This is a genomic window from Acetobacter conturbans, from assembly GCF_011516755.1.
GTDB lineage: Bacteria > Pseudomonadota > Alphaproteobacteria > Acetobacterales > Acetobacteraceae > Acetobacter > Acetobacter conturbans.
In genome coordinates this window covers 1-115,343 of the sequence record NZ_WOSY01000004.1, presented here as the reverse complement: position 1 = coordinate 115,343, position 115,343 = coordinate 1, and the positions used below count along the sequence as shown (strand labels likewise).

Sequence of the window (115,343 nt, the reverse complement as noted above, 5' to 3'; positions counted from 1 at the left end):
TTTCATAGGCTGCCAGACTTCCGTGACGCTGGCGTGTCACGCGACGCAGGATGCGGCCCCATTCATCGGACGGAAACAGGGCTTCATCGGGCACACCCGGTCCCATCGTTCCGGTTGCCACGGCATAACTCCCGGCCCTGACATCCTCGGACAAAAGGCAGCCTCGTTCGGAAATCCTGCGTTCAGGTAAAAGTTCTTTCCCGGCTTCAACGATCTTTGGGACGATAATCTCGGCGGCGGTACCCGGTCGCATCCGCAACACACCTTCTGCCCGCAGAAGGTCGTAAGCCGTATTGACGGTGCTGCGCGACACCCCGAGCGTTTCGGCGGCCTTGCGGCTGGAGGGCAGCTTCATGCCGGCGGAAATGCTGCCCGCACGGATAGCCGCCAGCAGATTTCGATAAATGCGTACGGGGAGAGCATCCAGCGATGCCGGATCAGGGCGAATGAAGGCCGGAAGGAAAACTGGTCTGGTCATATTATCCTGAACTGGATCTCGCTCCGGTCCAGTTGAACCTCTACCAACGAGGAAAATCAACCTCGAAGGAAGCATCATGCGTCCCGATTATGCCCGCGCCCGACAGCAGAAACGTGTGCACTATGATGAAGAAACCATCCACGACATTCTTGATACAGGGCTGATGGGCCATGTCGGCTTTAGTGCCGATGACCGGCCGATGGTCATCCCCATGGCCTATGCGCGCGTCGGAAGTACGATCTACCTGCATGGTGCGTCCAAAACCCGCATCGCCCGGCTTGATGGCGTTCCCATGTGCCTGACGGTCACGCATCTGACCGGAATCGTGGCGGCGCGTTCGGCCTTCCATCACTCGGTGAATTACCGGTCCGCCGTCGTACATGGCACTGCGCGTCATGTTGATGGAGAGGAGTTCGATACGGCGCTGAACGCCATCACCGAGCACCTTCTTCCGGGACGGATTGCGGAAGTGCGGGCGATGTCCGCTCTGGAACGCAAGGCGACAGGTGTGGTCGCACTCGACATTGAGCACGCGAGTGCAAAGATCCGCACCGGTCCTCCCGTAGACGATGAAGACGATCTGGACCTTGGCCTGTGGGCTGGCGTCATCCCCATCACGACGGCGCTCGGGACAGGCGTGCAGGATGCCCATACACCAGCCGAGGTGGGAGCGCCGCCATCCGTCACGGCGGCGAGAAGAAAATTTGCAGGGGGATGAATCACCGCCGGCTCCTGTCATTTCCCGCCGTCACCGGGTTTCGATATCATCAAAGACACGTTAAAGCTGTCCGCCAAGGCAATAACCGGACAGGTTCCCGTGCAGCGCAACAGTATCCCTCTCCGCTTCGCGCTGCTCTCCATGACCGCCTTCATCCTGACGCCCGAAGTCCGGGCGCAGGAGATTCCCCTCGATATTATCGGTGACCGGCTCGGCATCAATGTTGGTGTCAACGGAGGAAAACCCGAGGAATATCTGTTTGATACGGGGTCTGATTCCTTCAACATAGACGTCGGAACGTCCAGCGCCAGCCAGAGCTGGTTCCCGGGAAACACTGCCGCGCAGCTCCCGGTTTCCAACCTCACACCCTATCTGTATGGCAACGGCAGCTATGGATACCTGATCGATCAGACCACTGTCTCCAGCGTGCAATTTTACAATAGCACCACAGCCACCCAGATAGCGGGCTATACCTCATCCGAGGGCTATGCGGTGTCCGTCGCGCCTTACTGGATCGCCACCGAGACAAGCCTGTATGGCGACACGGCAGGTATTGTCATCGACAATCCAGCCCTGACCGCTAGCGGTTACAGCACATCCCCGTATTATCAGGATCTCAGCTGGCAGCAGAATATCGATAACGGCACAGCCCCTCAGGAAAATTACTTTTACGGTATTTTCGGCGCGGGTGATTTTGTGACAACCAACGGCAGCGGGGGCATCCCCGGGCAGCTTACGTCCACGGGCTATGTCGTGGAAGCGAACGGCTCTTCCACCACACCTGACAGTTGCGGGGAGGCATGCCTGATCCTTGGCCTTACTCCCGAGATCCGCGCCCAGTTCTTCAGTCTCGTTCCCTGGAGCACCAGTTCAGCCAGCAGCTTTCCCGTGTCGGGGGCCAATGCATCCACTGAATACGATACGCTGTTCAAATATACCCTCAGCAACGGCACGGAACAGGCGAGCGCCACCCTCCTGACGCTTCTCGATACAGGCACACCCACTTCAGCTCTTCTGAGCAGCAGCACGCTGATTCAGCAGGCTACCAGCGCAGGGCTTGTCCGCAGCGTCTTCGGTCAGGATTACGTCACCGATGGCACGACGCTGACCATCGCCGGAGCCTCGGCCGACACCACTTCCTATACGACGGATGGCAGCTTCCTCCAGATTGAACCTACTGGTTCCTCCACAGGCCGCGCCATCACGGGGGTCGATTTCTTTTTCGACAATGCCGTGATGTACGACCTGCAAAACAAGGAGACCGGCTACACACCTTTTTATATCACCACTGACAATTTCACGAACGGCCTCTCCATTACATCCGACATGGGACCGCTCGGTGTGGCAGGAGTCATCAGCGGAACGAACGGTGTCACTGTCGAAGAAAATGCGAATGCCTTTCTGACCGCCGCCAACACTTACTCCGGGACGACGACCATAGCGACCGATGGCTGGCTGGGGATCGGGGGACCGGGGAGCATCGCAAACTCCTCCGGCGTCGCCGACAATGGCACGCTCGACATCCTCCATTCGGACGGCGTGCAGAGCATAAGCTCCCTCACCGGAAACGGTCAGGTCATCCTCGGCGCGAACACGCTCGTACTTTCTGCTGCCCACGGCATTTTTTCGGGCAGCATACGGAATTTCTATCCAGCCGATACCGATGCGACAGACGCCTATTATCCCGTCATCATTGGGGGCATCGCAGGCCAGACATATGGCGGCCTCATCATCGACGCCGGGCAGGAAACACTGACCGGCACAAGCACATATACGGGTGAGACCGGTATCAGCGAGAATGCCAGCCTGATCCTGACAGGCATGCTGACAGCCAGCCAGATCGACAATGCCGGGTTTCTGGAAAACGACGGCACTACCGGCAACATGGTCATTTCCACAGGCAGCGTTGCAGGAATTGGTAATTTTGCCGGTGGCCTGAATGTTGCTTCCGGCACTGTTTCTCCGGGAACGCCAACGCAAACAGTTCCCGGAACCATGAGTGTGGGAACCAGCCTCACACTCGGGCAGGATGCCACCTACCGGGTCACCACAACGGAAAAATCCTCAAGTCTGATCGATGTGACCGGAACCGCCAGCATTAACGGCGCAACACTGGCTGTCGTACCTGCGGCTCAAAATGCGGCTCTCACTCTTGGCCAGCATTCCACCATCCTGACAGCTACCGATGGCGTGACGGGCACATTCGGGACGGCGGAAATTGGAGCGACCACTTCGGAAAATGCGTTTCCCTTTCTTGCACCTTCCGTCAGCTATGCAGCGGACAGCGTGTCGCTGGATATCACCCGGAGTGCCATCCAATTCACCGAAGCCGCCCGGACCCGCAATGAATACGCCCTTGCCAGTGCACTCGACGGCATGAGCCCTTATGCCGCACTCATAAGCCCGGTCACGCAACTGAATTTCGCAAACGCCCGGACAGCTTTCAATGCCCTCTCCGGCGAGTTGCATGCCTCGCTCCGCACGGCCCTGATTCAGGATAGTTACGATCTGCGGAATGCGGTGACCGACCGCCTGCGCGCAGCGGACTGTGCGCCCGGCGCAGGTGCAAACGGCATGAAAACCGCATCGTACCAGCATGGAGAACGAATGAAGGACGATGGGCAGTGTCATGCCGGGCAGGCCGCCCTCTGGATGCAGGCTTATGGAGAATGGAGCCATAACGGCGGCACGGCCGGAACACGGGGCATGAGCAACTCCACGGGCGGCTTCATCCTTGGCGGCGACACGCCGATTGCAGACCACTGGCATCTCGGAGGGTTGTTTGCTTATGGTCACTCCGGTTTTTCAGCCGGAAGTGCGGGAAACGGTCATAGCAACAACGCCTCGCTCGGGGCGTATGCAGGACGGAACTGGGGTGCTCTCGGACTTCGTCTGGGCGCGACCTATACATGGAACATACTGTCCACCACGCGACATATTGCGTTCTCAGGTTTCACCGATCGGACAAGCAGCAATTATCTTGGCGGGACGGCGCAGACATTCGCCGATCTCGGTTACCGGTTCAATGTTCTGAAGACCCTGTCTGTCGAGCCCTTCGGCAACGTCGCATACGTCAATCAGCAGACGAATTCTTTCGCCGAGACGGGAGGAGCCGCAAGCCTTGCAGGGCGCGGCATGAATACGGGTGTGACCTTCGCCACGTTCGGCACACGTCTTGCAACCCGGATGCGGATCGGGGAAACCCGCATCGAACCCAACATCACGCTCGCCTACCGTCACGCCTTCGGCATGATGACACCCACCGTCTGGCAAAACATCCTGTCAGGCAGTAGCGCCTTCGAAACAGCTGGCATTCCGCTCCTGCAGGATGCAGCTGTTGTCAATGCCGGGGTTCGTGTCAGCATCAGTGACACAACAGGCTTCAATGTCGGTTATTCCGGACAATATGGAGCCCGCTTCAGCGACAGTGGCCTGCGCGGCAGTTTCAGCCTCCAGTTCTGATCTGCCCCTCAGCGCTCATTTCACCGGAATCAGCTCTTCCACACCAGACAGCAAGGCTTCACGCGTGAACGGCTTGGCCAGCACATGCGCGTCTGGCGGCAGGATGGCGCGATCGGCAAAGCCCGTCACGAAGATGACCCCCAGATCCGGGCGAAGAACGGAGATGCGCCGGGCACATTCGTCGCCGTTCATTTCCGGCATCAGCAGATCCATGACCACCAGACCGATATCGGGGCGATCCCGCACCAGATCGAGGGCCTGAGAGCCGTTATGGCATTCCAGAACCTTGAAGCCGGCCCTTGAGAGAAAACCAACGGTGACGGCTGCGACATTCGGGTCATCGTCCACAACCAGAATGCTGCGCTGCTGACTTCCCGGCGCATGATGCTGTGCCGTCTGCCCCGCCGAAACAGGTCCCACCCGACCTTGCGCGTCCACTGCCGGAAGCCACAGCTCGATGGACGTCCCCGCACCGGGGGCACTGGAAACCCGGACATCGCCTCCATTGCGTTGCACGAACCCGTACACCATCGGCAATCCGAGTCCGATCCCTGATCCGACGGCCTTTGTCGTGAAGAACGGTTCGAAAATGCGGGCCTGTGTCTCGACCGTCATCCCGACACCCCGATCCGTCACGCTGATGACGACGTAGCGACCCGGCGCAAGAGGGCGCCCCGAACGACCGATAATGGGCGTGCCCCCGTGTGAGACGGGTTCCAAAGTCTCGGCACGGGCCGAAATGATGATCTCGCCGCCTTTGGGCTGCGCATCCCGGGCATTGAGGCAGAGATTGACCAGCGCAACTTCCAGCAAGGACGGATCGGTTGAAGCTTGCAGGAGAATGCCCGCTGGCAATTCCAGCCGCACAGGAATGGCGCGCGGGCCACCTCCGCCGATGCTCTGCGCCAGCAAACCCTGCATCTGCCCCAGAAGCTGTGGAATATCGACTGCACGACGCGCAAGATCGCGCGGACGGCTGAAATCGAGCAGCTTCTGCGTCAGCACCGCGCCTCTGCGGGCTGCATCCATCGCATTGGTGAAGAGACGGCTGATATTGGGGTCCACCGGCGGTTGCAGGTCCTGCACCAGTTCCAGCGAGCCAAGCACAGCCGTCAGAAGATTGTTGAAATCATGGGCGATGCCCCCGGCCAGCGTGCCGATAGCCTGCATCTTGTCAGCCTGTCGTGCGCGCTTTTCCATCTCGATCAGGTCAGTGACATCCTGATCGATCAGCACCGATACCGCCCGTTGCGCACCCCGTTCCGCCGGGGCTGTCAGGGGAACGCGGGAGATCCGGTGCCAGTGTTCATGACCATTTCCATCCACACGCCGAATGACGGGCGGCCGATCCTCTTCCGGCTGTTCGGAAGGGGTGTCAGATCCAAGGTCCTGAAGAATCTCGCCTTCGGTGAGCGTCAGGCAGTCGGAAACGGAACGGCCGAATGCCAGCGCGGCCCGCTCATTAAGGCGCATGATCCGCCCTGTCTCATCGACAAGCGCAAGCCCCAGAGGGAGACCATCGAACAGGCTTCGGAGCAGCGCCCGCTCCGTGGCCAGTTCCTGACGCGTGCGGCAGGCCGATGCCGCTTCCCGCACCATGGCCAGCAGGCTGCCAGGATCCCATGGCTTGGCGGCATAGAACGTGATCGCCCCGCGATTCAGTGCTGCCGCGACCGTGTCGAGATCGGCAAAGCCGGTCAGAAGAATGGTTCCGGCATCCGATATCTTGCGGGCCTGCGCCAGCAGCGCGTCTCCGGTCATGTCGCGCATCCGCTGATCAGAGACGATCACCGAGACACCCGGATCGTCCGCCAGCGTGGCAAGTGCCTCCCGGCCGCTCGTCGCCGTGAGGACTTCAAACTCCCGGTCCAGCAGATCCGTGAGGGCAACCAGAATTTCCGGCTCATCATCAATGAGGAGAACACGGTCGCGGGAAACGACAGCCCCGGTCATAACAGATCTCCCTCAAGCAATGCGGCCGTCGGAACTGAGGCGCGCATCATACCGCTCTCCTTACCGACCACAGGCGGTTCGGCAGGCACACTGATGGTGAAACACGCTCCTCCTGTCCCGGACGAGGACACCTCGATGGTGCCACCATGTGCCTGCACGATTCCGTAAGCGGTGGCGAGCCCCAGACCCGTCCCCTCTCCTACCGGCTTAGTGGTGAAAAAAGGCTCAAACACCCGCTCACGCATGAGAGGTTCGACACCGGGCCCATTGTCGCAGATGGTGATCACATAATCGTGCGCAAAGAATGCCTCCGTTTCACGGGAAGTTTCTTCCAGATGGGTGCCGATCAGGATCATGGGCGACCGTCCCTCGTCCGCTGGTTGCGCATGAAGCGCATCAGCCGCGTTACTGACCACATTCATGACAACCTGATGCACCAGCGCCATCTGGCATCGCAAAAGCGGTGGCGCCTGAAAATCCAGTTCAACTTTCACACGGTCAGCGAGTTTCGGGGCCAGCAAGGCGAGCACCGTATTGATCGCGTCCGGCATATCGACATCTTCGAACGCACCCTGATCCAACCGGGAAAACCGTCGAAGACTGGAGACGAGATCCCGCATGCGTCCCAGTCCGATAGCGGTTGAAGCCAGCCGATCGCGACTTTTCTCCAGCGCCATCCGGACTTCCACGGTGTCGCCAGTCTCCAGCGCGACCAGCGCGCGATCAAGAAGACGGGAAACTGTGGCTCCATGCGCCAGGACAAAAGCCAGCGGATTGTTGAATTCATGGGCGATGCCCGCGACCAGTTCGCCGAGGGACGCCATCTTGGCTGACTGCACCAGCTTGGTCTGGGCGTCGATCAGCTTGCGATTGGCCGATGCAAGTTCGTCGTTCGCCTGCTCAAGTGCATCGGCCAGCACGGTCTTGGCCCGTGCGCCCTCCATCGCGGCGTCACGCGCTGCCCGCTCCGCTTCGCTCCGCACACTTTCGTCGAGCAGGGATTTCCGGCGCAACTGCACGCGCACATGCAGCAGGAACAGGTCGGCGTCGTGGATGTCCGTCAGGAAGTCATCCATGCCGCCCGTATAGGCTTCCATGGCCGAGACAGTCTGATTCGTGTCAAACCCGAGCAGGCGCGCCGGTGTCTGGGACGCCGAGAACGCCCTCCGCCGCAGTCGGTCCAGCGTGCGGCAGAATGCCAGCCCGTCGAAATCCGTGCAGGAAAGATCGACGATCAGGCAGTCGATGCCGGGAAACCAGAAATCCGGCGTGGTCAGGGCGGCGTGATCCAGCATCAGCACATCGAGCCCTTCCCCCCGCAGGACGTCGAGAACAGGCAACGTGCTGCCCGAAGAAATCGCCACGGCAACCGTTGGCCGACGAAACCGCTCCCGCAGCACCGCATGAGTCGGGCTGTGTGGCCCGCGCAGCAACGCACTGATGCGAATGGCGAGGAAAGAGGGCTGGCACCATTTTTCAACGACCGCATCGACACCCGCCACCATCGCGTCGCGCATGACGGAGATATCCTGAACAAGCGCGATAACGGGCAAAGCCCGCGTCGCCCGGTTCAGCCGGAGATGACGCGCAAGCTGGCACGCTGTCATCCCGGGCAGGGTGAAGTCCGTGACGAGCATGGCGGGCAATGCATGATCAAGACTGTCGAGTGCAGCTTCCGCGCTTGCGACGCTCTCCACCCTTAAACCGCACGCTTCCAGCCCGGCACGATAATACGTGATCGTTGCGTCCGCGCCGACCAGCAGAATCAGAGGTGCACGCTCGTTCATCGCGCCTCGCAGGAAAAGGAAGCCGCAGAGACCATGCTCGCCGGAACTGCCGCCGGTCCGCGTGCGGTGATCGTCGCCATTAGCAAGGTCGCACCTGAAGAGTCGGTAAACGGGAGTAAAGGTGACTGCTCAGGCAGAATCGTCACACCGGATGGGCCACGGCTGCGGGAACCCGTAACGCCATCGTGCGCCGGATGATCCAACAACACGGCCGCGGTTTGCGGTGTGAAGGCCAAGAGGCCCGAAAAAATCTGGTCGCGTGTGCTCACCAACGGACTCCCGTGGACAAAGGCGCTTCCTGACGGTCGCCCCATGCTGCCGGGATGCCAGAAATGGCTCACTTTCGGCACCTGTTCCGGATCGACTGGCCAGACCTGACATCATACGGTGGCAGGGTATGAAACGATCTTCGCAAATGCGTGTACGGTCTTCACCAAATACACAGATCGTCACACAAAACTGTCTGGATCAGGGCAGCCCTCAGGTGCGCGCTGTTTTAATTCAGCACGCACACTACCGTCCTGCTCGGAGGCGCCCATTCAGGGGATCGGGAAAGCAGCCGAATGGACTGGTGCTTCATCCAGTCGCGTCTCAAGATCCATCGCCTGCCCAAGCCGCGCCAGCCGCCGCTTGACCGAGTCGCCCCGCACCGCAACACGCGCGGACGTAAGGTGCAGGCACAGCTCTGTGTCGCCGCGCTCAAGGCGCGTCCCGTCGAGCAACGTTTCGGTGCCACCGCATAAGGCCGATGCAAGACGCAGGGCGAGACCGAGCGTGACCGCCCATGTGAAAGTGTCGGCATCCAGCAAAGCGCGGGCCGGCGCCAGCCATGCGGCGTCCGTTTCAGCCTCGTAGCGCACGGCCAGCGCCAGAGCGAGTGCCGCCCGTGCCTCGTGATCCACACCCGCGCCCTGCATCCACAGGATCCGCAGGAATGTCTGCTCCGCCCGATATTCAGGGTGATCGTGGCTGCCGACATCCGACAGCCAGCAGGCCACCTTCCGGAGCCGTTCCTGCCGGGCGGTTTCGTACGGAAACACCTCTGCCGTCCACGCGAACAGAGCGGAAGGAAGAGTCAGGCTGCGCCCGAGACGCTCGCACATCTCGCGGGCCACGGCTTCCAGAGGATCTTCATGCTGCAATTCGTGCGCGACGTTGAGCGCGTACCATCCTTCGCGGAGGCCATCGACACAGAACACGATCCTGTCGGGTTCGACACGCTTGAGCAGTCGGCGCAGAACAGTCGCCGCGAAGGGCACATCGTCGAGGCGTTTGCGGGGCGCACCGGGAAGACGTTCGAGCATCCGACGATTGCTCTGGATCAGCCAGCCGGTCATTTCGCGGGCTGTCTGGGGCGTCATCGTATAATAATGAAGGATATTCAGCGGATAATTGGTGCGGGCGATCTGGAGGCGGGCCAGCGCACGGAAAGCGCCCCCGACCAGATAAAGGGTGCGCCCCTTCATGCTGTCGAGCCACTCAACGCCCTTCAGATCGCTGTCCGCCAGACTCTTGGCAACAGCGAGTTCTCCCTCGGCGCGATCGCTCAGGCGAATCACCCCAAGAGGCAGGGTATCCGCGTCGTGCCGCCCTTCCGCGTCGATGCGGATCAGTTCCAGCGAGCCGCCACCGATATCAGCCACAAGGCCATTGGCTTCCGGAATGCCACACAGCACGCCAAGCGCGGAATGATCGGCCTCCTCGATTCCGGACAGGATGCGGATGGGCACATCCGGCATGATCTGCCGTAGCGAAGCGACAAATTCCGGACCGTTGGAGGCATCCCGAACTGCGGCCGTCGCCAGAATTTCGAAAGGATTCGCATTCATGCCGCAGGCGATGGCGTGAAACCGGCGCAGCACGTCCACGGCCATGGCCACGCCCTCGTCGTTCAGCCGACCCGTACGGGTCAGGCCGCGACCGAGGCGCAGAACCGCCTTTTCATTGAAAATGGGAACCGGATTGCGGGAGATCCCGTCGAACACCACCATGCGAACGGAGTTGGAACCAAGGTCGACAACGGCGGAACGCGCCGGAGTGTCAGCCTGCATGCAAGGTCCTCCCTGGGACAGCAAACGGATCGCTGCCACGGCGCCTCCGGAGTGCGCCGTGCCGTATTGGGTGCACCGAATGTGCGCCCCCTGCCCCTATAGCCGATCCTTCGCCCGAAACCCAAGAAGCAAGCGACGGACAGGCCTGAACTCCCTGTTACATCTTGGCTTTCCACCGGGAACCGAGATTTCCGCCATCAGTTACGAAGGCGGCAACCGGGACTCACCTTACTTCTTTTGGCTGGCGTCAAGATTGCCCGCCACCAGATTGAAGATCTCGAACAGAACCTGCGCTGCCGCATGCGCGGTGTTGGTCGTGGCGTCATATTGCGGGGCAACCTCAACCACATCGCCGCCGATGACATTCAGGCCGTCCAGCCCGCGCAGAAGCTCCAGCGCCTCGCGGGTCGTCAGGCCACCGATCTCGGGCGTTCCGGTACCGGGGGCGAAAGCCGGATCAAGGCAGTCCACATCAAAACTGACATAGACCGGCCCCGTGCCGATCACCTTGCGGACAGTTTCCAGAATCGCCTCGGTCCCGAGCTTCGGCACGTCTTCGCCGTGAATGACTGTCATGCCGGAATCCTTCGAGAACTCCCACAGATACTCGGATGAGCCACGGATACCGATCTGCACGCACCGTTCCGGGTCCAGCACACCGTCCAGAACAGCAAGGCGGAACGGACCGCCATGATGGAATTTCGCGCCCTCGTACTCGCCGCTCGTGTCGCAGTGCGCATCGAAATGCACCATCCCCACAGGCTGCTTCTCGCCGAGCGCCTTGAGGATGGAGTAGCTGATGGAGTGATCGCCGCCGACCGATAGAGGCACCACGCCCGCCTGCGCAAGACGACCGTAGAACGCCTGAATATCCTCGTGGGATTTCTCAAGGCTGAAACGGCTCCGGAACGGAACGTCTCCGATATCGGCAGCCTTACACAGGCTTGCCGGAACCCGCTTCAGCACATGCTCATACGGACCGATGCGCTCCATCTCGCGCACGGCTCGGGGACCGAAACGGGAGCCGGAACGGTTGGTGACTCCGAGATCCATCGGCACGCCGACCACCGCGACATCCAGCCCCCCGAAATCATCGGACGAGGACGCATCGGGATGATAAGGCAGGCCGAGGAAAGTCGGCACACCCGAATAGGGCTTGCTGCGCCTGCCATCGGTCGAAAACTGGGTCGCGGCAACAGCCTGAAACTCAGGATCGAACATCTCGCTGCCGGACGCCGCACCGTATTTTTTGCGCAGCATCTCCAGTTTGGTTTCGTCCATGACCTCTTTACTCCTGCTGCACGAATTTTATTCACTGGATCATAACGGATGCGAAAGAACCATTCGACGTGACCAAAGTTCAGTTCCATCCATGGTGAAGCAAACGGGACCGACCCGGCTGTCCGGGAATCAGATACGTAATTTCCCCCATTGAGCAACTGGAAATGGGCGTCTTTGTGTGCTGGATGGAGTCAATGAAAAGACGAAAAACGAACGGACCGATCGCGTCACGACTCCTGCATAAGCCTGAAAACGAATGACTCCATCTGGCTCGCTGGAACGGGCTGTCGGAGCCTACGGACTGGAGGTGCGCCTGTCGGATCAGGTGACGCGGGTCGCCGGACTGCGACAGCAGGGCTGTTGCCGCATCCTGATGCCGCGTCGCCCGCAGGGAACGCCGGAAGCCGTGCTGGTCAACGTGTCCGGAGGCATTGCGGCGGGAGACCGGATCACCGGCGAGATTATCTGCCGCGCGGGCAGTCATCTGACCGTCACGACACAGGCGGCGGAACGGATTTACAAGGCCCGCGAGCAGGACACACCCGCTCTGATCGAAGCGCGCTGCCGGGTCGATGCAGGCGCACGGCTGGACTGGCTGCCTCTGGAGACGATCTTTTTCGATCGGAGCGCGACTTCCCGCCTGCTGGAGATCGAGATGGCCGGAGACGCCACGTTTCTCGGCTGTGAAACACGGGTTTTCGGACGATCAGGTTCGGATGAGACGGTCGAGCATATTCATCTGCGGGACCGGTTGCGGGTGAAACGGGACGGTGACGTACTGTGGGTTGAGTCGCTGATCGCGGAAGGACCGCTTGCAAGCCTGCTGGCAAAAAAAGCCGTCGCCGCCGGACGTACCGTGATGATGACCCTCTGGCTGGTCGCGCCCGATGCGGAGACGTGGCTGGCCCCTGTTCGGGCAGTTCTCACTGAACGGGATGACGTGGAAGCCGCCGCTTCCGCCTGGAACGGCATGCTCGTGGTGCGCGGGCTCGGAGCAAGCAGTCTCACCATGTCGCGCCTCACGCGGCGCCTGCTCTCCATTCTGCGGAATGGGCACGGAGATCCGGTGACGTGGCGCACATGATAAGGCAGGATCGAATGAAAGAGCGGCGGGCTGGCCGTCTCACACTGGACAGGGGAGCATTCAGGGCATGAAACTGACGCCGCGGGAAAAGGACAAACTGCTGGTCGCCATGGCGGCCATCGTCGCCCGAAAGCGGCTAAAACGGGGCGTCAAACTGAACTACCCGGAAGCCATCGCCCTGATCACCGATTTCGTGGTCGAGGGCGCGCGCGATGGCGTCAGCGTCGCCGACCTGATGGAGCGTGGCGGCCATGTCATCACCCGCGAACAGGTCATGCAGGGCGTGCCGGAGATGATCCACGACGTTCAGGTTGAAGCGACCTTCCCCGATGGCACAAAGCTGGTGACGGTCCATGACCCGATACGCTGACCCCCTCCCCCCCGGCGCTGTCCCCGGCGAGTTCTTCCCGAAAGACGGCGACATCGAACTGAACGCGGGTGCCGAGCGTGTCACGCTGCGCGTCGTCAATACGGGCGATCGTCCGATTCAGGTCGGCAGCCACTATCATTTTGCGGAAACCAACCCGGCCCTGAAGTTCGACCGGGATAAAGCGCTCGGGCGGCGGCTGGACGTACCCTCCGGCGGGGCGCTGCGCTTCGAGCCGGGACAGGAACATGAAGTGGTGCTCGTGCCGTTCCGGGGCGCACGACGCGCTATCGGTTTTCGAGGCGACGTGATGGGAGACATCGACTGATGGCGAGACTGAGCCGCTTTGACTACGCCATGACGTATGGGCCGACCACGGGTGACCGGATCAGGCTGGCCGACACGGCGCTGCTGATCGAAATCGAAAAAGACTTCACCATCTATGGCGAGGAAGTGAAGTTCGGCGGCGGCAAGACCATCCGCGACGGCATGGGGCAATCCCAGCGCACCAACGCCGAAGGGGCCGTGGACACCGTCATCACCAATGCGGTGATCCTCGATCACTGGGGCATCGTGAAAGCGGATGTCGGCATTGTGGCGGGACGCATCCACACCATCGGCAAGGCGGGCAATCCCGACATACAGCCGGGCGTGAACATCATCGTCGGACCCGGAACGGAGGTCATTGCCGGTGAAGGCAAGATCCTCACGGCGGGCGGGATCGACAGCCACATCCATTACATCTGCCCGCAACAGGTCGAGGAAGCCCTGTCCTCCGGCATCACCACGATGCTCGGCGGCGGCACTGGCCCGGCGACCGGCACATCGGCCACCACCTGCACGCCCGGTCCCTGGCATATGGCGCGAATGCTTCAGGCCGCCGAAGCCCTGCCCGTCAATCTGGCCTTCGCCGGCAAGGGCAATGCATCCCGCCCCGAGGCGCTCGAAGAGATGGTGCGTGCTGGCGCGTGCTGCCTGAAGCTGCACGAAGACTGGGGTTCCACACCTGCCGCCATCGACTGCTGCCTGTCCGTTGCGGATCGCATGGATGTGCAGGTGATGATCCACACCGACACGCTCAACGAAAGCGGGTTCGTCGAGGACACCATCGCCGCGTTCAAGGGACGCACCATCCACGCCTTCCACACCGAAGGTGCAGGCGGCGGTCATGCGCCGGACATCATCCGCGTGGCCGGGCTGCCGAACGTCCTGCCCTCTTCCACCAACCCGACGCGTCCCTACACGATCAACACGCTTGACGAGCATCTCGACATGCTCATGGTGTGCCATCATCTCAACCCGAGCCTGCCGGAAGATATCGCGTTTGCGGAAAGTCGCATCCGTCGGGAAACCATCGCTGCCGAGGACATCTTTCACGACATGGGTGTGCTGTCGATGATGTCATCGGACAGTCAGGCCATGGGTCGTGTGGGGGAAGTCTCCATCCGCACGTGGCAGACTGCCCACAAGATGAAGATTCAGCGTGGAGCGTTGCCGGGCGATGGCGATGCGGACAACAACCGCGCCAAACGCTACATCGCAAAATACACGATCAATCCGGCAATCTCGCACGGCCTTTCTCATGAAGTCGGCTCGGTCGAAGTGGGGAAACTGGCTGATCTGGTCCTGTGGGATCCGGCTTTCTTTGGCGTCAAACCCGATCTGATCATCAAAGGCGGCGCCATCGTCTATGCGATGATGGGCGATCCGAATGCCTCCATCCCGACACCGCAGCCAGTGCATGGGCGGATGATGTTCGGCGGTCTTGGCGGCTCCCTCGCCGCGACCTGTGTGACCTTCGTCTCGCAGGCCGCTCTGGAAGATGATATCGGCCGCAAGCTCGGTCTGAACCGTCGTCTGTCGGCTGTGTCCGATACGCGCGGCGGGATTGGCAAACGAAGCATGATCCACAACGATGCGACCCCGTTGATCGAGGTCGATCCTGAAACCTATGAAGTTCGTGCGGATGGCGTGCTGCTGACGTGCGAACCGGCGGAGATTCTTCCTATGGCCCAGCGTTATTTCCTGTTCTGACATGAAATGTTCTGAAATCCTGCCAGCGGGAAGCTGGGACCGTGCGCGTGAGTGCGATGTCTTCTCCGCCGATTATGAGGGGCGCCACAGGCGCCGGATGATGCTCGATCTGCGCTCAGGAGTCCGTGTGTTGCTCGATCTGGAACATGCGCGCCTTTTACGCACCGGCGACGGTCTACTGCTGGACGATGGGCGTGTCGTGTTGGTCGAAGCTCAGGAGGAAGACCTGCTGGAGGTGACGGGCCATGACACGCTCCATCTCCTGCGGATGGCATGGCACCTTGGCAATCGTCATCTGCCCGCGATGATCGAGGAAAAACGCATCCTGATCCGCAACGACCATGTGATTGCAGACATGGTGCGGGGTCTGGGCGGCCATATCCACACCATTCGCGCTCCGTTCGATCCCGAAACAGGCGCGTATTCCTCCGGGCATGGAGAGAGCCACGCGCACTCCCATGATCACGTCCACGATCATGGAGATGGCCATCACCACCATCATCATTGATCGCTTTTACCCATGACAATGGATTCCATCCGCCTCACCCGGCTTCTTTCGTGGCTTTCACCGGCTTTTCCAACAGGCGGGTTCGCTTACAGCCACGGTCTGGAATGGGCCATCGAGTGTGGCGATGTCACCAGTGTTGCAACACTCGTTGACTGGATCGGAGATCTTCTCTCTCACGGCAGTCTTCACACCGATCTGATCCTGCTGCGAGCCGCATGGCGTGCCGAAACTCCGGACGCCATGCGCTCCGTGGCGCAGGAAGCCTGTGCCCTTGCCTCATCCCGCGAACGATTTGAAGAAACCGTCAAACAGGGAGAGGCTTTTTTACGGGCAGTAAAAGTCTGGGACTGCCTGCCCGCTTCCGTCACTACGCTGGATATTCGCTGGCCGTTGCCGGTCATGTATGGCGTCAGCCTGAAGGCGGCAGGATTTGACGAAGATATGGCGGCCCTCGGCTGCGCTCATGTGGCGGTGTCAGCCCTTGTCTCCGCAGCAGTCCGCCTGATCCCTCTGGGCCAGACAGACGGTTTGCGCACACTCGCCGCCCTTGAAGCGCAGATGGCGGATGTTGTGACGATAACGAAATCCCTCTCGCTGGAAGATGCCGGCGGTCTCTGCTTCCGGTCCGATCTTGCGGCTATGCATCATGAAACTCAGGAAACAAGGCTGTTCAGGACATGACAACCAGACATCACGGCCCACTGCGTGTAGGCATCGGCGGCCCGGTCGGCACGGGCAAGACCGCTCTCATGGATGCGCTTTGCCGTCGTTTCCGCGATGAATTCGATCTCGCGGCTCTGACCAATGATATTTATACCCGTGAAGATGCTGAATTTCTCACTCGCGCCGGGTCTCTGCCACCTGAGCGCATCATGGGGATCGAGACGGGCGGTTGCCCGCATACGGCTATTCGCGAGGATGCCAGCATCAATCTCGCCGGTATCGATGAACTGAATGCGAAGTTTCCGAATCTGGATATTATTCTTGTCGAAAGCGGCGGTGACAATCTGGCTGCCACCTTCAGCCCGGAACTCGCTGACCTGACGATCTACGTGATTGACGTGTCGGCGGGTGACAAAATTCCCCGCAAGGGTGGTCCGGGCATTACGAGAAGCGATCTGCTGGTCATCAACAAGATCGATCTTGCGCCGCATGTCGGGGCGGACCTGTCCGTCATGGACCGCGACAGCAAGCGCATGCGTGGCGAAAGACCGTTCGTGTTCACCAACATTCGCTCGGGTGAAGGGGTTGAAGCGATTGCCCGCTTTATTTGCGACAAAGGGGGGCTGGAGCCCAAAAAATCAAAGTAAAATCGTCTTTTCTGCCACGGGCTGAGGGTCTTTTTAGAAATAGATCCCAGTCCTTGACGGTCTTCCACTCCCGGATGGCCAACTTCAACCGTTCATTGACAGACATTCCTGCGGTGATTTCTCATCGCTGCCTGAAGCCATGAATTTCCAAAACGGCACTGACAGAACCCGGTCGCCAGCGGTGGCCGTGAGCCTTTTATTTGCTATCGGGTATGGAAGCTGACGCCTCACAATCTGCATCTCATTGCAAAGACATAATATTTGTCTGCATGACTATTGCATCATCCGCCCCTCCCTTACCTCGCTAGGTATTTTTACGCATTTCGCAGAGGGAATACGTTACCGTATCGTAATCACATCGCCTGGCAGTGACTGGGGTCATAAGGGGATGGTCATGATTGCGCTCACGTCACGGTTCTCGGCGAACCGGAAGAATAGATTACTTCGTTACGGCAGCATTCTGTCTGCATGCGTCGCATTAAGCGTAACCGCACCTGAGGCGTCCCGCGCAGCGATGACGGTCAATTTCGGAAACAACCAGTTCTTCACACTCGGCGTCGGCGTGAGAGCCCAGTATCTGAGTCAGGACCCCGCCACACCGAATAATTCCAGCGCCGCCAGCGCCGCCGATCTGCGTGTCTATATGGGAGCGCAGTTCCACAAATACGTTAAAACAACGCTCAATATGGAAAGACTACGCGACGGAAACTGGAATGTTCTCGATGGCATTCTCCAGATCGAACCCTGGAAAGAGTTCAACGTCTGGATGGGCCGGATGCTGACACCGAGCGATCGTTCCAACCTTGATGGTCCATACTTTCTCAGCACTTACGCTTTCCCCATTGTCTCGCAATATCCCGGCGCATGGTCCGGACGCGATGACGGCGTGACGATATGGGGCAAGACCCTCAAAGATCATTTCCGCTACATGGCCGGCATCTATCGGGGTCACAACTGGGTCAAGGGCGGCTCCAATTACGGAGAACACCCGCTTTTCGCAGGCCGCATGGAATATAACTTCCTCGATCCCGAGCCGTCCCCTGCCTATTACACCGCCAGTACATATTACGGCAAAGCCGACATTCTCGCGATTGGTCTGGCTGCGCAGTATGAAACGGATGGCGTCGGCAGCGCGACAGAGAAAGGCGATTACAAGGCGTGGAACCTTGATGGTCTGTTTGAAAAGAAGATCGGCAAGGACGCCCGCTATGGTGTCTATACGCTCGAAGGCGCTTATTACCAGTACCATACTGACGGTGTGAAAGATATTCCTTCAGGTTTCGGGCAGCGTTCGGCTGATTACGGAAACGTCGGCGGCATCAATAATGGCACGGCCTTTCTGGCCAGCACCGCCTACCTCATCCCCTACAAGCTCGGATGGGGCCGTTTGCAGCCACTGGTACGCTACCAGGAGTTCCGCTTCAAGAAAGACATGTATGGTCCCGGCCATCCGAAAACCACGCAGTTCGATGCTGGTGCGAACTATGTCATGGACGGACACAACCTGCGTTTCACGTTCGATTACGTCCGGTACAAGGCAGCAGCCACACAGGCTTCCAACGCCTTCCTGCTGGGTATGCAGTTCCAGTACTGACATGAGCAGTCAACGACCATCCATCATTCGCCAGAGCTGGTCCCGCCAGCGGCCACGAGATATCGGAGTGCTGACCTTGAAACGACAGATGTTGTACGGAACTGTGCTGCTGCTCTGTGGTCTTTCCGGAAAATCCGCTTTTGCCGCGACGGACATCACGTCTCTCGACTGCCGTCATCTTTTCGTGGAGGACGTTCGCCTGTCCGACAAAATCGAAGGCTTGAGACAGAAAACCGCAACAGCAGAAACAAACGGGACCGATAATGCGAATAGCGGGTTCTTTGTAAAGTTCGATCCCATCCCCGGCATTGGCGTGATGGAAGGCACAACTCTTTCTCCGGCAGGGAAACCGCTCAGGGAAGATGCTTCTGAAACCCGGATCGATTCTCTGCAGAAACAGCTCGATAGCGTCAAGACACTTGAGCAGAGAAAAGTCTGCGCAACAGCTCCCTCGACGACAAATGAAGAGGACCGGTTGCTGGACGATTCCGTCAAACCTCTTCCCTGATCAGGGAAGAGCTCTGCTTCAATCATCATCTCCGAGCACACGGGAAGCTGCCGCAGCGGCGGCGGCGCGACCACTGAAACCACCCTTGTTATACAACTGCTCCGTGTGCTTATCGATGGTACGGGGACTCACACCCAGAATTTCCGCAATATCACGGCTGCTCTTTCCACGACTGATCCACAGGAGCACTTCTGCCTCTCGCGCACTGAGACCGAATTTTTCCTGAAGAACCTGCTCCCGACGCGCCGGTTGCAAAGAGGCAGACAAAAGCCACTCCCCCGGCGTATCCCTCCCCACGAAAGTCACTCTCAGGATTTCGTGCTTCAGCGGCACAGATATCAGAACCGAACCCGGTTCAGGTTTCGGGATGAGAAAGGCAAGCAGGTCGATATCAGCGGGAAGATGTGCCAGCAATTGTGCGGCGTGCGGTGTTGCCCACAGTAATTCTCCGCCCTCGTTCAGACCAAAGAAGCACTTGCCGGCAGTATCCAGCGCCGCATAAGCCATCCGCATACGGCGACCGACCACCAGATGAACCTCGATACGGGCCAGAACCTCGTCGAAATGGAACGGCTTGGTCACATAATCGGTCGCACCTGCCTCGAAAGCGCGCAGGATATGTTCGATTTCGGTAAGACCCGTCATGAAGATGACCGGCACGGCGTTTAACGGCCCATCCGCTTTCATCCGCTGGCAGATATCCCATCCGCTCAGTCCCGGCATAATGGCATCAACCAGCACCAGATCCGGCACTTTCCGACCCATCACCTCAAGCGCGGCTTCTCCGGATTGGGCCAGGAGAACGGAGTAACCCGCAGCATTCAGCGCATCATCCATCATTCCCAGTGCCGCCGGATCGTCATCTATGACGAGAAGAGTGGAACGGACAGCCGGTGTGGAATTCATGGCGACAGATCCTCCAGCAGACGTTTGGCAGCTTCGATCTGATAGGTTTTCGCCGCCACCCTTACAGGTTCGAGCGCAGCCGACAAATCCGGGCGCGTTTCAACCAGCAGGTCAAGCCTTTCGCGGAACAGGCGAAGATTTCCCGTGCTGAGTATCTGTCTGAGTTCTGACAACGCCTCGGACGGCACGACCACTGCATACGGTTCTTGCGTGGTTACTTCTCCACGCGGAGAATGCACGAGACCTTCACCGGAGCCCACAGGCACCAGCCCTTCAGGTGGAACCTGAGGCGGTGCCGTCTCGAACGTCCAGCGCAGATCGAGAAGTCGCCCGATTTCATCAAGAAGGATCTGGAAATCAATCGGTTTCGGCAAGACGATGCAGTCATCAAGGGATGGAACGCGACGGGAAGCCTGCTCCGTGATGTTTCCCGTGACGAACAGGATCGGCACATGACCGATATGGGTCTCCCGCAGACGCAGGGCCAGTTCCCGACCATCCATCCCCGGCATGGAGAGATCAAGGATGATAAGATCCGGCACGCATGTTTCGAGAACGCTGAAACATTCCTGTCCACCTGAAGCATCACGCACTTCAAAGCCACGACTGCCGAGAAACTCATGCATCATGCGCCGATGCGCGGCGTTATCGTCTACGACGAGAACGAGACGACGAGGTGCCTCATACCCCTTGGGGAGACCATGAAGGGAGGTAGGCACATTTTCCTCCCGATCCGACAACAGCAGCCGGACACGGAAGCGGGCGCCTTTGCCGGAAGAGCTGGTCAGCGTCATTTCGCCACCGAGGATCTGGGTGAGCAACCGTGTGATCGTCAGACCCAGCCCGGTGCCTGGCACGGCATCGCCCGCGGCTCTTTCAAACGGCTCGAAAATGCGTTCCTGATCAGCCGCAGCGATGCCCGGCCCCGTGTCTTCGATGATAAATTCCGCAATCTGCCCACGCCAGTTGGCATGGAATGTCACGTTCCCCGTCTGGGTGAATTTTACGGCATTCGACAGAAGATTGAGCAGGATCTGCCGCAGGCGATGTTCATCTCCGATCACGACGGGAGGCAGATAACCCGTGCGATAGTGAAAACGCAGACCTTTTGCGTGGGCCTGCGGACGGATCATCTGAACGACCGTCTCCAGAAACTGCCCGAGCGCGATCCGGTCCCGATAAAGCTCGATACGTCCGGCTTCAATTTTTGAAATATCCAGCAGACCGGTCAGCAGACCCGTCATGTGGTCGCCGCTTTCACGAATGGTCCGCAATGCTTCCAGACGTTCAGCCGGGATACGCAGATCGTTTTGCAGGATCTGGGTGTATCCCATGATCGTGTTCAGGGGTGCCCTTATTTCATGACTGATCCCGCTCAGATAACGTGTTTTCGCAAGACTGGCAGCTTCCGCCTTTTCCCGTGCGCGTTTGAGAGCCGCATCCGTACGCTGATGGGCCCGTATTTCGTTGGTCAGCAGAAGCGTCTGGCGTCGTGTTTCCTCGCTGGCGACCCGGCGACCTTCCTGCCCCAGCACGACCAGCCATGAGGCCAGCACGACGAGAAGAAACAGCACGAGAAAAGTGTGCTCATGGGCAAGCGAGGTCTGCCCGACGAGGATGATCGCCACGGTGCCGACCACTACGCACAGGACAAACCGGCCTGTCGCCGACTGCAACAGACGGGCGAGATAACCCGGCAGGAGAACCATCGGAGCCTTGAGCTGCTCGCTCAGACGCATGGCCTGCGGTTTGCAGCGATCATGACACCGGGCATCGAGAGAGCAGCACAGCGAACAGATCGTCCCGCCATAGGCCGGGCAGCGGGCCATATCGGGGGCCTCGAACACATGCTCGCAGATCACGCAGGTCATGGAGGGGCGTTGATTCCAGCCCGATGGCGCACGTCTGGCGAGATAAGTGCGTCCTCCCGTAGCGGCTGCCAGAATGGGGGTGACCACAAATGCGGTCCCCAGCGCGACGAAGGGAGAAAATGCCGCGGCGTAGGCTCCAAGCAAACCATCGGTCGCCATGATGCCCGCCACGGCTCCCGCAGCAGCAGCCCCGACCCCGACGGGATTGATATCCGGCAGGAGAGCCCGTTTGAATTCCACGAAGGGCGGGCTGAGCCCGATCGGCTTGCAGATCACGATATCGGCTACGATCGGGCCGATCCATGCGGCGGCGAGATCGGCATAAAGGATGATCCCCGTCTCGATCGTGCTGACCAGTCCTGCAACCATCAGCAGCAGAGCCAGCGCCACCGTGAACAGGACATAGAACACACGCCCCGGATGCGAATGGGTCAGACGGGAAAAGAAGTTCGACCAGGCCAATGAGCCGGCATAGGCATTGGTGATGTTGATCTTGAACTGGGCGATGACCACCAGAGCGGCCGTCGCCAGAGCAGCCAGTGAAGGTGAGAGAAACGTGCCGTAAGCGAGCCGATACATCTGCTGGGGCTGGACGGCACGCTGCACTGAAAATCCTGAATGCAGGACTGCCCATGCCAGGAAAGAACCCGCAAACAGCTTGACCGCATCAAAGACGATCCATCCCGGCCCCCCCGCAATCAGCGCGGTCCACCAGCCCAGACGGTTTTCACGCGTCAGCGGTGGCATGAAACGCAGGAAATCGACCTGCTCCGCGCTCTGGCAGATCAGAACGAACATGACGGATGCGGCGCTGCCGATGGCAAAGAGATTCAGGTGACCGTCCGGTGACAGCCCCGGAAATTTCATCCACTCGCCGATCCACTCGGGTCTGGCATGAATGATCGCCACCAGCGGAACAAGATTCAGGGCGAACCAGATGGGCAGGGAAAAGATCTGGAAACGGGCGATGAACCGGAAACCGCCGGTCACCAATGGGATCACCAGCAGGGCCGCCAGACAACATGCCAGAACGTGTGAGACGCCGGGGATCTGCTCCAGTAATGCGGCGAGGATGGCCGCCTCGATGCCGAAAAAGATGAATGTGAAACTGGCGTAGATGAGCGAAGTCAGCGTCGAGCCGATATAGCCGAATCCCGTACCGCGGGTGAGCAGGTCGATATCAAGGCCGCTCCGGGCCGCCGTTGCGCAGATGGGCAGGCTGATGAGAAAAATGACCACGCTGACAAAAGCGATGGCGAGCGCCGTATTGCCGAAACCGAACGCCATCGTCAGCGTGCCGCCGATGGCTTCAAGCGCGAGAAAGGAGATCGAACCAAGCGCGGTCAGGGCCGCCCGCAGAGGGGTGGCGGCCCGGGCTGAGCGGGCCGTGAACCGCAGCGCATAATCTTCCAGCGACTGGTCAGCCGCCCAACGATTGTAATCACGCCGCATGCGCACGATGCGCAGCGACCGTATGGCAGAATGCCTCGGCACGCCGGCGGATGCCTCCGTCTCAGGATATTTGCGTATCAATGACAGATGCACTTTCGTAATAAACTACGCAAGTTTGCGTATGGGAATTTTTGCCCCAACCATGATGCTCGTGAAGAGTATTCAGTTAAGGACAGGGGTCATGACGATGTCGCCGCGTTTCTCTCGCCGTGATTTTGCGAAATTCAGTCTTGCCGCATCCACCGCGATGCTGACAGGACTGAAAGGTGCCAGCGCCGCCACGCCGAAAGGCGAGCCGATCCGCATCGGGGTGCTTCACTCCCTGTCCGGCACCATGGCCATCAGCGAGACGACGCTGAAAGACGCCATCCTGATGATGGTCGAACTCCAGAACCGCAAGGGTGGCGTTCTGGGCCGTCCACTCGAGGCCGTAGTGGTCGATCCGGCCTCCAACTGGCCGCTGTTCGCCGAAAAGGCGCGCCAGCTTCTGGCCGTGGACAAAGTGGCGTCCGTGTTCGGCTGCTGGACCAGCGTATCCCGTAAATCGGTGCTGCCGGTCTTCGAGGAACTGAACGGCATCCTGTTCTATCCCGTCCAGTATGAAGGTCAGGAATGCAGCCGGAACGTCTTCTACACCGGTGCCGCTCCGAATCAGCAGGCCATTCCTGCCGTCGATTACCTGCTCAGCGCCGATGGTGGCGGGGCAAAACGCTTCGCGCTTGTCGGCACCGATTATGTCTATCCGCGCACGACGAACCAGATTCTTCAGAACTACCTGAAGGGCAAAGGCATTGCGGATGCCGACATCATGGTGAACTACACGCCGTTCGGTCAGTCCGACTGGCAGACCATCGTGTCGCAGCTCAAGTCATTCGGCTCGGGCGGCAAGAAAACGGCTGTTGTCTCCACCATCAACGGCGATGCCAACGTGCCGTTCTACAAGGAGCTTGCCGCGCAGGGCATCTCCGCCACCGATATTCCCGTCATGGCCTTCAGCGTCGGAGAGGAAGAACTGGCGGGTATGGATACCAAGCCGCTCGTCGGGCAGTTGGCGGCATGGAACTACTTCGAGAGCATCGATACGCCAGCCAACAAGGCGTTCATCAAGGAGTGGCACGACTACACGAAGAACCCGAAGCGCACCACGAACGACCCGATGGAAGCCTCCTATATCGGCTTCAACCTGTGGGTGCAGGCGGTCGAGAAAGTCGGCTCCACTGACCATGACAAGGTCATCGACGCGATGGTCGGCCTGAAGCAGGCGAACCTGACGGGTGGCACGGCGCAGGTCCTGCCGAACCATCACATCACGAAGCCTGTCTATATCGGTGAAATTCAGGATGACGGCCAGTTCAATGTCGTCTGGCAGACACCGAAGGAAGTGCCCGGCATGGCCTGGTCGCCCTATGTCGCAGAGACGAAGAACCTGATCGGTGACTGGACCAAACCGATCAGCTGCGGAAACTACGACACGGTGAAAAAAGCCTGTCTCGGGGCAAAGCATGGCTAAAGTAGCGATTTCGGGACCGGCGCTCCCGTCAGGCCGTAAGGAGCATTGCTGCATGAAGACTTTCCTTGCCGCAGCCCTCCTGTGTCTTTCCTTTGCTCTGCCGGTCACAGCCCGCGCAGACGAGGACGCTTTTTCGGGACTGACGACGACGCAGTTCAACGTCATCGCCACATCTGTCAGCCAGATCGCGCAGGAGGGTGGCCCACGAGCCCTCCCCGTGCTGCGTGCGCTGTCCGACCACAAACTCTTTGCCGCGAAAGAAGGCGACGGCCTGTTCATACAAACGGACAGTGGCTGGCAGGATGCACGCACAGGTGCGGCTGCCACGCCAGATCCGGAAATGGTGCGCCCCGTCCGTCTCAACAATCACGTCCGTCAGGCTGTGGCCGCTGCCGAGGCGCAGTTGCAACTGATCGCTGGCACTCCTGCCGAACGTCAGGCTGCGGCGACCCTGCTCTATCAGCGTCACGATCCGGCCATGCTGCCCGCCATCGACGCCGCGCTGGGCAAGACCGACGATGCCTCTCTCAAAACGATGCTTCAGGACGCCCGCGCGGCGACCCTGCTGACCCCCGGCGCACCACCCTCCGACGAGCAGACGCAGCGGCAGGCCGTGGCCACACTCTATGCGGCAGGCGGTCTGGATGCACGCGGCGTACTCACGCAGGCCACGACCTCCGAGGCTCTCGCTCCGGCAACCCGCAAGGATGCACAGGACGCCGTTGCCTCCATCGACCGCAGCCTGCGGCTATGGGGCTTCGGGCAGGATGCCTTTTATGGCCTGAGCCTCGGCTCCGTACTGCTGCTGGCCGCGATGGGCCTTGCCATTACCTTTGGCGTGATGGGCGTGATCAACATGGCCCACGGCGAACTGATGATGATCGGCGCCTACACGACATGGCTGACCCAGCGCGCCGTGATGTCCGTGGCGCCGTCGCTCGGGTCGTTCAGCCTGATCCTTGCCGTTCCCGCCGCCTTTCTCGTGTGTGGAGCACTGGGTATTCTGATCGAGCGCGGGCTGATCCGCTTTCTCTATGGGCGACCGCTTGAAACGCTGCTGGCCACATGGGGACTTTCCCTCATTCTCCAGCAGGTGATCCGCTCCCTGTTCGGCCCGACCAACGTGGCTGTCATAACGCCTTCATGGCTGTCCGGCTCGTTCCATCTGGGTGGGCTAGAGATCACGCTGAATCGTCTGGCCATCATGATCTTCGCCATCGCCGTCATGGGCGGACTGATGCTGGTGCTACGCCGGACCTCGCTCGGGCTTGAGATGCGGGCCGTGACGCAAAACCGTCGCATGGCGGCGCTGATGGGCATCCATACGGCCCGCGTGGACGCCCTCACCTTCGGCCTCGGTTCCGGCATCGCTGGTCTGGCAGGCGTTGCCGTCAGCCAGATCGACAATGTCAGCCCCAACCTTGGGCAGAATTACATCATCGACAGCTTCCTTGTCGTCGTGTTCGGCGGTGTCGGCAATCTGTGGGGAACACTGGCCGCCGCCATGACGCTCGGCGTTGGCGGTAAGGCGCTGGAGCCTATTGTCGGCGCGGTCTCGGGGAAAATCCTGATCCTCGTGCTCGTCATCCTCTATATCCAGCGCCATCCACGCGGCATGTTCCCGCTACGCGGCCGGGGGGTTGAATCGTGAACGCATCCTCTCTCTCCTTTCGGGGCGCGTCCGTAACGGCTGTCATTGTCGTCGCCCTGACCGCCGTTCTGGCAATCGGCAGCCTGCTGCCCGCATCCAGCCCGATTCAGATTTCGCCGTTTGTCATCACGCTGGCCGGGAAATATCTTGCTTACGCCATGCTGGCGCTGGCGGTGGACCTTGTGTGGGGGTTTGCCGGTATCCTCACCCTCGGGCACGCAGCCTTCTTCGCGCTCGGCGGCTATGCGATGGGCATGTATCTTGTCCGCGAGATCGGCGCGCGCGGTGTATACGGAAATGCCGACCTGCCGGACTTCATGGTCTTCCTCTCATGGAAAAGCCTGCCCTGGTACTGGTGGGGTTCGGACCACCTGCCTGTCGCGCTGATCCTGATGCTGGTCGTGCCAGCCGCACTGGCCGCACTGTTCGGGTGGCTGGCGTTCCGCTCCCGCGTCTCCGGCGTCTATCTCTCGATCATCACCCAGGCGCTGACCTATGCGCTGATGCTGGCTTTTTTCCAGAACGGCTTTGGATTTGGCGGCAATAATGGCCTGACCGACTTCAAGGACATCCTCGGCTTCGACCTGCACAGCCCCTACACCCGTGCCGGCATGCTGTTTCTGAGCGCCCTGATCCTTGCCGGAGCTTTGCTGGCGTCGCGTTACCTCGTCGGAGGCCGTTTCGGGCGACTGCTGATCGCTGTGCGGGATGCAGAAAGCCGCACACGCTTTCTGGGCTACCGGCCCGAGCAGGTGAAGCTGCTGGTCTGGGTGTTCTCCGCCATGATCGCGGCGATCGGCGGGGCGCTCTATGTCATTCAGGTCGGGATCATCAATCCGGGTGAATTCGCTCCCGCAAACTCCATCGAAGCCGTCATCTGGGTCGCTGTGGGCGGGCGTGGCACCCTCTCGGGCGCCGTCCTTGGCGCGGTACTGGTCAATCTCGGCAAGACCCTGTTCACGGCGTGGCTGCCGGAAATGTGGCTCTATGGGCTAGGTGCCCTGTTCATGGCGACCACCCTGTTCCTGCCGCAGGGCCTGATGGGGCTGCGGCAGCGTTTCACGCCCGTGCGCCCCTCGGAAGTAACGCCTGAAGTGACCGATCCCGAAGGAGGCACGGCATGAGCACGGACACACTGCTCGACCTGAGCCATGTCTCGGTCACGTTCGACGGGTTCAGGGCCATCAATGACCTGTCGCTTTCTCTGATGCCCGGCGAGATGCGCGCGATTGTCGGGCCGAACGGCGCGGGCAAGACGACGATGATGGATATCATCACCGGCAAGACACGTCCCGATACCGGTGTGGTCCGCTTCCACGACCATGACCTGACAAAACTGGATGAACCGGCCATCGCCCGTCTCGGCATCGGGCGGAAATTCCAGAAACCGACGGTGTTTGAAGCACTGACAGTGCGCGACAACCTGCTCCTGTCGCTCAAGGGACTTCGCTCACCGTTCGCTCTTCTTTTCGCCCGGAAAACGAACGAGGAGGCTGACCGGATTGAAAACCTGCTGCGGACCATCCGGCTTGGCTCTTCCGCCGATGACCTCGCTGGCGGCCTCAGTCATGGCCAGAAACAGTGGCTGGAAATCGGGATGCTGCTTGGACAGGAGCCGGATCTGCTGCTTGTCGATGAACCGGTGGCGGGCATGACCGATGCGGAGACGATGGAAACGGCCGATCTGCTGCGTGAAATCAACCAGACCCGGAGCGTTGTCGTCGTGGAGCATGACATGGAGTTTGTCCGTGCCCTGAACGTGAAGGTCACGGTACTGCACGAAGGGTCTGTCCTGGCGGAAGGCACGCTGGATCAGGTCAGCAACGATCCGCGTGTGATCGAAGTGTATCTCGGGCGCTGAGGAGACGGACTGATGCTCAACGTTCAGGACATCCAGCTTTATTATGGTGCCGCCCTCGCTCTGCGCGGCGTTTCCCTCTCGGCGCAGGCAGGTGCTGTGACATGCCTGCTTGGGCGCAACGGTGTGGGCAAGACGAGCGTGCTGCGAGCCGTGACCGGTATGCATGCCGTGTCATCGGGGAAGATCGAGTGGGAAGGTGAAGATATCACCCGCCTCCCCGCCTATGAGCGGGCGCGGCGCGGCATTGCGACCGTCCCGCAGGGGCGTGACATTTTCCCGCTTCTGACGGTGCGCGAGAACCTCGAAACCGGGTTCGGTCTCCTGCCACGCGGACAGAAGAAAGTCCCTGACGAAATTTACGACCTCTTTCCCATTCTGGCGCAAATGCGGGACCGGCGCGGCGGCGATCTCTCCGGCGGTCAGCAGCAGCAGCTTGCCATTGGACGCGCTCTAGTGATCCGCCCTCGCCTGCTGGTTCTGGATGAACCGACGGAAGGCATCCAGCCGAGCATCATCAAGGATATCGGTTCGGTGATCGGGATGCTGCGTGACCGGGGCGACATGGCGATCCTGCTGGTCGAGCAGTATTTCGATTTCGCCTATGAACTGGCGCAGAATGTGGTCGTGCTGGATCGCGGCAAGGTCGTGGCCAGCGGAGCCGTTGAAACGCTGGAAGTTGAAGCCGTCCGGGGACTGGTGGCGATCTGAAGGTTCTGTCAGGCAGAGGCTGACACTCTCGGGTGTGGGACGCCGGTCACTGGAAATCCGCTGCCGGGTAAGGGATTTTCGATTCAGGATCATGCGCCAGCGCTAGGAGTGACCCGAACTCACTTCCAGCCCGAAGATAGAAAATGGCATGTCGCCTCTATCGCGCTGCCATTCCTCAAACCGGCAAAACCAGTCGTCAGTTCCCCTCACCCCTCCTTGAGTGAGAGGATAATGACGTAACGCTCAGGATGCCTGCGTCACGCCCTGATCGATGGCGACACTGGCCTCACTCGTCAGCACGCGGAACACAAAGCTCTCCTGCAGATAAAGCTCGACCGTTTCAGCCGTGTGCCCCAGATAGCCGATCGAAAAATCCTGCCCGATATCGAGAACAAGATCACCGCCCCGCATCGAGATGACAAAAGCGCCTTCAATAGCGGGTGCCCAGATGATTTTGCCGTCGATCATGCTTTCGATGTGCTTGCTGACGGGATAACCGTCATCGCCACCGCTGGTGACAGCCGTGAAAGCCTGCGCTCCCAGCACGACCGAATAGGGACCGTTCACCCCGGCCAGACGCAACTCATTCAGTGCATCTGCAATGACGGACGGATAATCCTTGGCCGATGCAGGCAGTTTCAGATGGGTATTCGATGTGGCGTTGCGGATGCCCGGAATATCCGCCGGAGCATACCCGTCGAAAATGGCGCGATCTTCGGCAAAGGCGATTTTCTTTGCCGCATCCTTGACCGGTTGCCAGTCGGAATCGAGCGAGCCGCGCTCCACCGCGTCAATTTCATCACGAGACAGGATGAACGGAACCCGGAGTTCGACCAGCGGGAGAACTTCCCGGCGCACGGCGCGAATACCCTCAATGGGTGCATCGATCTGCGCACCACGTCCGGTTCCCACTCCGGCGAAGGCGGTTCCTTTCGGCTCGGACGTATCGACGACACGACGACCCGCGAGGTGACGACGGATCGTGCGCGCCGCTTCTTCCTCGATCTGCGTCCATGCCTCGGTCGAAACCGGCGCGAGATGACGGTGAAGATTGTTCATGCCAGATTTCCTTGTTTCAAAGAACCAATCCCGAGCGAACCACTCTCCTTCGGGGAGAGTTGCGGGGCGGCTGCAGTTTCTGACGAGCCGGGCTCGCTGCCTGTTTCCCCGGCTGCCGATGCTTTGATGTCCATATCCGGTGCGCCATCCAGAAAATCGGCGGAGGGCACATAAAAGAGCACGCCGGTCACGGCAGTGCTGACATCCAGTATCCTGTCGTAATTACCGGGAGGTTTTCCAACGAACATGTTCTCCAGCATCCGTTCGGTCCGGGACGGAGACCGCGCATAACCGATGAAATAGGTCCCGAACTCGCCCTTGCCGATCTCGCCAAAAGGCATGTTGTCGCGCAGGATCTGCAACTGCTCGCCATTTTCATCAATGTTCGTGAGCACGTTATGGGCGTAGCTGGGCTTGGCCGCCTCCGCGAGTTCTATGTCCGATACCTTTTTGCGTCCAATGATGTGCTCCTGCACTTCAGTTGGAATGGCATCCCATTTTTTCAGGTCATGCAGATATTTCTGGACGATGACGTAACTTCCACCGGCAAAGGCTGCATCCTCATCTCCCACGATGGTCGAATCAATCGCCGCCTGACCGGCGGGATTCTCCGTGCCGTCCACGAAGCCCAGCAGATCGCGCTCATCAAAATATTTGAAGCCGTGAACCTCATCCACAACCGTCGCCATATCCTGCAATCTGGAGACGATGGCGGCTGCAAGCTCGAAGCAGAGATCCATCCGTGCGGCGCGAATGTGAAAGAGAAGATCGCCCGCCGTCGAAGGCGCATGATGTACGCCGTTGATTTCCTGAAACGGATGGAGGTCTTTCGGACGAGGAGCGCCAAACAGCCGGTCCCATGCCTCCGAACCTATGCCTGTCACGCAACTCAGTCTTCCATCGGGGATTCGAAACCCAACCCCGCGCACGAGAGAAGATAAATCTCCCATCAGATTCCTGATCTGAACGCCATCACCCGCGCTGTCATTCAGAGTCACGACGAGAAAAATCGCCGACCGGGTCAGTTTCGTATCAACGGGTTGAGGCGTGACCAAAGGACAGGAACTCCCTTCACATGACATTCATATAACGACAGCTATTCAGCATAAAACGCCAGATGCAGACGACAAATGTGGTCACTAGCAAAATAACCGGAGCACAAAAAGAGACGCTCATCATTATAAGCAGGATGAATAATATCATGAGCAAAAAGTCTTGGACGGACAATAACGCACTGTCTTAGGCGAACAATTGAAAATTCGTGACCTCCCTGCAAGGGAACCCGTCATCGTCGCGAACGCTTCTCTGCTAAGTAGGGACGATCAGCCTGTTTTTTGGTGGGAATACCCATGTCACGCTTTCCGGACAGTCATCATGCAGAATGCCCATGACCTCGCGCTTCTTCTCGCGCGCTTCCAATTCGCCTTTACCGTGGGCGTTCATATCATCTTCCCTGCCTTTTCCATCGGGCTTGCCGCCTATCTGGCTGTTCTCGAAGGACTGTGGCTGAAAACAGGGCGCGACGTCTTTCTCGATCTCTACCGTTACTGGATCAAGGCTTTTTCCATCGTCTTCGGCATGGGGGTCGTCTCCGGACTGGTCATGTCCTATGAGTTCGGCACCAACTGGTCGCTCTTTTCGAAAAAAGCCGGCCCGATTACCGGTGTTCTGCTCTCATACGAAGTCATGACTGCCTTCTTCCTGGAAGCCGGTTTTCTTGGCGTGATGCTGTTCGGCATGAATAAGGTTGGGCGCGGGCTGCATTTTGCCGCCACCTGCTGCGTCTCGGTCGGCACATTGATTTCGATGACATGGATCCTCGCCTCCAATTCATGGATGCAGACCCCGCGAGGCTACACCATCGACCCGGCCACCGGCCGTTTCCTGCCTGATGACTGGCTCGCCATCATATTCAATCCCTCTTTCCCTTTCCGTCTGCTGCATATGGGGCTGGCTGCGTTTCTCTCCGTCGCGTTCGCTGTGGGGGCAACGGGAGCCTGGCATCTGCTGAAGGCACGCCGGAAGGGAGTGACCGCCAGCGAACCAGTGCGGATGATGTTCTCAATGGCCATGTGGATGGCCGCCGTCGTGGCGCCCCTGCAGGTTTTGGCTGGTGACGCGCATGGTCTGAACACGCTGGAATACCAGCCTGCAAAAATCGCCGCGATGGAGGGCGACTGGGATACGGAAGGTCGGGCTCCGGAACTGCTGTTCGGCATTCCAAACATGCAGACCGAACATACTGATTATGCCATAAAGGTGCCTCTGCTCGGTTCCCTGATCCTGACTCACAGTCTGGAAGGCAAGGTTCCGGGCATGAAGGATTTCCCGCGGGATCAGCGGCCACCGTCGCCCATCATCTTCTTTTCGTTCCGCATCATGGTCGGACTTGCTGTTCTCATGGTGCTGGTGGGCGTGTGGTCACTGTGGCTTCGACGCCGTAAAACATTGTTTACCAGCACGCTGTTTCACCGTGTGACGCTGTGCATGGCTCCCGCAGGATTTATTGCACTGCTGTGCGGCTGGGTGACCACGGAGGTCGGACGTCAGCCGTGGACCGTCTACGGGCTGCTGCGCACAACGGACAGCGTCTCACCCATCGTCCTCTCCAGCATGGAGATCTCGATGACAGCGTTCGTGATCGTCTACGTCATCGTGTTCGGCTCCGGGATGGGCATCCTTCTGCGCCTGCTGGGGAGAGCACCGGAAGAAGGCGAGCACGACACCAACGCCTCGCACCCCGCTGATATTCTGGCGACGGGAATGCACCCGAAAACCATAGAAGCGTCTTCTGAAAAGGGAGCCTGAAGCATGATGGACTTTGCACACTGGCTCCCCATTATCTGGGCCGTCATTCTGATCGCCGCCATTACGATCTATGTCATTCTCGACGGGTTCGATCTCGGTATCGGCATGCTCTTCGCAATGGAGCATGACCGTGGTCGTCGGGACGTGATGATGCACACGATCGCCCCTGTATGGGACGGAAACGAGACGTGGATGGTTCTGGGAGGGGCCGTACTTTACGGAGTGTTCCCCGGGGCCTATGGCACGCTTCTTCCGGCCTTTTATCTGCCGATCGTCCTCATGCTTCTGGCCCTGATCTTTCGAGGTGTGGCGTTCGAATTTCGCGTCATGACCAAAGACACGCCGCGTCAGAAGCTGTGGAATGTCGGCTTCATGGCAGGATCGGGAGTCGCTGCGTTCTGTCAGGGCACGATCCTCGGGGGCGTCATTCAGGGCGTGAAAGTCACGGATGGCGACTTTTCCGGTGGCCCGCTCGACTGGCTGACGCCGTTCAGTATCCTGTGCGGCCTGTCCGTGATGTGCGGCTATGCCCTGCTTGGCGCAACATGGCTGGTGTGGCGCACGACGGGTCCGCTGGAAGAGTCATGCCGCCGGTGGGCCGCCAAACTTGCAGTTGGTCTGTTTGCCTGCATCGTAGCGGTCAGTTTCTGGACGCCGCTGCTGCATGCCCCCTATCTGCGCCGCTGGACGGACTGGCCGAACATCGCCTTCGTCGCACCCGTCCCGATCCTTGTTATCGTTCTGGGAATGCTGCTTGTCAGAGGGCTGCGTCAGGGACACTCCCGCGTGCCGTTTCTCTGCGCTCTTGGCTGGTTTTTCCTCTGCCTTTCCGGCCTTGGCATCACGATCTGGCCCTACGCCGTGCCACCGACACTAACGCTGTGGGATGTGTCCTCCCCACCCTCCAGCCAATTCTTCCAGCTTGTGGGCACGGTCATCCTTCTGCCCATCATCCTGACCTACACGATTTATTCCTATCGCGTGTTCCGCGGAAAGGTGACGGAAACAGATGGCTACCATTGATCTCGTGAAAGGCAACGGAGAGGGCGCGCCTCGCGCTCTCGCCGTGCGTATCGGCTGGTTCGTTGCCATCTGGGCGCTCAGCACAGCCGCCTTTTTCGCTGCGGCATCGCTGCTTCATCTGCTCGTGCCCAGATAACGGATGTCTTGTGAGGGGCCTGCTGCATCACCCGGACGACGGCGCCTCACTTCACATGATTTTCGCTTTTGAACGTGCAACCGTTCATGCGGCAGCCTGTTCTTTTGGAGGCTGTTTCAAAAGCTCTCTGCTGGCGTGCCGTTGCTCATGGCCCGCATGGCTATTTCGCTTCGGTGGTCAAAAACCCACATTGGTCGCGGGCATTATCAGGTGCGCCCCTCAGCAGAGAGCTTTTGAAACAGTCTCTTATTCCTTGCACGGGAGTGGCGATTTCAACTCTTTCCTCGGCGTCTGTGCACGCTCGGAATATCGTCCGGATGGTCGACGCAACAGGACTCAGCCCACTCCGGGGTGCAAGCACGAAGCTTCGCTTTGCCTGAGATAAAGAAAGCTGTTTTTCAGTCACAACGTTTCAGAAAAACACGTTTCTACTCAGCAGAGACAGCCATTTCCCTGTTTCCCGCCATGCGAGAAGCGTGCAGGGGGAACGCAGCATCATATCCCATATTAAAGAAAAAGGCATAAAACAGATAGAACACGGCAATCGCTGTATTGAGCGAAAGTGCCTCCATGATGGAAACACCAAGATAAGCCGCGATGGCAGGCAGCAGAACGACCTGAAGTCCCGCCTCGAAAAGCAGCGTGTGAACAACCCGCAGCGTCAGCGTTTTGCGGGTCGAGCCTTTCAGACGAATCATCGTCCGATCAAAAAGCCCGTTGAACAGATAATTCCAGATCGTTGCTGTAACTGCGCTGAACACGCCAATGACGCCCATGTCCGAGGCTTTAATGCCGAACAGCAAACTTCCAGTCGGAATCACAAGGGCAAGGGCCATACATTCGAACAGGAGAGCATGTCGGATACGGTCCGGGCCAGAGCGCATGGCGGGAGGGGAAATAGTGGTTTCAGTTGACATACCGGGCTGAGTATCATCATTTTCGGGAAATAAAAGTTAGAAACCATCTGTTTTGGTGATGGATCAGTGAGCATTTCGTTCGAACAGTTGCAGGCGTTCACAGAAGTCGCCAGCAGTGGCTCTTTCTCCGCTGCGGCACGCAAACTGGGACGCGCCCAGTCCGCCATCAGCACCCATGTCAGCAATCTGGAAACAGATCTCGGCATTGCCCTGTTCAGTCGCGAAGGGCGCCTGCCTGTGCTGACAGAAGCGGGGCAACGCTTGCTGGAAGAAGCGCGGGTGGTGCTTGATCGCCGGGACCATCTGGTCGGCGTGGCGCGTTCTTTTGAAGAAGGCGTGGAAAACAGGCTGGTCGTCGCTATTGATGAACTTTACCCGGAAATGGCTCTTGGCCCCGTCTTTCAGGATTTTGCCTCACAGTTTCCGCATGTGGAACTCGAGCTGCTGCTCCCCCTGATGGAAGATGTGGGAGACATGGTGCGGCTCGGAAGCGCCGATCTCGGAGTGATGTGGCAGCAGGAGAAACCACCTGCCGATCTTGATTTCCGCACCATCGGGCGCGTTCCACTCAGGCTGGTCTGTGGCCGAAATCATCCACTGGCGAACGCCCCGGTGGAGTGGGAGGATCTGAAGCAACACCGACAGATTCTCGTTGCCTCCCGTGGACGAAAACCCGATCGGCAGCAGTTGCGGATCGCGGCAGAAGTCTGGTGGGTGGAAAGCAACTGGGTCATTCTGGAAATGGTGAAACACGGGGTGGGCTGGGCCTTCGTGTCCGAGCATGTGCTGGCAACCTCCCCCACTGCGCCGTTTATCGTCACACCTGAACTGCTGTTCGACGCCGGCCACCCACAGGTACCACTCTCTGTTGTGTGGGACAGGGAGAAACCGCATGGCCCCGCAGCGCGATGGTTGCGCCAGCGGCTGTGCGAGGAGAAAAGCCCTTATATTTTGAGTGGGGAGTGAGGGTGCGTAAGGTCTGGCAGGAAGCCCCTCACTAGCTCACCGTAGAATCCTTAACGAACAACTTAAGGTTGAATAACCCTCCATTAAAAAAAAATACAACCAGAAGGCGTTAACCTTCTTCACATTACATCAAAATATCGGTATTGAGGGTTCAGACATAAAGAAAGGGGCCGGAGGTTGCAGTCCGACCCCTTTCGACCCACAACGTCGAGCCGTAGTGGGAATGCGCCTTTATGCTTGGTGCACATAGCTTTTATGTGTGAACAAAGGGCGTATGGTCAAGCGGCTCTCTTTTACAAGGGAGGCCAATATGGCACTCTACAAATATCCATCGCTTATTACTTCCACGAATGATTCTGTTTTTGACAGCATTCATACCCCTGGAAGCCCCGCATCTCATGCAGGGATCTATCGCTGTGAAGGCTGCGGCAGGGAAATGGCTATCGCTCAAGGCCATAGCCTCCCTCCGCAAAATCACCATGAACATACCCAAAATCAGGGTCTCATTCGCTGGCGCCTGATTGTCTTGGCAGATCATCGCCCACACTGATCCTGCTATTATCAGGAGGCTCCGTTTCCCCGACGGAGCCTCTCCTCACATGAACGAAATCGGGTCCACGTCCACATCCACCCGCACAGCACTTGTCAGTGTCACCTGCCCCAGCCAGCGTCGCAGGATCGGCTGCACGGCGATGTTCCGATGCGTCCGCAACAACAGACGTCGCCGATGCCGCCCGCGCAGCACGGCAATCGGCGCGGGCACCGGCCCCAGAACCTCGACCCCGTTTCCATGGGGAGCGGAAATCCCAAGCTGACGTGCTGCATTATCCGCAGCATCGGCATTTTCGGAACTGATAATCAGGGCCGCCAGACGACCAAAAGGCGGCCAGAAACCCGGCCTGCGCTGGTCCGCCTCTTCCGCCATGAAGGCCGCGAAATCGCCGGATACCAGCGCCTGCATCACGGGATGCTCCGGTGTGAAACTCTGAAGCAGCACTTCACCCGCAGCTTCAGCACGACCAGCGCGCCCCGCCACCTGATGCAGAAGCTGCATCGTTCGCTCCCCTGCCCGCAAATCCGCACCACCAAGCCCGAGATCCGCATCCACCACGCCAACAAGCGTCAGATGCGGAAAATGCCAGCCCTTGGCAACGATCTGCGTGCCAATGATGAGGTCAACTTCCCGGCGTGATATCTTTCCGACTGCTTCTGCCATCGCCGCAGGCGCACCAAGCGTATCACTGGCCATCACCATGATCCGCGCATCCGGAAACTCGCTGCGGGCTTCATCGGTGATCCGTTCAATACCCGGACCGATGGCTGTCAGACTATCCTCGGCCCCGCAGGTCGGGCAGGCATGGGGAACAGGTTCGGTATGTTCGCAATAATGACAGGCCAGAACACGTTTTTTTCTGTGCTCAACCAACCATGAGGTGCAGTTCGGACACTCCATCCGGTGTCCACAGGTGCGACAGAGCGTGAGAGGCGCATAACCACGGCGATTCAGGAACAGCATCGCCTGTTCGCCACGTTCCAGACGCGACTTTACCGCCTCCACCAGAACGGGCGAGAGAAACAGGCCACGCGGCGGCGGATTTTCACGCATGTCGATCAGCCGGGTTTCCGGCATGGTCGCGCCGCCATGCCGTGCCGTCAGCACCAGATGCCTGTAACGACCGGTTTCGACATTGTTCAGTGTCTCAAGGCTTGGCGTCGCCGAGGCCAGCACGATGGGAACCTTCGCCAGCCGCGCCCGCACGACCGCCATGTCCCGTGCGTTATAGGTGACGCCTTCCTCCTGCTTGAAAACAGCCTCGTGTTCTTCATCGACGATCACAAGCCCGAGGTTGCTGAAAGGCATGAACAGCGCCGAGCGTGCCCCCACGATCACTTTCGCCGACCCATCCTCGCAAGCCGCCCATGTCAGCCGCCGAGCCTTCTGACCGATCTCGGAATGCCAGACCGCTGGCCGCACACCGAAGCGTCGGGCAAAACGGTCCATCCACTGGGCCGACAAGGCGATTTCCGGCAACAGCACCAGCGCCTGCCGCCCGTGCGCCAGACATTCCGCCACGGCTTCGAGATAAATTTCGGTCTTGCCGGACCCGGTCACACCTTCCAGCAAGGTTGCCGAGAAAGCGCGCTCATCCACCCGTGCCCGCAACTCGCTCGCCGCGAGAGCCTGATCGCCTTCCAGAACCGGAAGGTTATGCAGCGCATCCGGTTCCGCGAACGGCGAGGCCGCTGCCATCAGCACGCTCCGCAGCACGCCAGCATCCGCCAGCCCGCGAACGACCGAGATACCGACACCAGCCGTCTGCGTCAGATCCCCCATCGTCACCGGCTCGGCTCCGGCAGGCAACGCCTCCAGCACCGCGCGACGCGCCGGAGTCATCCGCAAGCTGTCCGGTGGCTCCCCGTCACGCACCCACCCCACACCCGGTGCGGCCTGCTCCCCGCGCAGATGCGAGCGGAGGGCCATCGCCAGCACCATGCCGGGCGGTGACACCGTATAGGCCGCCACCCAGTCGATGAACTGGCGCAGTTCGGCGGACAGCGGCGGAAGGTCCAGCCGTTCCTTCAGGGGACGCAGACGGGAAGCAGCAATGTCCGGCGGCGGCGGTGGCGCCAGATCGGCAGGCAGCTTCGTCTGTTCCCAGATCACACCCGTCTCACGTCGGCCGCCAAGCGGCACGACCACCACATCGCCGGGCGCAAGCGAGTCGACCAGCGCTTCGGGAACGGCATAATCCAGCGGATGAGGAAACGGCAGCGGTAACAGGACAGACACACGCTTTCGCGAAGGCGGAGGTTCCAGTAGGCTGCTCTGCACCATGATGGCTTTCTCTAACCCCTTCCCGGCGTTCTGTCTCGCCCCCTTGCAGAGGAATATGCGTTGAAGGCCGAAGACGCCATGCGACAGTTCCTCGGGTGGATGACCTCGGAACGCGGCGCGTCGCTCCATACCATCGATGCCTATCGGGGCGATCTCTCCCGCTTTCTGACCTTTCTGACCAGCCATCACGGCGGTGAACCGACCCTCGACACACTGGCCACCGCCAGCCTCTCCGATCTCCGCGCGTGGCTCGCGCATGAACAGACGCAGGCCCTCACGCCGCGCCTCGGCAAGCGCCCGACGACACGCGACAAATCGGCGCGCACCCGCTCCCGCCGGGTCTCGGCCCTGCGATCCTTCTTCCGTTTCCTTGGCCGTTATCTCGGTGTGGAGAATCCCGCGCCCAGCCTGCTTGCCACGCCCCGCACAAAGCAGCCCCTGCCCCGCCCGCTTCCCGTGCCGAAAGCTCTTGAGGCGGGCGAGGGAATCGGCATGCTGGAAGTGAACAGCATGGCTCAGGAGCGCGACAAGGCGCTGTTTCTTCTTCTCTATGGCGGGGGCCTGCGTATTTCCGAAGCGCTGGGCCTGAATATCGGTGACTTCGACGAGGCGCTGTCCACCGGCGTGTTCCGCATCCGCGGCAAGGGCAACAAGGAACGGCTCGTGCCACTCCTGCCGCGTGTCTCTGAAGCCTTGCAACGCTGGCGGAGCTTTCACCCTACCCCGGCCCGGAATGAACCGCTTTTTCCTGGTGTGCGGGGCGGTCGACTCAATGCTGCTGTCGCGCAAAAGGCCATGCGGGAATGGCGCAGGAGCGAGGGCCTGCCAGAACACGCCACACCCCATGCCCTGCGCCATTCGTTCGCCACCCATATGATGGAAGGCGGCGCGGACCTGCGCGTGATTCAGGAGCTGCTCGGACATGCCAGCCTGTCCACGACGCAGCGCTACACCCTTGCCGACGAAGCCCGACTTCTCGAAGTCTGGCAGAAAGCCCACCCCCGCGCCTCCAAAACGGCAGGAGATTGATGATGACCCACGCCCCACGCACTCTTTATCCCTCTATCGAACCCTACGCTCACGGTCATCTCGATACTGGTGAAGGGCATCTCATCTATTGGGAGCGCTGCGGCACACCGGGCGGCCTGCCGGTCGTGTTCCTGCATGGCGGTCCCGGCGCCGGGTGTTCACCCATGCAGCGCCGCATGTTCGATCCAGCCCGTTATGACATCCTGCTGTTCGACCAGCGCGGCTGCGGACGCTCGACACCCCATGCCTCGCTGGAGAACAACACGACGTGGCATCTCGTTGCCGACATTGAACGGCTGCGGGAAATGGTCGGCATCGAGAAATGGGTCGTTTTCGGTGGATCGTGGGGGTCCACTCTTGCCCTCGCCTATGCCGAGACCCATCCCGACCGTGTGATGGCGCTGGCTCTGCGCGGTATCTTTGCACTGCGGCGGGAAGAACTGCTCTGGTATTATCAGGGCGGCGGCGCGTGGCTCTATCCGGACCTGTGGGAAGGCTTTCTTGCACCCATTCCGGAAAACGAACGTGACGATCTCATGGCCGCCTACCACCGCCGCCTGACCGGCGACGATCCGGTCGAGCGTGAAAAAGCCGCTCTTGCATGGTCCGTCTGGGAAGGCTCGACGCTCACATTGCTGCCAGAACCGAACATGGTGAAGCAGCATGAAGATCCAACATACGCCCTCGCCTTCTCGCGCATCGAGAATCACTATTTCGTCAATGCGGGCTGGCTGGCGGAGGGTCAGCTGATCCGCGATGTGGATCGCATCCGGCATATTCCCGCCGTCATTGTTCAGGGACGCTATGACATCGCCACTCCTGTGAAGACGGCATGGGATCTGCATCGTGCATGGCCCGAGGCTGCCTTCCGGCTGATCGACGATGCGGGCCATGCCCTGTCGGAACCCGGCATCCTGTCGGCCCTCCTCGAGACCACAGACCGTTTCGCCGATCATCTCGGCTGAAAGAACTGACGTCGTGTCGCGCCTGTCCCTGTTTGCAATAATGCCAGCGCTCGGGCTGGGCGCGTTGACTCTTTGTGTGGCGGGTGACGCGAAGGCCGCATCCTGTCCGCTCACGCAGATCATGGACGCTCCTTTGCGGAACGATCTCGGCTTTCTCTCCGCTCCCGTCACAGTGGCTGACCGTACGGTCAGTTTCATTGTCGATACGGGATCGGAGGGCAGCCTTATCTCACCCTGGCTCGCCCGTTTTCTGAACCTGCCGCAAGATCCGCATGCCTTCACCCATGTCAGCGGCACCGGCGGATCAGGAGGGGTTGTCCCGAATGTGATCGTCCCGAGCCTTCGGGTAGGAAATGCGGGATTCGGTCCGGTGTCCATGCCGCTCGGTTTCCTACCCAGCCGTCCGAACATCAATCCCCCCGTGGAAGGGCTCCTCGGCGGAGATGTGCTGGCGCATGACGTGCTGGAAATCGACGCCCCACATGGACGGCTCGCCATGTGGGCATCCCCCAGCAAGACGCCGGATAGCTGCACACTGACCCCTCCGGATGAACCGGCCCGGGAGTGGGATGAACTGCAAGGTGAGGAAACCGGTCATCGCATCGTGCTGAAAGTCCGGCTGGACGGCCATGAACTGACCGCGCTTCTGGACAGCGGTGCGCGCTCACGCATTCTTTCGCGCCGGGCCGCGAAAGCCATAGGCGTGACGGATAGCCAGCTCGACGTCGATCCGGGCGGCACCACGGCGGGAGTGGATGGAAGGGAGACCGTCTATCGCTGGCACCATTTTCACACCCTCACCATCGGCAGGGAAACGGAAACCAATCCCGTTCTCACTGTTGCGCCCATCTCAGAGCAGGGTGTGGATATGCTGCTTGGGTCTGACTGGTTCGCGACGCATCACGTCTGGTTGTTTTACCGGCAGGGCCGGATTTTTGCGGCCAAGATAAGCCCTAAGACTGCTGAAAAGCCAATGGTCGCCAAGAAAGCTGTGCCTGAAAAACGATAAAGTATCGGTCATCCGGATTGTAATTGCATCTCCCCGACGCCACCTCCTAATTGTGGAAGTCATCGCTGAACAGGATTTGTTATGCCCAGTCTGTTTGATCCCATCCAAGTTGGCGCCATTCAGGCAAAAAACCGTATTTTCATGGCCCCCCTTACCCGTGGACGCAGCACACGAGAGCACGTTCCGACACCCCTGATGGCCGAGTATTATGGTCAGCGGGCGAGTGCTGGCGTGATCATTTCGGAAGCAACCGGCATCAGCAGGGAGGGTCTGGGCTGGCCATACGCGCCCGGCTTGTGGTCACAGGAACAGGTCGAAGCTTGGAAACCGGTCACCGCTGCCGTCCATGAAAAAGGCGGCAAGATCATCGCCCAGATCTGGCATATGGGACGCATGGTGCACTCAAGCGTGACCGGCACTCAGCCTGTGTCATGCTCCCCGACATTCGCACCTGAAGCCCTGCATACCTATGATGGCAAGCAGCCACCCGAGCAGGCACGAGAACTGACGAAAACCGACATCGCCCGCATTCTCAACGACTACGAGAACGCGGCACGTAACGCTCTGGCTGCTGGCTTCGACGGCGTGCAAATTCACGCTGCAAATGGTTATCTGGTCGATGAGTTTCTGCGGGATGGCACCAATCACCGGACGGACGAATATGGTGGCTCTCCTGAAAACCGCATTCGTTTCCTACGGGAAGTGACGGAACGGGTCGTTGAGACTATTGGCGCTGACAGAACTTCGGTCCGCCTCTCTCCGAACGGTGACACACAGGGCTGCATCGACAGTCATCCGGAACAGGTTTTTGTTCCTGCGGCGAAGATGCTGAACGATTTTGACATCGCCTTCCTCGAACTGCGTGAACCGGGACCAAACGGCACATTCGGCAAAACGGATCAGCCCAAACTGCATGGTCCCATCCGCGAAGTGTTCAAAAAACCACTCGTTCTAAATCAGGACTATACGCGCGAAGAGGCGATTGAGACGGTGTCATCAGGCGTGGCGGATGCCATTGCCTTCGGACGCCCCTTTATCTCGAACCCGGATCTGGTACGTCGTCTGAAGGAAAATCAGGCGGTGGCGAAGGATGACATGAAAACCTGGTATAGTCAGGGTGCCGAGGGCTATACGGATTATCCGTTTCTCAATGACTGACAATAAAGGCGCGACGACGGTCGCGCCAATTTATCTCTTTCGATAAATCATGCAGACAATGTGTCGAATAACTCTTTCATGATTGGAAATTTCTTCTTTCCTTCGCCTACCCCCATAGAGATATGCATTAGAAACCGCGCTCTATTTGACATAAAGTGATCTACATAAGCACTATTCAGAGATTTATCTTTCAATAATTCTATATCGACCATTTCTGTCTGAGTAGCGACATAATTCAACACAGGCTGGTCTCCGAACCAGTCGATTTCATGTCGCCGTGTGAGTTTCCCTACGCGACATACCGTCTCGAACATTCTGTGTGTAGCTGGTAAATCACTGAAGAGCATTATACCGGAAGTTGCTCGCCAAAAAGATAGATCTCCTATCTCTCCTTCCCTTCCTATCATCCATGCGCCCCACCAATTAGCAATCACATCCCACTGCGTGACTTTGATTAAATCGGCTTCTCCCGCCGCTTCACGATAGAGATGGAAACCATCCTGAAAAGCTGCTTTTTTGATAATCCCATTAATATCACTTGAAATGATAATATCTGTATCCAAATAAAGAACTGGCGAATATCCATCAATTCTATGTTCGAAAATCTTATATCTTTCAAATAAATGATCTGCGTCAGATGCCTGCACAATGTGAGTATTGCGATGAACATCCTCAGGAAAGAAGCTCAGTGTTTCGTTTGAATCACGGTCAGCGACAATAAAAACATCACCTTCATATAATCCAAAGCGCCTGAGAGAGGTGAGCGCCAAAGCGCAGCATTGATAGTATTCATCATCACCAAATACACAAAAATAAACAAGCGGATTATAGCGCACGATGTTGCGGCGTCTTTGAAACGAATCAAAAATAAAAGCCTGCGTCGATTGTTCTCCGGAAACAATAACGGGGCCTGGCCGCCCACTTAGACGGTATGAAAAGGCGCCACAATCCATATAAGTCAGAGCATCTTGTTTTCTAAACGACTGAAAAGAAATTTTTTCCTCAGTAATGCAATCAAACCATCCCTGTTTATCCGCGGAAAGAAACCACTGAAATGTCTCATACGAAATTAAAGCTAAATTTTCCCACGCCCCTAAATTCTCGCTACTGAAAGACGCCGTCCCATCCGGGAAGCAGATAAGATATTTCCCTCCGAAAGAGAATGAAACTCCATCATGGATACTGCCACCAATACTTAAAATGGATGGTTGCTCTGTTGATGAAAATCGAATTTTTTCAGAGCCCGCATCTGAGACCAAGGATTCATATCGACCATCTTCTAATTCCCGAACCAGCCAGACTCCACCTTTTACATTTACTCCCAATATCGGCCTGACATTCTTTGCTGGCAGAACATGCCTTAAAGAGCCATCAGAATCAGCGAACAGGATTGTTCCATGATGGGTTATTAAACAAAAACAATCATTATGGTCTATTTTTAGAGTCTGTTTATTGTCCTCGGCACGATCATTTTTAACAAAAATGTCTTTGCATGCGGCGTTATCTTCTTCAGATACTTTCTTTTTTTGAAAAAATCAGCAATTCCGAACAACGCAACGCCTTCCAATTAATAAAGAATTCCCAAAGAAAACACTTAATTTGCAGAATATTTTATAAAAACTATGAAATAGTAAAAACATTTGCAGAAATTAAGAACCAAACCCTTCCAGCACAATCTTCCCCTTCACTGTCCCGCTTTCCAGCAGGGCATGAGCTTTTCGCAGATTGGCTGCATTGATCGGTCCCAGCACCTCATTCAGGGTCGTCCGCAAAACCCCGGCATCCACGAGACTGGAGACTTCTTCCAGAATCTCCGCCTGACGGATCATATCAGCCGTCTGGAAGGTGGAGCGCGTGAACATCAGTTCCCAATGAGCGGAAACGCTCTTCGCCTTGAACGGCATGATATCCAGAGACGGCGGATCATCAATCAGACCGAAACGTCCCTGTGGCGCGATAAGCTGCACGACATCGGGGAAATGCCTGTCGGTCTGGGTGATGGAGAACACATAGCCCGGAGCGCCAATCCCCAAAGCCTCGATCTGCGGCGCCAGCTTCTGCCTGTGATCGATCATGTAATGCGCCCCAAGCGACCTGGCCCATTCGAACGTCTCTGGACGGGATGCCGTGCCGATGACGGTGATGTTGCCGGGCCGACGGGCAAGTTGCACCGCCATGGACCCCACGCCACCGCCCGCTCCGATAATAAGAATAGCCTGAGCCGCGCCGGGCACCAGACGGGTGATATCCAGCCGATCGAAAAGCATTTCCCAGGCAGTGACGGTCGTAAGAGGCATCGCCGCCGCTTCGGCCCAGTTCAGGGAGCGTGGCTTGTGACCGGCAATGCGCTCATCGACCAGATGGAACTCGCTGTTACAGCCCTGCCGTGTCACCGCTCCGGCGTAATAGACCTCATCACCCGGCTGGAACCGCTTCACATCCGGGCCGACCGCTTTGACAACGCCAGCCGCATCCCACCCCAGTATCTTCCACTGTCCGGGTGCGGGTTCAGCACGCATCCGCACCTTGGTGTCCACCGGATTGACCGAAACAGCCTTCACCTCGACCAGCAGGTCATGCCCTTTTGCTTCGGGAACAGGCAGCTCGATATCGACGAGCGCATTTTCATCCGTGACAGGCAGCGATTTCTGATATCCGACGGCACGCATGGAACGGCTCCTTTTCCGGCCGGGGTGAACCCGGCTTCTTCTTCATCCAACAACAGCCTGAAACGGGCTTGGTTCGCAAGCCCGCACACATAACGGTTCAGACGAGGCTGTCCGACTTGCCCCTCAACAGTCCGACAGCTTTCCGACCGCCGAAGGAAAGCGCCACGGCTTCGGCAACGCGAATGCCATCCATCGCGGCCGACATGATGCCGCCCGCATAGCCAGCGCCTTCACCTGCCGGATACAGACCCGGCGTGTTCAGGCTTTCGCCATCATCCCCACGAGGGATCTGGAGGGGCGACGATGTGCGCGTCTCCACACCGGTCATCACCGCATCGCCAAGAGCGAAGCTGGACAACTTGCGGGCAAAGGACGGCAGGGCCTCGCGGATGGCCGCGCAGACGAAATCCGGCAGGCAGGAATCAAGACTCGTCGGCGTCACACCGGGCCGATAGGACGGAACGACACTCCCCAGATGAGTCGAGGGGCGTGCGGCCAGAAAATCCTCAACCCGTTGAGCAGGCGCGCGATAATCGCTCCCACCTGCGATAAACGCCCGACTCTCCCAGTGACGCTGGAAAGCAACGCCTGCGAGTGGGTCGGCAGGATAGTCCACACCGGGCCGCAGCTCGACCACGATCCCTGCATTGGCATTCCGCTCGGCGCGGGAATACTGGCTCATGCCGTTGGTGACGACGCGCCCAGGTTCCGAAGTCGCGGCCACCACCGTTCCGCCGGGACACATGCAGAAGGAGTAGACTCCGCGCCCGTCTTCCGTGCGATGCACCAGCTTGTAGTCCGCTGCCCCAAGGATCTTCGATCCGGCCTGCGGTCCGAACTGATCGGCATCGATCAGGGATTGAGGATGCTCGATCCGCACGCCGATCGAGAAAGGCTTGGCCTCCATCGCCACACCTTCGGCGTGCAGCATCTCGAACGTGTCCCGGGCGCTGTGCCCGACAGCCAGAATGACATGCGTCGCCGGAATTTCCTCGCCGTCCGCCAGACGTACACCGCGCACCTTGTGCTGCTCGTCGAGAATAAGCTGGTCCATGCGGGAATAGAACCGGTAGGTGCCACCGGCCGCCACGATTTCCTCCCGCATGTGTTCAACCATCGACACAAGACGGAAAGTCCCGATATGGGGCTTGGAAAGATAAAGGATTTCCTCCGGCGCACCAGCGCGAACAAACTCATCCAGCACCTTCCGGCCCAGATGACGCGCATCGTTCACGCGCGTGTACAGCTTGCCGTCAGAGAAGGTCCCTGCCCCGCCCTCGCCGAACTGCACATTACTCTCGGGTGTCAGTTCGGATTTCCGCCAAAGAGCGAACGTGTCCACGGTGCGCTCGCGAACGGGCTTGCCACGTTCGAGAATGATCGGTTTCAACCCCATCTGGGCGAGGATGAGCGCGGCCATCAGCCCACAGGGACCTGCCCCGATCACAACGGGCCTCTGAAAGTCCTGACGCGCTACAAGCGCGGGAATATCCAGAGCCACGGGTTCATACGTCGTTTCCGGCGCAGGACGGATCTGCGGATTACCAGCATGTTTCGCCAGAATGGCATCTTCATCGGGGAGCGTGCAGTCGAGCGTATAGACCAGAAAAATACGGCCCCGCTTCCGCGCGTCATAGCCTCGCCGCACGACGCTCCAGTGATGGATATCTCCCGGTTCGACACCCAGATGCTGAGCCAGCGCCTCAAGTAATGCCTCCGGGACATGTTCCAGTGGCAGGCGAATTTCGCTGACTCGGATCATCGGAGCTGTTCCTGTGAGGCGCGGTTTCAGTCGGCTGTCGCCTTACGGGCTTGGGCACGGTTTGGAAAGGGTGCCCCGCCTGTTTCCGTCGCGGACAGTCGCTCTTTACAGCGAGCCCACCTGTCCGCGATGTCGCAACAGATGATCGGCCAGCACGCAGGCCAGCATCGCCTCACCCACCGGCACGGCGCGGATGCCCACACAGGGGTCATGCCGCCCCTTGGTGACGACCTGCACCTCTTCTCCCGACAGGCTCACCGACGGAACCGGGATAAGCATCGAACTTGTCGGTTTGACAGCGAAACGGGCAACGATCGGCTGTCCGGTGGAAATGCCACCGAGAATGCCGCCCGCATGATTGGTCTCGAACACGGGGTGGCCGTCCTGCATCCGCAGCGCGTCGGCATTTTCCGGCCCGGTATAGGCCGCCGTCGCGAACCCGTCTCCGATTTCCACGGCTTTGACGGCGTTGATGCTCATCAGGGCTGCTGCCAGATCAGCATCCAGCTTGCCATAAATCGGCGCGCCCAGCCCCGGCTGCACACCTTCCGCCACGATCTCCACGACAGCCCCGACCGACGATCCGGCCTTGCGGATTCCGCTGAGATACTCTTCCCATATCGGCACAATACCCGGATCGGGCGCGAAGAACGGATTGCGTTCCACTTCGCTCCAGTCCCAGCGGCTCCGGTCCACCTCGTGCTGACCGATCTGCACGAGCGCGCCACGGATTTTGACACCATCTCCCAGAACGCGCCGGGCAATGGCACCTGCGGCGACACGCATGGCGGTTTCGCGGGCCGAAGAGCGACCGCCCCCACGATAGTCCCGGATACCGTATTTGGTCTGGTAAGCGAGATCGGCATGACCGGGACGAAAAGTCTGCGCGATCTCGCCATAGTCCTTGGAGCGCTGGTCGGTATTCTCGATCACCAGCGAAATCGGCGTGCCGGTGCTCAGGCCCTCGAACACGCCGGAACAGATGCGCACTTCATCCGGTTCGCGTCTCTGCGTCGTGAAGGAGGACTGCCCTGGCCGACGCCGGTCCAGAAACGGCTGGATGTCTTCTTCGCTCAGGGCAAGGCGTGGGGGACATCCGTCCACTACACATCCGATCGCCGGCCCATGGCTTTCGCCCCAGGTCGTCACACGGAACATGTGTCCGAACGTGTTGTAGGACATCCCTTTCCCCTTCTTTATTCGCCCGCGACCGAAATATCCGGTGCCTTCGGGTTCTTCATGCCGACAATATGGTAGCCGCTATCGACATGATGTACCTCGCCGGTCACGCCGCGGGAAAGGTCTGAGAGCATGTACAGCCCTGCGCCACCGACATCGCTAAGGGAAACGTTACGCTCCAGAGGGGCGTTGTATTCGTTCCATTTCAGGATGTAGCGGAAATCGCCGATACCACTGGCGGCCAGCGTCTTGATCGGTCCGGCGGAAATGGCATTCACGCGAATACCGTCCTGACCGAGATCGGCCGCCATGTAGCGTACGGATGCCTCAAGTGCCGCTTTCGCAACGCCCATCACGTTGTAATGCGGCATCACGCGCTCCGCGCCGAGATAGGAGAGAGTCAGCAGCGAGCCGCCGCTCTTCATCATCGCCGCCGCGCGACGGGCCACCGCCGTAAAGGAATAGCAGGAGATATCCAGCGCCGTCAGAAACGCCTCACGCGGCGTATCGACATAGCGGCCACGCAGATACTGCTTGTCCGCCCAGCCAATCGCGTGGACGACGAAATCCAGACCGCCCCATTCCTTTTCGAGAATGGAGAATGTCTCATCAATGGCGGCATCGTCAGAAACATCGCACGGCAACACCAGTTTTGAACCGATGCTGTCGGCCAGCGGGCGCACGCGCTTACCCAGCGCCTCGCCCTGATAGGTGAACGCCAGTTCACCTCCCTGCGCCGCGACCGCCTGTGCGATGGCCCATGCGATGGAACGATCATTCGCAACGCCCATCACGAGCCCCTTCTTCCCGCGCATCAGAGTGCCGGCGGGCGGTGCAAGGGTGTCCTCAGTCATGCAAAAACCTCGACTGCTGCAGTGGTGACAAGATGGCCGGGTCGTTGCACAACCAGCGGGCGGGAACAACCCCGGACGGAACAAGAATCCTTTCCAACCGTGACGCTAAACGGAGAAAACTCATGACAGACCCGCAGCAGGATGCTGGCGCACCGCCGCTGATCGATCTCTCCGCAGACCCGTTCGATCTCTTCGCTGCGTGGATGAAGGATGCGGAGGCTTCGGAGCCCAACGACCCGAATGCCATGACGCTTGCTACCGTTTCCCCTGAGGGGCGGCCCTCGGCGCGCATCATTCTTCTGAAAGGCTTCGACCGGGACGGTTTCTGCTTCTATACCAACCTCGAAAGCCGCAAGGGTCGGGAACTCGCAGCCACCCCGGTTGCCGCCCTGCTGTTTCACTGGAAGAGCCTGCGCCGCCAGATCCGCATCGAAGGCACGGTGACGCCCGTCACGTCGGAAGAGGCCGATGCCTATTTCGCGACGCGTCGCCGCCTGTCGCAGGTCGGAGCTATCGCGTCCGATCAGTCACGCCCGCTGCCCGACCGCGCCACCTTCGAAAACCGCATCCATGAAGTGGAAGCGAGATACGAGGGCAAGCCCGTTCCACGCCCGGCCAACTGGTCCGGCTTCCGCCTGCATCCTGACCGTTTCGAGTTCTGGCAGGATCGTCCTTACCGCCTGCATGACCGGGCGATCTGGGTCAGCCATGGGAAGGCAGCGTGGGAAGGGACCCGACTTTACCCCTAAGGGAAGAGTAAAGCCGGACGATAACTTTCTCCCGGCTTTCATATTACCAGGAGCGCTTGCAGGCGTTATTTTTTCTCAAAAGCACCCGCGAGAGAGAGGGTTACATCATCTCCGACCATCGGAACGTATTTGCTCACCCCGAAATCACTGCGTTTGACGGTCGTCGTGCCTTCGAAACCAAGCGTGTAAGCCTTGTCCATTGGGTTGACGCCTGCGCCGATAAAGCGAGCGTGCAGCGTCACGGGCTTCGTGACGCCATGCAGAGTGAGGTTGCCGCCGATATCGGCCTCCCCATTGCCAGTCTGAGTGACATTCGTGGAAATGAAGGTCGCCGTGGGAAAGCGGGTAGCATCAAACCAGTCGGCGCTCTTCAGTTCTCCCGTAAGGCGGTCGCTTGTTGTCTCCACACTGTCGATCTTCACCGAGACAGTCAGCTTCGTTTTGTCGAGACGCTGCGGATCGAACATCAGGGAACCTGATGCATCCGAAAGGAGGCCGGTGTAATTGGTAAAACCGAGATGCAGCAATGAAAAGACGACCTGGGTATGGTGGGGATCGATCGCATAAGTTCCTGCCTTTGCATCTGCCGGAAGAGGCGCGGCGCTCGCTGTCGCAATGGTGGCGACAAGACCGAAGACAGTAAACGTGGATGTCAGAAAAGATCTTTTCTTCATTTGTTTTTCTTTCCCTGAAATAAACCGGCTATCCAAAGCGGAAGCCGGAAAGAGCCTTGCCCATCACGGTATCGCTATAGGTCCGCACCCCACGGTCCTGTCCCGCGGCACCGGCAGCAAACATGAGAGGCAGAAGATGTTCCTCGCGCGGGTGACAGATCCGGGCACCGGGAGCGTTTTCCCATGCGACAAGCGCATCGTTCCGCTCTTCCGTTTCGGAATCAATGGTTTTCGTAAGCCACTGGTCGAAGGATCGGGAGATATCATCCGTCGCCGGATTACCGGTCATGAACTGCCGCAGGTTATGATAGGTCATGCCTGTCGCCACGATCAGCACATTCTCATCCCGCAGAGGCGCGAGTGCCTGTCCGATGCGGAGTTCCTCCCCTGCATCCATCCTCTCTCCCATGGACAGCTCGACTATGGGGATATCGGCGTCGGGAAAGGCCAGCAGGAACGGAATAAATATGCCATGATCGAACCCGCGCGCGTGGTCTTCGCCACTTTCGATCCCCGCCACCGTCAGTAAGGCCCGAACACGGGCTGCAAGAGCGGGCGAACCGGGAGCGGGATATTTCAGCTCATAGGTATGTTTCGGAAATCCGTAATAATCATAAAGGAGAGCTGGTGTTTCGGCCGTCGTGACGGTTGGGATGCGGGTTTCCCAGTGACCGGACATTACGAGAATGGCCGACGGCCTGCGCGGAAGGGTCTCGAAGATACCGCGGAGATATGCTCCCATATTCTCCCATCCGGGCCAGTCCATGAAAAAACAGGGACCTCCACCATGCGGCAGGAAGAGAACGGGTTGCCGGTCGGTTCCGGACGTGGGGGCATCTGTCAGGGCGTGTCTCCTCCCGTAGCGTATGGAACAGCAGACTGGGCATCAGCGGGGTCGTGATGGCTCCTGTCTCTGTAGCAGATCATCGGCGATCCTGCATGAAGCACAAGCCGCCCCCGTCAGAAAACCTTCCGGGCGAGAAACCGACCGTAGCTGCGAGCCTGTTTGGAAAATTCCGGTAACGCCGAAACGAGCTTACAAGAGGTCCTTCCCACCACCATGGGAATGGCGGAAGTCCGACATTTTCATACAGATAACAGTTTCAGGGGCGAGGCATTGTACAGGGCAACTCCTCCGCAACGCTGCGTGTGGGGCTTGTGGGATGCGGGCATTTTCGGACGGTTTCACACGCTGAAATCCGCTACCCCGCCCGACGAGACGCTAGTCGGTCTGTTCGATCCGGACAGACCACAAAGCCACTATAACTGGTGAAAGAAGCGCACACGACGGCTTTGCCCGCGCGCGTGGTCAGTGGGGCGCATCTGACGTCAGGCGATGAATTTTCACACAGGCTCTGAGAGCCTTTTTGGAAATTGCTGTTCGCCTTCAAACGCAAGCTTTTCGCAAGGCCTTTCAGTGCCAGATTGGCTGTTTCCGGCCGGTTTCATGTTTCACCTCTTCGCCACACGGCGACTTTCGGTCCGGAACAGGAATTTCCAAAAAGACTCTGAGAATACGGACATTGAACCACGCTTTTTCTCAAAAACGAGAAACTACAAAAGTCTATAAAATTATATAGATGCCAATATAAGTCATATTTTGTTAATACATCTGTCACCTATTTCATTCTGAAACATGAATACAACAAGGCAGTTTCAATCAGAGCGAAAACGCCTCAAATGACACATCCTGATCGTCGTAATTTTCTCAAACTTCTTGCTTCCGGCGCAATGGCGGCCACGATGCAGCAGAGCATCGGCAAGGCTCTGGCCCTCCCCGCGAATAATCGCACACGCTCCATTGATGACGTTGAGCACATCGTTTTTCTGATGCAGGAAAACCGTTCGTTCGACCATTATTTCGGCATGCTGCAAGGTGTTCGGGGCTACAATGATCCACGGGCCGCCATGCTTTCATCCGGCAAATCCGTCTGGAATCAGCCGAATGGCAGCAATGTCGTCATGCCGTTCCATCCGACGGCGCCCGATATGGGGCTGCAGTTCCTTGCCGACCTGCCGCACGACTGGGACACCACCCAGAAGGCGTGGAACGGTGGCGAATGGAACGGCTGGATTCCAGCCAAGACCGCAACCTGCATGTCACATCTCGAGCGAGACGATGTTCCGTTTCATTATGCTCTGGCTGATGCTTTTACGATCTGTGATGCCTACCACTGCTCGGTGATGGGCGCGACGGACCCCAACCGTTATTATATGTGGACAGGCTGGGTCGGCAATGATGGTTCAGGTGGCGGCCCGGTCGTCGACAACTCCGAAGCGGGGTATGGCTGGTCGACCTATCCCGAGCGCCTCGAAAAGGCTGGCGTCTCCTGGAAAGTTTATCAGGACATTGGCACCGGCCTGACGGCGGCCGGTTCGTGGGGATGGACCAGCGACGCCTATATTGGCAACTATGGCGACAGTTCCCTGCTGTATTTCAACCAGTATCGCAATGCAGCCGATTCCTCTCCTCTGGCGCAAAAGGCCAGAACGGGAACCAACATTGCCGTTTCGGGCACGCCTTTCGATATTCTGAAATCTGACGTTGAATCCGGAAAACTTCCGCAGGTTTCATGGATTGTCGCACCAGAAGCCTATTCAGAGCACCCGAACTGGCCCGCTAATTATGGCGCTTGGTATGTCTCGCAGGTTCTCGATATTCTCACGAGTGACCCGGAAGTGTGGAGCAAGACCGCCCTCTTTGTGATGTTCGATGAAAATGACGGATTTTTCGATCATGTGATCCCACCGTCCGTCCCCGTCGATTCAAGCCATGGCAAATCCACGGTCTCGATCGAGCACGAACTGTTCCCCGGCAGTTCGTCGCACGCCGCCGGTCCTTATGGCTTCGGTCCGCGCGTGCCGATGATCGTCATCTCCCCCTGGAGCAGGGGCGGCTGGGTGAACTCGGAAGTGTTCGACCATACCTCGCTGATCCGCTTCATCGAGCGTCGTTTCGGCCCGCATTATCCGGGTTTGACCGAGAGCAACATCACCCCATGGCGGCGTGTCGTCTCCGGCGATCTCACCTCGGCCTTCGACTTCCGCAATCCGAACACACACCTCGCCGACATGCCGTCGACGACCGCCTATGTGCCGAAAGATGCCACCCGTCACAGCAGCTATACCCCGACGGTGCCGACGGATCAGAGTGTGCCGCAGCAGGAAAGCGGCGTAAGGCGCGCCCGTGCCCTGCCGTATGACCTGCATGTGCGCATGATGCCGCAATCCAGTGCCGGTCAGGTCAGACTTTCCTTCCACAATACTGGTGATGCCGGCGCGGTATTCCACGTTCGCGATGCCCTTTCCGTGACCGTACCGCGTTATTACACGGTCGAAGCGCGGAAGCGGCTGGACGACACATGGACTGTCTCGCCGGACGGCACTTATGACCTGGCCGTGCATGGGCCTAACGGTTACCTCCGCGCCTGCAAAGGCACGCTGGGTGGCGCCGCGCTGGCTCAGATCAGTGTGGACACGACGGTTGAACGGTCTCGTCAGACCCTGAAAGTGGAGCTGGTCAATCTGGGCACTACAAGCGTCCGTCTGGTGTTCACGGACGGCTATTCAGGGGAAAAACTGCGTCACCACCATCTCGAACCGATGGAAGCGCATGGCCTCAACCTCGAAACGGCGGAGCGTGGCGGCTGGTATGACCTGACCATCGAGGTCGAAGGTGACAGCAGCTTCCACTACCAGCTTGCCGGTCACATCGAGAACGGGCGGGACAGCATTACCGATCCGCTGATGGGTGGTGTGCCGAACATCCGGGTTGCCGACAGTACCATGCCATCACGTGGTGGGAATAGCCGGAACAACGGTCCCGATTTCTTCCATATCGGCTGACCGGTCTTCTCCCTTCTGGTCCAGATCGGCCAGAAGGGAGTTTCCTTAGAGCCCTTTTGGAAATTGCTGTTCGCCTTCAAACGCAAGCTTTCCGCAAGGCCTTTAAGGGCCAGATTGGCTGTTTCCTGCCGGTTTCATGTTTCACCTCTTCGCCACACGGGGACTTCCGGTCCGGAACAGGAATTTCCAAAAAGGCTCTTAGCGGCTCATGATGATCGGCAACATGTTGTGCTCCAGCACGTGCCGGGTAACGCCACCCAGAATGAGCTGACGCAGGCGGGAATGCGAATAGGCGCCCATCGCCAGCATATCCGCTCCGAAATCCTGACAGGCGCCAAGAAGGCCACGTCCGATATCACGGTCGATCGGGAGAAATTCCTGCCGGTCGGCCGTGATGTTATGCATGGACAGGTAATCCACCACCTCGCGGGCGTCCGGCCCGCGGCGCTGGTAATCATCGCAGTGCAGCACCCGGACACGCTCCGCCACGCTGGCCCACGCCAGCACACCCCGCAAAGCCGAAGCCGCTTCTGCCGTTCCGTTCCAGGCGATACACACCCTCTTGATCATGTGCGTCATCGGTTCGCGCGGTGCGATTACAGCCGGACGCCCGCTATCGAACAGAACGGCATGCAGCGCTTCCGAGGATGATATTTCATCGCCACTATCGAGATGAGGAACAAGCGTAAAGTCGGACAGCCGCGCATGCCAGGGGACGACTTCATTTTCCGCACCGCGCAGCACGTTGAAGCTCATACTCGGCCGCCCCTGCGGGAACGGAATACGCGGTGGCACGCTCTCGATGTCAGGCGTGCGTGCGGCGAAGTTCTCGAATGCCTGATGAATTTCGCGCGTCCGCCTTCCGCCTTCCTTCTCAGCGGAGGAAATCAGCTCCTCCACCATGCCCCCCGTCAGCCCTTCCCCGGCCAGTGGCGCAATATCACGCCCGTCTGAACGGACATGCAGCACCGCGAGATGCGCGGAGAAACGCCGGGCAAAATTCGCGCCCAGAATGAAAGCAGCCTCCGCGTTACGCGTGCTGCTGAGCGGGAGGAGTATCTTGCTGACCTGCTTCATGGGGCGCTCCCTGTAACTGAACCAATGGCGTTTAAGGCAATGTTACAGAGAGAACGCACAAGACAAGCAGGAGTTACGCCAGCAACAAAAGATTATCATTCCCGCAGCTGTCAGCGGAATACTTCTCCCTCGTGAAGAGAGGGTTTACCGTCCGGAACACTCGCCAGACGCACCCCGTCATCCTTGCCCATGAAGTATCCCAGCGCTACCGCGAGAAAGGGGAGGACCGCGAGAGCAGTGCTGACACCCAGTGAAAGACCAGTGATCGTCGTAAAGTTTTCGAGAATGATATAGAGCACGCATGCCAGCACGAAGACTGAAAAGACCGGACACCATGTGGTCTGAAACTTCCCGGCTGGCATTCTCCGGTTGCAGAAGAACGCGACGACCGCGCAAGACGTGAGAATCATCAGCAGAACGATGCCGACCGTGGAAATACCGGCCATCGAACCGAAAATAGTAACAAGCGGGTCCGCCCCCGACAGCGCCGCCAGAACCAGCAGCACGGCGGCGGTTATCGTCTGCACGACCGAGGATGTGTGAGGTGACGCATGCACGGCATGGGTGCGGGCAAGATGAGCCGGCAACACACCTTCACGCCCCAGCACAAGTTGATAGCGGGCAATGATGTTGTGGAATGACAGCAGGCAGGCGAACAGGCTTGTGAGCAGCAGGACTTCCATAATGTCGCGAAGACCGCTGCCCACGTAACGGGCCGCAGTTTCCAGAACCATGTTACCGCCGGATGCGAGATATCCGTGAGCGATGGCTGTCACGGAGTTCTGTCCCCATGCCAGAATCATACACCAGCAGGAAAAGGCATAGAACAGGCCGATGATGAGGACCGCCCCATAGGTCGCACGTGGAATGGTGCGTTCGGGGTCCCGTGCCTCATCGCGAAAGATCGCCGTTGCCTCGAAGCCGATAAAACCGGTGATGGCAAACAGAAGCGACACGGCGAACGGCCCTGTCGGCTCCGCCGGAGTGGTTGGTACGGGAGGGGGCACCGGAAGCGGGTGCCAGACGATGGCGGCGTTCATGACCAGAACCACACCAATTTCCAGCACCAGAGCAACACCGAGAACACGGGAGCTCAACTCGATATCCCGATATCCCAGAAACCCGACGACCATCAGAATTCCGGCGGCATAGAGTGACCAGGGCAGGTGCGGACCACCCCACTGACGCACCGCATCATCCACGGCCCAGCCGAAAAACCCGTAAACACCGAGCTGAATGGCCGTGTAGGTGAGCAGCGCCAGAAATGCGCCGCCTTTTCCAATGCGGCTGCCCAGTCCGGTCCTGATGTAGGTGAAGAAGGCTCCCGCTTCGACCATGAAGGGCGTCATCGCCACGAAACCGACGGAGAACAGCAGTAAAACGAGGGCAGCCGCCACAAAACCGGTCCACGCCCACGGGCCGTTACCCTGCGCAATGGCGAGCGGAACATTACCGCTGACAACGGTCAGCGGTGCCGCCGCGGCCATCACCATGAAAATGATTTCCCTGACTCCGAGATTGCCGGACAGTCGTCCCTGCGTCGCCCCCGAGTCCGTCTTCATGCTATTCCCTTCCCTGTGTCAGGAACCAGCGAGCGGTAGGATTCCGGCCGCCTGTCCCGGAAATATGGATTATCCCGCTGGGCCTGTTCCACGACGCCCGGCATCACATCGGCCAGAATCAGGCCATCGCCATGTTCGATCCGCGCCAGCACGGTCGCATCGGGAGCCACGATCTGGCTGTTGCCGACATAAACGGTGTCGCGCTCACGGCCATCATGGTTGATGTAGGCAATATAGATCTGGTTTTCCCATGCCCGCGTGCGAATCACCTCTCGTGCGACGAAGGTGAACGGCGCCATCTGAGCGGTGGGCACCAGCAACAGTTCGCATCCTGCCAGCGCGACTGCCCGGACATATTCGGGGAACTCCACATCGTAGCAGATCATTACGGCGACATGGACGCCCATGAAGGACACGATAACGGGCAGAGCGGTTCCGGCACGGAAGAAATGGCGGTCCATGTCGCCAAAGAGATGCTGCTTCCGATAACGCAGCAGTTCGCGCCCCATGCGGTCGATCAAAACGGCGCTGTTGCAGAGGCCCTCCGGCGTGCTTTCCGCAAACCCCACCAGCAGGGCAACGCCCTGACGGATGGCAATGTCTCTCACAGCCGGAATGGGATCGGTCGCGGCCAGATCGAACAGCGCATCGCCAATGTCATAGCCGGTGACAAACAGTTCCGGCGTCACAAGCAGATCGGCGCCCTGCCCCTTTGCCTGTTCGGCAGCGCGGTCCAGTTCCCGCAGATTGGCCTCAATATCTCCCGGCGTTCCTGCCGTCTGGAGTCCGGCAACACGCATTGCAACCGCTCTTCTTTTGTCCATGACCGTCACGCTCCCACTATACGAAAACGAAACGGTTATGCAACGACTCCCGACAGCAGCAGCCGCCTCCCCTACTCCGCCTTCGCCGCCAGCTTCGCCAGAGCCGTCATCACCTTCTGAGCCAGCCCGATGCGCTGCACGTTGGTCAGTTCACGCACCACGGCCATCTTGTGATCAGGACGCAGCCTCACGGTGCCGTCCGTCCATTTAGCCATCCAGCGGATCAACCCTTCAGGGTTGGCGAAACTGTTGCCGCGGAACTGGATCACCATGCCTTTCGGACCGGCTTCCACGCGCTCGATTCCGGCCACACGACACAGACGCTTGAGCGCGACCACATCCAGAAGGTTCTTGAGTTCCTGCGGAATTGCACCGAACCGGTCGACCAGTTCCGCTTCCATCGCCTCGTCTTCAGCGAGTGACGCCAGTGCTGCAATCCGCCGATAAAGACCAAGCCTCACAGGCAGATCGGTCACATAAGTATCGGGGATCAGCACGGCCAGACCCAGCACGATGTTCGGCGTCCAGTCGCGGTCTTCCCGCTTCGCCCTGCCCTTTTCGGCCCGCAGATCCGCAACCGCATCCTGCAACATCTGCTGATACAGCTCGATGCCCACTTCGCGGATATGACCGGACTGTGCATCGCCCAGCAGATTACCCGCACCACGCAAATCGAGATCGTGCGAGGCCAGCGTGAAGCCTGCGCCGAGCGTGTCGAGGGTCTGCATGATCTCCAGCCGCTTCTGCGCCGCAGCCGAGAGAAGATGCATCTGCGGCCATGTCAGATAGGCGTAACCACGTTGCTTGCCACGCCCGACACGCCCGCGAAGCTGGTAAAGCTGTCCAAGCCCGAACATGTCCGCGCGATGGATGATGAGCGTGTTGACTGACGGCATGTCCAGTCCGCTTTCCACGATGTTTGTAGAGAGCAGAATGTCGTATTTTCCATCAGCAAACTCGGTCATCACCCGTTCAAGTTCCGTCGGCGACAGCTGCCCGTGCGCCTGAATGACCTTTGCGTCCGGCACGATGTCGGCCAGTCGTTCCGCCAGACGGTTCAGATCCTCAACACGGGGCGCGACACAGAAAATCTGCCCGCCACGGAAACGCTCACGCTGGATCGCCTCACGGATCACCACACTGTCGAACGGCATGATGAAGGTGCGGACCGCCAGACGATCAGTCGGCGGTGTGGCGATCAGGCTCATCTCACGCACGCCGGACAACGAAAGCTGCAACGTGCGCGGCAGCGGCGTGGCGGAGAGCGTCAGAACATGCACATCCTCGCGCAGGGCCTTCAGCTTTTCCTTATGATTGACGCCGAAATGCTGCTCTTCATCAATGATCAGCAAACCAAGGTCGGCAAACTTCACTGTCTTGGCCAGCAGCGCATGGGTGCCGATCACAATGTTGACCGTGCCATCCGTAATGCCCTTGCGCACTTCGGTCGCCTGCTTGGGCGTGACCATGCGCGACAACTGCGCCACATGAATTGGGAAACCTTCAAACCTCGTCTCGAATGTGCGGAAATGCTGACGCGCCAGCAATGTCGTCGGCACCACGACCGCCACCTGCGTGCCGGACATCGCCGCCACGAATGCCGCACGCAGCGCCACTTCGGTCTTGCCAAACCCGACATCGCCACAGACGAGCCGATCCATCGGGCGACCGGACGCCATGTCCTCAATCACATCGGCGATGGCGCGAGCCTGATCGTCCGTCTCCACGAACGGGAAACGGGCGCAGAACTCGTCCCACAGACCTTCCGGTGGAGCCAGTGACGGCGCTTCACGCAGGGCACGCGCGGCCGCCGTACGGATGAGCACACCCGCCATGTCGCGGATGCGTTCCTTCATCTTGGACTTGCGGGCCTGCCAGGCCACGCCGCCAAGTTTATCGAGCGCCACACCGGCCTGATCCGAACCGAAGCGGCTCAGCAGCTCGATGTTCTCCACCGGCAGATAGAGTTTCTGGCCACCATCATAAAGCAGACGCAGGCAGTCATGCGGCGCCACGCCGACGCTGACCGTTTCCAGCCCGTCATAGCGCCCGATGCCGTAATCCTGATGGACGACCAGATCGCCCTCGGTGATCTCGCCTGCTTCGGAAATCAGTTCGTCGGCGCGGCGACGTTTGCGTGGCGGACGACCGATGCGCTCACCCAGCAGATCCTGCTCGGAAACGATGGCGATATCGTCGCCGACAAAGCCTCGATCAATGCCGAAAATCAGCAGCCCGACCGGTCCCGCTTTCATCTTGCGGGCGGCATCCCAGCTATCGAACGTCTCGACCGCCACGCGATGCTCGGTCAGCAGCGTCTTGATCCGCTCGCGGGAGCCTTTGGTCCACGCGGCGATATAGCAGCGGCGCTTCGTTTCAGCCCATTGCTGCGTGTAATCCGCGATCAGGTCGAACACCTTCTCACGCTCGCCCTGCGGCGTGATCTTGGCGAACATGATGCCGGGGCGGCCACCCGCATCGATTCCCGTGGCACCATCCGGCTTGGCGAACGGGCTGAATTTCGTGACCGGAAAGCGTGACAGAGCCGCATCGAGACCGCGCCGGTCGAGGTAAAGCAGGTGCGGCGGCAAGGGGCGATAGGGCGTCTCCCCCTCACGCGGCGGCGTCCTGCGCGCCTCGTAATGGTCCTGAACCATATCCAGTCGGGCCGCCAGCGACTCATCGACCTGATGATCAAGGGAAATGGCCGCGCCGGGAATGTAGTCGAACAGCGTTTCCATGTCCGTGTGGAACAATGGCAGCCAGTGCTCGATGCCGGTATAGCGTCGCCCCTCGCTGACATGCTCGTAAAGCGTGTCCGAAGCCGCAGCCGGTCCGAACTGATCGCGCCATGCGGAGCGGAACCGGGAGACACTGGCCGGATCAAGCGAGAATTCGGACACGGGCCGCAAGGTCAGGCGATCCGCCTTACTGGTCGAACGCTGGGTTCCGGGATCGAAGTGACGGATGTTTTCCACCTCGTCACCAAACAGGTCGAGGCGCACCGGCTCGGGCTGGCCTGCCGGAAACAGGTCGAAAATGCCGCCACGGGTAGCGAACTCACCCGGCTCCATCACCGTGTCGGTGCGGGTGTAGCCGTTGGCGATCAGCAGTTCGATGAGAAAGGACTGGTCGAGGCTCTCCCCCTGCGCGACCGTCAGGGACTGCCCTTCGAAGGCAGCACGCGGCGGCACGCGCTGCATGATCGCGCCGGGCGTGGAGAGGACGATACGACCGCCCTTCGCCGTGACAGGCTCCAGCAGACGGGTGAGCGTGGCCACGCGCTCCGCGACGATCACCGGATTGGGGGAAACGCGGTCGTAGGGCAGACAGTCCCATGCCGGGAAACGCAGGATTTCCATCCCGGTGCCCATATAATCGAGCACATCGCCGAGGCGGGCGAGCGACGCCGCATCCTTGGCCACGTGCAGCACCGGACCCTTGTGCTCACGGGCACGCCTGACCAGCAGCAGCGCATCGAATCCATCAGGCGCACCCCAGACGGTCGTGGCCGCCGAAGTGGCTTTCGTTATCGTTCGTGCGTCCGCGTCCATCAGCGACAGTCCATATTATTCAGAGAATCAAGTCCGGCTTTCGCCACGACGCTCGCGCGCCGCGCGCACCATAGCCAGCAACATCGGCGTCTCGCACTCTTTTGGGAGCGGAAGACGGCCAAACAGCCAGTCGGAAAGGTCGGGGTCAGGCAATTCCAGCACGGCTTCCATGTCCGTCAGGGCGGCGGCGTCCATCTGCCCCACATGCCGGTCCACGAACTCGCCGATCAGGATGTCCGTCTCAAACGTGCCGCGATGCCGGGCACGAAAGACAAGCCGGCGGCGGCGCGTCTCAAGGTCGCGCTCCGGAGCCTGCGCCGATACGGTTTCGTTTTGTTCCATGGCTGTGGTGTCCTATAGCCTCGTGACTCATGCCTGTCAGCCCGACAAGAAAGGCCCTCGCGCCCTCCGTGTCCAGATCAGCCTCCTCACGGGGCGGTGAGGTCCTGCCCGGCCCGCAGGCCAGCCCTGCATCCCTGCCCGTGCCGCCGGTCATCGCCCCCCTCCTCGAACCGCTGGCCGGGCTGCCCGGCATCGGGCCCGCGACAGCCAAGCTCCTCGCAAAGGTGGCCGGTGGCCAGACAGTGGCGGATCTGCTTTTCCTGATGCCGGAAAGTATCATCGACCGGCGCTATCACCCCACCATTGCCGACCTCCAGCCGGGCCGCATCGCGACGCTGGATGTTACTGTCACCCGTATCCTTGCGCCTGCACATAAGCGACAGCCATGGACCGTCACGGTGACGGACGGGACCGGCACCCTCGACGTTGCATTTTTTTCGAAATGGATGGCCAAACGGGCCGTGCTGGACGCCCCGATGAAAGTGTCGGGACGCACGGAACTGTTCAACAACCGCCGTGTGATGAACACCCCTGACTATTTCGTCGCGGCTACGGACCGTGTTCCGTCACTCGATCCGGTCTGGCCACTCACGGCCGGGCTGTTCGCCGGACAGGTCCGCGCCGCCATGCGCCGGGCGCTTTCCCGCGTGGCTGCCGATCTGCCGGAATGGCAGGATGCGGCCGTCGTCAGGAAACGCAACTGGCCGGACTTCCGCACGGCTCTGGTGTGGACACATTTTCCCGGCGATGTGCCTGATTTTCAGGAGGGAGACGGATGGCGTGAAAACCGTCGCAAGGCCCGCGAGCGACTGGCCGCCGATGAACTGCTGGCCGACCAGATCGCCACCCTGCTGGCACGGGAAGCCAACCGCTCCCGCCCGGGTCGCTGCCTGAAGGGCGACGGCCATTTCCAACGTGAGGCGCTTGCCCGCTTTGGTCATACGCTGACATCGGCGCAGGCGAAGGCCCTCAGTGAAATCGACGCGGACCTCGCTTCGCAGCGCCGGATGGTCCGTCTGCTTCAAGGTGACGTGGGTGCGGGCAAAACGATGGTGGCGCTCCTTGCCATGCTGCGCGCCGCAGAAGCCGGTGCGCAGGCGGCGATCATGGCGCCCACGGAAATCCTCGCCCGTCAGCATTTCGCGACCTTCCAGCGGCTGTCACCAGCCCCAGTCGCCTTTCTGTCCGGCTCAATCCGGGGCAAGGCGCGTCGCGAAACGCTGGCCGCCATCGCCAACGGTTCCGCCTCGCTGATTGTCGGCACACATGCTCTGGTGCAGGACGCCGTGCACTATCACGACCTCGCACTGGCCGTAGTGGACGAGCAGCATCGTTTCGGCGTGGGCCAGAGACTGACGCTCGGGGCAAAGGGAGAGGCGGTGGACATGCTGGTCATGACTGCCACCCCCATTCCGAGGACCCTGCTGCTGGCGCACTGGGGCGAGATGGAGGTAAGCCGTCTCGACAGCAAACCGGCGGGACGGAAACCGATCCGCACGTCCGTTCACGGACCGGACTCGTTCGATGCCGTGCTGGCCGGGATGGAACGGGCACTACGATCAGGAGCACAGATCTTCTGGGTGTGCCCTCTGGTCAGCGAAAGCGAAGTACTCGACATCGCGGCGGCCGAAGCGCGACACTTAGCTCTGACCGAACGCTTCGCAGACCGGTTTGGCATCGGGCTGGCCCATGGACAGCAGGACATCACGGTCCGTGAAGGGGCTCTTGCGGAATTTTCCGCTGGCCGCACGCGCCTGCTGGTGGCGACGACCGTCATCGAAGTTGGAGTGGATGTTCCCAGCGCAACCGTGATGGTCATCGAACATGCGGAACGATTCGGCCTCGCCCAGCTGCATCAGTTGCGTGGACGTGTGGGGCGAGGTTCGGCTGAATCCTTCTGCCTTCTCCTGCATGGAAGCGAACTTGGACAGGTAGCACGCCAGCGTCTCGCCCTATTGCGCGAGACGGAAGACGGGTTTCTCATTGCGGATGAGGATTTCCGTATCCGTGGCGCTGGTGAGGCGACAGGCAGTCGTCAGTCGGGACTGCCCGGCTTTCGGATCGCCTCCGCTGAAGACGGAGACATGGATATGGGGGTGCTTCTTGCCCTCTCTCGCCAGACGGCGGAACTGGCGCTGGCAACTGCGCGCCGGGACAAGACTCTTGCAGAAAGTATTTCGATATTACTTCATATTTTTAAAAAGGAGAATTTTTCTGTAATTATAAATGCGGGGTGATTTTTAATATATTTTTCTCTTTTATTTTAAAATTCCTTATTAATTTTACATTTACGGCCACCTGTTACCACCAGAGCAATGAAATGTCAGGGGCACGGGAATGAGAGAACACTCTCGGCCGGCTGCTTCGCCTGAAAAGCAGGATGCGCGACATGAGTGAGTCAAAAGACAACAAAAGCGAGCAGAGCATTCCTCTGGACACGTTAAAGCTGCTTGTCCCCCAGCTTCTGCCCTGTGACGGCGCCCTTCTTCTCGATGAGGAAAAAGGCGGGGCAATCACCGCTTCAATAGCCGCAACGGGGCTCGATCCCAGACAGGTGCTCGAAGCCATGAAGCGTTCAACCGCGCGACTTTCCGCCGAAGGCGGCGTGCAGGCGGGCCTGCTCCCGGAACCCATCGATGGTTTTCACGCATGGGCAAGCAAACCGCTTATTTCAGAAGATAAAGAAAAAGTTCTGCTTGTCTGCCTGAACAAGGCGGCTCAGTCCTTTCCGTCTGCATCACTGACAAAGCTTGCGACCCTCACCACGGTTGCCTCCACTCCTCCACGCCCTTCCCACAAGCCTGTCTCCGGCATGTCAGCGCTGACACGGGCTCTCGATACGAGAATTTCGTCCAAGGAAATCTCGGCCACCTCGCCACTCGCCTTGCTGCGGATCGATCTGGGACGCATCGGCCCCATCAATGACAGCGACGGCTGGCCTGCGTCCGACGCCCTCATCGACCGGGCGTATATGGTGCTGCACGATTTTGTGCCTTCGCAGTGCTTTACCGTTCATCTGGGCGGCGGCAGCTTCGCTGTTACCGTGCCGATCACTCAGGATGTCTCTCAGGTCGAGAAGCTCGCGAACGATATCGCTGCGCTGCTACAGGAAAAAGAAGGCCTTCCCAAAGGCGGTTTTCCTTTCGAACCTTATATCGGCTGGGCATGCTACCCGTTCGATGCGCCTGATACAGACACGCTGATCGGCTTCGCTAACGCCGCGCTTGCCAGAATCCGCGGGCGACGGGCGGGACCTTACGTCAACCGGGTCGCCCCGGAAATCGCTCATGCCCACGCAGATCAGATCGGGATGGAAAGCGACCTTCGGCAGGCCATCATTGATGGTGCGTTCACCCTGAACTGGTTGCCCGTTCTGGAAACAGGCACCGAGCATGTCGTGACCTTCGAGGCGCTGGTTCGATGGAATCGCCCTGGCCACGGAGAAGTCGACCCCTCGGTTTTCCTTGGTTGCGCCGAAAATGCAGGCCTGATCGAGGATATAGACTCCTGGGTGCTGCACACGGCCTGCCGTCAGGCTCACAGCTGGAAGGAGCCGTTGGGGCTGAGCGTGAACGTCTCCCCTTCCTGGCTGGCGACCGAGCGGGTGGCCACCACCATCGGTTCCGCTCTTGAAGACAGCGGCCTTGATCCCCTGCGCCTCCAGATCGAGTTATCGGAGCGGTGCAGCTTCGGGGCTTCGGATATAGCGAGTAAGGAACTTGCTCGTATCCGAGCTATGGGCGTGCGGCTGGTACTGGACGATTTCGGTACGGGTTTCGGTGCGCTGGAACGCCTGACCAACTATCCGTTTGATCAGGTCAAACTGGACCGGACGTTCATTCGCAGAGTGGGCGTGGACAGTCGCGTGGAAACAGTCTTGCGCTCCACGCTTTACATGATCCACTCGCTGAACATGACCTGCTGCGCGGAAGGCGTGGAAACGGAAGAGCAGCTCGGTTTTCTCGACGCTCATGGCTGCGAGGAAATTCAGGGCTATCTCATCGGGCAACCGACCCTGCGCCTGCCGGAAAGTCGCATCGACTGACCGGAGCAGTCTTTCCGACGAGAGGTTTCACACCTGTAGCGGCAACGAAACCTCTCGTCGGAGGATTGCTTCAGATCAGAACTTGGCTGAAAGCGCCACCGACCCATAATTGAACAGGCCCGAACGCGCCGCCGTAAATTCCTGAGTCTGCCATACCTGACTGTAGGAAAGACGCACGCCATAGAACATGACGGCGAGGCCAGCATGGATCTCGCCCACATCCCATTTCTTGTTCACATGAGGTGAATTACTGCGCAGGGTATTGCCCTCCAGCGTCGCGTCATAGGCAACGGCGTCGCCTGTCACACCACCGAAGAAATACCACGGAACGGTTCTCGTCTCTTTATAGGCGTCCGTGCCATCCGTGCCCGAACCGATCGTCGGAACGCCGAAATCGCTGTCGAGCCCCTGACCAAAGCGGATCGTATCACCAATCGTACCGGCAATCCGGTAATCGCCAATTCGCGCTGCTGCCGTAGGAAGCATGTCGAAGGACAGGCCATTCGCACCACCGATCGTGCCGAGGGGCAGACGCCACGTCCTACCCATCTGGACCTGAAAGATGGGCTGGTTCGCCAACTGATGTTGCCAGCCCTTGTTGCTGGTGTCGCCGATAGCTCCGTGGAAGCCGTTCTGCAACTGACGGGCAAGAGCGTCTGGTCCCATCACACCGAGCTGGATGCCGAACACACTGCGGGACAGGTCGGTGTCATTAATCAGATTGATCGTCCCGAGCAGCACGCCCGCATAGGGACGGTCTCGCGGGGATGGAGTGGCAGCCTGCGTATTGGAAGGCGTGAAGATCATCTGCTGCAGGCCGAGGCTGATGCGCTGCATGCCCTTTCCGAGGATGGCCCGGTTGATCGTGGCGATCGGCGCCGGCAGCTCGTCAGTCCCCGATGTCCAGTTAAAGCGCAGGCCGCTTGTATAATACTGATCAGACGTACCGTTCAGGGTGGAAACGGCATCGTTTTCACCCTGCAATGTCCATGTGCCCTGATGATCCTGCAGCGGCGTTGCATGTGCCTGGGAGATGGCTGATATTCCAAAAACCGTTCCGAGCAGAAGCATCGCAGGTCTTCTCATATCCCGAAGATGCTTCGGACTCTGACGCATATTCTCGATTCTCCACATGACAGATGCCGGACGATGCCAGCATTGGGTACGATTTACGATGCTTTTGCGGAATTTAAGTTAAAAGCTGCATGCACGAAAGCTTCATTGGGCTTTTTTCTGCCCATGACCTCACGTTTTCGTGTTTATTGAGTGCCAATAAAAACGTTTCCGGTGCAGTAACAGCCATCTTCACGCCATCCTTGCAAGAAATTCATCTCTTAAAAGGCCGAAAGCGTAAAAAGACAGTAGCGGACGCGGCTTCCATTATGCTTTTCTCCTTCTTGTCCAAAGCCATCTTTCGGTGGCCAGGGCGCCGGACACCAGAATGAGACGTCGCACTTCAATCGGAGCTAGGCTCCTGAGGTGCAGTTTCTGAAGGTCCGGTTTTATTCACAGGGCGAGTTCCAATTTCGCCAGTCAGACCTCGGGATTAAGACCGTTGAGAAGTAACAAGACCGACCGCAGCTCCCGCTCCCCCCGCCGCGGCGGATTTGACGACGATTTCATGGGTGGTCCGTCAAATTATGACCGTGGCTATTCTTCACCGTTCGGCGGTGGCGCCCCGAGTAACGCTGGTGGCGGCGATCGTGGAGGCTATGCCCCACGTCGCCCTGCCGGCGGCCCGCAGGTGATCGCCTCAGGTCCGGAAATCGATGCAACCGTGAAATGGTTCAACGGCGAGAAAGGCTTCGGCTTTGTCGAGCTGGCTGATGGGTCCGGTGACGTGTTTCTGCACGCCAATGCGCTTTCCCAGGCCGGGCACGAGAGTGTCAGCCCCGGTGCAACGCTGAGTGTCCGTATCGGCCAGGGCCCCAAGGGTCGTCAGGTCGCCGAGGTCATCTCCGTGGACGAGACCACAGCCCAGCCGGAGCGTCCGCGCGCCCAATTCGGCAGTGCTCCGCGTCCGGGCGGTTTCGGTGGTGGTCGCTCGGCACGTCCGACGCCCGACATGTCCGGCGCTGAAGAGGTTCGCGGCACCGTGAAGTGGTATAACGCCACGAAGGGCTTCGGCTTCATCACACCAGACAGCGGCGGCAAGGACATCTTCGTTCACGCGTCCGCGCTTGAACGTTCAGGCGTGCAGACGCTGAATGAAGGCCAGACAGCCAATGTGAAGGTTGTTCAGGGCCAGAAAGGCCCCGAGGCTGCTGCGATCTCTTTCGACTGAGGTTGATGGCACGGGCGTCCACGAGGCGCCCGATCCGCACAGAAAAAAGGCCGTTGCTTCATGCAACGGCCTTTTTTCGTTAGAAGAAGAGTCAGTCTTCGCGGCCCTTGTTCCGCAGCAGACGAGCCTTATCGCGTTGCCAGTCCCGATCCGCAATGGCCTGACGTTTGTCAGCCTTCTTACGGCCTTCACCGATGCCAAGCGTTATCTTTGCAATGCCACGATCATTGAAATGGATATCGAGCGGCACAAGGCTGATACCGTCGCGCGCCACTTCTCCAAGAAGACGATCAATCTGCCTTGCATGAAGCAGCAGCTTGCGAGGCGCGCGGCTTTCGAAGCGCGAAAGCACACCCCCCTGATATTCAGGAATGTAGCTGTTGAACAGCCAGACCTCGCCGTTGCGCTCACCGGCATAGGCCTCGGTGATGGTCGCGCGACCGAAGCGCAGGCTTTTGACCTCCGGCCCTTTCAGCGCGATCCCTGCTTCGATCGTATCGATGATCGTGTAGTTGAAGCGGCCTTTTTTGTTCTGCGCGGCAATACCGTGCGAGATCAATCCTGATTTCTTCTCTGCTTTCGCCATGATCAGCCCAGCAACCCGACTTCCGTCAGAGCCGCGCGCACGGCGGCTCTGGAAGAATCGGAAATCGGCACGATCGGCAGGCGGCAGGTCTCCCCGCACAATCCGAGCAGGGATGCAGCGTATTTCACCGGCCCGGGGCTGGTCTCGCAGAACATCGCGTCATGCAGGGGAAGCAGCCTGTCCTGCAATGCCATCGACTCTTTCACTTTCCCGTCCTGCCACAGCCGCTGCACTTTCGAGCAGAATCCCGGCGCGACATTGGACGACACGCTGATGCAGCCATCGCCACCAGCCGCAAGGAACGACACGGCTGTACCGTCTTCGCCAGAAAGCTGGTTGAACCATTTGTTGGTCACCGCGCGCCGGACCTGAAGGGGACGAAGCAGATTGGCCGTCGCGTCTTTCACACCGATGATATTGCCATGAGCGGCGAGACGAGCCGTCGTCTCAACCGAGATATCCACCACTGAGCGACCCGGAATATTGTAGAGCACCACCGGAATGCTGATGGCATCGGCCACCATCATGAAATGGCGATACAGCCCTTCCTGAGTCGGCTTGTTGTAATACGGCGACACCACGAGAACGGCAGAGGCTCCCGCCTGCTCGGCATGCTTTGCGAGATCGACCGCTTCCATCGTGCTGTTGGACCCGGCCCCGGCGATCACCGGCACGCGCCCCGCCGCGACATGGACGGTCCGCTCGACGATTTTGTGATGTTCCACATGAGAGAGGGTGGGACTCTCGCCGGTGGTGCCAACGGGCACAAGACCGGAAATGCCTTCCGCCACCTGCCACTCGACAAGCCGGTCGAATGCGGCAAGGTCCAGCGAGCCATCGCGGTTCATCGGGGTAATGAGGGCCGTTATCGCCCCCTTGAACATGGCTTCCGTCATTGGCTTTCTTCTTGTCGTCCGGAACTGCGGGATCCTGATGGGGCACTGGGTATGCCACGAATGAAAGAGTCTGTCAGGCCACCCCGACTGCCGCGCGTCGCCGGAAAGGAGACTGGGGATAGACCCCAAGAATGGTGAAACGCGCGGAAAAGAATTCCAGTTCCGCCAGAGCCTGCCTGAGACTGGGACGATCAGGCCGTCCCTCAACATCCAGAAGGAACTGGGTAGCCGCGAACGAACCGTCAAGCATGTAGCTCTCAAGGCGCGTCATGTTGACGCCATTTGTGGCGAAACCACCAAGCACCTTGTAGAGCGCGCCCGGTTCGTTGCGGACACTGAACAGCAGCGTCGTCATCACGGGACCGTCGTCCGGCAACAGCAGAGGCTCGCGGGCCGCGATGTAGAAGCGCGTCGTGTTATGAGCGGCATCCTCGACATTGCGCCGCAGAATGGTCAGGCCATTCAGTTCAGCGGCCAGTTCGGATGCGATGGCCACATCCTCGACCCGCCCCCATTTTGCAACCATCTCGGCCGCTCCGGCCGTGTCGAATTGCGCGACGGGCGTGAGATGCAGTTCCCGCAGCAGGTCGCGGACCTGTCCGAGGGCGACCGGATGCGTATGCACTTTCCGGGCCTGCTCCAGAGTCGCGCCGGGAATGCCCATCAGGCAATGTTCCACACGCTGGAAATGCTCGCCGATGATGTGCAACCCGGCATCCGGCAGCAGCGCATGAATGTCCGGCACCCGTCCGGCAAGATTATTTTCGCAGGCCAGCATCGCGAGATCGGCCCGCCCATCATGCACCGCTGCAATGGCATCGGCGAACGTCTCGCAGGGGACCGTCGCCCAGCCCGGATAGGCGGTGCGGCAGGCGAGGTCGGAATAGGCACCCGGACGCCCCTGAAAGGCGATCCGACCCAAGGCAGGACCGGTCATGACTGTTTCCCAAGAATACGACGCGCACGCTCCAGATCGGCTGGCGTGTCCACCCCGAACGGCGCTTCAGCCACCCGTGCACACCCGATGATCATGCCCGCCTCCAGCGCTCGGAGCTGCTCAAGCCGTTCGCGCCGTTCCAGCGGGGAGGCCGGCAACGATACGAAACGCTCCAGCGCGGTCCGCCGCCACGCATAAACCCCGATGTGATGCCATAGCGGTCCTTCGCCCCACGGAATGCAGGCGCGGGAGAAATAAAGGGCGCGTGCGATCTGTGTCGCTTCGGAAGGAAACGCGCAGGCGACCTTGACCACGGACTCGGCGCTGGCCTCACGGTCATCACGAATGGGGGCAACGAGTGTCCCGATATCTGTCGCGGCATCGGAAAGCGGCAGCAGCGCTGCCTGCAACGTGCTCGGGTCCAGTCCGGGAAGATCGCCTTGCAGGTTGATGATCACATCGTGCTTTGCAGTCGGATCGACCTGAAGCATGGCGGCATGAACCCGGTCCGAACCGGAGGCCAGATCAGGCTCGGTGAGCACGGCCTCTCCGCCAGCACGGCGCACAATGTCGACGATCTCCTGTTCGGCGGCGGCCACCACCACGCGTCCGGCCGAGGCGGCCTGAGCACGCTCAAGCACGTGCAGGATCATCGGGCGTCCCGCGATTTCGGCCATGGGTTTGCCAGGCAGACGTGAGGACGCCATGCGGGCGGGAATAATAACGAGAGGGCTGATCATTGCAGCGGGTGGGAACCTGAAAGCCGGAGGAACACGGCGAACTCTCCGCCGACGGCTTCACATGAAGCGGAGCGCACTCTAGAAAAGACGCCTGACCGACGCAACTGCGGCCTACGCGCCTCGCTTGCACTCTTCTGCCGCTGCCGTACGGCAGACTGGACGCCGGACCTCATGGATTTCGCCACCGCCAACCGTGCCGCTTTCGCCGTTCTCCTGACCGCCGCCGCCATGGGAATGTCGTGGACGATTGGCTCGCTCGCCGTACCGGACCTGACGCCAGCCCGACCCGCACTGGCTATCGTCACGGAAGACGACAGCGCCACACCGCTTCCAGCCGGAAACTCCGCTCACGGTGCGGTGCTGGTGAATGCCATCTGCTCCCGCTGCCATGACTTCACACCATCCGGCGCCAGTTCTGCGGGACCGAACCTGTTTGGTGTCATCGGGCGACCGGTCGGCAAGGGAACTGACTATACCTATTCTCACAATCTCGCCGCTCATGGCGGGACATGGGACGAGGCCACGCTGAATCTCTGGCTTCGTCATCCTGCGGCCTTTGCTCCCGGCACCCGCATGTCTTTCCGCGGCCTGACCGACCCCGTCGATCGCGCCGACATCATCGCCTGGCTGAAAACACTGCACTGACTTTCGGAACGGAAACGCCTCATGACTCACGACTTCGATCTTTTCGTTCAGACCGCTCACAGTCTCGCGGATGTGGCTGGCACCGTGATCCGGCCCTATTTCCGCTCGACCATCGGTGCGCTGGACAAAAGCGATGCGAGCCCGGTGACGATCGCCGATCGCATGGCCGAACGCGTCATGCGGGCACAGCTTGCCGAACTGCACCCCGATCATGCGGTTCTGGGAGAGGAGTTCGGGCTGCATGAAGGCACGAGTCGCTATCAGTGGACGCTCGACCCTATTGACGGCACCCGCGCCTTCATCACCGGGCGGCCGACATTCGGCACGCTGATCTCCCTGTCTCATGACGGTGTGCCGATCATCGGAGTGATCGATCAGCCAGTGACGGGTGAACGCTGGATCGGCGTGACAGGCCGCCCTACCCTTTTCCGTGACGACCTCGTCGCCTCCGACTTCCAGCCGCTCACGACCCGCAAGCGCGCCTCTCTTTCGGAAGCGGACCTGTCATGCACCTCTCTTGAGATGCTGGAGGATGCCCCCCGGCCGAACTGGAAAACGCTGAAAGCGCAGGTCAAGCGCATGAGCTGGGGCGGTGACTGCTATGCCTACGGCCTTCTGGCCGCCGGGCATATCGACATCATCGCTGAGTGCGCGATGAAGCCGTGGGACTGGTCGGCGCTTGTACCCGTGGTGGAAGGCGCCGGTGGACGCGTGACGGACTGGGGCGGTGAGCGCCTGAGAATCGGCAGCGACGGGACCGTGCTGGCCGTTGGCAATCCGGCACTTCTGGATGCAGCGGTGGCCTGTCTCCGTTCATAAAGGCAGCCCTGCCATTCCCCGAGGCGGCAGATCGTTAATTTCCGCTTATTCGGAAACGTGCTAAAGGGGCGTCCCCGCTGGCCTCCCACCTTGGGCGGTCACGTCTGGACGCTGCCGTCCGCAAGGACTTCCAAGTTCCTTCCGCCGAGGCAGGAAGAAGCAGATCCGGGCAACGCCAGTCAGGCCGGGACCGCTGTAACAGCACGAGCGAACTGAATGACTCCTCATCTGTCCCTCTCCAAGGACAAAATCCGCATCCTGCTTCTCGAGGGCGTACACGACAGTGCCGTGGCGCTCCTGAAAGCCAGTGGCTATGAGAACGTCACCCGTCACAAAGGTGCGCTTGAGGGCAATGCCCTCAAGGAAGCCCTCGAAGGCGTCCATGTCGTGGGCATCCGATCCCGCACCCAGCTCACCCGTGAGATACTGGAAGGCGCGGACCGGCTGTTCGCCATCGGCTGCTTCTGCATCGGGACCAATCAGGTGAATCTTGAAGCCGCCCGCGAACTCGCCATCCCGGTCTTCAACGCCCCCTACAGCAACACGCGATCCGTCGCGGAGCTGGTGATGGGCGAGATCGTCATGCTGCTGCGTCGCATCTTCCCGCGTTCCGTCGGTTGCCATGAAGGACGTTGGGACAAGTCGGCCACCAACAGCTGGGAAGTCCGCGGCAAAACCCTCGGCATCGTCGGTTACGGCTCGATCGGCTCGCAGCTTTCGGTTCTGGCGGAAGCCTTCGGCATGCGCGTGCTGTATTTCGACGTGGTGGACAGGCTCCCCCACGGCAATGCGACGGCGTGTGACACGCTGGAAACGCTGCTGGCTGAAAGCGATGTCGTCAGCCTGCACGTTCCGCAGTTGCCGACCACAAAGAACATGATTGGACCCGAGCAGATCAGGCAGATGAAGCCCGGCTCGTTCCTCATCAACAATGCGCGTGGCAACGTGGTCGATCTCGAGGCCGCTGCCGAGGCCGTGAAGTCCGGGCATCTGCTGGGCGCCGCGATCGACGTCTTCCCCACCGAACCGAAGGTCGCTGGCGAGAAGTTCGTTACGCCGCTGCAGAATCTGGATAACGTCATCCTCTCCCCGCACATCGGTGGTTCGACGGTCGAGGCGCAGGAACGGATCGGTGTCGAAGTCGCCCGCAAGCTGGTCGAATATTCCGACATCGGCTCCACTTTGGGATCGGTCAATTTCCCCACCGTGCAGCTTCCGCAGAGCCCTCGCGGCACGCGCTTCATGCACGTTCACCACAACCTTCCGGGCGTGATGTCGAAGATCAACGACATCTTCTCGAACGAAGGCTGCAACGTCACGGCGCAGTATCTCCAGACGGACGGCGAGATCGGCTACGTCGTGGTGGATGCCGAGACAGGGGGCGATTCCAGCAAGGACACGCATCTGCTCGACCTGCTGCGCGCACTTAAGGGAACCGTTCGCGCACGCCTGCTCTATCAAGGCGCCTGATATTCTGCCTGGGCGCGTACGATGATCAATACACGCGTACGCGCCTTTGCCTTTTCAGGAATTGAGGCCATCCCGGTCTGGGTGGAAGTCCAGATCGCCAATGGCCTCCCCGCCTTTCTGGTCGTCGGCCTGCCCGACAAGGCCGTGGGCGAAGCGCGCGAGCGTGTTCGTGCCGCGCTCGCCTCAATGGGGCTGGCCCTCCCGCCCAAACGCATCCTTGTGAATCTGGTGCCTGCCGACCTGCTCAAGGAAGGGTCGCATTTCGATCTGCCAATCGCTCTGGCGGTTCTGGCAGCCATGGAAATCGTGCCGATCGAGGAACTGGGTCGATATGCCGCGCTTGGGGAACTGTCTCTCGACGGGCGTATCAACCGTGTTCCCAATGTGATTTCCGCATCTCTCGGCGCAACCATCATGGAACTCGGGCTGATCTGCCCGGCCGTTCAGGGCTCCGAGGCTCTTTTCGGCGGCAATCCCGATATCCTCGCGGCCCCGGATCTTCTGTCACTTGTAAGTCACTTTCGCGGCGAACAGCTCCTCTCACCTCCGGTATTGCCGACTCTCCCCCCTCTTGTCGCAACCGGTCCCGACATGGCCGACGTCAAGGGTATGGAAGTGGCGCGTCGGGCACTGGAAATTGCGGCGACCGGAGGACACTCACTGCTGATGTCGGGGCCTCCGGGTTCGGGCAAATCCATGCTGGCCGCACGCATGCCCGGCCTTCTGCCAGAGTTGACGCCGCAGGAAGCCCTTGAAGTCACCCGAATCTGCAGCGCCGCTGGCATTGTCAGCGAGGATGGGGGACCCATACGGCGACCACCGTTTCGTGATCCGCATCATTCCGCCAGCCAGCCCGCGCTGATTGGCGGAGGTGCAAGAGCAAAGCCGGGCGAGATCAGCCTTGCCCACCGTGGTGTTCTCTTTCTGGACGAATTGCCCGAATTCTCCCGTCAGGCTCTTGAATCACTGCGGCAGCCGCTCGAAACCGGCCAGACAAGCATTGCGCGCGCCGCAGTGCACGTCACCTACCCTGCCCGCTTCCAGTTGATCGCAGCGATGAATCCGTGTCGCTGTGGCTATCTTGGCGATGCCTCCCGCGAATGCCGGAAAGCTCCCCGTTGTGGGGAAGATTATCTGAACCGTCTTTCCGGGCCGCTTCTTGACCGGATGGACCTGTGGGTCAGCGTTCAGCCTCTTTCACCCGTGGACATGATGACCGCCTCGGCAGGCGAGCCTTCCGCCAGCATCGCCGCACGGATAGCGAGCGCCCGTTCTTTCCGTCAGACCCGCGGCCAGACAGTGCGCAACGCGGAAGCCAATCCGGATCAGTTTGAGCTGGAAGAAGGTGCCAGAACCCTTCTTGCGGATGCCGCGCGAAAATTACGGCTGTCAGCACGCGGCTTTACCCGCCTCCTGCGCGTCGCGCGCACCATTGCGGATCTTGAAGCCAGCATCCTCATCCAAAAACATCATGTTGCTGAGGCAGTAAGCTTCCGCCACAGAAGCCGCCTTTCCTGAACATTTTTGGGAGATCAGCGTTGCTTCATCCGCAAAAATGCGGCTGTTTCTGCGGTGATGACAAACGAAAACCGGGCACTGCCTTTATGAGACAGTGTCCGGTCAATAAAGTGCTCATGCTGAGAAAACAGCGCGCCTTAAAGGTCGTTGAGCGTGCCCTTGACGTTGCCTTTAATTTTCTCGGCACTGCCCTTCACCTGCTGGGCCTTGCCTTCAGCCTCAAGCCCCGGATCGTTGGTAGCTTTACCCACGCCTTCCTTGATGCTTCCCGTCACCTTGTCAGCAACGCCCTTAACTTTATCTGTGAATTCACCCATGACACATTCCTCTCAATGGGATGGTCCATCAAAGCCGGACCGCCTGAAGAAACAACGCTCTCCTCACAGGCCGGTTGCATTACGTTTTCCTCACCCAGTCCAGCGGTGACTGCGCAGCCACTTGCCGATCTCCCTGAATATTCCGTCAACCCACGTGACATTATGGTACACAACAGAGGGGTAGCCAGCGCCTGCCGTGAATGGCAATGTGCGCTGAAGGGTCTCGGACCTGCGCGCGCTTCTGTTTTCTTCTTCCCGGAGACACATTCAACTCCATGACGGCGGCGCCACGGCAATCAGCAACGCCCGGAACGAAGAAGGAGCCTCTGCTCGTCGGTGCCCGGAAGCAGCAGAAACCCCCTTCTCCTGACGGAAATGCCACCGAGGAACTGAACACCTCTCCGCGTCGGCTTGGACTGCGTCCAACCCTGTTCCCGAGGTCAGGCACCTATCGGAATCTGAAGCCCGCGAAAACGCCTCTGTCGCCGAGGCAGGTTTTCGGCGAGCCCGATCTGCTGTTCATCCTGCTGTTTTCGGGACTACTGCACGCGCTGCTTCTGGCGTTTGCCATCTACATGTCCCTGCACCATCATCCGCGCGGCAACCCCCAGGCCACCGAAGCGGGCACGGTGGACATGATGTTCGTCACGCCTCCCGCCGAAAGTGGCATGAAAGGCGAGCATTCCGACCAGCAGGCAGGTGGCAGTTCCGCCGCGCAGTCTTCTCAGAGCAGCAGTCAGGAGGAGAAGTCCGAGGCAGCGGAAGGCTCTCTCAATCCCACCCCGGAAACGCCGGCAGCCCCCCCGTTGCCGCAAGCCCCCTCGGATGAGAGTTACCCTAAACCGACCAACGAAACCGCGCCGATCAATCAGGCATCCAACAAGGCTGGATCTGGCAGCCGTGAGACGGCGAAACAGGCCCCCCATCGACAGGCGGTCCGTCAGGCGCAGCGTCATCAGCGGGCACCGTCGCCGTTCGACTCCCTGACGGACCTGTCACTTGACCAGTCTTCCGCTCCTCCGCGGCCGAATCGTCATGGCCGTACGGGCGGTTCAGGCGGTCCGATTGACCTGTCCATTGGCCCTCTGGTGCAGAACGGCAGGCTGAACGCCCCGTTTGCAACGCGCAGCACAGTGCGCGGCGTGAGCGATGATTACAGCGAGGAAGTCGATCGCTGGATCCGGCGGCACATGTATTACCCGGAAGAAGCCGCTCAGAACGGTGAGGAAGGCCCCTCCTCCGTCCACGTCATCATCGACCGGACAGGTCGCGTCCGCTTCGTGCGTCTCACGAACCAGTCGGGATCTTACATGCTGGATGCGGCCACGACCGGGATGTTCCGGAATGCGGAACTGCCGCCGATTCCTCCCGGTATTCCGGGCGATCATTTCGATCTGGACGTGACCGTGAACTACATTCTGATCCGTCATTAGAGTTCATCAGCCAGACATAAAAAACACCCCGCGAGACAATCTCACAGGGTGTTTTCAAAATATCGCTTCAGAGAAAAACGAGTGTCAGCCGTCAGCCCCTTATACTCCTGATCTCAGCTTTCGAGGCAGGTGCTTAAAGGCTGTTTCAAAAGCTCTCTGTTGAGCGCGACCGCCCATATGGGTGCGCACGACCGGCGTGTGGCTTTCATTACTGAAGCGAAGCGGCCATGCGGACGGTGAGCATCTGAGTGCGAAAAATGCGCGGCGGGTCGCCTGCAGAGAGCTTTTGAAACAGCTTCTTAGCGGCAAACCCGTTTCGTATTGTCAGAGGCGATATAGGTCTGGGTGGCAGGGTCGAAGCAGGCATTCTGCGTGCAAGCGCCGCCGTTCATGAGCGGCTGCGGATAGGCCGCCTGCCCCATGGCGTTAGCTTCCCGGGCAGCCGTGCCGCAGAGCGGTGTATTGGCGGGAGCCGACGGATCATTCACCAGCATCTGCCCCTCGGGAGCGGGTGTTTCAGTCACCGTTCCAGGAGGGAATGTCTGCGGGGGAATGCGGTTCGGCGCTGTCGCGACCGATCCCTGCTGCTCTGCGCAGCCTACGAGACCGAAAGAGGAAAGCATCAGGGCTGTCAGCGCCAGACGGCGGGCAAAGGCGACAGACCGGTCACGGGATGAAAGAATTGCCATAGAGAGCACCCTGCCTCCTCCGATCACTCATGCAGAACGTGATCCCGGAGACAGGGGAAGATGAACCTGCCTCCGGGATACGCCAATCAGGCGTGGCCGACGGTCTGGGATGCTTCAGCGCGACGCGCCTGCCACAGAGCGACAAAGTCGATCGGCTGCAGCACGACCGGCGGAAAGCCGCCGTCACGGGTGATGTCGCTGAGAATGTTGCGTGCGAACGGGAAGATCAGGCGCGGCACTTCGACGAGCAGCAGCGGCTCGACCAACTCGGCCGGCGCGTTGTTCAGCGTCACAACCGCAGCATAGGTCAGTTCCGCGATGAACACCTTGCGTCCGACAGGACCACCTTCGCTGGCAGGAGCTTCATCAGCCTCGGCCTTAATGGTCAGGGCCACCTGAAAATGTGGCTGGTCGTTCTGAAGGCGATTGGCCTGCACGTCGATATTCACGGAAATCTGGGGAGCCGCGGCAAGAGCCGTGAAGACTTCGGGACCGTGCGGAACCTCGAAGGAGAGATCCTTCGTGTACTGAAGGTTGATGGCGAGCGGGAGGGCTGGCGGGACGCCCTGTTGAGCTGTGTCAGACATTGGTGTCTTTCTTCCTTCATATTCGGACGGTCTCGTCCGGAGCTATCGGGCGGTAGCATGACAGGCTGGGTTCGCCAACCATGGAACGGTCAGGGGCGCTCTGGCGGACGCGTGGGGTCAATCCGGAGCCAGGAGCCGTTTTCCAGACTGGTGCGCGTGAAGGCCAGAAGAAACGCCCAGTGTGAAACCACGAGCGTGCGCTCCCAGTCGTGGCTGACCGCTATTTCCGAACGAAAAAGCTCCGCGCGCTCTTCCACGGATTCAGGCGTCTCGATCACCGGGCTCCACCACGCCTCATCCAGCCCGGAGAAGTCGAGAGCCGGCCATTCCTGAGCAAGAACGGCACGGGGCGAGCCGACATCACAGGAAAAAGCGGCCCGCTCACGAATCAACGGACTCACCACCGGCACGATATCAAGCGCCTTGGCGATGGGCATTGCTGTCTGGATTGCCCGTTTGTAGGGCGAGACGATGATATGACGGATCTCTTCCCCGCCGATCTCCGCCACCAGCTTTCTGGCCTGTTCCTGCCCCATATCGGAAAGAGGCGGGTCAGGAATGCCCGGATCTTTGCGGGTGGCCGTGAACAATCTGTTAAATTCTGACTGGCAATGCCTGAGGACGATCATGATTCGAGCAGATAGGGCTCCACTGTCCGGACCGCAATCCTTGGATGACATATTTGCTCACCTAAACGCACACGAGTCATTGCGCAGGCCCTGAGCCATCCCTATTCTCTTTTCATGACTCCCGTGATGGATGCTCGCATCCGTCGCACCCGTTCTGTTTCTTAGGTGGCGTGACTTATGGAAGGTTCTTTCGGCCATTTTCCGGTCGATATTGTGGTTTTCGCCCTGATCGCGGCGTTTCTGGCGCTGCGGCTACGCAGCGTTCTGGGCAAGAAAGTCGGCTTCCAGACTACGCCTGCGCCGCATCCCACGGCCCCGGAACCGGCTGGGCCTGTGATTGAAGGACGCGCTGAACCGACTCCCGCCACCCGCTTCGATATACCGGGCCCGAATACCCGCGTCGGAGCTATGCTCGGTGAGGTCAGCAAGGCGGAACGGGGTTTCGTACCCCAGCAGTTCCTGACGGGTGTGGAGGGTGCGTTCCGGCAGGTCGTCGCGGCTTATGCCTCCGGCAACCGGGCCACTCTGAAGGAGCGTCTGACGCCAGATGCGTTCGCCGCGTTTGATGCCGCTGTGACGGCGCGTGAGACTGCGAAAGAAACCCAGAAAAGCGAAATCCGTGCGATCGACAGCGTTGCGATCGAGGATGTCCGCCTGATGGATACCCCGGCAGGAAAAGCCGCGACCATCGACGTGCGTATCGTGTCCGATCAGATCAGTCTTGTCTTCGATGCCAACGGCAAGCCGATCACCGGAATGGACGCCGTGACGGAATTTTCCGATCTGTGGACATTCGAAAAACTGCTGGGTGTCGCAGGATCAAGCTGGCGGCTGGCAGCGGCGCGGAGTGCGTGACAGGAAAGGCTGAGGGCACACCCGCATCTCCCCGCACCCGACGCTATCGGATTGGGCGTCAGGAAATCGTTCAGGGAGACTGCATCCGCGTCATGAAGCGGATGAAGGCGGAGACCGTGGACGTCGTGATCACGTCGCCTCCCTACAATATCGGGCTTGGCTACCGATCCTATAAGGATCGGCGTAGCGAAGCCGATTATCTCGACTGGATGATGGAAGTGGCGACCGCTGTGCGGCGTGTGATGCGCCCCGACGCCTCCTTCTTCCTCAACATTGCAGGGACCTCCTCCGAGCCCTGGCTGCCGTTCGAGCTGGCGGTGCGCCTGCGCGAACTGTTCGTCCTGCAAAACCACATTTCATGGATCAAATCGATCGCTGTGGGGGATACGTCCTTCGGGCATTTCAAGCCGGTCAACAGCAAGCGATACATGAACAGAAACCATGAACATCTCTTCCATCTGACCCTCGACGGTGACGTCCGGATCAATCGCCTCGGCGCGGGCGTGCCGTTCAAGGACAAGAGCAATATCGCCCGCAGAGGGCATGCGCAGGATCGGCGCTGCCGTGGGGACACATGGTTCATCCCTTATGAAACCGTGCGGGACAGGCAGGAAAAATTCAATCATCCCGGCACCTTCCCCGTTGCACTGCCGGAACTGTGCATTCGCCTGCACGGACAGGACGATGCCGTCGTGCTCGACCCTTTCATGGGAACCGGCACCACATTACTGGCAGCGGATCGGCTTGGCTCACGCGGCATCGGGATCGAGGTCGATCCCGCCTATGTCGCTGTCGCGCGACAGCGGTTGCGTGAGTACGGGAAAGACTGAAATCTCACTTTAATCGATCAAATCGATTGTTTGAGTGAATATTATCATTTTGACAGATTGACGTTTAGTAATGCACACCACCCATGAGAAAAACAATGGGTGTGGAGTAGCAATTTTGAAACGCGTGATTGCCGGACTGGCCTGCGTCGGGCTCGCCGCCTACGGCGGCACCGTCGCTTACATAGAGCATTTCGATCATCAGGGTGCACCGACACTGGCGGCCACTTCACCAACGCAGCAAGACCCTGCGGCGAAGGCGGCCTTTGATGTGCTGCGTGAAGCGCGGTGCGATTATTGCCATACGAAGGGTGCGAATCTTCCCTTCTACTTCCATCTGCCCATCGCCAGCACGCTGATGAATCACGATCTGGAGGAAGGCCTGAAACACTTCCGTCTGGAACCGGTGATCGCGGCTTTCCAGAAAGGTGACGTGCCGAGCGAAGAGCAGTTGTCGCGCATCGAGGAGGTCATCACCCAGAACCGGATGCCGCCGACCCTGTATCTGCTGATCCACTGGCACGCGCATCTGAACGAAGACCAGCAGAAAGCCGTGCTGAGCTGGGTCGAGGCTGAACGCCGCGCTCACTATACCGGTCAGGGTGTCGCCGCGAAGTTTGCAGCCGAACCCGTTCAGCCGGTGGCGGAAAGCTGGCCCGTGAATGCCGACAAGGTTGCTTTGGGCGAAAAACTGTTTTTCGACAAGCGACTGTCGGGTGACAACACGCTGAACTGCGCCAGTTGTCACGGGCTTGAAAAGGGTGGTGTCGACAATCTGGTCACGGCAACCGGCATTCACGGCCAGAAAGGCCCGATCAACGTGCCGACGGTGTACAATTCCGTCTACAACATCGTGCAGTTCTGGAATGGCCGCGCTGCGACACTGGCTGATCAGGCGGCAGGCCCTGTGATGAATCCTGTCGAGATGGGTTCACACGACTGGACAGACGTCGCAGCCAAGCTCGAAGCCGATCCGGCTTATGTCGAAGCCTTCAAAAATGTGTATCCGGATCAGCCGATGGATAAAGGCACCATCACCGATGCCATTGCCGAATATGAAAAGACACTGCTGACGCCCGACAGCCGCTTCGACCTGTATCTGAAAGGCCATGAAGACGTCCTAACAGAGCAGGAAAAACACGGCTACACCCTGTTCAAGAGCATCGGCTGCTCCGGCTGCCACACTGGTCAGGACATGGGCGGTGGCGCCATGGAAATCATGGGGCTGGAGCATAACTATTTCGCTGGTCGTGGCACTCCGTTCACGGCCGCTGACAGTGGCCGCATGGATGTGACGCATGATCCACTGGACAAGTCACGTTTCCTCGTTCCGACATTGCGTAACGTCGCCCTGACGGGACCGTGGTTCCACGACGGCAGCGTGAAAACTCTGGAGGAAGCCGTGAGGAAAATGGCTTATTATCAGACGCCGGATGCAACGATTTCCGATCAGGACGTTTCTGATATTACTGCCTTCCTCAAGACTCTGACGGGCAAATACAAAGGCACCCCGCTGGACCAGATAACAGCTTCCCCCTGATGTAACACCACTTCCGTCAAGTCCCGGCACCTGACACTACCAGCCGCAATATCGCCCTCTTTCGGGGCGATATTGCTCATGGTTTCATTACCTCACTCTCAGGAGGTTCCCATGCGTCGATTTATTCTTCTCTGTCTCGCCCTCACAATGACCGCGTCGCTTTCGGCCTGCTATGGGCCACCACCGGGCGGACGAGACCGCCATCATCACGGCGGCGGCGGGCCGGGCGGCAGCATGGGCGGCCGTCCCGGCATGGGTTCCGCTCCGGGCATGAACGGTGGAGGCGGTGGCCCACGCGGCTACTGACCGGGCATCCGCTTCCTTTCTGAACTGAACGCGCCTTCGGAGAGAGTCCCCACTCTTTCCGAAGGCGTTTTCATATCATTCAGTAAAACTAGCATCCAAGAAGGCTAGAGAACGCGAAGGAGGATTCTGAACGGTTGAGGATATAAAAATGAAAACTCCTCACATCGTTCTTCTTCAGCATCCTGCACATGGATGACGCCACCGTCGTCGTGACAAGAGAGCGTGCCTTCGGATGGTCGTCCAGAGCGTGTCGTCAGTTAGCGCACGGAGTGACGGACCTTTTGGTCTGTGATTTTTTCTTTCTATTTTCAGGGAGATATGTGAATGCGCCAGTATGGTCTGAGCGACAGTCTGTGGGGGCGGATAAATGATCTTCTCCCGGGTCGTGAAGGCCGTGTCCGGTGGCACGACTGCGGATAATCGTCTGTTTGTCGAAGCCGTGCTGTATCGTGATCAGGCTGATATCCCATGGCGTGATCTGCCGACGCGTTTCACTGACTGGAAAAACGTTCACAGACAACTGCGTCGCTGTTGCTAAAGGGTTGTGATCGAGCGGATTTTCGAAATCTGACTGTCGATCACGACAGTGAATACATGATGATCGACGGGACGATTGTCCGTGCGCACCAGCACAACGGGGGTGCCCGTAAAAAAAGGCACGGATCAGGTATTGGGCACTCCCGTGGCGGACTGACCACGAAAATCCATGCCGTTGTCGATGCTACAGGAAAGGCCGTCGCCCTTTCCCCGACACCCGGTCAGAGAGCCGATATTACTGAATGAAATAGATCATCAGGTCTTTATAGCCGACAAGACCTATGACATTGCTCTGCTCATCGAAAAGCGCGAAGAACGACAGATCACACCGGTCACCTCTTCAAAGAAAAATCGCCGTAATCCACACACAATCCGCTTCTCGCTGTACAAAAGGAGAAACGAGATCGAACGCTTCTTCGTTAAACTGAAGCAGTTCAGAGGTGTAGCAACACGCTATGACAAATTGAAATCAATATTCCTCGCAGCAGTCCCGCTTAATCTCTGCCATCATCGCACTTACACTAGACGACACGACCTAATCTTCTGACACGCAAATGCAAGCCAGCCAGCGATTTCCGAATTGAGACCGGTTTCACGGGCAAGGTCGATGAGCGCATGCAGTAGGATGGGGCTGTGATTCCGCTAGGCAGGATTCAATGGCGCGGAGTGTCATGTTCTGGAAGGCACAAGCGACGGGATGTCCACTTTAAACGCGGGAAAACACCCTGGGACGAACACCGAGGACAAGGTCCGGACCTGTCTCCGGACCATCGTTCCCGGCGATGAAGACAATCAGACTTCGTCTTCATCCTCGTCATCTTCTCCATCGTCCTCAATGACGACGGCGACGGTGACTTCGGAACCTTCGTTTTCGGCCTGCAGGGTTTCAGCCGTTGTGTCAGCCAGGGCCTCATCTTCGTAAAGCATGGCTTCGTTGGGATCTTCGACCCATTTTTTCTCGGGAGCCCAGAAGGCGAGTTCGCCATCTTCGGATTCACGCTGGATCAGAAAACCGACAATAACTTCATCGTCGTCGTTAATGACTTCATCGTCGTTCATGATATGCCCTTTCCTTGCTGCACCTGCGTGCCATCGCATATTACCGAGACCAGCATAAGGGGCAGCACGACTGAAACCGATGATATTTTTCCTTCAGTGACGGAAACGATCAACAACCCGTTTCGGTTCCGGCTTGCAGTGATCGCCGCCGCAGGTGATGCTTGTTATGAACAGGCCGGAACGGGCGGAGGGGTATTCATGCGCCGGAAACGGAGTGTGAGCGATGATGAGCATAAGCTCTGGACGGCCTTCGTCCGGGATGTGATGCCGCTTGCCCAGCAGCACGGGCGCCCACCGATTGTCCCCGCGACACAGTCCGCACCCAAAATGGCCCCTGCACGTTCCAGTGCCGAAGGGTCGGCCGGTGGCCCTCCGCAACCGGAACCAGCGTCTCCTTTTCCGTCTTTCCCCACCTTCACGACGCATATGCGCTCCATGTCGTTCATGACGCAGGGGGAAATAGCCGTTGCCGCCCACCTGCGCGGGAAAGCTGCGAAAAAGAAGGGAACGCCTCACCAGACCATTATAGGCGCGCCTCAGAACGGACTGGATACCGGGAGTTGGAAGCGCCTCTCGAAGGGCCAGATGCCTGTCGAACGGAAACTCGACCTGCACGGCATGACGGCACAGGCCGCTTTTCTTCGGCTGCATGAGTTCCTTTACATGGCGTATGGCGAAGGCGTCCGCTGCGTGGAGATCGTCACCGGCCTCGGCTCGGGAGCAGAGGGAGGCATTCTGCGACGCGAGCTCCCGTTCTGGCTTGGCCGGGCCGATCTTCGTCGCATGGTGCTCGCAGCAACGCATAGCCACGATGCCAACCGGGGTGCCGTGCGCCTCCTGCTCCGGAAGCGTCACCGCGGATCACGCTGAAACGGCGACAGCCTGCCGCTCAGGCTGCGACGTTTTCCCAGTGTTGCGTGAGCCACGTCACGGCCAGCAGGTTCAGCGAGAAAAACGCTTTATCGCCAGTTGCCAGGGCTATCCCCCGTGGAATGAGGGGTGCTGGCATGACGAACGGCGCAATGCGTAAGGAATGATCGGTTTCGTCTGGTAAAGTGGTGGCAGGGAGAATGGCCTACTCTCCTATCGGCACCATATGGTACGGCACTACACCCCGCTCCTCGCCGCCCGCGTCGATCTGGAATCCTGCTGCCGGGACGGCGCGATGGCGGCAATCCGTGCGGATACACGCCCGGCAGCCCGGCCCGATGGGAATGATCATCCGCTCGTCCGCAAGATCCAGTCCGGCTGCATAGACCAGTTCCGGCGCATGGGCGATGGAGCAGCCGAGCACGATCGCCACCCTGCGCGGACGATCGAAATAGGATACGCCTGCATGACCGACGGTGCGGGCCACATTCAGGAACACCGCATCGTCCGTGGTCTGCGAGACCTGCACCTGTAATTCGCCGGGCGTGGAGAAGGCACGGAACACGTTCCACAACGAGCACAGTCCTCCGAAACGAGGGAGGCTGAAACGGGTCGCACTGTAACTTTTAAGAATATTCCCGGCGATATCCGTCTTGATGAAATAGAACGGAATACCCTCATGCCCGGGACGTTGCAGGGTCGAAAGGCGGTGACAGACCTGCTCGAAGCTGACGCCGAACTGCCGCTGCAACTGGTCAAGATCATGCTGACTCACCCGGGCCGACTGGCGAAACCGCGTATAAGGGAGCAGAAGCGCACCCGCGAAATAGTTGCTCATGCCCACATGCGCGAGATCCCGTGCATCCGGTGAGGCAAGGCCCGAGCGTTTGACTGCACGGTCCAGCAGTCGCCCGTATCCGAGCCGCCCGACAACCTGCGCCATGCCAAACACACGGCTTTCGGATGGCACACCGTCGGCCATCAGGAGACGCCTGCCCCGCTTGTCGAACCGCCACAGCATGCCACGACTGTCCAGCGTCCCGTCGGTGACAATGCGGACTCCATGCTGGTCACGCAGATAGCGCGCCAGATTGGCAGCCAGAATACCTTCAGCAAGGGATGCTGTTTCGTAAAGCTCTTCGGCTGCACTATCGATTTCATCGAAGTAATTGCGTTCCCTCTGAACCCAGTCGCCGACCGCCTCGTAGGGCGGGACCATGCTCATCTGCTCTCCCCCGTCCGTCACCCGCCTGCCGGCCGTATCGATCTGCGGCGCGGCAAGTCCGGCCCCCGCCTGCGGAGAGGCGGATTCCATTGGTTCCAACGCGGTTCGTTCGCGAATAACGCTCCGGTAGGCCCGGTATAACGTGGCAAAACGGTCAGCAAGCCCGGAAGCGGAGCGTACCGCTGCCTGCACTTCCATGGGCCGCAAGGGTGCGGATTTGAACAGCGGATCACCGAGTATTTCACGAAGCGCCTGAATCTGCCGGATTTCATCGCTGTCCCCGAAATAAGCCGCTGAGACACCGAACAGGTTGCAAAGCTTTAACATCAGAGGTGCCGGAATGGGGCGCTGATCATTTTCGATCTGGTTCAGGTAGCTGGGGGAAAGCCCCAGATCCTTTGCAAGATCCTGCTGGGTTTTCTTTATTCTCCCACGTAACTCCCGAATACGTGCTCCCGCGAAGACCTTGCTGGCGCGCTTCGTCATCTTTGCATCCTTCGCAAAAAACGAGTCCGAACTCGCCTTATTTTGCCTCGTTCACCATAGCTGAAAATCGGAACACGCCCATACTGCATTCAGTTTTGTGAACGAGGGCGTCATGCACAGCTATGATATCAAGGTCCACCCAGAAAAAGACCGCCTGCCCCGCGAGAACCAGCTTGCCTGGCAGATCGCTGAAGTGGCGGCCGACCCCGTGGAGATCGAAGCACCCGTCACGGAAATGATCATCAACCGCCTGATCGACAATGCCTCCGTGGCGATCGCGTCAGTCAACCGCCATTCCGTGACAAGCGCCCGCGCCGAAGCGCTCGCTCATCTGCGTCCGGGTGGCGCCACCGTGTTCGGTTGCGGTCCTCATATCCGTGTCCACGCGGAATGGGCGGCATGGGCCAATGGCACCGCCGTTCGGGAACTCGATTTCCATGATACTTTCCTTGCGGCGGAATACTCCCACCCCGGCGACAATATCCCAGGCATCCTCGCCGTGGCGCAGCAGTGCCAGCGTTCGGGGCATGATCTGATCCGGGGCATTGCCACCGGCTACGAGATCCAGATCGACCTCGTGCGCGGCATCTGCCTGCACGAGCATAAGATCGACCATGTGGCGCATCTCGGCCCGTCCGTTGCCGCCGGGATCGGGACACTTCTCGACCTGTCGACCGAAACGATCCATCAATCCATCCAGCACGCCCTGCATGTGACGACGGCCACGCGCCAGAGCCGCAAAGGCGAAATTTCCTCGTGGAAAGCCTACGCGCCATCCCATGCAGGCAAGATGGCGGTCGAGGCCGTTGATCGCGCCATGCTGGGTGAGACGTCTCCCAGTCCGATCTATGAAGGCGAGGACGGTGTCATCGCATGGATGCTGGACGGCAAGGACGCACATTATATCGTTCGGCTACCTGAAAAGGGTGAAGCCAAGCGTGCGATCCTCGACAGCTACACCAAGGAACATTCCGCTGAATATCAGAGTCAGGCCCTGATCGACCTCGCCTTCAGACTGGGGCGACAGGTGAAAAACTTCGACGATATAAAGGACGTTCTGATCGAAACCAGCCATCACACGCATTATGTGATTGGCACAGGTTCGAACGACCCGCAGAAGTTCGATCCGAAGGCTTCTCGTGAAACGCTTGATCACTCAATCATGTATATCGTGGCGGTCGCGCTTCAGGACGGCGCATGGCACCACGTCCGTTCCTACTCCCCGGAACGCGCCAATCGTCCCGATACTGTGCGGTTGTGGCAGAAGATTCACACGATCGAACGTCCGGAATGGACCGAGCGCTATCACTCCATCGATCCGAACGTGAAGGCATTCGGGGGGCGCATTACCATCACCATGAACGATGGATCTGTCATCGCCGATGAACTCGCGGTGGCCAATGCCCATCCGCTCGGTGCCACGCCGTGGATGCGTCCTGACTATATCAGGAAATTTCTCACACTGACGGAAGGCATCATCACCCCGCAGGAAGCTGACCGGTTCCTTGATGTCGCCCAGAATCTGCCGACGCTTTCGGCACAGGAACTTCTGCAGCTTGAAATCACGCTTCCCGGCAACACGCTCAGCAAAAATCCAAACATCGGGATCTTCGGTTACGGCCAGTAAACGCGACGCGTGATGATGCTGGCGAAGGCCATCCGTCGACGAGAAACAAGAAAGAGGAGATGCAGACATGACGCAAACCTCTCAGGAAAAGCGTCCTAAAAAGTCCGTCGCCCTGTCCGGCGTCACGGCAGGCACAACGGCCCTGTGCACGGTCGGCCAGAGCGGCAACGACCTGCACTATCGGGGTTACGACATAAAAGATCTTGCGGAAAACTGCAAATATGAGGAGGTGGCACATCTTCTTATTCACGGGCATCTTCCTGATGCGGCGGAACTGACCGCCTACAAGGAACAACTCCGATCCATGCGCGGGCTGCCCGAGCAGGTGAAGCGTGTGCTGGAACAAATTCCGGCCGCCTCCCACCCAATGGATGTCATGCGCACCGGCCTGTCCGCTTTTGGCTGCATTCTGCCCGAACGACGGGACCAGAACCCCGTCGGTGCGCGTGAGATTGCCGATCGCTGTGTCGCTTCTCTCGGCTCTATTCTGCTCTACTGGTATCATTTCGCCACCAATGGACGCCGGATCGACGTCGAGACGGACGATGACACTGTTGGCGGTCACTTTCTGCACCTTCTTCATGGCAGGACACCACCCTCAGATTGGGTGAAAGCGATGCATATTTCGCTCATCCTTTACGCAGAGCATGAGTTCAATGCGTCAACTTTCGCGTGCCGGGTGATCGCCGGAACAGGCTCGGACATATATTCCGCGCTATGTGGCGGCATCGGCGCCCTGCGCGGTCCGAAGCATGGAGGCGCAAATGAGGTCGCACTGGAAATCCAGCAGCGTTATCTCACGCCGGATGAAGCCGAGGCTGATATCCGCAGGCGCGTCGACAACCGCGAAGTGATCATCGGCTTCGGGCATCCTGTCTATACAATCGCTGATCCTCGCAATGAGATCATCAAACGTGCGGCCCACACCCTGTCACGCCAGAGCGGTGCGATGCGGCTCTACAACGTTGCCGAACGCATAGAAACGGTCATGACGGACACAAAGAAGATGTTCCCGAACCTCGACTGGTTCAGCGCCGTTTCCTACCACATGATGCGCATCCCCACCGCCATGTTCACACCGATTTTCGTCATCGCGCGCTCGGCTGGCTGGAGTGCGCATGTGATCGAGCAAAGAGAGAACGGCAAGATCATCCGTCCCTCCGCTGATTATGTCGGACCGGAAGACCGCCCGTTTGTTCCCCTCCACAAGCGCAGCACTCTGGAGAAAGCAGCATGACCTATCTGGTCGGTTCCGAAAATCCGAGGGAGTCCGCAGGCAGTCGCTTCCGGAAACTTCTGAACTCACCGGGCATTCTGCGGTTGCCGGGGGCGCATAATGGTCAGGCCGCACTACAGGCGAAGGATGCGGGTTTTGAAGCCCTGTATCTGTCCGGCGCGGCCATGACGGCGAGCATGGGGTTGCCCGATCTGGGGATCATCACCATCGGTCAGGTGGAGTTCTTCGTCCGGCAGATCGTTCGTGCTTCTGGCCTTCCCCTGCTTGTCGATGGAGACACGGGTTATGGCGAAACCCTCAACGTCATGAACATGGTTCGCACGTTCGAGGAAGCAGGTGCAGGAGCCGTTCATCTGGAAGACCAGCTTCTGCCGAAGAAGTGCGGCCATCTGAACGACAAGAAACTGGCCTCCACGCAGGAAATGGTGATGAAAGTCGATGCGGCGCGGCGTGCGGCCAGAGACATCGTTATCGTCGCGCGCACGGATGCCGCCGCCAGCGAAGGCATGGATGGCGCTGTCGGCCGCGCGAAGAAATACATCGAGGCGGGTGCAGACGCGATTTTCCCGGAAGCCCTCACCAATTCCGAGATGTTTCGCGAATTCGCCAACCGTATGCCGGGCGTAAAGCTGCTAGCCAACATGACCGAATTTGGACGCACGCCTTACTACACCGCGAAAGAATTCGAGGCCATGGGTTACCGCATGGTCATCTGGCCCGTGAGTTCACTGCGCGTCGCCAACAAGGCACAGGCCGATCTGTACGCAACCATCCGCCGCGATGGCAGCGCACAGGCCATGCTGGACCGCATGCAGACCCGCGAGGAGTTGTACAAGACGCTTCGCTATCATGAATACGAAGCGCTCGACCGCAGCATTGTGGAAACAGTCCTTCCTGCTCACGACAGATAATCAGCGACAAGAACAAAGGGACCGCCGCCCCATCAGGCGGCTGCCGGATCACGCTGAGCGCTACAGGAGAACAACCCGTGTCCACGACGCAGACCGAAACAGCCATATGGGATATTGAAACCGTCGATCCGGCCAAAGCTCTGGAAATCGAGACGATGCGTGGGAATGTCGCGAGCAATCCGGAAGCGTTCTGGCTGGAACAGGCCGGACGGCTCGACTGGGCAACATTCCCCACCATCGCCAACACTTCGAGTTTCGAAGGCGATGTTTCAATCCGGTGGTATGAAGACGGACAACTGAATGTTTCGGTCAATTGCCTCGATCGTCATCTCGCCGATCGGGGCGATGAGGTCGCGCTGGTCTGGCAGGGCAACGATCCCGGTGTCTCGCGTCAGCTTACCTTCCGGGAACTGCATGCTGAAGTCTGCCGGATCGCCAATGCTTTGAAAAGCCTTGGCATCCGGCGTGGAGACCGGGTGGCCATCCATCTTCCCATGACGCCCGAAGTCGTGGCCTGCATGCTCGCCTGCGCCCGTATCGGTGCTGTGCATGTCGTGCTGTTTGGCGGGTTTTCTCCCGAAGGCATTGGCGAACGTCTGATCGACAGCGGTGCAGTCGCGGTCATTACCTGCGATGCTGCCCGACGTGGCCCGAAGACCATCCCCCATAAGGTGACGATCGACGCCGCGCTGAAACATACCGGTTCAATCGGAAGCGTGAAGAACGTCATCGTCGTGAATGTCAGCGACACTGTCGTGCCGATGCTGCCCGGTCGTGACCACGACTACACCGCGCTGGTGTCCGGGCAATCTACCACATGCGAACCCGAAATCATGAATGCGGAAGATGTGTTCTTCCTGCTCTACACGTCCGGCAGCACCGGCAAGCCAAAAGCCATCGTTCATACGACAGGCGGCTATCTGGTCTGGGCTGCTTATACCGTCGATGTCACGTTCGCCGCCGAACGCGGCACCACGCACTGGTGTACTGCCGATGTCGCATGGATCACCGGCCACACCTTCGTGGTGTATGGGCCACTTGCGAATGGCACGACCACCCTGCTGTTTGAGGGTCTGATGGGCTGGCCGCATGCCGGGCGCTGGTGGGAGATCATCGACCGTTTCAATGTTTCCAGCTTTTTCACCGCCCCCACGGCCATCCGCGCCCTGATGCGGGACGGAGACGATCTGCCACGCCGCCATTCACTCGCCTCCCTCCGGCGGCTGGGGTCGGCGGGAGAACCGATCAGCCCGGACGCGTGGTTGTGGTATTATGAAATTGTTGGTCAGAAACGCTGCCCTGTCATCGATATGTGGTGGCAGACTGAAACCGCTGGCCCAATGCTCAGCGCCATCGCCGGGGCTCAACCTCTCAGGCCGGGATGGGCCACGACAGGCATTCCGGGTGTTTGCCCCTCGCTCACCAATGAAAAAGGCGAAGAACTTGTCGGGAGTGGAGAAGCCGAAGGCTGTCTGTGCTTCAATACATCCTGGCCGGGACAGACCCGTTCCATCTGGGGGGACCACAAACGGTTCTGCGAGACGTATTTCTCCTTCAGTAAAGGTCGTTATTTCTCGGGGGATGGCGCACGACGGGATGGGCAAGGTTACCTGATGATCACCGGGCGCATGGACGACGTCATCAACGTCTCGGGCCACCGCATAGGAACCGCCGAGATCGAGGACGCCGTGGCGACGGACCATTCCGTGGCCGAAGCCGCTGCCGTGGGGATCAGCCATGATCTCAAAGGACAGGGGATTGTCGTGTTCGTTGTTGCGCGCAGCACCAGAGTGCCTCCTTCCGAAGCCCATCTGACGAAGGTGATCAGTGAACGCATCGGGCGTTATGCCACACCGGAAAAGATCTACCTCGTCGCTGAACTGCCCAAAACCCGATCAGGCAAGATCGTCCGGCGCCTCCTGCGTAAAATCGCCTCCCAGGAAACGGACAGCCTCGGCGATCTGTCGTCTCTTGCCGATGTCACAGTGGTTCCCGCGCTGATCGGCCAAGTAAAGGAACAGTTCCAGCCTGCCTGAGCGGTGTAAACGGGCGTCCCCCGGCGTTTCCATTCGTTACGCAGCACTTCACGCGAGATTAAGGATTGTAAAGCGAAAATGAGGCTGTTTCACAATATGGAGATCACACCATGTCCGGTTCCATTTCCTCTATCTCAGGCTCCTCCGTTTCCAGCCTGTTTGATTCATCTTCCACGTCCTCAACGTCTTCCAGTTCTTCAACCAGCGCATCTTCGTCGTCTTCTGACACGACAACGCAAACAATGAACAACGACGGCACCATCACCATCACGGTGACGGATGCGGAAGGCAATGTCGTCTCCCAGACGACCGAAGGCACGCCGCGCAACTCCACCGCTTCCAACGACAGCGGAAGCGATAGCGACAGTAGCCTCGATACCTTTGCCTGATTCCGACGGCTGCCTTTTCGGCAGCGCCATTCAGACACAAAAAACCGCCCGGCATGAGCCCGGGCGGTTTTTTATTATGCATCGTAAAGGCGAATATTTCTTAAAACTAAAATATATACGATATTACTTTCATAATACCGGCCAATGAATTCTCATTATTTTTGTTTAAGAAATACGTTCTGCACACCCTTTTGGTAATTCCTGTTCCAGACCGGAAGATCCCAGTATGGGCAGACATGAAATATGAAACCACCGGAATCAGCCAATCAGGCGCTTAACGGCCTCGCGGAAAGCTCACTGTTGAAGGGTGAATAGCAATTTCCAAAAGGACTCTTAGAGCCTTTTCGACATTCGAACTCAGTTCCTGACGCCGCTCCAGAATGTACCGACTTTCAGAAGGGCCGACCGCAACCGTCCATTGACTGACGTTCCAGAAGGTCATTCCATCGTTGCTTCATAAGACTTTTAATTTCCAATAAAGTCTCTCTGATCTGCAATGAATTCCCGGTCGCCACGCCAGATGGTAACGGTTTTTATTCTGTAACAAGGGGGCCATATGCACGCCCCACTCGCGTGTCCGTGAAGGAAAAAGTCTTACGCAGTGAAAATTTGCTGTAAGCCGGAGGCGGCATGAGGGCAAGATAGTCCGTCAAAGGTTGAGATGCTGTCGAGGACTCTTCGAGTATTTCAATAGCATGCATACGCTCAGTATAGGTCAGACCGGGAACCTGATCTCCTGCGTAATGTTCCACCAGTTGGCCCAGCGCCGCACGATAATCGACGAAGCGGGTAAACATCCGTCCAAGAAGAGCCAGTTGCCTAAACCGCCGATTACCCTGTTCGAATGCGACCATGCGGGCATCCGTCCACGCTGCCACCGGCCATGCCAGTTGCAGGTCTTCCTCAATCAGCAACATGAACTGCGCCCGTGTCGCGCGGGCTGCCGATGCTTTCAATCTGGCGGCCGTCAGCACATGCAGGGAACAGCGATTGGCGAACCGGATGAGCGCGCTGATAGTGGCCTGTTCCGCTGGCTCCAGCCAAAGCAGGACACGGCGCTCTTTGCGCTCCGTGACTTCTGTCAGACCGATTTCCCTGTCGATGCGATCGCAACGCGCTTCGAACAGGTTAAACGTTTCCGCAAGCACGGCATCACACCGGTCAAGCCATAGCTTTGCGTCGGGCCGTGTGTGAGCAACTGCGCGTGCGGCTGGCAGCACAAGATCGATCTCTGTGCGGGAGGCAAATAGAAGCATCAGGGCAAATGACCATGTCGTCATTCCGCCATTCATCGCATTTGCCAGCAACGTATCGAGTTCTTCCCCATCGCATGTCACGGGACCGACCTCATCGCGCGAAGGAAAGAAATGACGCGCCTGAGCAAAAACGAACTGGATGGAGGGAAGGAGCGCCTCGATCGTGGGGGTCTTCAGCCCGGAACTTTCCGCAATCTCCGTCAGAACGGCTTCGGGCATCGGCCGCGACAGCACATGTGCCGCCCGACGCCACAAGAGTTCAGAAGCCCGCTCCAGCGGATCGGCCCAGCCTGAATCTTCCAGCGGATCCCGGTCAGGAAGGCCGCTGCCATCTCCGGCCTGTATCAGTTGCCGGACAAGCGCGCGTTCCGGAAAGCAGTCCAGAATCCATATCCGCAACGGATCTAGAAGCGAGTCAGGAATGGTATGATCGGCCGCCGCAGCTGATTTGCGCCATTCGGTCGCCGGAATGATGATGGGCCACAGCGGACGGAAGAGCAGTGTAAAGGTCGTGGCCACTGGTCCGTCTGAAACCCCGTCCATCCGGACTGGAACAAGTGCGCGTGAAAGAGCCATAAGTCAGTCTTCCCTTGCGTCACAAAGCAGCAGAGTGCGGCTCAGACGTTCATTGCGTTCTGCGAAATAGAGGGCCTGATCGACTTCCGCAGGCCAGTGAGCCTGAGAGGGTTTCATCGCATTACCCAGAACCGACGGTCCTGCAGCAGCCTTTTCATGATGCGTAAGCACGTGCGCCAGAGAGAAGAATTCCGCGAGCATGAAGCCGGCTGCGGGCGCGGCAGGAATTTCCCGAAGCAACAGTGCAAAACGTATCCAGCCGTCCAGAGTCGCCAGTTCCTGATCGATCGTTCGGGTTTCGGCGGGAATGCGCAGGAGGCTTTTCGGTTGGGCCAGAAGTCCGGCGCACATCGCATAAAGGGCCTCGATACGACCGAATGCCTCGGTAGCGACTTTTACGACACGGTCCGTATTGAGACCGGCTCGCTCCAGTGCATGCCTGCGCTGGGGCAACAGCTCGAGAGCTTCCTTCACAATCCGCAGTCGTGCAGGCACGGGGCTTGTGAATGCCGCGCCTCCGTCACCCCGTCGGCAGCTTTCCGAATGTACGCCCAGGAAAAGAAGCCGGGAGGCCAGCCACTCCGCCCATTCAAGCGACACCCCCACCTCCTTTGTGAGCGCCCTTATATCGCGCCGCAAAGTCGCCTTTCTCACTTCCGTCGTCTCGATCGCCAGCCGGGCCATGACCTGTGTTTCACGTCCGGCGAAACCGGTGGAGGCGACAGAGAAAAAGCTTTTCCTCACATCTGCGGGTGCAGGTTCCCGCAGGGCGATGATCTGCCGGATCAGGACGCGGTCAAAAGCGGTGGGGACAAAACCGAGATCATCAAGCTTGCAGGCATCGGCAACCAGAATACCCGCTCCAAAAGGATTCGGGACGAGCAGTTCGGCAGGCTGCCGAGGACGCACGCGCAGAACCATTCCTCCGGTCAGCGGGCTGGTCGTGGGCAGAAACAGGGAAAGGACAGCCGGAAGGGGGCTTGAGACACCCCCGGCACGACGGGTGTTTCGGGGATCGGCGACGTAGGTCTCCATGGGGGGTCCGACACTGTCCTTCATACGTTCGAAATTGGCTCCGGCATGCAAAACGTCTGGCACCAACACGCGTGACGTGTCATGTCGTCGCCCTGACGCTATTCAGACCGGGAACAATGAACATTCCGTCAAACACTTCGCCGCGCTCTCCCCGCCCTTCACGCAGGGGCTCCGCCCGGGTCGGCAAGGGCGCTGGCAGGGCAAAGAGACCGGATGCGCCCGTGGTGGCGGACCCGACCCGTGAAATCGCGTACGACATCGTACGTGGTGTGATCGAAAACCGCCGCATGCTGGAGACGACTCTCAATCGCTCTCCCGATGCCCGCGATGCGGACGCACGCGATCGCGCCGCCGCGCACAGGCTGGGCGCCGCAACACTGCGCCATCTGGGAACGCTGTCCGCCGTTCTGGAGCCCTTCCTTCGCAAGGAGCCACCAGAGCCTGTGCGAGCTGCGCTTCTCATCGGGGCCTGCCAGTTGCTGTTCCTCGACACACCCCCGCACGCTGCTGTCGGCACGACGGTAAATCTGCTGCGGCGACGGGATCTGGCGCCGTTTGCAGGACTGGCCAATGCGGTTCTGCGCAAGGTGGCAGGGCAAGGGGTTGCACTGCTCGAAGGTCTTGATCAGGAGCGGCTCGATATCCCCTCGTGGCTCTGGTCCTCATGGAAAAACCTCGGGCCGGGAGTCGCGCGTCGGATCGCACGCGGGCTGTCACATGAAGCGCCTCTTGATCTGACGATGCGGGCTGGCGCCACCGTGCCGGAAGGGGGCATCGTACTGCCAACCGGGTCAGTGCGCCTGCCCGCCGGGACCCGTGTGACGGAACTCGAGGGTTTCCCCGAGGGCACATTCTGGGTGCAGGATGCCGCAGCCGCGCTTCCTGCACGACTGCTGAACGCACGCCCCGGCGAACAGGTCGCCGACCTCTGTGCCGCCCCGGGTGGAAAGACCGCGCAACTCGCGGCGACAGGCGCGCATGTCACGGCGCTGGAACGTGATCCGGTCCGTATGGAACGCCTGCAGGAAAATCTCACCCGCCTGAAAATGGAGACCGTCCGAACCGTGTGTGCGGACGCCGCGGCATGGCAGCCGGAGACGCCGCTCGATGCGATCCTGCTGGATGCGCCCTGCTCGGCAACCGGAACCGCGCGTCGTCATCCGGATGCCCTCTGGATCAAGCGCCCACGCGATCTGGCGACACTGACCGAAACGCAGACCAGCCTGCTGGCTGCATCGGCGCGGATGCTGAAACCGGGTGGTCGGCTGATCTATGCTGTCTGCTCGCTACAACAGGAAGAAGGCCCCGATCAGGCCCGGAAGATTGCAGGACAGTTCGGCCTGAAAGCAGACCCGTTCCTGCCGGAAGAACTGGCGGATCTTCCCGAAGCGCTTACAGCGGAAGGCTGGCTGCGTACCCATCCGGGTCTCTGGCCGGAACTGGGCGGGATGGACGGCTTTTTCGCAGCCCGATTTATCAAGGAAAAGTGAAAGACCTGCGCTGATGGAAACGGTGCTGACCCAGCACATCGACACACCGGAAGGACGCTCTTTGTGGCGCGACCTGCTGGGTCGGCAACCGGGTCTGGGAGCCGTTCTGAACTATCTCCGGAACAGCCACGACGCCTCAGCACAACAAGGGCTGCTGTGGTATCAACAGGAACTCCTTGATCGCTGGTTTTTTCGCATTCCGTCCCCCCTCACGGGCAGCATGATTCACTCCGGCGATTCATGGGCCTGCGAAAGCGGCATAACCTGCTTCCGCTTCCCCGATGCTCCCGGCCTGTTTCTGGTCAGTAGCGAAAGGGAAAAAGGGTTTCCCATCAACGCACTTCTGCTTGCCGAGGCGGCGCTGTGCCTCAGTTTTGGGTCACGCGAAAATGCCCTCACCTCCGGACAGGCGCTGGACCTACTTGAGTGGGGACAGGTTCAGCCACCCCGCTTTGCATCTTCCATAAGCGCGCTGGTGGAGGGCTCAGCGTCTTTGACGCCCTCAAGCAAGGAACGCGCAGCGTTGCGAGCGCTGGTCGACTCGCCGCATGCCAGAGGCCCCGCCCCTGTGGTCTTCATTCATGAACGGCTGGCCGACATATGTGATGAAATCTCATTTTTAAGAAACTGGCCCGTGAAGCAGAGCGTGGCCGCCGAAGAAGAGAACCAGACGGGACGTGTGTGTTTCTGGCTTGGTTCCCCGCTATAGCCCGCGAGTGTGTGCAATGAGCCGTGGCACCTTGCTTTTCGCGATCTCCAGCCTCTGATCATGCCGGAAATGTTACGGCAGTGGACCTTTCTGCCGGTATCGACCTCACTCCCGCCACAAAGAACGATAAAAAGAATGTGTTCTTAAACATTCGTCATTATCTGTTCCCTCAAGCTTGAATCCGCGTTTCCTTCATGTGGTCTGTGAAAAAGGAAATGAGAGGTGTAACCTTGGGGAATTGCAATAAAACAGGCGTGAAAAGCGGTTGCCTGTGCCGCCATGCTTATCGATAACGGAACAATGACAAGCACCGCCCCCCACCTGATCGCACCGAGCCTTCTCGCAGCTGACTTCGCCCGTCTGGGAGAGGAAGTCGCCGCCATTGAATCTGCCGGAGCAGACTGGCTGCATCTCGACGTGATGGATGGCCATTTCGTGCCGAATATTTCATTCGGTCCCGCCGTGGTGCAGGCGCTTCGTCCGCACAGCAGGCTGCCCTTCGACGTGCACCTGATGATTGAGCCGGTCGATCCGTATCTCGAGGCATTTGCGAAAGCCGGGGCTGACCATATTACCATTCACGCGGAAGCCGGACCGCATCTTCACCGCTCCCTTCAGGCCATCCGCGCCCTCGGTGTGAAAGCCGGAGTGTCGCTTTGTCCCGCGACCCCTCCAGAAGCGCTTTCACAAGTGCTCGATATGGTGGATCTCATTCTCGTGATGTCGGTTAATCCCGGATTTGGTGGACAGAAATTCCTGCACGGTCAGGTTGGAAAGATCAGAACGCTGCGTGAAATGATCAACAAGACAGGTCGCCAGATCCGGCTGGCCGTCGATGGCGGTATCGACACAGAAACCGCACCGGTCGCCGTTGCGGCCGGAGCCGATGTTCTGATTGCAGGAAGCGCCGTGTATGGCCGCGATGATTACGCCGCCGCCATCAGAGCCTTGCGGAGCGCCTGAAGACATTCTGAAAGTTCATTTTTCACCGCAGGAAAACAGGAGACAGAAGGTATGGGCTTAGGCCGATGGTGGCGTGATGTGCGGTTTTCATTCGCACTCCTCGGACCTCTGGGTGGCCTGCGCTCCATTCCGTCAGCTCCGAACCAGACAATAAGGGATCTGTGGCCCGGTGATGCGGCCTGCGGTGAACTGTTGGTGAGGGGTCGCGCGTCGCATCACGGCGTGACGCGGACGTTCAATGAAGGTCAGTGGGCTGGTGATGATTGGCCTGCCTCCTTTCAGGACTGGTTCCAGAGTTTTGAATGGCTCCGGGACCTGCGCGATCTCGGCTCCGAGTCCGCGCGCACCAGAGCCCGCTCCATGGTGGCCGCATGGATTTCTCAGCCGATGGGCACTACGCCTCTCGATGACCCGGCCATCACCGGCGCACGCATTGCCTCATGGCTGGCTCAGTATGATTTCTTCGCTGCCTCCGCCGATGAGGACTATCGCCGTTCACTCCTCGGACGGATCGTGCTGGAAGCCCGCACCATCATGGTTCTGATGCCCACCAGCCGCCACGACTGGACTGCGTTGCGCGGACTGAAAGGATTGCTGGCGGCAGCCGTCGCCATTCCCGATCAGCGGGCCTTTCTTTCCCGTTTCATGCGTCTGATCGACCCGGAACTTGAAATTCAGGTTCTGCCCGATGGTTGCCATGCGACACGAAGCCCCGGCGCACAATTTCTTGTCCTGCGCGAACTGGCGGAAATACGGCTGATCCTGCAAACGGCACGGATCCCCATGCCGACCACACTTGCTTCGGCACTCGACCGTATGGCTCCCGTTCTGCGGGCTTTCCGGCATGGAGACGGTCGGCTGGCGCTTTTCAATGGCACATGGTCTCACGACCCGTCGCTGATCGACCTGATCATCACGCGCGCCATGCCGCGTGGCCACGTGCTGGCGCGCACCATGAAAGATGGCCGGTTCGTGCGTGCCTCATCTGGCAACGCCGTTCTGTTTGTCGATGCCGGCGGACCGCCTCCGCCGGGGTTCGACAAACTGGCCCACGGTGGGCTCATGTCGATGGAGTTTTCCTCAGGCCGCTCACAGATCGTCGTTAATTGCGGTGCGAGCCCCCTTCCCGGCTGGCATGAAGCCCTGCGGGATGCACCCGCTCATTCCGTCCTGTCGGTCCCGAAATGTCCTCCTGTCTTATGGCGACGCGACGGCGAGGTCGATGTCCGACCGGATGTCACGTGGGAACACTCCGTCTCCGGCACCGACCACATGATCGAACTGGCGTCAGACTGCTATCGTCCCGCGGGTTGCGGGGCCTATCATCGCCGCCTCTTCCTTGCTGCCGAAGGCGCGGACCTGCGCGGTGAGGACAGGCTTGGGACCGTCGGACAGCCCTCTGAATTCGTCCTGCGCTTTCACCTGCATCCTTCCGTTCGCATAGAACTGGAAGAAACGGACATTCTGCTCCACACGGCGGAGGAGGTCTGGCGTTTCCGCAGCGACGGATATTCCACGATTGAAGAGAGCATCTATTTCGGCGGGTCAAAACCGACACCCACACAGCAGATCGTGGTGAGACCTGCGGAAGTCGATCAGGAAAAATCACTGGAAGCAGCCGCATCAGTAGCCCCTGAGCCGATCGAACTTCCACAACAGGATGAGATGTCTCCAGAAAGCGAACACGACACCCTGAGCGAGGAAGAAGCTGCTTCCATCGCAACGGCCATCGCAGCAGCTGAAGAAAGTGAAACATCGCCGGGAGACGACGTGAACCTGAACCCGGCTTCCCTTGATGCCGCCCTGGCAACCATGCCGGAACTCGTTCCGGATACTGCTACCGTGCCACTGACCGACACTGAGGAGTCACAGCCTGAGCTGCCTCATGCCGAACGCTCCAACGTGATCCGCTGGGCGTTCACCCGGCTTGATGCCTGAAGGCATGACAAGAGACGTGCTGTTTCCGGAGTAACTGCATGAAGATTCTGGAAATCACGAACGTCGATTTCTCCCTGCGCCATTTCCTGCTGCCACTCATGCGGCAGTTGCGCACGGACGGTCATGAGGTCGTGGGTGTCAGTGCGGATGGCCCCCTGCTGCATGATGTAAGGGCCGAAGGCCTGCGTGTGGTTACCGTGCCGATGGCGCGATCATTTTCTCCTTTCGCGCAACTGCGGGCTTTTACCGCTCTTGTCAGGCTTATCCATCGTGAAAAGCCGGATCTGGTCCACGCTCATATGCCGATCAGTGGCTTGCTGGCGCGTTTTGCTGCCAGACTGTGCGGCGTGCCCTGCATCGCCTACACGTGCCATGGCTTTCTCTTCAATCAGCCAGGTTCAGTGATCCGACGCACTCTTGCGCTCGTTCTGGAATGGCTTGCAGGCCATGTGACGGACATCTACCTCACGGTTTCGCAGGAAGAAGCGCAGGATGCCCGTCGGCTGCATATCCACCCGCACGCGCAAGCCGTGGGGAATGGCCGCGACCCGGCGCTATTCAAGCCGGATCAGAACGCCCGAACAGAGTTACGACATACCCTGAGCGTGCCGGAAGATCGTGTGGTGATCGTGGCCGTTTCCCGGCTTGTGCGTCACAAAGGTTATCCAGAACTTCTGGAGGCCATGGAACAGGTGCCTGCTGCGGAATTGTGGATCGTAGGGGAACGGCTTGCCAGCGATCACGGCGAAACACTGGAGACTCATTTTCGACGGGCGGAAGCAAGCCTCGGCTCACGGCTGCGAATGCTGGGTTATCGCTCCGATATCCCTCGCGTATTGGCTGCGGCAGATATCTTCACGCTGCCGAGTCACTTTGAGGGGCTCCCAATGTCCATCATCGAAGCGATGCTGACAGGGCTGCCGGTCGTGGCGACCGATATCCGGGGCTCTCGCGAACAGGTGGAAGAGCATCAGACCGGTTTGCTCATTCCTGCCGGGAACGTGGCGGCGCTCACCGCCGCGCTGAACGAACTTGCGGTGGATCGGTCACTTCGTATCGCCATGGGGACAGCAGGGCGAGAACGAGCCCTGCTTTTATTCAGTGAACCCGTCGTTCTGGCCCGAACTGTCCGCCTGCTTGAAGCTGGAACAGAACTCAGGATGCGGCAGAAGAACTGCCTGCGGTAAAGCCCGGCTGGAACAGGTCATTGATGAAATGATAATGGGGAGGAAGAAGTGAAGCCAGACCGTAGCACAGCAATGCGAAACAGAACGTCGCGCCATACAGTACAATGGCTTTCGGCCAGCTGAGACGCAGTCCGGATTTGGCCACGAAAATCCCGAGCCATAGCCCATACATATCGCTGCTCAGGACAATCGCCGTCCCAAAACCAGGGCTGTCGGCAAGGGCGGAAAACAGCACACTTCCCGCCGCAAGCGCCACGACCGAAACCAGCACGGTTATCCACTCGCACCACACGGCTGCCGTGACGTAACGAAGCCACAGATCCTCACGCCCCCAGCGCCGGGCGAAAAAGTGGGAGATGACGGGTAACGCCAAAAGTGTGCAGAAGGAAAGTTCAACACGGATCAGGCCAAGTACAGGCTGCTTCTGCAATGCGACCGCCACCAGCCCGACGATACACATGGCCAGCCCCGGGGAGAGAGCTGCGAGAAAATTATCCACCCCGGACCCAAAACGCTGGATCCCCTCAGACCGACCGCAGGCAAGAAGGGTCATACCCTCGACAACGGATTTCGGGTTTGGCGCGTCGCCTCGGGATGCGCCGTTCACGCCACCGTCCTTTCGAGAAGTCGTTCATAAACACATGTCAGCGTATCGAGATCCGCTACGGTAACATGCTCGTCGATCTGATGCATGCTTGCCCCCACGAGACCAAATTCCGCGACAGGACAATAAAGAGCAATAAAACGAGCGTCGGAGGTGCCGCCACCAGTATCCAGCTTCGGCTCCCTCCCTGTCACGTCGCGTACAGCCATCCTGAGCGCTTCCAGTTCCGGCCCCGGTTTCGTCAAAAACGATTCACCACTTATTCTTGCGTCTACATCGCAGTCCGGCGCGTGCTTACGCGAGACGGTCTCGATCCATTCATGCAGGGCTTTGCCCGAGTGAAGATCGTTGAAGCGAATATTCAAACGTGCAGCAGCCTCGGCTGGGATCACATTTGTTGCGGTATTGCCGACATCAATGCTTGTGACCTGAAGACTGGAGGGCTCGAACCACTCCGAACCCTGATCGAGCGGTTCGGCGGTCAGTTCGCTCAGGATGGCAATCAGCCGGTGAACCGGATTATCCGCGCGATGCGGATAGGCCACATGGCCCTGCTTTCCCCGGACCGTGATACGGACATTGATGCTGCCACGCCGCCCGATCTTGATCACCTCTCCCATGCTGGCGGGATTGGTGGGCTCACCCACCACGCAAAAATCGGGAATCTGATCATGAGCCTGCATCCACTCCAGCACTTTCTTCGTGCCGAACTGGGCCGGTCCTTCTTCATCCCCGGTAATGAGAAGGCTGATGGACCCTTTCGGCTCCGGAGTTTTCTCAAGAACGGTTGAAACCGCAGAAACAAAGGCCGCAATGGCACCCTTCATGTCGCAGGCGCCGCGCCCGTAAAGAACACCATCCTCGACAGCACCTTCGAACGGGCCATGCTGCCATCCACCGCCCCCTGGAGGCACTACATCCGTGTGCCCCGCAAAGCACAGATGCGGCTTTCCTTTTCCCCGTCGGGCAAAGAGATTGGGAGTGCGCTCCTCCCCCTCTCCGTAAGGCAGATGAAAAACCTCGAATCCCAGTGCGCTCAATGTTGCGCCAAGCGCAATCTGCGTTTCGCCAGGATCGGGACTCACCGACGGATGGCGTATCAGATCGGAAGCAAGGGCGCTGACATTGAGTGCAGAAGTCATCAACCGCTCTCAGTCGCGCAACAGATCGTTGATGGAGGTCTTGGAACGCGTGCGCTCGTCAACCCGCTTCACGATCACGACACAGGCCAGAGAAGGATTGGGCTGTCCTTTTTCGTTGAGCGGGGTCTTAGGCGGCAGGTTCCCCGGCACCACGACGGAATATGCCGGAACGCGACCCATATGGATCTCGCCCGTGGTGCGATCCACGATCTTTGTGGAGGCACTGATGAAGACACCCATGGACAACACCGAACCGCGTTCGACGATAACACCCTCGGCAACCTCGGAACGGGCGCCAATGAAGCAGTTATCTTCGATGATCACGGGAGCGGCCTGAAGCGGCTCCAGCACGCCGCCGATTCCCGCGCCACCGCTGATGTGGCAGTTCTTGCCGATCTGCGCGCAGCTTCCCACCGTTGCCCAGGTATCGACCATGGTGCCGGAATCGACCCGGGCACCCACATTCACAAAGCTCGGCATCAGCACGGCGCCAGGAGCAATAAACGCGGAGCGGCGCACGACAGCGCCCGGAACGGCACGGAAACCGGCTTCCGCAAAGCGGGCGGCATCCCATCCGGCGAACTTGAGTGGCACCTTGTCAAAAGCCGGAGCACCAGCGGCACCCCCATCGACAATGGCGTTATCGAACAGCCGAAAAGAAAGCAGGACTGCCTTCTTCAGCCATTCATGGACGAGCCAGCCATTATCTTTCGGCTCGGCAACCCGCAGCCGACCGGCATCAAGACCTTCGAGAGCTGTCTCGATCGCAGAACGGTCCTCGCCGGTCGTCGCCGGAGATATGGAGGCGCGCTCTTCCCACAGCGCTTCGATTCTGGATCTGAGTTTTTCTTCGCTCATCGTTTCCCACATCACATCATTAAAAGGTGGCACCAGCCGTCGCTCGGAACAGGCGCGCAGTTGGCGGACCATGCTGTTGACGGCTTCCGATGTCAACGCAACCGCCGTTAACGAGACCGCAACCTTTCCCGGATGAAATACGGAAGCATGAGCACCATGCCTTCCTCCTCCGCCTCTGAGTCGTCGCCACCCGAGCAGGATGGCAAGCTGATGGACGCACTCCTCGCCAGTCGCAGGCGCTGGAAAAGCCTGACACAACTGGTGGCGGACTTCATTTTCGAGACCGACGATGAAGGACATTTCACCTTCTTCGAAGCAGGCCCGGCACTGGGCTGGAACGATCAGGAACTGATCGGCGATCCGGGAAGCCGTCTGCTTCCTTTCGTCAATTCGGCCCCGACCCCCAACCCCTTCCAGACGCGTAATGTCATCCGTAGCCGTCGGTTCTGGATCAAACGTGCGGATGGCACCTTCGGCTGCATGCTGATCTATGCAACGCCCCTGCTCTCCCCCACAGGGCAACATGCTGGCGTTCGTGGGCTGGGTATCGATGTATCGGACGAGATCAGTTCCAATGCTGATCTGGCAGTTGCCCGGCTGCACAGCGAGATTGTCCGACGCATCACGGCGACAATGCGCTCCCGGGCTCTTTCACGCCTCGGTATTCCTCCAGCCTTTGATGAACTGGCCGCGATGCTTGGCGCCTGCGGTGGCATTCTCATTTCCGAACGCCCCGAAGGGAAGGTCGAGAATGACGATGACGATGCGGAAGAAGAAATCGTTCACCGCCTGCAAAGTGGGAATGCCGCATTTGATTCCCATGTAGAAAATCTTGTCCGGCAGTCGGAAGCCAAGCTTTCGTTCGAACCTGAGATTCTTCAGATTGAAGGGCACGACGTCATTTTGTGCCGTAGTAGGGTGCGTTACAACGCACCCGCAGCGATGGCGCTCTGGCGTAACAATCTCGGTGTCTGGTCCCAGGATGACGCCAATCTGGCTGATGCCGCACTGGCCACTTTTGCCTCTGCTCTCGAAATGAGCGCGCTTAACCGCGCACTGGCGCGAAACGCCCGTTTCGATCCCCTGACCGGCATGCTGAACCGAAACGGGCTGCTTGCGGAAATTTCTCGTCGTCTTCCCCGTCTGGATCGCGAACGCCTCTCCGGCACCCTTCTGGTCATCGGTCTCGATCGGTTTTCCGAAATCAATGTCCGATTCGGCTTTGAGGCTGGCGACAGCGCTCTCCAGCAGGTCGCAACTTATCTGAGGGACGCAATTCGCCCCACAGACCTGGCGGGGCGTCTGGGTGGAGACATTTTCGGACTTTGGCTGGATGGGGCCGATCATTTTGTCGCGGCCGAACGTGCCGAGGCTTTTTGCCAGCACGGGGCAGCCATTTTTCTCTCGGAGCCGCTCACTCTGACGTTCTCGGTCGGCCTTGCCGCTCGAAACTGGGAAACCGGAGAGAGCGTGGAGTCACTGATCGATCGTGCCAGCTTCGCGATGCGGAGCGTTAAGCTCGCAGGCGGGGCTCGGTGGCACACATCACTGGAAGAGTCTTCACCATGAACGCTTCATTAGATCCAAAATTCTTTCAGATTCTTCCCACGCGCTCTCTTTCTGCGGCGCCGGCAGCCTCAACGGTTAATCCGCTTCTGGAAAAAGGTCGTATCGCAAGCCCTGCGACCAGGAAAAATCCAGTCGTGTGGGAATGCCTCAGAGAGCGCATTGCCTCTCTCCGGCCCGATGTCGACGCTCAGAAAATCACTCTTCTGACCGGGGCTGTTCAGAAGACGCTAGACACCCTCATGAATGATAGTTGGCAGCGCGCGCGCCGCGTTATTGCTCAGGTCACAGGGGAAGCGCAGGCCATTTCAATTATCGGGCCGCTTTCGGAATCGGCAAGCGTTCCCGAAAGGCTGATGGCCGAAATTGACGATGAAACCCTCAGCCATGAACTGCAAAAGCGTGCGAATGGTGTCAAATTGACGCCCCCGAAAATGGCGGGACAACACGCAATGCTGGTTTCCTCTGTGGCGGGCAAATCGCTTGCGCAAATCGAGCCCGTGCTTGATGAAATGGAAAAAGCACCGGACCGTCCGACGGCGCTGGAATATGCCTGCGTGACCGTCACAAAAATGTTGGTGCGTGAGCGATGCGTCAATCTTGTCGCTCCCGTAAAACAGAAGATCGAGAAAGAGCTTTCCTTTGAACTTGCCGCCACATCAGAACTCGTAAAACCACGCGTTCAGAGCGAACCGGCCACGACGGTAATTAACGACAACATTGCTGATCTCGCGACCGAAGCGCTTTACGACGATAATGTGGATGCAATCGTCGAACTTTTAGCGCGCGCTCCAAATTTCGCCGCTGACGTTGTGCGGGAAACTCTGAACGGACGAAATGCACGCGCCATTACCGCTCTGGCATGGAAAGCTGGTCTTCCTGCCTCCGTCTCGGCCGCAATCCAGATTCATCTCGCGCTCATCCCGCCTACCCGCGCCATTCTTCCTGCGCTGGACGGCTCTTATGCTCTCAGCCCGCGGGAACTGAACTGGCAGCTGGATTTCCTGAGAGAAAAAGCCACCGCCCTGATAGCGTGAGCTCGCTCCTTCATTCCTAAAACTGCGTCTGACGCAACACCGCCAGACGATCAAGAAATCCCTGGAGAATGTAGGCAGCCGCCATTTTGTCGACGATACTTTCCCGTCGTTTTCGGGAAAGGTCGGCCTCGCTGATGATCGCCCGATTAACGGCGCTGGAAGAAAGACGCTCGTCCCACAATGTAGCTGACAATTCTGTCTGCTCTGACAAGGCGAGAGCCCAGTCCCGCGCAGCCTGCGCAGCCGGTCCAAATGTCCCGTCCAGCGACAGAGGCAGCCCCACGACAAGCGCCGCGACATTATGCTCGTGAGCGATTTTTCTTATTTCGCTCGCCATCAGGGACAGTTTCCCGCGCTTCAGGCTCCCATAGGGGGATCCAACCATCAGCATCACATCTGATAGCGCGAGACCGATCTGCTTTGCTCCGGGATCAATTCCCAGCAGCCGCTGACCGGTGGAAAGTCTTTCCCCGAGTTCGGTTATGTTGAACAGAGCCATCGCCTGAGGGTATGGTGTCGTGCTGGCGGTGACGCCAGCATTATTTTCCATGATTTGAGAGTTTCTGCTTCATGTCGCTCGATCTCGCGACCACGAGACGCATTGCCAAGCTCGCCCGGATTGGGCTTGACGACCAGGAAATCGAAGCTGTCCGCGCACAGCTCGGGGGGATTCTCGGCTGGATCGAGATTCTGGATGAAGTTGATGTCGAGGGCGTCCCGCCCATGGTCGGCACCAGCGTCACCACGACCCTTAAGCCACGAGAGGATGTCGTGACCGACGGCAACTGTCAGGACAAGGTGCTGTCGAACGCCCCGGACCGTGAGGGTCCCTTCTTCACCGTACCGAAGGTGGTCGAGTAATGCTGACAGATCTGACAATCGCACAGGCCAGCGAAGGCCTGCGCAAGAAAGAATTTTCCGCTGTCGAGCTGACAAAAGCCCACACGGACGCGGTGGAAACACTGAACGGGCGTATCAACGCCTACATCACCGTCACGTCCGATCTGGCGCTTGAGGCCGCGAAAAAAGCCGATGCGCAACTGGTCAGCGGCGATGCTCCGGCACTGACGGGCATTCCACTCGGCATCAAGGATCTGTTCTGCACCAATGGCGTGCGAACGACTGCGGCCAGCAAGATCATCGGCAACTTCGTGCCTCCCTATGAGAGCACCGTCACGGCGAAGCTGCTCGAAAACGGCGCGATCTTCCTTGGCAAGACCAACCTCGACGAATTCGCCATGGGGTCCGCCAATCTGACGTCAGCCTTCGGCGGCGTTGAGAACCCCTGGCACCGTAAGGGTGATCCGTCCGTGATGGTTCCCGGCGGTTCGTCGGGCGGTTCCGCGGCAGCCGTCGCCGCGCACATCGCCATGGGTGCAACCGGCACGGATACCGGCGGCTCCATCCGCCAGCCTGCCGCCTATTGTGGCATCGTTGGCCTGAAGCCGACCTATGGACGGTGCAGCCGCTGGGGGACCATCGCCTTCGCAAGCTCACTCGATCAGGCTGGCCCGATGACCCGCACAGTCGAAGACGCTGCGATCATGCTGACGGCCATGGCAGGGCATGATCCGAAGGACAGCACCTGTGCCGATATCGCGGTGCCCGACTATCGCGCTGCCTGCGGTCGCAGCCTGAAGGGCCTGCGCGTTGGTATTCCAGCCGAATATCGGGCTCCCGGCATGTCGGAAGAAATCCTTGCTGTCTGGCAGAAAGGCATCGATCTGCTTCGGGAAGCCGGTTGTGAAATCGTCGATGTCTCCCTGCCCCACACGAAATACGGCCTTGCGACCTATTACATCATCGCACCGGCTGAATGTTCGTCTAACCTCGCCCGCTATGATGGCGTGCGTTTCGGTGAACGGGCTGAAGGCGCCACCAGCCTTGACGATCTTTACGAAAAGACCCGTCACAATGGCTTCGGTGAAGAAGTGCGTCGCCGTATTCTGATGGGCACCTACGTGCTCTCAGCCGGTTACTACGATGCCTATTATCTCAAGGCGCAGAAGGTCCGCACGCTGATCCAGCGTGATTTCACCCATGCCTTCGAGAAGGTGGACGTGCTGCTGACCCCCACTGCACCGACTGCCGCTTTCGCTCGCGACGAGAAGCCGGAAGATCCGGTGCAGATGTACCTCAACGACATCTTCACCGTCCCTGCCAGCATGGCCGGACAGCCCGCCATGTCGGTGCCGGTCGCGCTCGACAGCAAGGGATTGCCGCTTGGTCTCCAGTTGATCGGCAAGCACTTTGACGAGGAAACGATCATCGCGGTCGGGTCCGCTCTGGAGAAAGCCGCCGGATTTACGGCCCGTCCGGATCTGCGTGCAGGAGTAAGCGCATGAGCTACACGCTTGAAGGCAACACCGGCACGTGGGAAATCGTTGTCGGGCTTGAAGTCCATGCGCAGGTCATCAGCAAGTCCAAGCTGTTCTCCGGCGCGTCCACCGTATTCGGTGGTGAGCCAAACTCGCAGGTCAGCCTGATCGACGCCGGTTTCCCCGGCATGTTGCCGGTCATCAATCAGACATGCGTGGAACAGGCTGTTCGCACCGGTCTCGGACTGAAAGCCCGGATCAATCTGGAAAGCCGCTTCGATCGCAAGAACTATTTCTATGCGGATCTTCCGACCGGTTATCAGATCAGCCAGTTCGAACATCCGATCATCGGCACAGGCATCGTGGAAATCGAGCTTGCGGACGGCAGCACCCGCGAAATCGGCATTACCCGTCTGCATCTGGAGCAGGATGCGGGCAAGCTGATGCACGATCAGGACCCGAAGCGCTCCTTCGTGGACCTCAACCGTGCGGGCGTCGCTCTGATGGAAATCGTCAGCGAGCCTGATATCCGTTCGCCAGAAGAGGCCGGAGCCTATCTCCGCAAGCTGCGTCAGATCCTGCGCTACCTTGAAACCTGTGATGGCAACATGGAAGAAGGCTCCATGCGGGCGGATGTGAACGTCTCCGTTCGCAAAGCCGGTGAGCCAATGCGCACACGCTGCGAGATCAAGAACGTCAACTCGATCCGCTTTGTCATGCAGGCCATCGAGATCGAGGCCACCCGCCAGATCGAGATCTGGGAAGCTGGTGGCGAAGTCGATCAGGAAACGCGTCTGTTCGACCCCCACAAGGGCGAGACACGGGCTTTGCGCTCCAAGGCCGACGCCCACGATTATCGCTACTTCCCCGACCCGGACCTTCTGCCCTTGGTGATCGAGCAGAGCTGGGTCGATCAGATCAAGCAGACGCTGCCGGAACTACCTGATGAAAAGCGCGCCCGTTTCCAGAAGGATTATGGAATCACCGCGTACGATGCGAGCGTTCTCGTCGCTGAACAGTCTACGGCGGACTTCTATGAGAAGGTTGCCAAGGGACGCGACGGCAAATCAGCCGTGGCCTGGGTGACCGGTGACTTCTTCGCTGCCCTGAACCGCACGGGCAAGTCGATTGAGGAAAGCCCGGTGAGCGCTGATAGCCTCGGCGCGATGCTCGACCTGATTGCTGACGGCACGATCAATGGCAAGATTGCCAAGGAAGTGCTGGAAGAGATGTTCGAGACAGGCGAAGCGCCGATTGAGATCATTGATCGCAAAGGGCTGCGTCAGGTCACCGATACCGGGGCTATCGAAGCGGCTGCCGATGACATCATTGGCAAGAATGCTGACAAGGTGGAGCAGTATAAAGGCGGCAAAGACAAGCTGTTCGGCTTCTTCGTCGGTCAGGTGATGAAGGCGACGGCGGGAAAGGCAAACCCGGCCATCGTCAACGACATCCTGCGGAAAAAGCTCGACGGCTGATACGTCGGCAGGGGGCATATGTCCCCTGCCCGTGCTTCGCAGCCAGTTGAAAGGCTGCGAAGCACGGGCAATCGACCTCAGAGCAGAACCAGATTATCCCGGTGGATGAGTTCGTCATGGCCCTGCCATCCGAGCACAGTTTCGAACTCTTCCGACCGCTTGCCGACAATCCGTTGCGCATCTTCTGCCGCATAGGCAGACAGGCCGCGCCCGAGTTCCTTGCCGGCATTATTGAAGACACGCACCAGATCGCCTTGCGCGAAGTCTCCCTCGACCGACACCACCCCAGCGGGAAGTAGTGAACTGCCCTGAATGAGAGCCTGCATGGCTCCGTCGTCAATCGTAATGGTTCCCATCGGTGTCAGACCACCTGCGATCCAGCGTTTGCGGGCGGACCGGCTATCGGTGCCAGGCAGGAACCATGTGCAGCGCGCTCCATCCCGAAGAGCCGCCAGCGGATTCGGACGTTTACCGAGTGCGACCGCCATCGCGCAGCCGGACTCTGTGGCAATCCGGGCCGCGACCAGCTTAGTCCGCATACCACCGGAGGAGTATCCCGGTGGTGGCGCGCCGCCCATTGCATCAATCTCCGACGTCATTGCCGTGACAACCGAGATGTGCTGCGCGTCAGGGTCGACGCGCGGGTCAGCCGTATAGAGGCCATCGATATCCGACAGCAGGATCAACTGATCCGCGTCAATCATCTGCGCCACGCGAGCGGCCAGCCGATCATTGTCGCCGAAACGGATTTCCGCTGTCGCAATCGTGTCATTCTCATTGATGACCGGCACGCAGCCGAGGCCAAGCAATGTGTCGAGCGTCGCTCTTGCGTTCAGATAGCGCTGCCGGTCTTCGGTATCATCCGGCGTCAGCAGAAGCTGTGCCGCCGTCAGTCCGCGCTCGGACAGGACACTGGACCATGCCTGAGCAAGGCGTATCTGCCCGACAGCCGCCGCCGCCTGCTTTTCTTCCAGACGAAGGGCTGCACGGCGGGTCAGCCCCAGCGTGTGACGGGCAAGAGCGATCGCACCGGACGAAACAAGGACGACTTCTGTCCCTGCGGCGCGGAGTGCCACGATATCATCCGCAATACTTGCGAGCCACGCTTCACGGGGTGCGCCGAGATCAGGATCGACAAGAAGCGCACTGCCAATCTTGACCACCACGCGGCGAGCATCGGCGAGTGCGGGCATATTCGGCGTCGTCACGACGCCTCCTCTTCGCCTTCCTCTGCTCGTGCCACCCGGTCCGCCCGTGCTTCGGCAACGATGATGTACAAAGCCCGCAGCACTTCATCCACGCCGTGACGCGCCACACCCGACATGACCATGACCTTCGAACCAGACGCCTTTTCCAGTGCGCGTTTACGGCCGGAAAGCTGCTGCGGTGTCATCGCGTCAGACTTGTTCAGGACAATAATCTCGGGCTTGTCCTTCAGCCCTCCACCATACTCATCCAGTTCGGTACGAATGGTGCGCCATGCATCCACTACGTCGCCAGCCGCGCCGTCGACCAGATGCAGTAACACGGCACAGCGCTCCACATGCCCAAGGAAGCGATCTCCCAGCCCATGACCTTCATGTGCGCCTTCGATCAGTCCCGGGATATCCGCCAGAACAAATTCTTCCGTCATCGAAAGACGAACGACACCGAGTTGCGGATGCAGGGTTGTAAACGGGTAGTCGGCGATCTTTGGACGTGCTGCCGAGACCACGGAGAGGAAGGTGGATTTCCCGGCATTGGGGAGGCCTACCAGTCCGGCATCCGCAATCAGCTTGAGACGAAGCCAGACCCACCGCTCCTCGCCCGGCCATCCCTTATCGGCACGACGGGGCGCACGGTTGGTGCTGCTTTTGAAGCTGGCGTTTCCATGACCGCCATCACCGCCACGACACAGCACGATGCGCTTACCGACTTTATCCAGATCGGCGAGGAGGGTTTCCCTGTCATCATCCATGATCTGCGTGCCGACCGGCACCTGAATGAGAACGGCTGAAGAGGCTGCGCCCGTACGGTCGGACCCGGCCCCGTTACCACCCTTTTTCGCACGGAAATGCTGTGTGTAACGAAAATCTATCAGCGTATTGAGGTTGGAAACGGCTTCAAAAATGATGTCCCCTCCCCGGCCACCATTGCCGCCATCAGGACCGCCAAATTCGATATATTTCTCCCGGCGGAACGCGGTGACACCGTCACCACCATCACCTGAGCGCACATAGATTTTGGCCTGATCGAGAAACTTCATCACCGTCACCCTGTATCCCACGGGCGACTCTGCGCCGGTAAGGATACAAAAAGGGGCCGATCCAAACCGGACCGGCCCCTGTCTTGCGTCTGTACGCGGGCTGTTACCCGCGCGGGACCTTAATTATTCAGCTGCGAGCGGAAGAGCCTCGACCGAAACATGGACGCGGTTATCGCCACGACGCTGGAAGCGGACGCTGCCATCGGACAGAGCGAACAGCGTGTGATCACGCCCGACGCCAACATTAGCACCGGCCATCATCTTCGTGCCGCGCTGACGAACAATGATGTTGCCAGCAATGACGCTCTCGCCGCCAAACTTCTTTACGCCGAGACGACGGCCTGCGCTGTCGCGCCCGTTACGGGATGAACCGCCTGCTTTTTTTTGTGCCATGAACCTTGCTCCTTACTGATGCGTGCCTGTGATCAATCTCCGGAGAGAGATCAGGCTGCCTTGATCTCGCTGATGCGCAGGACGGTAACCGGCTGACGGTGACCATTCTTGCGACGGCTGTTCTGGCGGCGACGCTTCTTAAAGATGATGATCTTGGGAAGGCGATCCTGAGCAACGACTGTGGCCGTCACTGTTGCGCCGGCGACCAGCGGAGCGCCGATCGTCGTGCCGGACTCGCTGCCGACTGCGAGCACCTCGGAGAAGGTGATGGTCGAACCGGCTTCGCCTTCAAGCTTTTCAACTTTGAGCACGCTGTTCGGCGTAACACGATACTGCTTGCCGCCGGTGCGGATGACTGCGAACATAATAAAACTCGTCTCTTTCCGATCAATCAACGTCCCGCGGCGCTTTCGCGCAGGCGCTTCGTCCAGTCGCTTTTTCTCGTTGACCGCATATTACGGCCAGCCCCGCCTTATGGTGGCGGAAAGGGGCTTTTACGCGGGAGACTGGTTTTGCGTCAACTGAAATCGCATTCGGGTGAAAATGCCCCTTGTGTTCCGGCTCTATATTGCCTAAACGCGCTTTCGACGCCTTCAGAAGCGTGCGGAGAGGTGCCAGAGTGGTCGATCGGGGCGGTCTCGAAAACCGTTGTGCCTTCGCGGGTACCGTGGGTTCGAATCCCACCCTCTCCGCCAGATCGTCATTTTCCTAAGAAAATCAGTCACTTACACCATGACAGCGTCACCTTGATTGTGACTGTGCGTCACTGGTCCAGCGTCACTGTTTTGCGGGGAGCTTTGCAGCTCTCAGGGCGACACATGGCTTCCTCATCTCTGCCTCAAACGCTAGGGCGTGTCGTCAGTTAATTCTGATGATGGTTGCAACGAGTTGGACGGCTGCGAGGAAGGTTGATTTCAGCTTGTCGTAACGGGTTGCGATACCCCTGAACTGTTTGA

Annotated in this window: 100 protein-coding genes, 1 tRNA gene and 2 pseudogenes (1 of these 103 running past the window's edge); 56 read left to right on the top strand and 47 right to left on the bottom strand. The window is 59.3% G+C overall.

Going from position 1 to position 115,343, the window contains the following annotated elements; translation table 11 throughout:
* Positions 1-478 carry the 5' portion of a MocR-like pyridoxine biosynthesis transcription factor PdxR gene (pdxR, locus tag GOB81_RS05485; protein WP_173569374.1) on the bottom strand. 950 nt of this gene lie to the left of the window's left edge, so only the first 478 of its 1,428 coding nucleotides appear in the window; its start codon is at positions 476-478; the stop codon falls past the left edge of the window.
* A 76-nt stretch (positions 479-554) separates the two neighbouring features.
* Between pdxR and GOB81_RS05480 the strand changes: the two genes are divergently transcribed.
* Positions 555-1,196, top strand: a complete 642-nt coding sequence (locus GOB81_RS05480; protein WP_173569373.1) for a pyridoxamine 5'-phosphate oxidase family protein — start codon at positions 555-557, stop codon at positions 1,194-1,196.
* 99 nt (positions 1,197-1,295) lie between these two features.
* The gene (locus GOB81_RS17955) at positions 1,296-4,658 is read left to right on the top strand and encodes an autotransporter family protein (RefSeq protein WP_338421313.1); all 3,363 of its coding nucleotides are present in this window, start codon (positions 1,296-1,298) and stop codon (positions 4,656-4,658) included.
* A gap of 15 nt (positions 4,659-4,673) precedes the next feature.
* Here the strand turns inward: GOB81_RS17955 and GOB81_RS05470 are convergent, their stop codons facing one another.
* The 5 genes from GOB81_RS05470 to speB all read right to left on the bottom strand — a co-directional run bounded on the left by GOB81_RS05470 (position 4,674) and on the right by speB (position 11,730).
* Entirely contained in the window at positions 4,674-6,611 is a 1,938-nt protein-coding gene (locus GOB81_RS05470) for a response regulator (RefSeq protein ID WP_173569372.1), read from the bottom strand.
* Positions 6,608-8,398: an ATP-binding protein gene (locus tag GOB81_RS05465; RefSeq protein WP_173569371.1), complete on the bottom strand. Its 1,791-nt coding sequence runs from the start codon at positions 8,396-8,398 to the stop codon at positions 6,608-6,610. Before GOB81_RS05465 ends, GOB81_RS05470 begins: the two co-directional genes overlap by 4 nt.
* The gene (locus GOB81_RS05460; RefSeq protein WP_173569370.1) at positions 8,395-8,667 is read right to left on the bottom strand and encodes a hypothetical protein; all 273 of its coding nucleotides are present in this window, start codon (positions 8,665-8,667) and stop codon (positions 8,395-8,397) included. Before GOB81_RS05460 ends, GOB81_RS05465 begins: the two co-directional genes overlap by 4 nt.
* Before the next feature lie 270 nt (positions 8,668-8,937).
* Positions 8,938-10,449, bottom strand: a complete 1,512-nt coding sequence (locus GOB81_RS05455; RefSeq protein WP_173569369.1) for a Ppx/GppA family phosphatase — start codon at positions 10,447-10,449, stop codon at positions 8,938-8,940.
* Between the two features lie 228 nt (positions 10,450-10,677).
* Positions 10,678-11,730 (bottom strand): agmatinase, encoded by a 1,053-nt coding sequence (speB, locus tag GOB81_RS05450; RefSeq protein WP_173569368.1) that lies wholly within the window; start codon positions 11,728-11,730, stop codon positions 10,678-10,680.
* A 256-nt stretch (positions 11,731-11,986) separates the two neighbouring features.
* Between speB and GOB81_RS05445 the strand changes: the two genes are divergently transcribed.
* From GOB81_RS05445 to GOB81_RS05405, 9 genes are all read left to right on the top strand, one after another.
* Complete coding sequence (locus GOB81_RS05445) at positions 11,987-12,814, top strand: urease accessory protein UreD (protein WP_173569367.1); 828 nt, start codon at positions 11,987-11,989, stop codon at positions 12,812-12,814.
* Between the two features lie 67 nt (positions 12,815-12,881).
* The gene (locus GOB81_RS05440) at positions 12,882-13,184 is read left to right on the top strand and encodes an urease subunit gamma (RefSeq protein ID WP_173569366.1); all 303 of its coding nucleotides are present in this window, start codon (positions 12,882-12,884) and stop codon (positions 13,182-13,184) included.
* Entirely contained in the window at positions 13,168-13,509 is a 342-nt protein-coding gene (locus GOB81_RS05435; protein WP_173569365.1) for an urease subunit beta, read from the top strand. Before GOB81_RS05440 ends, GOB81_RS05435 begins: the two co-directional genes overlap by 17 nt.
* On the top strand, positions 13,509-15,215 hold the full coding sequence (gene ureC / locus GOB81_RS05430; protein ID WP_173569364.1) for an urease subunit alpha: 1,707 nt from the start codon (positions 13,509-13,511) through the stop codon (positions 15,213-15,215). The genes GOB81_RS05435 and ureC overlap by 1 nt, the downstream gene beginning before the upstream one ends.
* A 1-nt stretch (position 15,216) precedes the next feature.
* Complete coding sequence (locus GOB81_RS05425) at positions 15,217-15,723, top strand: urease accessory protein UreE (protein WP_173569363.1); 507 nt, start codon at positions 15,217-15,219, stop codon at positions 15,721-15,723.
* Positions 15,724-15,741: 18 nt separating this feature from the next.
* Positions 15,742-16,404, top strand: a complete 663-nt coding sequence (locus tag GOB81_RS05420; protein WP_173569521.1) for an urease accessory protein UreF — start codon at positions 15,742-15,744, stop codon at positions 16,402-16,404.
* Positions 16,401-17,033: an urease accessory protein UreG gene (ureG, locus tag GOB81_RS05415; protein WP_173569362.1), complete on the top strand. Its 633-nt coding sequence runs from the start codon at positions 16,401-16,403 to the stop codon at positions 17,031-17,033. The genes GOB81_RS05420 and ureG overlap by 4 nt, the downstream gene beginning before the upstream one ends.
* Before the next feature lie 394 nt (positions 17,034-17,427).
* The gene (locus GOB81_RS05410) at positions 17,428-18,627 is read left to right on the top strand and encodes a porin (RefSeq protein ID WP_408736904.1); all 1,200 of its coding nucleotides are present in this window, start codon (positions 17,428-17,430) and stop codon (positions 18,625-18,627) included.
* Positions 18,628-18,715: 88 nt separating this feature from the next.
* Complete coding sequence (locus tag GOB81_RS05405; protein WP_173569361.1) at positions 18,716-19,135, top strand: hypothetical protein; 420 nt, start codon at positions 18,716-18,718, stop codon at positions 19,133-19,135.
* An 18-nt stretch (positions 19,136-19,153) separates the two neighbouring features.
* Here the strand turns inward: GOB81_RS05405 and GOB81_RS05400 are convergent, their stop codons facing one another.
* A complete protein-coding gene (locus tag GOB81_RS05400; RefSeq protein WP_173569360.1) occupies positions 19,154-20,041 on the bottom strand; it encodes a response regulator transcription factor in 888 nt (295 codons plus the stop codon).
* On the bottom strand, positions 20,038-23,406 hold the full coding sequence (locus GOB81_RS05395; protein ID WP_173569359.1) for an ATP-binding protein: 3,369 nt from the start codon (positions 23,404-23,406) through the stop codon (positions 20,038-20,040). Before GOB81_RS05395 ends, GOB81_RS05400 begins: the two co-directional genes overlap by 4 nt.
* Before the next feature lie 139 nt (positions 23,407-23,545).
* Between GOB81_RS05395 and urtA the strand changes: the two genes are divergently transcribed.
* The 5 genes from urtA to urtE are packed head-to-tail and all read left to right on the top strand — an operon-like array spanning position 23,546 to position 29,094.
* Positions 23,546-24,874, top strand: coding sequence for an urea ABC transporter substrate-binding protein (gene urtA, locus GOB81_RS05390; protein WP_173569358.1), 1,329 nt, complete (start codon positions 23,546-23,548; stop codon positions 24,872-24,874).
* 52 nt (positions 24,875-24,926) lie between these two features.
* On the top strand, positions 24,927-26,525 hold the full coding sequence (urtB, locus tag GOB81_RS05385) for an urea ABC transporter permease subunit UrtB (protein WP_173569357.1): 1,599 nt from the start codon (positions 24,927-24,929) through the stop codon (positions 26,523-26,525).
* Positions 26,522-27,649 carry an urea ABC transporter permease subunit UrtC gene (urtC, locus tag GOB81_RS05380; RefSeq protein WP_173569356.1) on the top strand — a complete coding sequence of 376 codons (1,128 nt, stop codon included), beginning with the start codon at positions 26,522-26,524 and terminating at the stop codon, positions 27,647-27,649. The genes urtB and urtC overlap by 4 nt, the downstream gene beginning before the upstream one ends.
* A complete protein-coding gene (gene urtD, locus GOB81_RS05375) occupies positions 27,646-28,386 on the top strand; it encodes an urea ABC transporter ATP-binding protein UrtD (RefSeq protein ID WP_173569355.1) in 741 nt (246 codons plus the stop codon). Before urtC ends, urtD begins: the two co-directional genes overlap by 4 nt.
* 12 nt (positions 28,387-28,398) lie before the next feature.
* Positions 28,399-29,094, top strand: a complete 696-nt coding sequence (urtE, locus tag GOB81_RS05370; protein ID WP_173569354.1) for an urea ABC transporter ATP-binding subunit UrtE — start codon at positions 28,399-28,401, stop codon at positions 29,092-29,094.
* A 243-nt stretch (positions 29,095-29,337) separates the two neighbouring features.
* Here urtE and GOB81_RS05365 read toward each other — a convergent pair whose 3' ends face one another.
* Together GOB81_RS05365 and GOB81_RS05360 are read right to left on the bottom strand one after the other, a co-directional pair.
* Complete coding sequence (locus GOB81_RS05365; RefSeq protein WP_173569353.1) at positions 29,338-30,153, bottom strand: family 1 encapsulin nanocompartment shell protein; 816 nt, start codon at positions 30,151-30,153, stop codon at positions 29,338-29,340.
* Positions 30,150-31,208 (bottom strand): Dyp-type peroxidase, encoded by a 1,059-nt coding sequence (locus GOB81_RS05360; RefSeq protein ID WP_173569352.1) that lies wholly within the window; start codon positions 31,206-31,208, stop codon positions 30,150-30,152. Before GOB81_RS05360 ends, GOB81_RS05365 begins: the two co-directional genes overlap by 4 nt.
* Positions 31,209-31,527: 319 nt before the next feature.
* Between GOB81_RS05360 and GOB81_RS05355 the strand changes: the two genes are divergently transcribed.
* Genes GOB81_RS05355 through GOB81_RS05345 form a run of 3 tightly spaced genes read left to right on the top strand, consistent with a single transcriptional unit; the run spans position 31,528 to position 34,120 of the window.
* Complete coding sequence (locus tag GOB81_RS05355; RefSeq protein ID WP_173569351.1) at positions 31,528-32,961, top strand: cytochrome ubiquinol oxidase subunit I; 1,434 nt, start codon at positions 31,528-31,530, stop codon at positions 32,959-32,961.
* Positions 32,962-32,964: 3 nt separating this feature from the next.
* Positions 32,965-33,984 (top strand): cytochrome d ubiquinol oxidase subunit II, encoded by a 1,020-nt coding sequence (gene cydB, locus GOB81_RS05350; protein WP_173569350.1) that lies wholly within the window; start codon positions 32,965-32,967, stop codon positions 33,982-33,984.
* The gene (locus GOB81_RS05345) at positions 33,971-34,120 is read left to right on the top strand and encodes a DUF2474 family protein (protein ID WP_173569349.1); all 150 of its coding nucleotides are present in this window, start codon (positions 33,971-33,973) and stop codon (positions 34,118-34,120) included. Before cydB ends, GOB81_RS05345 begins: the two co-directional genes overlap by 14 nt.
* Positions 34,121-34,548: 428 nt before the next feature.
* Here the strand turns inward: GOB81_RS05345 and GOB81_RS05340 are convergent, their stop codons facing one another.
* Positions 34,549-35,037, bottom strand: coding sequence for a PACE efflux transporter (locus GOB81_RS05340; RefSeq protein WP_242010072.1), 489 nt, complete (start codon positions 35,035-35,037; stop codon positions 34,549-34,551).
* Positions 35,038-35,103: 66 nt separating this feature from the next.
* Here GOB81_RS05340 and GOB81_RS05335 point away from each other — a divergent pair, with 66 nt between their 5' ends.
* Entirely contained in the window at positions 35,104-36,003 is a 900-nt protein-coding gene (locus GOB81_RS05335) for a LysR substrate-binding domain-containing protein (protein ID WP_173569348.1), read from the top strand.
* A 595-nt stretch (positions 36,004-36,598) separates the two neighbouring features.
* On the opposite strand, the gene GOB81_RS05330 is transcribed toward GOB81_RS05335, so the two are convergent.
* Positions 36,599-38,839: a primosomal protein N' gene (locus tag GOB81_RS05330; protein ID WP_173569347.1), complete on the bottom strand. Its 2,241-nt coding sequence runs from the start codon at positions 38,837-38,839 to the stop codon at positions 36,599-36,601.
* A 60-nt stretch (positions 38,840-38,899) separates the two neighbouring features.
* Between GOB81_RS05330 and GOB81_RS05325 the strand changes: the two genes are divergently transcribed.
* The 4 genes from GOB81_RS05325 to GOB81_RS05310 all read left to right on the top strand — a co-directional run bounded on the left by GOB81_RS05325 (position 38,900) and on the right by GOB81_RS05310 (position 43,000).
* Positions 38,900-39,868 carry a tyrosine recombinase XerC gene (locus GOB81_RS05325; protein ID WP_173569346.1) on the top strand — a complete coding sequence of 323 codons (969 nt, stop codon included), beginning with the start codon at positions 38,900-38,902 and terminating at the stop codon, positions 39,866-39,868.
* Between the two features lie 2 nt (positions 39,869-39,870).
* The gene (gene pip, locus GOB81_RS05320; RefSeq protein WP_173569518.1) at positions 39,871-40,833 is read left to right on the top strand and encodes a prolyl aminopeptidase; all 963 of its coding nucleotides are present in this window, start codon (positions 39,871-39,873) and stop codon (positions 40,831-40,833) included.
* Between the two features lie 13 nt (positions 40,834-40,846).
* The gene (locus GOB81_RS05315) at positions 40,847-41,842 is read left to right on the top strand and encodes a retropepsin-like aspartic protease (RefSeq protein WP_338421312.1); all 996 of its coding nucleotides are present in this window, start codon (positions 40,847-40,849) and stop codon (positions 41,840-41,842) included.
* Between the two features lie 81 nt (positions 41,843-41,923).
* Complete coding sequence (locus GOB81_RS05310) at positions 41,924-43,000, top strand: alkene reductase (protein WP_173569345.1); 1,077 nt, start codon at positions 41,924-41,926, stop codon at positions 42,998-43,000.
* Positions 43,001-43,047: 47 nt separating this feature from the next.
* Here GOB81_RS05310 and GOB81_RS05305 read toward each other — a convergent pair whose 3' ends face one another.
* From GOB81_RS05305 to fabI, 5 genes are all read right to left on the bottom strand, one after another.
* Positions 43,048-44,325, bottom strand: coding sequence for a hypothetical protein (locus GOB81_RS05305; RefSeq protein ID WP_173569344.1), 1,278 nt, complete (start codon positions 44,323-44,325; stop codon positions 43,048-43,050).
* Positions 44,326-44,649: 324 nt separating this feature from the next.
* Positions 44,650-45,669 (bottom strand): zinc-binding alcohol dehydrogenase family protein, encoded by a 1,020-nt coding sequence (locus GOB81_RS05300; RefSeq protein ID WP_173569343.1) that lies wholly within the window; start codon positions 45,667-45,669, stop codon positions 44,650-44,652.
* A 97-nt stretch (positions 45,670-45,766) separates the two neighbouring features.
* The gene (locus GOB81_RS05295; RefSeq protein ID WP_173569342.1) at positions 45,767-47,431 is read right to left on the bottom strand and encodes an NAD(P)/FAD-dependent oxidoreductase; all 1,665 of its coding nucleotides are present in this window, start codon (positions 47,429-47,431) and stop codon (positions 45,767-45,769) included.
* A gap of 105 nt (positions 47,432-47,536) precedes the next feature.
* Complete coding sequence (gene aroC / locus GOB81_RS05290; RefSeq protein WP_173569341.1) at positions 47,537-48,613, bottom strand: chorismate synthase; 1,077 nt, start codon at positions 48,611-48,613, stop codon at positions 47,537-47,539.
* 14 nt (positions 48,614-48,627) lie between these two features.
* A complete protein-coding gene (gene fabI, locus GOB81_RS05285) occupies positions 48,628-49,464 on the bottom strand; it encodes an enoyl-ACP reductase FabI (protein ID WP_173569340.1) in 837 nt (278 codons plus the stop codon).
* 122 nt (positions 49,465-49,586) lie between these two features.
* Between fabI and pdxH the strand changes: the two genes are divergently transcribed.
* Positions 49,587-50,213 carry a pyridoxamine 5'-phosphate oxidase gene (gene pdxH, locus GOB81_RS05280; RefSeq protein WP_173569339.1) on the top strand — a complete coding sequence of 209 codons (627 nt, stop codon included), beginning with the start codon at positions 49,587-49,589 and terminating at the stop codon, positions 50,211-50,213.
* A 65-nt stretch (positions 50,214-50,278) separates the two neighbouring features.
* Here the strand turns inward: pdxH and GOB81_RS05275 are convergent, their stop codons facing one another.
* Complete coding sequence (locus GOB81_RS05275) at positions 50,279-50,887, bottom strand: YceI family protein (protein ID WP_173569338.1); 609 nt, start codon at positions 50,885-50,887, stop codon at positions 50,279-50,281.
* Between the two features lie 28 nt (positions 50,888-50,915).
* Entirely contained in the window at positions 50,916-51,653 is a 738-nt protein-coding gene (locus GOB81_RS05270) for a DODA-type extradiol aromatic ring-opening family dioxygenase (protein ID WP_173569337.1), read from the bottom strand.
* 914 nt (positions 51,654-52,567) lie between these two features.
* On the opposite strand from GOB81_RS05270, the gene GOB81_RS05265 reads away from it, so the two are divergent.
* Positions 52,568-54,733 carry a phosphocholine-specific phospholipase C gene (locus GOB81_RS05265; protein ID WP_173569336.1) on the top strand — a complete coding sequence of 722 codons (2,166 nt, stop codon included), beginning with the start codon at positions 52,568-52,570 and terminating at the stop codon, positions 54,731-54,733.
* Between the two features lie 198 nt (positions 54,734-54,931).
* Here the strand turns inward: GOB81_RS05265 and GOB81_RS05260 are convergent, their stop codons facing one another.
* The 5 genes from GOB81_RS05260 to GOB81_RS05240 form a co-directional block, all read right to left on the bottom strand.
* Positions 54,932-55,810 carry a universal stress protein gene (locus GOB81_RS05260; RefSeq protein ID WP_173569335.1) on the bottom strand — a complete coding sequence of 293 codons (879 nt, stop codon included), beginning with the start codon at positions 55,808-55,810 and terminating at the stop codon, positions 54,932-54,934.
* Between the two features lie 110 nt (positions 55,811-55,920).
* Positions 55,921-57,372, bottom strand: coding sequence for an APC family permease (locus GOB81_RS05255; RefSeq protein WP_173569334.1), 1,452 nt, complete (start codon positions 57,370-57,372; stop codon positions 55,921-55,923).
* Positions 57,369-58,172, bottom strand: a complete 804-nt coding sequence (locus GOB81_RS05250; protein WP_173569333.1) for a carbon-nitrogen hydrolase family protein — start codon at positions 58,170-58,172, stop codon at positions 57,369-57,371. Before GOB81_RS05250 ends, GOB81_RS05255 begins: the two co-directional genes overlap by 4 nt.
* 95 nt (positions 58,173-58,267) lie before the next feature.
* On the bottom strand, positions 58,268-61,750 hold the full coding sequence (gene mfd, locus GOB81_RS05245; protein ID WP_173569332.1) for a transcription-repair coupling factor: 3,483 nt from the start codon (positions 61,748-61,750) through the stop codon (positions 58,268-58,270).
* Positions 61,751-61,777: 27 nt separating this feature from the next.
* A complete protein-coding gene (locus tag GOB81_RS05240; protein WP_173569331.1) occupies positions 61,778-62,092 on the bottom strand; it encodes an FAD assembly factor SdhE in 315 nt (104 codons plus the stop codon).
* 104 nt (positions 62,093-62,196) lie between these two features.
* On the opposite strand from GOB81_RS05240, the gene recG reads away from it, so the two are divergent.
* Both recG and GOB81_RS05230 read left to right on the top strand, forming a co-directional pair.
* Entirely contained in the window at positions 62,197-64,329 is a 2,133-nt protein-coding gene (recG, locus tag GOB81_RS05235) for an ATP-dependent DNA helicase RecG (protein ID WP_242010089.1), read from the top strand.
* Positions 64,330-64,481: 152 nt separating this feature from the next.
* Positions 64,482-66,137 carry a putative bifunctional diguanylate cyclase/phosphodiesterase gene (locus GOB81_RS05230; RefSeq protein ID WP_173569329.1) on the top strand — a complete coding sequence of 552 codons (1,656 nt, stop codon included), beginning with the start codon at positions 64,482-64,484 and terminating at the stop codon, positions 66,135-66,137.
* A gap of 75 nt (positions 66,138-66,212) precedes the next feature.
* Here the strand turns inward: GOB81_RS05230 and GOB81_RS05225 are convergent, their stop codons facing one another.
* Entirely contained in the window at positions 66,213-67,253 is a 1,041-nt protein-coding gene (locus tag GOB81_RS05225; RefSeq protein WP_173569328.1) for a lipid A deacylase LpxR family protein, read from the bottom strand.
* 439 nt (positions 67,254-67,692) lie between these two features.
* Between GOB81_RS05225 and GOB81_RS17870 the strand changes: the two genes are divergently transcribed.
* Positions 67,693-68,421 (top strand): cold-shock protein, encoded by a 729-nt coding sequence (locus GOB81_RS17870; RefSeq protein WP_173569327.1) that lies wholly within the window; start codon positions 67,693-67,695, stop codon positions 68,419-68,421.
* A gap of 91 nt (positions 68,422-68,512) precedes the next feature.
* On the opposite strand, the gene smpB is transcribed toward GOB81_RS17870, so the two are convergent.
* From smpB to GOB81_RS05200, 4 genes are all read right to left on the bottom strand, one after another.
* Entirely contained in the window at positions 68,513-69,007 is a 495-nt protein-coding gene (gene smpB, locus GOB81_RS05215) for an SsrA-binding protein SmpB (protein ID WP_173569326.1), read from the bottom strand.
* Positions 69,008-69,009: 2 nt separating this feature from the next.
* Complete coding sequence (dapA, locus tag GOB81_RS05210) at positions 69,010-69,903, bottom strand: 4-hydroxy-tetrahydrodipicolinate synthase (protein WP_173569325.1); 894 nt, start codon at positions 69,901-69,903, stop codon at positions 69,010-69,012.
* 73 nt (positions 69,904-69,976) lie between these two features.
* On the bottom strand, positions 69,977-70,840 hold the full coding sequence (locus GOB81_RS05205; RefSeq protein WP_173569324.1) for a prephenate dehydratase: 864 nt from the start codon (positions 70,838-70,840) through the stop codon (positions 69,977-69,979).
* Complete coding sequence (locus tag GOB81_RS05200) at positions 70,837-71,580, bottom strand: 3-deoxy-manno-octulosonate cytidylyltransferase (RefSeq protein WP_173569323.1); 744 nt, start codon at positions 71,578-71,580, stop codon at positions 70,837-70,839. The genes GOB81_RS05205 and GOB81_RS05200 overlap by 4 nt, the downstream gene beginning before the upstream one ends.
* A 171-nt stretch (positions 71,581-71,751) precedes the next feature.
* Between GOB81_RS05200 and GOB81_RS05195 the strand changes: the two genes are divergently transcribed.
* From GOB81_RS05195 to GOB81_RS05180, 4 genes are all read left to right on the top strand, one after another.
* Positions 71,752-72,225, top strand: a complete 474-nt coding sequence (locus GOB81_RS05195; protein WP_173569322.1) for a c-type cytochrome — start codon at positions 71,752-71,754, stop codon at positions 72,223-72,225.
* Positions 72,226-72,246: 21 nt separating this feature from the next.
* On the top strand, positions 72,247-73,044 hold the full coding sequence (locus GOB81_RS05190) for an inositol monophosphatase family protein (RefSeq protein WP_173569321.1): 798 nt from the start codon (positions 72,247-72,249) through the stop codon (positions 73,042-73,044).
* 216 nt (positions 73,045-73,260) lie between these two features.
* Complete coding sequence (serA, locus tag GOB81_RS05185) at positions 73,261-74,514, top strand: phosphoglycerate dehydrogenase (RefSeq protein ID WP_173569320.1); 1,254 nt, start codon at positions 73,261-73,263, stop codon at positions 74,512-74,514.
* 21 nt (positions 74,515-74,535) lie between these two features.
* Positions 74,536-76,032, top strand: coding sequence for a YifB family Mg chelatase-like AAA ATPase (locus tag GOB81_RS05180; RefSeq protein ID WP_173569319.1), 1,497 nt, complete (start codon positions 74,536-74,538; stop codon positions 76,030-76,032).
* A gap of 137 nt (positions 76,033-76,169) precedes the next feature.
* Here GOB81_RS05180 and GOB81_RS05175 read toward each other — a convergent pair whose 3' ends face one another.
* The gene (locus GOB81_RS05175; RefSeq protein ID WP_173569318.1) at positions 76,170-76,349 is read right to left on the bottom strand and encodes a CsbD family protein; all 180 of its coding nucleotides are present in this window, start codon (positions 76,347-76,349) and stop codon (positions 76,170-76,172) included.
* 275 nt (positions 76,350-76,624) lie between these two features.
* Here GOB81_RS05175 and GOB81_RS05170 point away from each other — a divergent pair, with 275 nt between their 5' ends.
* Positions 76,625-77,782, top strand: coding sequence for an energy transducer TonB (locus GOB81_RS05170; RefSeq protein ID WP_242010071.1), 1,158 nt, complete (start codon positions 76,625-76,627; stop codon positions 77,780-77,782).
* Between the two features lie 299 nt (positions 77,783-78,081).
* On the opposite strand, the gene GOB81_RS05165 is transcribed toward GOB81_RS05170, so the two are convergent.
* The 3 genes from GOB81_RS05165 to GOB81_RS05155 form a co-directional block, all read right to left on the bottom strand.
* Complete coding sequence (locus tag GOB81_RS05165; RefSeq protein WP_173569317.1) at positions 78,082-78,471, bottom strand: hypothetical protein; 390 nt, start codon at positions 78,469-78,471, stop codon at positions 78,082-78,084.
* A gap of 86 nt (positions 78,472-78,557) precedes the next feature.
* Positions 78,558-79,058: a protein-export chaperone SecB gene (secB, locus tag GOB81_RS05160; RefSeq protein ID WP_173569316.1), complete on the bottom strand. Its 501-nt coding sequence runs from the start codon at positions 79,056-79,058 to the stop codon at positions 78,558-78,560.
* Between the two features lie 89 nt (positions 79,059-79,147).
* Positions 79,148-79,687, bottom strand: coding sequence for a histidine phosphatase family protein (locus GOB81_RS05155; RefSeq protein ID WP_173569515.1), 540 nt, complete (start codon positions 79,685-79,687; stop codon positions 79,148-79,150).
* Between the two features lie 177 nt (positions 79,688-79,864).
* On the opposite strand from GOB81_RS05155, the gene GOB81_RS05150 reads away from it, so the two are divergent.
* From GOB81_RS05150 to GOB81_RS05135, 4 genes are all read left to right on the top strand, one after another.
* Positions 79,865-80,542 carry a Tim44/TimA family putative adaptor protein gene (locus GOB81_RS05150; RefSeq protein ID WP_173569315.1) on the top strand — a complete coding sequence of 226 codons (678 nt, stop codon included), beginning with the start codon at positions 79,865-79,867 and terminating at the stop codon, positions 80,540-80,542.
* A complete protein-coding gene (locus tag GOB81_RS05145; protein ID WP_173569514.1) occupies positions 80,506-81,372 on the top strand; it encodes a DNA methyltransferase in 867 nt (288 codons plus the stop codon). The genes GOB81_RS05150 and GOB81_RS05145 overlap by 37 nt, the downstream gene beginning before the upstream one ends.
* Before the next feature lie 115 nt (positions 81,373-81,487).
* A complete protein-coding gene (locus GOB81_RS05140) occupies positions 81,488-82,909 on the top strand; it encodes a cytochrome-c peroxidase (protein WP_242010070.1) in 1,422 nt (473 codons plus the stop codon).
* 111 nt (positions 82,910-83,020) lie between these two features.
* Positions 83,021-83,215 (top strand): hypothetical protein, encoded by a 195-nt coding sequence (locus GOB81_RS05135; RefSeq protein ID WP_173569313.1) that lies wholly within the window; start codon positions 83,021-83,023, stop codon positions 83,213-83,215.
* An 88-nt stretch (positions 83,216-83,303) separates the two neighbouring features.
* Here GOB81_RS05135 and GOB81_RS18020 read toward each other — a convergent pair whose 3' ends face one another.
* Positions 83,304-83,459, bottom strand: coding sequence for a methylenetetrahydrofolate reductase (locus GOB81_RS18020; protein ID WP_173569513.1), 156 nt, complete (start codon positions 83,457-83,459; stop codon positions 83,304-83,306).
* Between the two features lie 80 nt (positions 83,460-83,539).
* On the opposite strand from GOB81_RS18020, the pseudogene GOB81_RS05125 reads away from it, so the two are divergent.
* A pseudogene (locus GOB81_RS05125) lies at positions 83,540-84,291 on the top strand (IS5 family transposase).
* Between the two features lie 253 nt (positions 84,292-84,544).
* Here GOB81_RS05125 and GOB81_RS05120 read toward each other — a convergent pair.
* A complete protein-coding gene (locus tag GOB81_RS05120; RefSeq protein WP_173569312.1) occupies positions 84,545-84,811 on the bottom strand; it encodes a hypothetical protein in 267 nt (88 codons plus the stop codon).
* 96 nt (positions 84,812-84,907) lie between these two features.
* On the opposite strand from GOB81_RS05120, the gene GOB81_RS05115 reads away from it, so the two are divergent.
* Positions 84,908-85,681 (top strand): Smr/MutS family protein, encoded by a 774-nt coding sequence (locus GOB81_RS05115; protein WP_338421310.1) that lies wholly within the window; start codon positions 84,908-84,910, stop codon positions 85,679-85,681.
* A gap of 205 nt (positions 85,682-85,886) precedes the next feature.
* Here GOB81_RS05115 and GOB81_RS05110 read toward each other — a convergent pair whose 3' ends face one another.
* Positions 85,887-87,392: a helix-turn-helix domain-containing protein gene (locus tag GOB81_RS05110; protein ID WP_173569311.1), complete on the bottom strand. Its 1,506-nt coding sequence runs from the start codon at positions 87,390-87,392 to the stop codon at positions 85,887-85,889.
* 112 nt (positions 87,393-87,504) lie between these two features.
* Here GOB81_RS05110 and GOB81_RS05105 point away from each other — a divergent pair, with 112 nt between their 5' ends.
* The 5 genes from GOB81_RS05105 to GOB81_RS05085 all read left to right on the top strand — a co-directional run bounded on the left by GOB81_RS05105 (position 87,505) and on the right by GOB81_RS05085 (position 93,592).
* The gene (locus GOB81_RS05105) at positions 87,505-89,019 is read left to right on the top strand and encodes an MmgE/PrpD family protein (protein WP_173569310.1); all 1,515 of its coding nucleotides are present in this window, start codon (positions 87,505-87,507) and stop codon (positions 89,017-89,019) included.
* Positions 89,020-89,086: 67 nt separating this feature from the next.
* Positions 89,087-90,256, top strand: a complete 1,170-nt coding sequence (prpC, locus tag GOB81_RS05100; protein WP_173569309.1) for a bifunctional 2-methylcitrate synthase/citrate synthase — start codon at positions 89,087-89,089, stop codon at positions 90,254-90,256.
* Positions 90,253-91,167 (top strand): methylisocitrate lyase, encoded by a 915-nt coding sequence (gene prpB, locus GOB81_RS05095; protein WP_173569308.1) that lies wholly within the window; start codon positions 90,253-90,255, stop codon positions 91,165-91,167. The genes prpC and prpB overlap by 4 nt, the downstream gene beginning before the upstream one ends.
* A gap of 77 nt (positions 91,168-91,244) precedes the next feature.
* Positions 91,245-93,203 (top strand): acetate--CoA ligase, encoded by a 1,959-nt coding sequence (gene acs, locus GOB81_RS05090; RefSeq protein WP_173569307.1) that lies wholly within the window; start codon positions 91,245-91,247, stop codon positions 93,201-93,203.
* Positions 93,204-93,313: 110 nt separating this feature from the next.
* The gene (locus GOB81_RS05085; protein ID WP_173569306.1) at positions 93,314-93,592 is read left to right on the top strand and encodes a hypothetical protein; all 279 of its coding nucleotides are present in this window, start codon (positions 93,314-93,316) and stop codon (positions 93,590-93,592) included.
* 533 nt (positions 93,593-94,125) lie between these two features.
* On the opposite strand, the gene GOB81_RS05080 is transcribed toward GOB81_RS05085, so the two are convergent.
* Together GOB81_RS05080 and GOB81_RS05075 are read right to left on the bottom strand one after the other, a co-directional pair.
* Complete coding sequence (locus GOB81_RS05080) at positions 94,126-95,424, bottom strand: hypothetical protein (protein ID WP_173569305.1); 1,299 nt, start codon at positions 95,422-95,424, stop codon at positions 94,126-94,128.
* A 3-nt stretch (positions 95,425-95,427) separates the two neighbouring features.
* The gene (locus GOB81_RS05075) at positions 95,428-96,459 is read right to left on the bottom strand and encodes a hypothetical protein (RefSeq protein ID WP_173569304.1); all 1,032 of its coding nucleotides are present in this window, start codon (positions 96,457-96,459) and stop codon (positions 95,428-95,430) included.
* 116 nt (positions 96,460-96,575) lie between these two features.
* On the opposite strand from GOB81_RS05075, the gene GOB81_RS05070 reads away from it, so the two are divergent.
* The 5 genes from GOB81_RS05070 (at position 96,576) to GOB81_RS05050 (ending at position 102,746) form a co-directional block, all read left to right on the top strand.
* Entirely contained in the window at positions 96,576-97,949 is a 1,374-nt protein-coding gene (locus tag GOB81_RS05070; RefSeq protein WP_173569303.1) for an RsmB/NOP family class I SAM-dependent RNA methyltransferase, read from the top strand.
* Positions 97,950-97,962: 13 nt separating this feature from the next.
* A complete protein-coding gene (locus tag GOB81_RS05065) occupies positions 97,963-98,658 on the top strand; it encodes a hypothetical protein (RefSeq protein ID WP_173569302.1) in 696 nt (231 codons plus the stop codon).
* 300 nt (positions 98,659-98,958) lie between these two features.
* Positions 98,959-99,621: a ribulose-phosphate 3-epimerase gene (rpe, locus tag GOB81_RS05060; RefSeq protein WP_173569301.1), complete on the top strand. Its 663-nt coding sequence runs from the start codon at positions 98,959-98,961 to the stop codon at positions 99,619-99,621.
* Positions 99,622-99,672: 51 nt separating this feature from the next.
* Positions 99,673-101,559, top strand: coding sequence for a heparinase II/III family protein (locus GOB81_RS05055; protein ID WP_173569300.1), 1,887 nt, complete (start codon positions 99,673-99,675; stop codon positions 101,557-101,559).
* 38 nt (positions 101,560-101,597) lie between these two features.
* Positions 101,598-102,746 carry a glycosyltransferase family 4 protein gene (locus tag GOB81_RS05050; RefSeq protein WP_173569299.1) on the top strand — a complete coding sequence of 383 codons (1,149 nt, stop codon included), beginning with the start codon at positions 101,598-101,600 and terminating at the stop codon, positions 102,744-102,746.
* On the opposite strand, the gene GOB81_RS05045 is transcribed toward GOB81_RS05050, so the two are convergent.
* From GOB81_RS05045 to dapD, 3 genes are read right to left on the bottom strand one after another with little or no spacing between them, the layout of a single operon-like run.
* A complete protein-coding gene (locus GOB81_RS05045) occupies positions 102,715-103,353 on the bottom strand; it encodes a hypothetical protein (RefSeq protein WP_173569298.1) in 639 nt (212 codons plus the stop codon). The genes GOB81_RS05050 and GOB81_RS05045 overlap by 32 nt on opposite strands.
* Positions 103,350-104,492 carry a succinyl-diaminopimelate desuccinylase gene (gene dapE, locus GOB81_RS05040; protein ID WP_173569297.1) on the bottom strand — a complete coding sequence of 381 codons (1,143 nt, stop codon included), beginning with the start codon at positions 104,490-104,492 and terminating at the stop codon, positions 103,350-103,352. The genes GOB81_RS05045 and dapE overlap by 4 nt, the downstream gene beginning before the upstream one ends.
* A gap of 9 nt (positions 104,493-104,501) precedes the next feature.
* A complete protein-coding gene (gene dapD / locus GOB81_RS05035) occupies positions 104,502-105,350 on the bottom strand; it encodes a 2,3,4,5-tetrahydropyridine-2,6-dicarboxylate N-succinyltransferase (RefSeq protein WP_173569511.1) in 849 nt (282 codons plus the stop codon).
* A 147-nt stretch (positions 105,351-105,497) separates the two neighbouring features.
* Here dapD and GOB81_RS05030 point away from each other — a divergent pair, with 147 nt between their 5' ends.
* Together GOB81_RS05030 and GOB81_RS05025 are read left to right on the top strand one after the other, a co-directional pair.
* Positions 105,498-106,919: a bifunctional diguanylate cyclase/phosphodiesterase gene (locus GOB81_RS05030; protein ID WP_173569296.1), complete on the top strand. Its 1,422-nt coding sequence runs from the start codon at positions 105,498-105,500 to the stop codon at positions 106,917-106,919.
* Positions 106,916-107,953: a hypothetical protein gene (locus tag GOB81_RS05025; protein ID WP_173569295.1), complete on the top strand. Its 1,038-nt coding sequence runs from the start codon at positions 106,916-106,918 to the stop codon at positions 107,951-107,953. Before GOB81_RS05030 ends, GOB81_RS05025 begins: the two co-directional genes overlap by 4 nt.
* Before the next feature lie 16 nt (positions 107,954-107,969).
* Here GOB81_RS05025 and ruvX read toward each other — a convergent pair whose 3' ends face one another.
* Positions 107,970-108,452, bottom strand: coding sequence for a Holliday junction resolvase RuvX (ruvX, locus tag GOB81_RS05020; protein ID WP_173569510.1), 483 nt, complete (start codon positions 108,450-108,452; stop codon positions 107,970-107,972).
* 71 nt (positions 108,453-108,523) lie between these two features.
* Here ruvX and gatC point away from each other — a divergent pair, with 71 nt between their 5' ends.
* Genes gatC through gatB form a run of 3 tightly spaced genes read left to right on the top strand, consistent with a single transcriptional unit; the run spans position 108,524 to position 111,749 of the window.
* On the top strand, positions 108,524-108,814 hold the full coding sequence (gene gatC, locus GOB81_RS05015) for an Asp-tRNA(Asn)/Glu-tRNA(Gln) amidotransferase subunit GatC (RefSeq protein ID WP_173569294.1): 291 nt from the start codon (positions 108,524-108,526) through the stop codon (positions 108,812-108,814).
* On the top strand, positions 108,814-110,298 hold the full coding sequence (gene gatA, locus GOB81_RS05010; protein ID WP_173569293.1) for an Asp-tRNA(Asn)/Glu-tRNA(Gln) amidotransferase subunit GatA: 1,485 nt from the start codon (positions 108,814-108,816) through the stop codon (positions 110,296-110,298). Before gatC ends, gatA begins: the two co-directional genes overlap by 1 nt.
* Positions 110,295-111,749: an Asp-tRNA(Asn)/Glu-tRNA(Gln) amidotransferase subunit GatB gene (gene gatB / locus GOB81_RS05005; RefSeq protein WP_173569292.1), complete on the top strand. Its 1,455-nt coding sequence runs from the start codon at positions 110,295-110,297 to the stop codon at positions 111,747-111,749. The genes gatA and gatB overlap by 4 nt, the downstream gene beginning before the upstream one ends.
* Positions 111,750-111,826: 77 nt before the next feature.
* Here the strand turns inward: gatB and proB are convergent, their stop codons facing one another.
* The 4 genes from proB to rplU all read right to left on the bottom strand — a co-directional run bounded on the left by proB (position 111,827) and on the right by rplU (position 114,752).
* Entirely contained in the window at positions 111,827-112,957 is a 1,131-nt protein-coding gene (proB, locus tag GOB81_RS05000; RefSeq protein WP_408736903.1) for a glutamate 5-kinase, read from the bottom strand.
* Complete coding sequence (gene obgE, locus GOB81_RS04995) at positions 112,954-113,994, bottom strand: GTPase ObgE (RefSeq protein WP_173569508.1); 1,041 nt, start codon at positions 113,992-113,994, stop codon at positions 112,954-112,956. The genes proB and obgE overlap by 4 nt, the downstream gene beginning before the upstream one ends.
* A 123-nt stretch (positions 113,995-114,117) precedes the next feature.
* The gene (gene rpmA / locus GOB81_RS04990; protein ID WP_173569291.1) at positions 114,118-114,387 is read right to left on the bottom strand and encodes a 50S ribosomal protein L27; all 270 of its coding nucleotides are present in this window, start codon (positions 114,385-114,387) and stop codon (positions 114,118-114,120) included.
* Between the two features lie 50 nt (positions 114,388-114,437).
* Positions 114,438-114,752 carry a 50S ribosomal protein L21 gene (gene rplU / locus GOB81_RS04985; protein WP_173569290.1) on the bottom strand — a complete coding sequence of 105 codons (315 nt, stop codon included), beginning with the start codon at positions 114,750-114,752 and terminating at the stop codon, positions 114,438-114,440.
* A 240-nt stretch (positions 114,753-114,992) separates the two neighbouring features.
* On the opposite strand from rplU, the gene GOB81_RS04980 reads away from it, so the two are divergent.
* A tRNA-Ser gene (locus GOB81_RS04980) sits at positions 114,993-115,082 on the top strand.
* A gap of 163 nt (positions 115,083-115,245) precedes the next feature.
* Here the strand turns inward: GOB81_RS04980 and GOB81_RS04975 are convergent.
* Positions 115,246-115,343: pseudogene (locus GOB81_RS04975) on the bottom strand (IS5/IS1182 family transposase); the annotation flags it as partial.

Excerpts from the sequence above, each read along its gene's own strand:
- GOB81_RS05365 (WP_173569353.1), bottom strand. The coding sequence starts at position 30,153 with ATGAACAATCTTCACCGTCATCTCGCGCCGGTTTCGACCGAGGCATGG.
- urtB (WP_173569357.1), top strand. The coding sequence starts at position 24,927 with ATGAAGACTTTCCTTGCCGCAGCCCTCCTGTGTCTTTCCTTTGCTCTG.
- GOB81_RS05155 (WP_173569515.1), bottom strand. The coding sequence starts at position 79,687 with ATGATCGTCCTCAGGCATTGCCAGTCAGAATTTAACAGATTGTTCACG.
- GOB81_RS05170 (WP_242010071.1), top strand. The coding sequence starts at position 76,625 with ATGACGGCGGCGCCACGGCAATCAGCAACGCCCGGAACGAAGAAGGAG.
- GOB81_RS05425 (WP_173569363.1), top strand. The coding sequence starts at position 15,217 with ATGAAATGTTCTGAAATCCTGCCAGCGGGAAGCTGGGACCGTGCGCGT.
- GOB81_RS05255 (WP_173569334.1), bottom strand. The coding sequence starts at position 57,372 with ATGAAGACGGACTCGGGGGCGACGCAGGGACGACTGTCCGGCAATCTC.
- ureC (WP_173569364.1), top strand. The coding sequence starts at position 13,509 with ATGGCGAGACTGAGCCGCTTTGACTACGCCATGACGTATGGGCCGACC.
- GOB81_RS05175 (WP_173569318.1), bottom strand. The coding sequence starts at position 76,349 with ATGGGTGAATTCACAGATAAAGTTAAGGGCGTTGCTGACAAGGTGACG.
- GOB81_RS05435 (WP_173569365.1), top strand. The coding sequence starts at position 13,168 with ATGACCCGATACGCTGACCCCCTCCCCCCCGGCGCTGTCCCCGGCGAG.
- GOB81_RS05055 (WP_173569300.1), top strand. The coding sequence starts at position 99,673 with ATGGGCTTAGGCCGATGGTGGCGTGATGTGCGGTTTTCATTCGCACTC.
- GOB81_RS05260 (WP_173569335.1), bottom strand. The coding sequence starts at position 55,810 with ATGAAGCAGGTCAGCAAGATACTCCTCCCGCTCAGCAGCACGCGTAAC.
- GOB81_RS05300 (WP_173569343.1), bottom strand. The coding sequence starts at position 45,669 with ATGCGTGCCGTCGGATATCAGAAATCGCTGCCTGTCACGGATGAAAAT.
- mfd (WP_173569332.1), bottom strand. The coding sequence starts at position 61,750 with ATGGACGCGGACGCACGAACGATAACGAAAGCCACTTCGGCGGCCACG.
- dapA (WP_173569325.1), bottom strand. The coding sequence starts at position 69,903 with ATGACGGAAGCCATGTTCAAGGGGGCGATAACGGCCCTCATTACCCCG.
- GOB81_RS05200 (WP_173569323.1), bottom strand. The coding sequence starts at position 71,580 with ATGATCAGCCCTCTCGTTATTATTCCCGCCCGCATGGCGTCCTCACGT.
- GOB81_RS05050 (WP_173569299.1), top strand. The coding sequence starts at position 101,598 with ATGAAGATTCTGGAAATCACGAACGTCGATTTCTCCCTGCGCCATTTC.
- GOB81_RS05165 (WP_173569317.1), bottom strand. The coding sequence starts at position 78,471 with ATGGCAATTCTTTCATCCCGTGACCGGTCTGTCGCCTTTGCCCGCCGT.
- GOB81_RS05030 (WP_173569296.1), top strand. The coding sequence starts at position 105,498 with ATGAGCACCATGCCTTCCTCCTCCGCCTCTGAGTCGTCGCCACCCGAG.
- GOB81_RS05070 (WP_173569303.1), top strand. The coding sequence starts at position 96,576 with ATGAACATTCCGTCAAACACTTCGCCGCGCTCTCCCCGCCCTTCACGC.
- prpC (WP_173569309.1), top strand. The coding sequence starts at position 89,087 with ATGACGCAAACCTCTCAGGAAAAGCGTCCTAAAAAGTCCGTCGCCCTG.
- speB (WP_173569368.1), bottom strand. The coding sequence starts at position 11,730 with ATGGACGAAACCAAACTGGAGATGCTGCGCAAAAAATACGGTGCGGCG.
- GOB81_RS05240 (WP_173569331.1), bottom strand. The coding sequence starts at position 62,092 with ATGGAACAAAACGAAACCGTATCGGCGCAGGCTCCGGAGCGCGACCTT.
- GOB81_RS05470 (WP_173569372.1), bottom strand. The coding sequence starts at position 6,611 with ATGACCGGGGCTGTCGTTTCCCGCGACCGTGTTCTCCTCATTGATGAT.
- ureG (WP_173569362.1), top strand. The coding sequence starts at position 16,401 with ATGACAACCAGACATCACGGCCCACTGCGTGTAGGCATCGGCGGCCCG.
- urtA (WP_173569358.1), top strand. The coding sequence starts at position 23,546 with ATGACGATGTCGCCGCGTTTCTCTCGCCGTGATTTTGCGAAATTCAGT.
- obgE (WP_173569508.1), bottom strand. The coding sequence starts at position 113,994 with ATGAAGTTTCTCGATCAGGCCAAAATCTATGTGCGCTCAGGTGATGGT.
- gatC (WP_173569294.1), top strand. The coding sequence starts at position 108,524 with ATGTCGCTCGATCTCGCGACCACGAGACGCATTGCCAAGCTCGCCCGG.
- GOB81_RS05190 (WP_173569321.1), top strand. The coding sequence starts at position 72,247 with ATGACTCACGACTTCGATCTTTTCGTTCAGACCGCTCACAGTCTCGCG.
- GOB81_RS05265 (WP_173569336.1), top strand. The coding sequence starts at position 52,568 with ATGACACATCCTGATCGTCGTAATTTTCTCAAACTTCTTGCTTCCGGC.
- prpB (WP_173569308.1), top strand. The coding sequence starts at position 90,253 with ATGACCTATCTGGTCGGTTCCGAAAATCCGAGGGAGTCCGCAGGCAGT.
- GOB81_RS05225 (WP_173569328.1), bottom strand. The coding sequence starts at position 67,253 with ATGCGTCAGAGTCCGAAGCATCTTCGGGATATGAGAAGACCTGCGATG.
- GOB81_RS05075 (WP_173569304.1), bottom strand. The coding sequence starts at position 96,459 with ATGGAGACCTACGTCGCCGATCCCCGAAACACCCGTCGTGCCGGGGGT.
- GOB81_RS05195 (WP_173569322.1), top strand. The coding sequence starts at position 71,752 with ATGGATTTCGCCACCGCCAACCGTGCCGCTTTCGCCGTTCTCCTGACC.
- GOB81_RS05410 (WP_408736904.1), top strand. The coding sequence starts at position 17,428 with ATGATTGCGCTCACGTCACGGTTCTCGGCGAACCGGAAGAATAGATTA.
- dapE (WP_173569297.1), bottom strand. The coding sequence starts at position 104,492 with ATGACTTCTGCACTCAATGTCAGCGCCCTTGCTTCCGATCTGATACGC.
- GOB81_RS05205 (WP_173569324.1), bottom strand. The coding sequence starts at position 70,840 with ATGACCGGTCCTGCCTTGGGTCGGATCGCCTTTCAGGGGCGTCCGGGT.
- GOB81_RS05355 (WP_173569351.1), top strand. The coding sequence starts at position 31,528 with ATGCAGAATGCCCATGACCTCGCGCTTCTTCTCGCGCGCTTCCAATTC.
- GOB81_RS05135 (WP_173569313.1), top strand. The coding sequence starts at position 83,021 with ATGCGTCGATTTATTCTTCTCTGTCTCGCCCTCACAATGACCGCGTCG.
- GOB81_RS05400 (WP_173569360.1), bottom strand. The coding sequence starts at position 20,041 with ATGAATTCCACACCGGCTGTCCGTTCCACTCTTCTCGTCATAGATGAC.
- secB (WP_173569316.1), bottom strand. The coding sequence starts at position 79,058 with ATGTCTGACACAGCTCAACAGGGCGTCCCGCCAGCCCTCCCGCTCGCC.
- gatB (WP_173569292.1), top strand. The coding sequence starts at position 110,295 with ATGAGCTACACGCTTGAAGGCAACACCGGCACGTGGGAAATCGTTGTC.
- smpB (WP_173569326.1), bottom strand. The coding sequence starts at position 69,007 with ATGGCGAAAGCAGAGAAGAAATCAGGATTGATCTCGCACGGTATTGCC.
- urtE (WP_173569354.1), top strand. The coding sequence starts at position 28,399 with ATGCTCAACGTTCAGGACATCCAGCTTTATTATGGTGCCGCCCTCGCT.
- rpmA (WP_173569291.1), bottom strand. The coding sequence starts at position 114,387 with ATGGCACAAAAAAAAGCAGGCGGTTCATCCCGTAACGGGCGCGACAGC.
- GOB81_RS05330 (WP_173569347.1), bottom strand. The coding sequence starts at position 38,839 with ATGGTGCAGAGCAGCCTACTGGAACCTCCGCCTTCGCGAAAGCGTGTG.
- dapD (WP_173569511.1), bottom strand. The coding sequence starts at position 105,350 with ATGAGCGAAGAAAAACTCAGATCCAGAATCGAAGCGCTGTGGGAAGAG.
- GOB81_RS05270 (WP_173569337.1), bottom strand. The coding sequence starts at position 51,653 with ATGGACTGGCCCGGATGGGAGAATATGGGAGCATATCTCCGCGGTATC.
- GOB81_RS05230 (WP_173569329.1), top strand. The coding sequence starts at position 64,482 with ATGAGTGAGTCAAAAGACAACAAAAGCGAGCAGAGCATTCCTCTGGAC.
- GOB81_RS05025 (WP_173569295.1), top strand. The coding sequence starts at position 106,916 with ATGAACGCTTCATTAGATCCAAAATTCTTTCAGATTCTTCCCACGCGC.
- GOB81_RS05440 (WP_173569366.1), top strand. The coding sequence starts at position 12,882 with ATGAAACTGACGCCGCGGGAAAAGGACAAACTGCTGGTCGCCATGGCG.
- rpe (WP_173569301.1), top strand. The coding sequence starts at position 98,959 with ATGACAAGCACCGCCCCCCACCTGATCGCACCGAGCCTTCTCGCAGCT.
- pip (WP_173569518.1), top strand. The coding sequence starts at position 39,871 with ATGACCCACGCCCCACGCACTCTTTATCCCTCTATCGAACCCTACGCT.
- GOB81_RS05250 (WP_173569333.1), bottom strand. The coding sequence starts at position 58,172 with ATGCGTGTTGCCGGACTCCAGACGGCAGGAACGCCGGGAGATATTGAG.
- GOB81_RS05295 (WP_173569342.1), bottom strand. The coding sequence starts at position 47,431 with ATGATCCGAGTCAGCGAAATTCGCCTGCCACTGGAACATGTCCCGGAG.
- GOB81_RS05110 (WP_173569311.1), bottom strand. The coding sequence starts at position 87,392 with ATGACGAAGCGCGCCAGCAAGGTCTTCGCGGGAGCACGTATTCGGGAG.
- GOB81_RS05420 (WP_173569521.1), top strand. The coding sequence starts at position 15,742 with ATGGATTCCATCCGCCTCACCCGGCTTCTTTCGTGGCTTTCACCGGCT.
- serA (WP_173569320.1), top strand. The coding sequence starts at position 73,261 with ATGACTCCTCATCTGTCCCTCTCCAAGGACAAAATCCGCATCCTGCTT.
- aroC (WP_173569341.1), bottom strand. The coding sequence starts at position 48,613 with ATGTCCTACAACACGTTCGGACACATGTTCCGTGTGACGACCTGGGGC.
- ruvX (WP_173569510.1), bottom strand. The coding sequence starts at position 108,452 with ATGGCTCTGTTCAACATAACCGAACTCGGGGAAAGACTTTCCACCGGT.
- GOB81_RS05085 (WP_173569306.1), top strand. The coding sequence starts at position 93,314 with ATGTCCGGTTCCATTTCCTCTATCTCAGGCTCCTCCGTTTCCAGCCTG.
- pdxH (WP_173569339.1), top strand. The coding sequence starts at position 49,587 with ATGACAGACCCGCAGCAGGATGCTGGCGCACCGCCGCTGATCGATCTC.
- GOB81_RS05465 (WP_173569371.1), bottom strand. The coding sequence starts at position 8,398 with ATGAACGAGCGTGCACCTCTGATTCTGCTGGTCGGCGCGGACGCAACG.
- GOB81_RS05275 (WP_173569338.1), bottom strand. The coding sequence starts at position 50,887 with ATGAAGAAAAGATCTTTTCTGACATCCACGTTTACTGTCTTCGGTCTT.
- GOB81_RS05340 (WP_242010072.1), bottom strand. The coding sequence starts at position 35,037 with ATGTCAACTGAAACCACTATTTCCCCTCCCGCCATGCGCTCTGGCCCG.
- GOB81_RS05105 (WP_173569310.1), top strand. The coding sequence starts at position 87,505 with ATGCACAGCTATGATATCAAGGTCCACCCAGAAAAAGACCGCCTGCCC.
- gatA (WP_173569293.1), top strand. The coding sequence starts at position 108,814 with ATGCTGACAGATCTGACAATCGCACAGGCCAGCGAAGGCCTGCGCAAG.
- GOB81_RS05080 (WP_173569305.1), bottom strand. The coding sequence starts at position 95,424 with ATGGCTCTTTCACGCGCACTTGTTCCAGTCCGGATGGACGGGGTTTCA.
- GOB81_RS05345 (WP_173569349.1), top strand. The coding sequence starts at position 33,971 with ATGGCTACCATTGATCTCGTGAAAGGCAACGGAGAGGGCGCGCCTCGC.
- GOB81_RS05455 (WP_173569369.1), bottom strand. The coding sequence starts at position 10,449 with ATGCAGGCTGACACTCCGGCGCGTTCCGCCGTTGTCGACCTTGGTTCC.
- urtD (WP_173569355.1), top strand. The coding sequence starts at position 27,646 with ATGAGCACGGACACACTGCTCGACCTGAGCCATGTCTCGGTCACGTTC.
- rplU (WP_173569290.1), bottom strand. The coding sequence starts at position 114,752 with ATGTTCGCAGTCATCCGCACCGGCGGCAAGCAGTATCGTGTTACGCCG.
- GOB81_RS05405 (WP_173569361.1), top strand. The coding sequence starts at position 18,716 with ATGTTGTACGGAACTGTGCTGCTGCTCTGTGGTCTTTCCGGAAAATCC.
- GOB81_RS05480 (WP_173569373.1), top strand. The coding sequence starts at position 555 with ATGCGTCCCGATTATGCCCGCGCCCGACAGCAGAAACGTGTGCACTAT.
- cydB (WP_173569350.1), top strand. The coding sequence starts at position 32,965 with ATGATGGACTTTGCACACTGGCTCCCCATTATCTGGGCCGTCATTCTG.
- GOB81_RS05150 (WP_173569315.1), top strand. The coding sequence starts at position 79,865 with ATGGAAGGTTCTTTCGGCCATTTTCCGGTCGATATTGTGGTTTTCGCC.
- GOB81_RS05310 (WP_173569345.1), top strand. The coding sequence starts at position 41,924 with ATGCCCAGTCTGTTTGATCCCATCCAAGTTGGCGCCATTCAGGCAAAA.
- GOB81_RS05445 (WP_173569367.1), top strand. The coding sequence starts at position 11,987 with ATGACTCCATCTGGCTCGCTGGAACGGGCTGTCGGAGCCTACGGACTG.
- GOB81_RS05065 (WP_173569302.1), top strand. The coding sequence starts at position 97,963 with ATGGAAACGGTGCTGACCCAGCACATCGACACACCGGAAGGACGCTCT.
- fabI (WP_173569340.1), bottom strand. The coding sequence starts at position 49,464 with ATGACTGAGGACACCCTTGCACCGCCCGCCGGCACTCTGATGCGCGGG.
- GOB81_RS05120 (WP_173569312.1), bottom strand. The coding sequence starts at position 84,811 with ATGAACGACGATGAAGTCATTAACGACGACGATGAAGTTATTGTCGGT.
- GOB81_RS05180 (WP_173569319.1), top strand. The coding sequence starts at position 74,536 with ATGATCAATACACGCGTACGCGCCTTTGCCTTTTCAGGAATTGAGGCC.